This is a genomic window from Microbacterium sp. Marseille-Q6965, assembly GCF_946151065.1.
Classification (GTDB): Bacteria; Actinomycetota; Actinomycetes; order Actinomycetales; family Microbacteriaceae; genus Microbacterium.
This window is the reverse complement of the sequence record NZ_CAMGZA010000001.1, coordinates 1-113,576: the sequence shown is the minus strand read 5'-3', so window position 1 is coordinate 113,576 and position 113,576 is coordinate 1. Positions and strand designations below refer to the sequence as shown.

General features: G+C 71.4%; 104 protein-coding genes, 5 tRNA genes and 1 pseudogene (1 of these 110 running past the window's edge). 46 read left to right on the top strand and 64 right to left on the bottom strand.

Going from position 1 to position 113,576, the window contains the following annotated elements; genetic code table 11:
• The 6 genes from N8N77_RS00550 to rpsT all read left to right on the top strand — a co-directional run.
• Nucleotides 1-980: the 3' portion of an ABC transporter family substrate-binding protein gene (locus N8N77_RS00550; RefSeq protein WP_261163849.1), read on the top strand. Its footprint begins 754 nt before the window's first position; only the last 980 of its 1,734 coding nucleotides appear in the window; its start codon lies off the left edge, out of view; its stop codon occupies nt 978-980.
• Nucleotides 981-1,104: 124 nt separating this feature from the next.
• Nucleotides 1,105-2,625, top strand: coding sequence for an ABC transporter permease (locus N8N77_RS00545; RefSeq protein ID WP_261163848.1), 1,521 nt, complete (start codon nt 1,105-1,107; stop codon nt 2,623-2,625).
• Complete coding sequence (locus tag N8N77_RS00540; RefSeq protein WP_261163847.1) at nt 2,622-3,770, top strand: ABC transporter permease; 1,149 nt, start codon at nt 2,622-2,624, stop codon at nt 3,768-3,770. Before N8N77_RS00545 ends, N8N77_RS00540 begins: the two co-directional genes overlap by 4 nt.
• Nucleotides 3,767-5,437, top strand: coding sequence for an ABC transporter ATP-binding protein (locus N8N77_RS00535; protein ID WP_261163846.1), 1,671 nt, complete (start codon nt 3,767-3,769; stop codon nt 5,435-5,437). Before N8N77_RS00540 ends, N8N77_RS00535 begins: the two co-directional genes overlap by 4 nt.
• A 56-nt stretch (nt 5,438-5,493) precedes the next feature.
• A complete protein-coding gene (locus tag N8N77_RS00530; RefSeq protein WP_261163845.1) occupies nt 5,494-6,249 on the top strand; it encodes an alpha/beta fold hydrolase in 756 nt (251 codons plus the stop codon).
• A 115-nt stretch (nt 6,250-6,364) separates the two neighbouring features.
• On the top strand, nt 6,365-6,625 hold the full coding sequence (gene rpsT / locus N8N77_RS00525) for a 30S ribosomal protein S20 (protein ID WP_261163844.1): 261 nt from the start codon (nt 6,365-6,367) through the stop codon (nt 6,623-6,625).
• Between the two features lie 137 nt (nt 6,626-6,762).
• Here the strand turns inward: rpsT and holA are convergent, their stop codons facing one another.
• A complete protein-coding gene (gene holA, locus N8N77_RS00520) occupies nt 6,763-7,812 on the bottom strand; it encodes a DNA polymerase III subunit delta (protein ID WP_261163843.1) in 1,050 nt (349 codons plus the stop codon).
• 58 nt (nt 7,813-7,870) lie between these two features.
• Entirely contained in the window at nt 7,871-8,212 is a 342-nt protein-coding gene (locus tag N8N77_RS00515) for a helix-turn-helix transcriptional regulator (protein ID WP_261163842.1), read from the bottom strand.
• A gap of 64 nt (nt 8,213-8,276) precedes the next feature.
• Here N8N77_RS00515 and N8N77_RS00510 point away from each other — a divergent pair, with 64 nt between their 5' ends.
• Nucleotides 8,277-9,629, top strand: a complete 1,353-nt coding sequence (locus tag N8N77_RS00510; protein WP_261163840.1) for an MFS transporter — start codon at nt 8,277-8,279, stop codon at nt 9,627-9,629.
• A gap of 27 nt (nt 9,630-9,656) precedes the next feature.
• Here N8N77_RS00510 and N8N77_RS00505 read toward each other — a convergent pair whose 3' ends face one another.
• The 3 genes from N8N77_RS00505 to leuS all read right to left on the bottom strand — a co-directional run bounded on the left by N8N77_RS00505 (nt 9,657) and on the right by leuS (nt 15,440).
• Entirely contained in the window at nt 9,657-11,984 is a 2,328-nt protein-coding gene (locus N8N77_RS00505) for a ComEC/Rec2 family competence protein (protein WP_261163839.1), read from the bottom strand.
• A complete protein-coding gene (locus N8N77_RS00500) occupies nt 11,981-12,616 on the bottom strand; it encodes a ComEA family DNA-binding protein (protein WP_261163838.1) in 636 nt (211 codons plus the stop codon). The genes N8N77_RS00505 and N8N77_RS00500 overlap by 4 nt, the downstream gene beginning before the upstream one ends.
• Nucleotides 12,617-12,839: 223 nt before the next feature.
• Nucleotides 12,840-15,440, bottom strand: coding sequence for a leucine--tRNA ligase (leuS, locus tag N8N77_RS00495; protein WP_396652754.1), 2,601 nt, complete (start codon nt 15,438-15,440; stop codon nt 12,840-12,842).
• Between the two features lie 99 nt (nt 15,441-15,539).
• On the opposite strand from leuS, the gene N8N77_RS00490 reads away from it, so the two are divergent.
• Genes N8N77_RS00490 through N8N77_RS00475 form a run of 4 tightly spaced genes read left to right on the top strand, consistent with a single transcriptional unit; the run spans nt 15,540 to nt 19,589 of the window.
• Complete coding sequence (locus tag N8N77_RS00490) at nt 15,540-16,220, top strand: DedA family protein (protein ID WP_261165573.1); 681 nt, start codon at nt 15,540-15,542, stop codon at nt 16,218-16,220.
• Between the two features lie 49 nt (nt 16,221-16,269).
• Nucleotides 16,270-17,301 (top strand): App1 family protein, encoded by a 1,032-nt coding sequence (locus N8N77_RS00485; protein ID WP_261163836.1) that lies wholly within the window; start codon nt 16,270-16,272, stop codon nt 17,299-17,301.
• 52 nt (nt 17,302-17,353) lie between these two features.
• The gene (locus N8N77_RS00480) at nt 17,354-18,634 is read left to right on the top strand and encodes a M18 family aminopeptidase (RefSeq protein ID WP_261163835.1); all 1,281 of its coding nucleotides are present in this window, start codon (nt 17,354-17,356) and stop codon (nt 18,632-18,634) included.
• A 4-nt stretch (nt 18,635-18,638) separates the two neighbouring features.
• The gene (locus tag N8N77_RS00475; protein ID WP_396652753.1) at nt 18,639-19,589 is read left to right on the top strand and encodes a 3-methyladenine DNA glycosylase; all 951 of its coding nucleotides are present in this window, start codon (nt 18,639-18,641) and stop codon (nt 19,587-19,589) included.
• On the opposite strand, the gene N8N77_RS00470 is transcribed toward N8N77_RS00475, so the two are convergent.
• A complete protein-coding gene (locus N8N77_RS00470) occupies nt 19,562-20,779 on the bottom strand; it encodes a glycoside hydrolase family 3 N-terminal domain-containing protein (protein WP_261163834.1) in 1,218 nt (405 codons plus the stop codon). The two genes, N8N77_RS00475 and N8N77_RS00470, sit on opposite strands and share 28 nt — an antisense overlap.
• A 44-nt stretch (nt 20,780-20,823) precedes the next feature.
• On the opposite strand from N8N77_RS00470, the gene N8N77_RS00465 reads away from it, so the two are divergent.
• Entirely contained in the window at nt 20,824-21,504 is a 681-nt protein-coding gene (locus tag N8N77_RS00465) for a CoA pyrophosphatase (protein ID WP_261163833.1), read from the top strand.
• Between the two features lie 33 nt (nt 21,505-21,537).
• Here the strand turns inward: N8N77_RS00465 and N8N77_RS00460 are convergent, their stop codons facing one another.
• From N8N77_RS00460 to N8N77_RS00430, 7 genes are all read right to left on the bottom strand, one after another.
• Nucleotides 21,538-22,785, bottom strand: a complete 1,248-nt coding sequence (locus tag N8N77_RS00460; protein WP_261163832.1) for a DUF6716 putative glycosyltransferase — start codon at nt 22,783-22,785, stop codon at nt 21,538-21,540.
• Entirely contained in the window at nt 22,782-23,654 is an 873-nt protein-coding gene (locus N8N77_RS00455) for an N-acetylneuraminate synthase family protein (RefSeq protein ID WP_261163831.1), read from the bottom strand. The genes N8N77_RS00460 and N8N77_RS00455 overlap by 4 nt, the downstream gene beginning before the upstream one ends.
• Nucleotides 23,651-24,862, bottom strand: a complete 1,212-nt coding sequence (locus N8N77_RS00450) for an acylneuraminate cytidylyltransferase (protein WP_261163830.1) — start codon at nt 24,860-24,862, stop codon at nt 23,651-23,653. The genes N8N77_RS00455 and N8N77_RS00450 overlap by 4 nt, the downstream gene beginning before the upstream one ends.
• Nucleotides 24,859-25,791: a hypothetical protein gene (locus tag N8N77_RS00445; RefSeq protein ID WP_261163829.1), complete on the bottom strand. Its 933-nt coding sequence runs from the start codon at nt 25,789-25,791 to the stop codon at nt 24,859-24,861. Before N8N77_RS00445 ends, N8N77_RS00450 begins: the two co-directional genes overlap by 4 nt.
• Nucleotides 25,792-25,915: 124 nt before the next feature.
• Nucleotides 25,916-26,122: a CDGSH iron-sulfur domain-containing protein gene (locus N8N77_RS00440; protein WP_261163828.1), complete on the bottom strand. Its 207-nt coding sequence runs from the start codon at nt 26,120-26,122 to the stop codon at nt 25,916-25,918.
• On the bottom strand, nt 26,112-27,116 hold the full coding sequence (locus tag N8N77_RS00435; RefSeq protein WP_261163826.1) for a glycosyltransferase family 2 protein: 1,005 nt from the start codon (nt 27,114-27,116) through the stop codon (nt 26,112-26,114). Before N8N77_RS00435 ends, N8N77_RS00440 begins: the two co-directional genes overlap by 11 nt.
• A complete protein-coding gene (locus N8N77_RS00430) occupies nt 27,113-28,180 on the bottom strand; it encodes an iron-containing redox enzyme family protein (protein ID WP_261163824.1) in 1,068 nt (355 codons plus the stop codon). Before N8N77_RS00430 ends, N8N77_RS00435 begins: the two co-directional genes overlap by 4 nt.
• Before the next feature lie 173 nt (nt 28,181-28,353).
• On the opposite strand from N8N77_RS00430, the gene N8N77_RS00425 reads away from it, so the two are divergent.
• Nucleotides 28,354-29,088 carry a hypothetical protein gene (locus N8N77_RS00425; RefSeq protein ID WP_261163823.1) on the top strand — a complete coding sequence of 245 codons (735 nt, stop codon included), beginning with the start codon at nt 28,354-28,356 and terminating at the stop codon, nt 29,086-29,088.
• Nucleotides 29,089-29,133: 45 nt separating this feature from the next.
• Here the strand turns inward: N8N77_RS00425 and N8N77_RS00420 are convergent, their stop codons facing one another.
• Both N8N77_RS00420 and N8N77_RS00415 read right to left on the bottom strand, forming a co-directional pair.
• The gene (locus N8N77_RS00420; protein ID WP_261163822.1) at nt 29,134-29,397 is read right to left on the bottom strand and encodes a hypothetical protein; all 264 of its coding nucleotides are present in this window, start codon (nt 29,395-29,397) and stop codon (nt 29,134-29,136) included.
• Between the two features lie 100 nt (nt 29,398-29,497).
• On the bottom strand, nt 29,498-30,259 hold the full coding sequence (locus N8N77_RS00415) for a lytic murein transglycosylase (protein ID WP_261163820.1): 762 nt from the start codon (nt 30,257-30,259) through the stop codon (nt 29,498-29,500).
• 193 nt (nt 30,260-30,452) lie between these two features.
• Between N8N77_RS00415 and N8N77_RS00410 the strand changes: the two genes are divergently transcribed.
• A complete protein-coding gene (locus N8N77_RS00410) occupies nt 30,453-31,901 on the top strand; it encodes a serine/threonine-protein kinase (RefSeq protein WP_261163819.1) in 1,449 nt (482 codons plus the stop codon).
• A gap of 47 nt (nt 31,902-31,948) precedes the next feature.
• On the opposite strand, the gene N8N77_RS00405 is transcribed toward N8N77_RS00410, so the two are convergent.
• Nucleotides 31,949-32,998: an alcohol dehydrogenase catalytic domain-containing protein gene (locus N8N77_RS00405; RefSeq protein WP_261163818.1), complete on the bottom strand. Its 1,050-nt coding sequence runs from the start codon at nt 32,996-32,998 to the stop codon at nt 31,949-31,951.
• 132 nt (nt 32,999-33,130) lie between these two features.
• Nucleotides 33,131-33,793 (bottom strand): SDR family oxidoreductase, encoded by a 663-nt coding sequence (locus N8N77_RS00400; RefSeq protein ID WP_261163817.1) that lies wholly within the window; start codon nt 33,791-33,793, stop codon nt 33,131-33,133.
• A gap of 196 nt (nt 33,794-33,989) precedes the next feature.
• On the opposite strand from N8N77_RS00400, the gene N8N77_RS00395 reads away from it, so the two are divergent.
• Complete coding sequence (locus N8N77_RS00395; protein WP_261163816.1) at nt 33,990-35,063, top strand: FUSC family protein; 1,074 nt, start codon at nt 33,990-33,992, stop codon at nt 35,061-35,063.
• Between the two features lie 30 nt (nt 35,064-35,093).
• Here N8N77_RS00395 and ctaD read toward each other — a convergent pair whose 3' ends face one another.
• The 4 genes from ctaD to N8N77_RS00375 form a co-directional block, all read right to left on the bottom strand.
• Entirely contained in the window at nt 35,094-36,857 is a 1,764-nt protein-coding gene (gene ctaD, locus N8N77_RS00390) for a cytochrome c oxidase subunit I (RefSeq protein WP_261163815.1), read from the bottom strand.
• Between the two features lie 141 nt (nt 36,858-36,998).
• Nucleotides 36,999-37,583 (bottom strand): cation:proton antiporter, encoded by a 585-nt coding sequence (locus tag N8N77_RS00385; RefSeq protein WP_261163814.1) that lies wholly within the window; start codon nt 37,581-37,583, stop codon nt 36,999-37,001.
• 166 nt (nt 37,584-37,749) lie between these two features.
• Nucleotides 37,750-38,664, bottom strand: coding sequence for an SDR family NAD(P)-dependent oxidoreductase (locus N8N77_RS00380; protein WP_261163813.1), 915 nt, complete (start codon nt 38,662-38,664; stop codon nt 37,750-37,752).
• Nucleotides 38,665-38,668: 4 nt separating this feature from the next.
• Complete coding sequence (locus N8N77_RS00375) at nt 38,669-39,205, bottom strand: DUF2231 domain-containing protein (RefSeq protein ID WP_261163812.1); 537 nt, start codon at nt 39,203-39,205, stop codon at nt 38,669-38,671.
• Between the two features lie 225 nt (nt 39,206-39,430).
• Between N8N77_RS00375 and N8N77_RS00370 the strand changes: the two genes are divergently transcribed.
• Nucleotides 39,431-40,603 carry a mechanosensitive ion channel family protein gene (locus N8N77_RS00370; protein WP_261163811.1) on the top strand — a complete coding sequence of 391 codons (1,173 nt, stop codon included), beginning with the start codon at nt 39,431-39,433 and terminating at the stop codon, nt 40,601-40,603.
• A gap of 34 nt (nt 40,604-40,637) precedes the next feature.
• Here the strand turns inward: N8N77_RS00370 and N8N77_RS00365 are convergent, their stop codons facing one another.
• Complete coding sequence (locus tag N8N77_RS00365) at nt 40,638-42,416, bottom strand: N-acetylglutaminylglutamine amidotransferase (protein ID WP_261163810.1); 1,779 nt, start codon at nt 42,414-42,416, stop codon at nt 40,638-40,640.
• Between the two features lie 151 nt (nt 42,417-42,567).
• Here N8N77_RS00365 and N8N77_RS00360 point away from each other — a divergent pair, with 151 nt between their 5' ends.
• The 3 genes from N8N77_RS00360 (at nt 42,568) to N8N77_RS00350 (ending at nt 46,759) form a co-directional block, all read left to right on the top strand.
• The gene (locus N8N77_RS00360) at nt 42,568-43,683 is read left to right on the top strand and encodes a glutamate--cysteine ligase (RefSeq protein WP_261163809.1); all 1,116 of its coding nucleotides are present in this window, start codon (nt 42,568-42,570) and stop codon (nt 43,681-43,683) included.
• Nucleotides 43,684-43,752: 69 nt separating this feature from the next.
• Complete coding sequence (locus tag N8N77_RS00355) at nt 43,753-44,283, top strand: hypothetical protein (protein WP_261163808.1); 531 nt, start codon at nt 43,753-43,755, stop codon at nt 44,281-44,283.
• A gap of 106 nt (nt 44,284-44,389) precedes the next feature.
• Entirely contained in the window at nt 44,390-46,759 is a 2,370-nt protein-coding gene (locus N8N77_RS00350) for a glycoside hydrolase family 65 protein (protein ID WP_261163807.1), read from the top strand.
• 62 nt (nt 46,760-46,821) lie between these two features.
• On the opposite strand, the gene N8N77_RS00345 is transcribed toward N8N77_RS00350, so the two are convergent.
• Nucleotides 46,822-47,343: a 2'-5' RNA ligase family protein gene (locus tag N8N77_RS00345; protein WP_261163806.1), complete on the bottom strand. Its 522-nt coding sequence runs from the start codon at nt 47,341-47,343 to the stop codon at nt 46,822-46,824.
• A 108-nt stretch (nt 47,344-47,451) separates the two neighbouring features.
• Between N8N77_RS00345 and bsh the strand changes: the two genes are divergently transcribed.
• Complete coding sequence (gene bsh, locus N8N77_RS00340; RefSeq protein ID WP_261165570.1) at nt 47,452-48,426, top strand: choloylglycine hydrolase; 975 nt, start codon at nt 47,452-47,454, stop codon at nt 48,424-48,426.
• A 97-nt stretch (nt 48,427-48,523) separates the two neighbouring features.
• Here the strand turns inward: bsh and N8N77_RS00335 are convergent, their stop codons facing one another.
• Nucleotides 48,524-49,312: a helix-turn-helix domain-containing protein gene (locus N8N77_RS00335; RefSeq protein WP_261163805.1), complete on the bottom strand. Its 789-nt coding sequence runs from the start codon at nt 49,310-49,312 to the stop codon at nt 48,524-48,526.
• 163 nt (nt 49,313-49,475) lie between these two features.
• Here N8N77_RS00335 and N8N77_RS00330 point away from each other — a divergent pair, with 163 nt between their 5' ends.
• Nucleotides 49,476-50,231 carry an SDR family NAD(P)-dependent oxidoreductase gene (locus N8N77_RS00330; RefSeq protein WP_261163804.1) on the top strand — a complete coding sequence of 252 codons (756 nt, stop codon included), beginning with the start codon at nt 49,476-49,478 and terminating at the stop codon, nt 50,229-50,231.
• Nucleotides 50,232-50,325: 94 nt separating this feature from the next.
• Here the strand turns inward: N8N77_RS00330 and N8N77_RS00325 are convergent, their stop codons facing one another.
• The 11 genes from N8N77_RS00325 to rplU form a co-directional block, all read right to left on the bottom strand.
• Nucleotides 50,326-51,168: an alpha/beta fold hydrolase gene (locus N8N77_RS00325; protein WP_261163803.1), complete on the bottom strand. Its 843-nt coding sequence runs from the start codon at nt 51,166-51,168 to the stop codon at nt 50,326-50,328.
• 144 nt (nt 51,169-51,312) lie between these two features.
• Nucleotides 51,313-51,385: transfer RNA gene (locus N8N77_RS00320), tRNA-Ala, on the bottom strand.
• 71 nt (nt 51,386-51,456) lie between these two features.
• The gene (gene rsfS / locus N8N77_RS00315; RefSeq protein WP_396652792.1) at nt 51,457-51,819 is read right to left on the bottom strand and encodes a ribosome silencing factor; all 363 of its coding nucleotides are present in this window, start codon (nt 51,817-51,819) and stop codon (nt 51,457-51,459) included.
• 23 nt (nt 51,820-51,842) lie between these two features.
• Entirely contained in the window at nt 51,843-53,039 is a 1,197-nt protein-coding gene (locus N8N77_RS00310) for a hypothetical protein (RefSeq protein WP_261163801.1), read from the bottom strand.
• On the bottom strand, nt 53,036-53,635 hold the full coding sequence (gene nadD / locus N8N77_RS00305) for a nicotinate-nucleotide adenylyltransferase (protein WP_261163800.1): 600 nt from the start codon (nt 53,633-53,635) through the stop codon (nt 53,036-53,038). The genes N8N77_RS00310 and nadD overlap by 4 nt, the downstream gene beginning before the upstream one ends.
• Nucleotides 53,636-53,646: 11 nt before the next feature.
• Entirely contained in the window at nt 53,647-53,847 is a 201-nt protein-coding gene (locus N8N77_RS00300; protein ID WP_261163798.1) for a hypothetical protein, read from the bottom strand.
• Nucleotides 53,848-53,887: 40 nt separating this feature from the next.
• Entirely contained in the window at nt 53,888-55,171 is a 1,284-nt protein-coding gene (locus N8N77_RS00295; RefSeq protein ID WP_261163797.1) for a glutamate-5-semialdehyde dehydrogenase, read from the bottom strand.
• Nucleotides 55,168-55,995 carry a glutamate 5-kinase gene (gene proB, locus N8N77_RS00290; protein ID WP_261163796.1) on the bottom strand — a complete coding sequence of 276 codons (828 nt, stop codon included), beginning with the start codon at nt 55,993-55,995 and terminating at the stop codon, nt 55,168-55,170. The genes N8N77_RS00295 and proB overlap by 4 nt, the downstream gene beginning before the upstream one ends.
• A gap of 5 nt (nt 55,996-56,000) precedes the next feature.
• Nucleotides 56,001-57,500: a GTPase ObgE gene (gene obgE / locus N8N77_RS00285; protein WP_261163795.1), complete on the bottom strand. Its 1,500-nt coding sequence runs from the start codon at nt 57,498-57,500 to the stop codon at nt 56,001-56,003.
• 148 nt (nt 57,501-57,648) lie between these two features.
• A complete protein-coding gene (gene rpmA / locus N8N77_RS00280; RefSeq protein WP_261163794.1) occupies nt 57,649-57,903 on the bottom strand; it encodes a 50S ribosomal protein L27 in 255 nt (84 codons plus the stop codon).
• A gap of 20 nt (nt 57,904-57,923) precedes the next feature.
• Nucleotides 57,924-58,232 (bottom strand): 50S ribosomal protein L21, encoded by a 309-nt coding sequence (gene rplU / locus N8N77_RS00275; protein WP_261163792.1) that lies wholly within the window; start codon nt 58,230-58,232, stop codon nt 57,924-57,926.
• A 234-nt stretch (nt 58,233-58,466) separates the two neighbouring features.
• Between rplU and N8N77_RS00270 the strand changes: the two genes are divergently transcribed.
• Nucleotides 58,467-58,739 (top strand): DUF4031 domain-containing protein, encoded by a 273-nt coding sequence (locus N8N77_RS00270; protein ID WP_261163791.1) that lies wholly within the window; start codon nt 58,467-58,469, stop codon nt 58,737-58,739.
• Between the two features lie 26 nt (nt 58,740-58,765).
• Here the strand turns inward: N8N77_RS00270 and N8N77_RS00265 are convergent, their stop codons facing one another.
• Entirely contained in the window at nt 58,766-61,330 is a 2,565-nt protein-coding gene (locus N8N77_RS00265; RefSeq protein WP_261163790.1) for an Rne/Rng family ribonuclease, read from the bottom strand.
• Between the two features lie 305 nt (nt 61,331-61,635).
• On the opposite strand from N8N77_RS00265, the gene N8N77_RS00260 reads away from it, so the two are divergent.
• On the top strand, nt 61,636-62,232 hold the full coding sequence (locus tag N8N77_RS00260) for a vitamin K epoxide reductase family protein (protein ID WP_261163789.1): 597 nt from the start codon (nt 61,636-61,638) through the stop codon (nt 62,230-62,232).
• A 57-nt stretch (nt 62,233-62,289) separates the two neighbouring features.
• Here N8N77_RS00260 and N8N77_RS00255 read toward each other — a convergent pair whose 3' ends face one another.
• Both N8N77_RS00255 and N8N77_RS00250 read right to left on the bottom strand, forming a co-directional pair.
• Nucleotides 62,290-63,048, bottom strand: a complete 759-nt coding sequence (locus tag N8N77_RS00255; protein ID WP_261163788.1) for a YebC/PmpR family DNA-binding transcriptional regulator — start codon at nt 63,046-63,048, stop codon at nt 62,290-62,292.
• 47 nt (nt 63,049-63,095) lie between these two features.
• Nucleotides 63,096-64,259: a pyridoxal phosphate-dependent aminotransferase gene (locus tag N8N77_RS00250; protein WP_261163787.1), complete on the bottom strand. Its 1,164-nt coding sequence runs from the start codon at nt 64,257-64,259 to the stop codon at nt 63,096-63,098.
• A gap of 134 nt (nt 64,260-64,393) precedes the next feature.
• Between N8N77_RS00250 and N8N77_RS00245 the strand changes: the two genes are divergently transcribed.
• The 5 genes from N8N77_RS00245 (at nt 64,394) to pdxY (ending at nt 71,818) form a co-directional block, all read left to right on the top strand.
• Nucleotides 64,394-65,113: a hypothetical protein gene (locus tag N8N77_RS00245; RefSeq protein ID WP_261163786.1), complete on the top strand. Its 720-nt coding sequence runs from the start codon at nt 64,394-64,396 to the stop codon at nt 65,111-65,113.
• Nucleotides 65,110-66,699: a DNA polymerase Y family protein gene (locus tag N8N77_RS00240; RefSeq protein WP_261163785.1), complete on the top strand. Its 1,590-nt coding sequence runs from the start codon at nt 65,110-65,112 to the stop codon at nt 66,697-66,699. The genes N8N77_RS00245 and N8N77_RS00240 overlap by 4 nt, the downstream gene beginning before the upstream one ends.
• A complete protein-coding gene (locus N8N77_RS00235; protein ID WP_261163784.1) occupies nt 66,699-70,112 on the top strand; it encodes an error-prone DNA polymerase in 3,414 nt (1,137 codons plus the stop codon). The genes N8N77_RS00240 and N8N77_RS00235 overlap by 1 nt, the downstream gene beginning before the upstream one ends.
• A 95-nt stretch (nt 70,113-70,207) precedes the next feature.
• On the top strand, nt 70,208-70,915 hold the full coding sequence (locus N8N77_RS00230; protein ID WP_261163783.1) for an SOS response-associated peptidase: 708 nt from the start codon (nt 70,208-70,210) through the stop codon (nt 70,913-70,915).
• A 51-nt stretch (nt 70,916-70,966) separates the two neighbouring features.
• A complete protein-coding gene (gene pdxY / locus N8N77_RS00225) occupies nt 70,967-71,818 on the top strand; it encodes a pyridoxal kinase PdxY (RefSeq protein ID WP_261163782.1) in 852 nt (283 codons plus the stop codon).
• A gap of 12 nt (nt 71,819-71,830) precedes the next feature.
• On the opposite strand, the gene N8N77_RS00220 is transcribed toward pdxY, so the two are convergent.
• The 5 genes from N8N77_RS00220 to pdxS form a co-directional block, all read right to left on the bottom strand.
• The gene (locus tag N8N77_RS00220) at nt 71,831-72,082 is read right to left on the bottom strand and encodes a TipAS antibiotic-recognition domain-containing protein (RefSeq protein WP_261163781.1); all 252 of its coding nucleotides are present in this window, start codon (nt 72,080-72,082) and stop codon (nt 71,831-71,833) included.
• On the bottom strand, nt 71,995-72,636 hold the full coding sequence (locus N8N77_RS00215) for a MerR family transcriptional regulator (RefSeq protein ID WP_261163780.1): 642 nt from the start codon (nt 72,634-72,636) through the stop codon (nt 71,995-71,997). The genes N8N77_RS00220 and N8N77_RS00215 overlap by 88 nt, the downstream gene beginning before the upstream one ends.
• Nucleotides 72,629-73,168 (bottom strand): VOC family protein, encoded by a 540-nt coding sequence (locus N8N77_RS00210; protein ID WP_261163779.1) that lies wholly within the window; start codon nt 73,166-73,168, stop codon nt 72,629-72,631. Before N8N77_RS00210 ends, N8N77_RS00215 begins: the two co-directional genes overlap by 8 nt.
• A 358-nt stretch (nt 73,169-73,526) precedes the next feature.
• The gene (gene pdxT, locus N8N77_RS00205) at nt 73,527-74,108 is read right to left on the bottom strand and encodes a pyridoxal 5'-phosphate synthase glutaminase subunit PdxT (protein ID WP_261165568.1); all 582 of its coding nucleotides are present in this window, start codon (nt 74,106-74,108) and stop codon (nt 73,527-73,529) included.
• A 5-nt stretch (nt 74,109-74,113) separates the two neighbouring features.
• Nucleotides 74,114-75,001 carry a pyridoxal 5'-phosphate synthase lyase subunit PdxS gene (pdxS, locus tag N8N77_RS00200; protein ID WP_261163778.1) on the bottom strand — a complete coding sequence of 296 codons (888 nt, stop codon included), beginning with the start codon at nt 74,999-75,001 and terminating at the stop codon, nt 74,114-74,116.
• A gap of 74 nt (nt 75,002-75,075) precedes the next feature.
• Between pdxS and N8N77_RS00195 the strand changes: the two genes are divergently transcribed.
• Nucleotides 75,076-76,428: an aminotransferase class I/II-fold pyridoxal phosphate-dependent enzyme gene (locus N8N77_RS00195; RefSeq protein ID WP_261163777.1), complete on the top strand. Its 1,353-nt coding sequence runs from the start codon at nt 75,076-75,078 to the stop codon at nt 76,426-76,428.
• Nucleotides 76,429-76,511: 83 nt separating this feature from the next.
• Here N8N77_RS00195 and N8N77_RS00190 read toward each other — a convergent pair whose 3' ends face one another.
• From N8N77_RS00190 to N8N77_RS00180, 3 genes are read right to left on the bottom strand one after another with little or no spacing between them, the layout of a single operon-like run.
• Nucleotides 76,512-77,060: an HIT domain-containing protein gene (locus N8N77_RS00190; RefSeq protein ID WP_261165566.1), complete on the bottom strand. Its 549-nt coding sequence runs from the start codon at nt 77,058-77,060 to the stop codon at nt 76,512-76,514.
• A gap of 23 nt (nt 77,061-77,083) precedes the next feature.
• The gene (gene thrS / locus N8N77_RS00185) at nt 77,084-79,027 is read right to left on the bottom strand and encodes a threonine--tRNA ligase (protein ID WP_261165564.1); all 1,944 of its coding nucleotides are present in this window, start codon (nt 79,025-79,027) and stop codon (nt 77,084-77,086) included.
• 54 nt (nt 79,028-79,081) lie between these two features.
• Entirely contained in the window at nt 79,082-79,948 is an 867-nt protein-coding gene (locus tag N8N77_RS00180; RefSeq protein WP_261163776.1) for a helix-turn-helix transcriptional regulator, read from the bottom strand.
• A 101-nt stretch (nt 79,949-80,049) separates the two neighbouring features.
• Between N8N77_RS00180 and N8N77_RS00175 the strand changes: the two genes are divergently transcribed.
• A complete protein-coding gene (locus tag N8N77_RS00175) occupies nt 80,050-80,811 on the top strand; it encodes an SDR family oxidoreductase (RefSeq protein WP_261163775.1) in 762 nt (253 codons plus the stop codon).
• Nucleotides 80,812-80,818: 7 nt separating this feature from the next.
• Here N8N77_RS00175 and N8N77_RS00170 read toward each other — a convergent pair whose 3' ends face one another.
• The gene (locus N8N77_RS00170) at nt 80,819-81,190 is read right to left on the bottom strand and encodes an ankyrin repeat domain-containing protein (protein WP_261163774.1); all 372 of its coding nucleotides are present in this window, start codon (nt 81,188-81,190) and stop codon (nt 80,819-80,821) included.
• Nucleotides 81,191-81,274: 84 nt separating this feature from the next.
• Nucleotides 81,275-81,907, bottom strand: a complete 633-nt coding sequence (locus tag N8N77_RS00165; protein WP_261163773.1) for a type II CAAX prenyl endopeptidase Rce1 family protein — start codon at nt 81,905-81,907, stop codon at nt 81,275-81,277.
• Nucleotides 81,908-82,076: 169 nt separating this feature from the next.
• On the opposite strand from N8N77_RS00165, the gene N8N77_RS00160 reads away from it, so the two are divergent.
• From N8N77_RS00160 to N8N77_RS00120, 9 genes and pseudogenes are all read left to right on the top strand, one after another.
• Nucleotides 82,077-83,219 carry a type III polyketide synthase gene (locus N8N77_RS00160; protein ID WP_261163772.1) on the top strand — a complete coding sequence of 381 codons (1,143 nt, stop codon included), beginning with the start codon at nt 82,077-82,079 and terminating at the stop codon, nt 83,217-83,219.
• 2 nt (nt 83,220-83,221) lie between these two features.
• Complete coding sequence (locus tag N8N77_RS00155) at nt 83,222-83,935, top strand: methyltransferase domain-containing protein (protein WP_261165562.1); 714 nt, start codon at nt 83,222-83,224, stop codon at nt 83,933-83,935.
• Complete coding sequence (locus N8N77_RS00150; protein ID WP_261163771.1) at nt 83,932-85,059, top strand: NAD(P)/FAD-dependent oxidoreductase; 1,128 nt, start codon at nt 83,932-83,934, stop codon at nt 85,057-85,059. Before N8N77_RS00155 ends, N8N77_RS00150 begins: the two co-directional genes overlap by 4 nt.
• A gap of 117 nt (nt 85,060-85,176) precedes the next feature.
• Nucleotides 85,177-85,830, top strand: a pseudogene (locus N8N77_RS00145) (CatA-like O-acetyltransferase).
• A gap of 296 nt (nt 85,831-86,126) precedes the next feature.
• Nucleotides 86,127-86,351 carry a hypothetical protein gene (locus N8N77_RS00140; protein WP_261163770.1) on the top strand — a complete coding sequence of 75 codons (225 nt, stop codon included), beginning with the start codon at nt 86,127-86,129 and terminating at the stop codon, nt 86,349-86,351.
• The gene (locus tag N8N77_RS00135) at nt 86,344-87,483 is read left to right on the top strand and encodes a Vms1/Ankzf1 family peptidyl-tRNA hydrolase (RefSeq protein WP_261163769.1); all 1,140 of its coding nucleotides are present in this window, start codon (nt 86,344-86,346) and stop codon (nt 87,481-87,483) included. Before N8N77_RS00140 ends, N8N77_RS00135 begins: the two co-directional genes overlap by 8 nt.
• Before the next feature lie 107 nt (nt 87,484-87,590).
• The gene (locus N8N77_RS00130; protein WP_261163768.1) at nt 87,591-88,070 is read left to right on the top strand and encodes a DUF4383 domain-containing protein; all 480 of its coding nucleotides are present in this window, start codon (nt 87,591-87,593) and stop codon (nt 88,068-88,070) included.
• 88 nt (nt 88,071-88,158) lie between these two features.
• Entirely contained in the window at nt 88,159-89,307 is a 1,149-nt protein-coding gene (locus N8N77_RS00125) for a zinc-dependent alcohol dehydrogenase (RefSeq protein WP_261163767.1), read from the top strand.
• 13 nt (nt 89,308-89,320) lie between these two features.
• Entirely contained in the window at nt 89,321-89,890 is a 570-nt protein-coding gene (locus tag N8N77_RS00120) for a hypothetical protein (RefSeq protein ID WP_261163766.1), read from the top strand.
• Nucleotides 89,891-89,988: 98 nt separating this feature from the next.
• Here N8N77_RS00120 and N8N77_RS00115 read toward each other — a convergent pair whose 3' ends face one another.
• The 9 genes from N8N77_RS00115 to N8N77_RS00075 form a co-directional block, all read right to left on the bottom strand.
• Nucleotides 89,989-90,753, bottom strand: coding sequence for an MBL fold metallo-hydrolase (locus N8N77_RS00115; protein WP_261163765.1), 765 nt, complete (start codon nt 90,751-90,753; stop codon nt 89,989-89,991).
• A gap of 113 nt (nt 90,754-90,866) precedes the next feature.
• Nucleotides 90,867-90,941 (bottom strand) — tRNA-Val (locus tag N8N77_RS00110).
• 26 nt (nt 90,942-90,967) lie between these two features.
• Nucleotides 90,968-91,038: transfer RNA gene (locus N8N77_RS00105), tRNA-Cys, on the bottom strand.
• A 57-nt stretch (nt 91,039-91,095) separates the two neighbouring features.
• A tRNA-Gly gene (locus tag N8N77_RS00100) sits at nt 91,096-91,168 on the bottom strand.
• Between the two features lie 175 nt (nt 91,169-91,343).
• Nucleotides 91,344-91,742 (bottom strand): hypothetical protein, encoded by a 399-nt coding sequence (locus N8N77_RS00095; RefSeq protein ID WP_261163764.1) that lies wholly within the window; start codon nt 91,740-91,742, stop codon nt 91,344-91,346.
• Between the two features lie 36 nt (nt 91,743-91,778).
• A tRNA-Val gene (locus tag N8N77_RS00090) sits at nt 91,779-91,854 on the bottom strand.
• A 251-nt stretch (nt 91,855-92,105) separates the two neighbouring features.
• Nucleotides 92,106-93,347, bottom strand: a complete 1,242-nt coding sequence (locus N8N77_RS00085; protein ID WP_261163763.1) for an ammonium transporter — start codon at nt 93,345-93,347, stop codon at nt 92,106-92,108.
• A gap of 190 nt (nt 93,348-93,537) precedes the next feature.
• Entirely contained in the window at nt 93,538-94,563 is a 1,026-nt protein-coding gene (zapE, locus tag N8N77_RS00080) for a cell division protein ZapE (RefSeq protein ID WP_261163762.1), read from the bottom strand.
• Between the two features lie 40 nt (nt 94,564-94,603).
• Nucleotides 94,604-95,809 (bottom strand): alpha/beta hydrolase, encoded by a 1,206-nt coding sequence (locus tag N8N77_RS00075; RefSeq protein WP_261163761.1) that lies wholly within the window; start codon nt 95,807-95,809, stop codon nt 94,604-94,606.
• Nucleotides 95,810-95,834: 25 nt separating this feature from the next.
• Between N8N77_RS00075 and N8N77_RS00070 the strand changes: the two genes are divergently transcribed.
• From N8N77_RS00070 to N8N77_RS00055, 4 genes are all read left to right on the top strand, one after another.
• Entirely contained in the window at nt 95,835-96,416 is a 582-nt protein-coding gene (locus N8N77_RS00070) for a DUF3000 domain-containing protein (protein ID WP_261163760.1), read from the top strand.
• Nucleotides 96,409-97,608, top strand: coding sequence for an HRDC domain-containing protein (locus tag N8N77_RS00065; protein WP_261163759.1), 1,200 nt, complete (start codon nt 96,409-96,411; stop codon nt 97,606-97,608). The genes N8N77_RS00070 and N8N77_RS00065 overlap by 8 nt, the downstream gene beginning before the upstream one ends.
• A 74-nt stretch (nt 97,609-97,682) precedes the next feature.
• Nucleotides 97,683-98,888, top strand: a complete 1,206-nt coding sequence (locus N8N77_RS00060; protein WP_261163758.1) for a thiolase family protein — start codon at nt 97,683-97,685, stop codon at nt 98,886-98,888.
• 8 nt (nt 98,889-98,896) lie between these two features.
• On the top strand, nt 98,897-101,038 hold the full coding sequence (locus N8N77_RS00055; RefSeq protein WP_261165561.1) for a 3-hydroxyacyl-CoA dehydrogenase NAD-binding domain-containing protein: 2,142 nt from the start codon (nt 98,897-98,899) through the stop codon (nt 101,036-101,038).
• 63 nt (nt 101,039-101,101) lie between these two features.
• Here the strand turns inward: N8N77_RS00055 and dxs are convergent, their stop codons facing one another.
• From dxs to dut, 5 genes are all read right to left on the bottom strand, one after another.
• The gene (gene dxs, locus N8N77_RS00050; protein ID WP_261163757.1) at nt 101,102-103,060 is read right to left on the bottom strand and encodes a 1-deoxy-D-xylulose-5-phosphate synthase; all 1,959 of its coding nucleotides are present in this window, start codon (nt 103,058-103,060) and stop codon (nt 101,102-101,104) included.
• 140 nt (nt 103,061-103,200) lie between these two features.
• Nucleotides 103,201-106,068 carry an aconitate hydratase AcnA gene (acnA, locus tag N8N77_RS00045; RefSeq protein ID WP_261163756.1) on the bottom strand — a complete coding sequence of 956 codons (2,868 nt, stop codon included), beginning with the start codon at nt 106,066-106,068 and terminating at the stop codon, nt 103,201-103,203.
• Between the two features lie 137 nt (nt 106,069-106,205).
• The gene (locus tag N8N77_RS00040) at nt 106,206-106,973 is read right to left on the bottom strand and encodes a DUF3159 domain-containing protein (RefSeq protein WP_396652751.1); all 768 of its coding nucleotides are present in this window, start codon (nt 106,971-106,973) and stop codon (nt 106,206-106,208) included.
• Complete coding sequence (locus N8N77_RS00035; protein WP_261163755.1) at nt 106,970-107,599, bottom strand: DUF3710 domain-containing protein; 630 nt, start codon at nt 107,597-107,599, stop codon at nt 106,970-106,972. The genes N8N77_RS00040 and N8N77_RS00035 overlap by 4 nt, the downstream gene beginning before the upstream one ends.
• A complete protein-coding gene (dut, locus tag N8N77_RS00030; RefSeq protein ID WP_261163754.1) occupies nt 107,596-108,045 on the bottom strand; it encodes a dUTP diphosphatase in 450 nt (149 codons plus the stop codon). The genes N8N77_RS00035 and dut overlap by 4 nt, the downstream gene beginning before the upstream one ends.
• Before the next feature lie 12 nt (nt 108,046-108,057).
• Between dut and N8N77_RS00025 the strand changes: the two genes are divergently transcribed.
• Complete coding sequence (locus N8N77_RS00025; RefSeq protein ID WP_261163753.1) at nt 108,058-108,534, top strand: DUF3093 domain-containing protein; 477 nt, start codon at nt 108,058-108,060, stop codon at nt 108,532-108,534.
• Nucleotides 108,535-108,614: 80 nt separating this feature from the next.
• On the opposite strand, the gene N8N77_RS00020 is transcribed toward N8N77_RS00025, so the two are convergent.
• A complete protein-coding gene (locus tag N8N77_RS00020) occupies nt 108,615-108,908 on the bottom strand; it encodes a DUF4193 domain-containing protein (protein ID WP_261163752.1) in 294 nt (97 codons plus the stop codon).
• Nucleotides 108,909-109,132: 224 nt separating this feature from the next.
• Here N8N77_RS00020 and sepH point away from each other — a divergent pair, with 224 nt between their 5' ends.
• Nucleotides 109,133-110,176 carry a septation protein SepH gene (gene sepH, locus N8N77_RS00015; RefSeq protein WP_261163751.1) on the top strand — a complete coding sequence of 348 codons (1,044 nt, stop codon included), beginning with the start codon at nt 109,133-109,135 and terminating at the stop codon, nt 110,174-110,176.
• 2 nt (nt 110,177-110,178) lie between these two features.
• Here sepH and N8N77_RS00010 read toward each other — a convergent pair whose 3' ends face one another.
• A complete protein-coding gene (locus tag N8N77_RS00010; protein ID WP_261163750.1) occupies nt 110,179-111,309 on the bottom strand; it encodes an alkaline phosphatase family protein in 1,131 nt (376 codons plus the stop codon).
• Nucleotides 111,310-111,393: 84 nt separating this feature from the next.
• Here N8N77_RS00010 and N8N77_RS00005 point away from each other — a divergent pair.
• A partial coding sequence (locus tag N8N77_RS00005; RefSeq protein WP_261163749.1) for a DNA topoisomerase (ATP-hydrolyzing) subunit A occupies nt 111,394-113,576 on the top strand: 2,183 nt, incomplete at its 3' end.

The window sequence follows — 113,576 nt, the reverse complement described above, 5'->3', positions numbered from 1 at the left end:
CCGGCGAGTCGGTCACGCTCGTCGCCAACGAGGAGTACTACGGCGAGCAGCTGGCCCCGCAGAACGACGAGGTCATCTTCCGCTTCATCGCCCAGGACCAGATGCCGCAGGCGCTGGAGAACGGCGACGTGGACGTCATCCAGCCGCAGCCGACCGTCGACACGATCGCGCAGCTCGAGGACATCGGCGACTCGGTCGAGGTCCTCACGCGCGAGACGCTGACGTGGGAGCACCTGGACTTCAACTTCGTCGAGGGCTCGCTGTTCGCCGACAACCTGGAGCTGCGCAAGGCGTTCGCCATGTGCGTGCCGCGCCAGCAGATCGTCGACAACCTCATCAAGCCGATCGACCCCGAGGCGCAGGTCATGAACGCCCGCGAGGTGTTCCCCTTCCAGGAGACCTATGAGGAGGTCGTCGACGCGGCCTACGACGGCCAGTACGACGAGGTCGACATTGAGGGCGCCAAGGCGATCGTCGAGGCACAGGGCGCCACCGGTGCCGAGGTTCGCATCGGCTACTCGGCCCCGAACCCGCGCCGCAGCGACCAGGTCGCGATGATCAAGTCGTCGTGCGACCAGGCGGGCTTCAACATCGTCGACGCCGGCAACGAGGACTTCTTCGCACCGGGCGGCACGCAGGAGCGCGGTGACTACGAGGTCGCGCTGTTCGCGTGGGCCGGTTCGGGCCAGATCACCTCGGGCCAGAACATCTACGCCACGGGCAAGCCGCAGAACTACGGCCAGTACTCGAACCCCGAGGTCGACGCCGCCTACGAGACGCTCGTCTCCACGCTCGACGAGAGCGTGCACCTCGAGCAGACCAAGGTGATCGAGCGCCTGCTGTGGGAGGACCTCTACGGCATCCCGGTCTTCGCCCACCCGGGCGTGGACGCCGCGGCCTCCGACATCGAGGGCGTCGTGCAGACGGCGACCCAGAGCGGCATCAGCTGGAACGCGTACAGCTGGTCGCGCGCGGAGTGATCTGACCGCCTGACCTCCGGTGTGTGGCCCGGCTCCTCGAGAGCCGGGCCACACACCCGTGAAGGCCCCCGGTATTCCGCCTCTCGCGAGCGCCCCGGGCCGCTGAAACAAGGAATCCACTAACGTGCTGATATTCATCCTCCGGCGCCTCGCGGCGGCGGTCGGCATCATGCTGGCCTCCTCCGTGCTGATGTACGTGCTGGCCATCAACTCGGGCGACCCGCTCTGGGACCTGCGCGAGAGCAACGCGGAGAACCGCGAGCTGCTCATCGAGCGCCGCATCGAGTACATGAACCTCGACATGCCCTGGTACCAGCGGTACCTGACGTGGCTGGCCGGCGTGGGCAAGTGCGTCATCGGCCAGTGCGACCTGGGCATGAACCGCAACGGCCAGGACGTCGCCGAGCTGCTCGGCCAGGCCGCCGGCTCGACGCTGCGCCTCGTGTTCCTCGCCACACTGATCGCGCTCATCGTGGGCATCGCCATCGGCGTGCTGACGGCCGTGCGGCAGTACTCGGGCCTGGACTACTCGGTGACCTTCCTCACCTTCCTCTTCTTCTCGCTGCCGGTGTTCTGGGCCGCGGTGCTCTTCAAGGAGTACCTGGCGATCGGGTACAACGACTGGTTGCGCGATCCCCAGTTCTCACCACTGCAGATCGCCCTCATCGCGATCGTCGCCGGATTCCTGATGCAGGTGTTCCTGGCGGGATCGATGCGTCGGCGCCTCATCACCTTCGGCGTGACGGCGGCCTTCTTCGCCGTCGCCATCCCCGTGCTGCTCGCGATCGACTTCTTCCGCCAGCCGCAGCTGGGCTGGGTCGGTGTCGCGGTACTCACCGTCGCGGCGGGCCTCAGCATCGTCGTGATGAGCGTGGGCCTGCAGAACCGTCAGGTGCTGTACCCGGTCCTCATCACCGCCGGACTGGTCATCGTGATGCAGTTCGCGCTGGTGAACGTGTTCATCTACTACATGAACTGGCCGATCCTGATCGCCGGCCTCGCCCTCGCGGTGGCCGTGCCGTGGGCGATCGGCCGCTTCATGGGTGGGCGCTATCGCAACGTGGCGATCGGCGCGAGCATCGCGACCGGCCTGATCGGTGCCGGTCTGACGGTGGTCGACCACATCTTCCGCACCTGGCCCGACTTCCTCTCGGCGAAGCCGCGCCCGATCTCGACGATCGGCTCGCACACGCCCAACTTCGACGGCACGTTCTGGGAGGTCCTGCTCGACCACGCGACGCAGCTGATGCTGCCGACGCTCATCCTCACCGTCATCTCGCTCGCCAGCTACAGCCGGTACACGCGCAGCTCGATGCTCGAGGTCAACCGCCAGGACTTCATCCGCACGGCCCGCGCGAAGGGCGCGCCGGAGCGCGTCGTCGTCTTCCGCCACGCGCTGCGCAACGCCCTCATCCCGATCGCCACGATCGCCGCCTTCGACTTCGCCGGCCTCATCGGCGGTGCCGTCGTGACCGAGACGGTGTTCGGCTGGAAGGGCATGGGTGATCTGTTCCGCACCGGTCTCGACCAGGTCGACCCGGCGCCCGTGATGGCGTTCTTCCTCGTCACCGGGCTCGCGGCCATCGTGTTCAACATGCTGGCCGACATCTTCTACGCCGTTCTGGACCCGAGGATCAGGGTATGAGCACCGACAACATCGCCCCCCACGAGTCACGCCCCGTGACGTCGACGGACATCTACGACCTCGCGGAGGCCGAGGACGCCGCCCTGCTCAAGCGGACCACCAAGCCGCTCTCACAGGGCCAGCTGGTGCGCCGCCGGTTCTTCCGGCACAAGCCGGCGATGGTCTCGCTCGTCGTGCTCGCGATCATCGTGGTCGTCTCGTTCAGCTCCGTCGGATTCCTCGGTCTTCCGGGCTGGTGGGGCAAGAGCTACCTCTACGCCGGCGAGGTCGTCAACGGCGGCGCCCCGACGCTGAGCCTCATCCCGACCTGGCTGGGCGGCGACGGGATCCACCTGGGCGAGCACCCGTTCGGCCAGGAGAGCACCGGCAAGGACTACTTCGCGCTCGTGATGACGGGCGCCCAGCGCTCCATCATCATCGGCATCGTCGTCGGCCTGATCTCGACCTTCATCGGCGCGGTCGTCGGCGCCGTCGCCGGCTACTTCCGTGGCAAGACCGACTCGATCCTGATGCGCATCACCGACGTGTTCATCGTGATCCCGCTGCTGGCGCTGGCCGCCGTGCTGGGAAAGATCGCCGGCAACATCGGCGACTCCGTGTTCATCCTCGCGCTCGTGCTGGGCGCGGTGTCGTGGACGGGCCTGGCCCGCCTCGTGCGCGGCGAGATCCTCTCGCTGCGCGAGCGCGAGTTCGTCGCCGCCGCGCAGTCGATGGGAGCCGGTCCGACGCGGGTGATCTTCAACCACCTGCTGCCGAACACGGTCGGCGTGATCATCGTGAACGCGACGTTCGCGATCGCCAACGCGATCCTGCTGGAGAGCTCGCTGTCGTACCTCGGGTTCGGCGTGCAGCCGCCCGAGACCTCGCTCGGCCTGCTGATCAGCCAGTACCAGGGGGCGTTCACCAACCGCCCGTGGCTGTTCTGGTGGCCGGGCGGGATCATCCTCGTCATCGCGCTGTGCGTGAACTTCCTGGGCGACGGACTGCGCGACGCGTTCGATCCCCGCCAGGGTCAGCGCATCAAGCGCGCCGGGCTGTTCGCCTTCTCGCGCAAGGACGGCGGTGCCCCCGCGCTGCCCGCCGGACCGAGCAACCCCGCCGCCCCCGACATGGAGGCCGGCATCGAGGCAGGAGCACGCCGATGAGCGTCAACGAGACCGCCGCCCCCGCACTGAGCTTCACCGACCTCAACGTGCGCTTCGCCACCGAGTCGGGCGAGGTGCACGCCGTGAAGGGCCTGACGCTGGACGTCCGGCCCGGCGAGGTCGTCGCGCTCGTGGGCGAGTCGGGTTCCGGCAAGTCGGTCACCTCCACGGCCGCCATGGGCCTGCTGCCCGGCAACGCCCGCGTGACGGGCGAGGCACGGGTCGGCGGCGTGAACGTGGTGGGCCTGGACGAGGAGAAGGTGCGCACCATGCGCGCCACCGAGATCGCGATGATCTTCCAGGAGCCCATGACGGCCCTCAACCCGGTGCTCTCGATCGAGAAGCAGCTGGTCGAGACGTTCGAGCTGCACGACGTGGCGTACGGCGCCGACGCGCGCGATCGGGCCGTCGAGCTGCTGCGCCTCGTGGGCATCCCCGACCCGGAGAAGCGCGTCAAGCAGTACCCGCACCAGTTCTCTGGCGGTCAGCGTCAGCGCATCGTGATCGCGATCGCCATCTCGCTGCGGCCGAAGGTGATCATCGCCGACGAGCCGACGACCGCCCTCGACGTGACGGTGCAGGCCGAGATCCTCGACCTGCTGCGCAGCCTGAAGGACGAGCTGGACTCCGGCATCCTGCTCATCACGCACAACATGGGCGTGGTGGCGGATCTGGCCGACCGGGTCGCCGTGATGTTCCGCGGCACACTGGTCGAGACCGGGCCCGTGCAGGACGTGCTGACCGACCCGCAGCACCCCTACACGAAGAAGCTGCTGGCGGCCGTGCCACGGCTCGAGCACGTCGAGCTCACTGCGGGACACGGCGAGGAGACCGCCGCACCCGGCCGAGAGCTCGTGCTCGAGGCCCGCGATCTCGTCATCGAGTACCAGATGCGCGGCAAGCGTTTCCGCGCGGTGGAGGAGGTCTCGTTCGACCTGGCGAAGAACGAGATCCTCGGCGTCGTGGGCGAGTCCGGATCGGGCAAGTCGACGATCGCCAAGGCGGTGCTCGGCCTCATCCCCGTCGCGTCCGGCACCCTCGCCGTGCACGGCGAGGACCTCGCGGCGATCTCCCGCCGGCGCGCGAAGGCCGTGCGGCGCCGCATCGGCGTGGTGTTCCAGGACCCCGCCGCCTCGCTCGACCCGCGCTTCCCCATCGGCGACGTGCTGATGGAGCCGATGATCATCCACAAGGTCGGCAGCCGGGCCTCACGGCTGGCGCGCGCCCACGAGCTGCTCGACGCCGTGCGCCTGCCGAGGGACGTCGTCAACCGCTACCCGCACGAGCTGTCGGGCGGTCAGCGGCAGCGCGTCTCGCTCGCCAGAGCCCTCATGCTCAAGCCGGAACTGCTGATCGCCGACGAGCCCACCTCGGCGCTCGACGTGTCGGTGCAGGCCGCGGTGCTCGACATGATCAAGGAGCTGCAGGAGGAGTACGCGTTCGCGTGCCTCTTCGTCAGCCACGATCTGGCGGTCGTCGACCTGCTGGCCGACCAGGTGCTCGTCATGAAGGACGGGCGCATGGTGGAGCACGGCTCCACGACGGGGGTGCTCCACCACCCGCAGGCCGAGTACACGCGGCGGCTGCTCGCGGCGGCGCCCGTGCCCGACCCGGCGGAGCAGCGCGAGCGCCGCGAGGCGCGCCGCGCGCTGCTGTCCGCCCAGTAGCGTGACTGGTCCGCCGGCGTGCCGGCGGGCCCGTCCCCTCGGAGGCTGAGACCGCGATGTCCGCACAGATCGTCCTCGTGCACGGCATTCGGACGTCCGCGACCATGTGGCGCGCGCAGGTCGCGCATCTGCAGCAGCGCGGCCTGGCGGTGCACGCCATCGATCTGCCCGGTCACGGATCGCGGATCGACGAGACGTGGTCGCTGGAGGAGGCGATCGCCTCCATCGACCGCGCCGTGGTCCGCGCCGTGGAGCAGGGACCGGTCGTGCTGGCCGGGCACTCGCTCGGCGGCCTGCTGTCGACCTCGTACGTCGGCCGCCGGGGCTCCGCGCCGCCCGTCGCGGCGTTCGTGGCGTTCTCGTGCACCGCCCTCCCCCGCGGCGCCGGCCTGCGGGCGTATCGCCTGATGGCACGCGGCTTCAACCGGCTGCCCGGGGGCGGCCGGTGGCTGATCGACCGCGCGCTCGATCTGCAGCTGCCCGACGAGACGCGCTTCGACCTCGCGGCCGGTGGCTACTCGCTGACGCAGGAGGACCGAGCCCTCGCGAGCCTCGGCGAGGTCGATCTGCTCCGCGCCCTGCCGCGCATTCAGGCGCGCAACATGCCGGTGTGGTTCGTCAACGGCGAATGGGACCAGCTGCGCGTCAACGAGCGGCTCTTCACGCGTCTGGTGCCGCGAGCCGAGCTCGTGCTCGCCCGGCGCTCGACGCACCTCGTGACCGTGATGCGCCCGCGCGTGGCCAACGCGGTACTCGATCTGGCGATCGCGACGGCCACTGCCCGGGTGGCGCTCCCGAGCGCCGAGCGATGACCTGCTAGACTCGACCCTTGGCTTGCGTGTGGGGCCACCCACACTTGCCACGCGACATCCCTCTCCTGTTGCGGGGCGACATCCGAATCACCTTTGAACGAAAGTCCTACGACACGTGGCAAACATCAAGTCGCAGATCAAGCGCATCAAGACCAACGAGAAGGCGCGCGAGCGCAACAAGGCCGTCAAGACCGAGCTGAAGTCGCTCGTCCGCAAGACGCGCGAGGCCGTGGCCGCCGGCGACAAGGACGCCGCTCTGGCCGCGTACACCAAGGCCGCGAAGAAGCTCGACAAGGCCGTGAGCAAGGGCGTCATCCACAAGAACCAGGCGGCGAACCGCAAGTCGGCGATCGCCAAGAAGGTCGCCGCTCTCTGAGCCCGACCCGTCGCTAGGCCCGTCCCGCAGGGGGCGGGCCTTTCGCGTTGCCGGGCCGGCTGCCCCCTTCGATCTGTCGTCCTCGTGGCGAAGGGTACGTCACCGAGGGCGCGAGACGGACCGCGAGCGCGCCGCGCTCACGTGCCGAAGGGGCGGCGTGTGGCGACGACGGTGACCATGCGCTCGAGCGCGAAGACCGGGTCACGCGAGGCGCCCTTCACCTCGGCGTCGGCCCGCGCGATCGCCTGGATCGCCAGCCCGAGGGTGCGCTCGCTCCACCCGGCCTGCAGGTCGCGGCGGGCGCGATCCACCTGCCAGTCGGCCATCTTCAGCTCCTGGGCGATCTGCCGCGACGCGCCGCGCCGGCCGGCGACGCGCGCCATGGTGCGCAGCTTCATCGCGAACGCCGCCACGAGCGGCACGGGGTCGGCGCCCGAGTCGAGTGCGTGTCGGAGCGCCAATAAGGCCTCTCCGTAGCGACCGGCGATCGCGGTGTCGGCCACGACGAACGAGTTCGTCTCCACGCGGCCGCCATAGTAGCGGTTGACGATCTGCTCCGTGATGTCGCCCTCGACATCTTGGATCAGCTGCTGGCATGCCGACGCCAGCTCGGTGAGATCTCCCGAGAACGCCTGCGTGAGCGCGTGCAGCGCCTTCGGAGCGATGCGGCGCCCGGCCTGCTGGAACTCCCCCGCGGCGAACGACTCGCGATCGCGGTCGTTCTTGATGGCGGGGCACGGCACCTCCACCCCGCCGCCGGTGCCCCCGCGGATCGCGTCGAGCAGCTTCTTGCCGCGCACGCTGGCGCCCGTGTGCCGGAGGATGACCGTGGCCCCCTCCTGAGGCGCCTCGATGTACGCGAGCGCCTCGGCAAGGAACGCATCACTGCACTTCTCCACGCCGCTCACGCGCACGAGGCGGGGCTCGCCGAACAGCGACGGCGATGTCACGCCGAGCAGCGTTCCCGCGACGTAGTCGTCCGCACGCACGTCGGTGATCTCGAGCGCCGGATCCTCGGCCTTGAGATAGTCCCGGATCCCGGCGATGGCGCGCTCGGCGCACACCTCTTCGGGCCCGGACACGAGCACGATCGGCGCCGGCTGGGGTTTGCGCCACGGCAGCTGCGGGATCGCGGTCCCCTTCGCCGCCCCGCGCCCCGACGAGGATCGAGCGGATGCGGCGGCCATGGTCACCAGCCTACCGGCGGCCGCCGACACGCCTCAGCCTCGCATCCGAGGAGTGTGGTCACGCAGCGGGCTGAGCAGTGTCGGTCAGCTCCAGGTGGAAGGTCGCCACGATCGACCGCAGCACCCCGGGGAACAGGGTCTCCAGGTCGGTCGCGCGCAACTCGTGCTGCCGGAAGCTGCCCTTCTGATCCACGCGGATGACCCCGGCCTCGCGAAGGACCTTCAGGTGGTGGGACAGCGTCGACATGCTGACCTTCTCCAACGCGTCGAACTGACCGCACACCACCCCGCCCGATGCCGCGAGCTGCCGGACGACGTCGAGCCGGATCGGGTCGGAGAGCGCCGAAAGCACGACCGGAAGCGTGATCGAGTCGCGAGAGGGATGGGCCAGGGCGCGCATGTCTCCAGCATAGGGCGCGTTTCGACAATTTGACGACTCTCGAAATGCGCGCATGATGGGAGGCATGACCACGACGCGCCCGCCGCTCCTCACGCCGCGCGACCGGATCCTGATGTGGGTCCTCTGCACGGCCGTCTTCCTCGACTCCATGGGCGTCTCGCTCATGTCGATCGCCGTGCCGGCCATGCAGACTGCGCTGGGCATGTCGCCCGACATGGCGCAGTGGGTCCTCTCCGGCTATACGGTGGCGTTCGGAGGCCTGCTCCTCCTGGGCGGGCGCTTGGTCGACGCGATCGGGCACAAGCGGACCCTGATCCTCGGCATCGCGCTGCTCGCCGGGGGCGGCCTGGCGTCCGGGCTTGCGAGCACTGGATCGCTCGTCATCGCCGGCCGACTCGTTTCGGGCATCGGCGCCGCCCTCGTCGCCCCGGCTTCGCTCGCGACGCTGCTGGCACACTTTCACACCGATGACCGACGAGGTGCCGCGATCCGCGCGTACGCCGCCGCCGGCGCGGTCGGCTACGGCGCGGGCCTGATCATCTCGGGCGCCCTGACGAGCCTCGATTGGCGGATCACGGTCCTGCTCCCCGCGGCCTTCGCCGTCATCCTGCTCGTGCTCTCTCTCGTCGTCGTGCCGAACGGCGACGTCTCCGGGCGCCGCTCACTCAACCTGGCCGGGTCGCTCTCGATCACCCTCACGCTTCTCGCGACCGTGTTCGTGATCGCCACCGTGCCCGTCCAAGGCTGGGGCACTGTCACAGTCGGCGCGGTCGTGCTCGCCGTGGCCGCGATGCTCGTCTTCCTGTTCGCTGAGCGGCGCCATCCCGAACCCCTGCTGTCGCGGGGGCTGGCACGATCCGGCACTCTGGTGCCGGGCAACGTGCTCGCCTTCCTGTGGGCCGCCGCCAGCATCGGATGGCAGTTCGTCGCCGCTCTGTACCTCCACGACGAGCTGCATCTGACTCCCCTTTTGTCGGGCCTGGCGATCCTTCCGCTTGCCGTCATGATCGTCCTCACCCAGGTGGTCGGTAAGAATTGGACGGCGTCGACGGATCCCCGGGTGGTCGGCGTTGTGGGCATGGTCCTGCAGGCGGCGGGCATCGCCTGGTTCCTCGTGGGCATCGGCAACGGCGACTACTGGACCGGAGCCCTGCCGGGCGTGATGCTGCACGGCATCGGCAACGGGCTGGCATTCCCGACGTTCTACTCTCAGGCCACGAGCGGGGTGGCGCCGGCGGCCACGGGCGTCGCGTCGGCCCTCGTCAACACCAGCGTCCAGATCGGCAGTGGGATCGGCGTCGCCTTGGCGAGCGCGCTCGTCGTCGCCACAGGCGGATACGGTCCGGCCTTCGTGGGGGCGGCCACCTTCTCGCTACTCGGAGCGGGCTGGTCTGCGCTGAAACTGCGCCGGCCATGAGGGTGAGGAGTTGGCCGCTGCACCGCCTCAGCCGCCGCGCTCGCGCCACACCGTGAGGGTCTCGCCGTCCCTCCCGACGAGAATCAGCCCGTCCTCGTCCGTGCGCCCGAGCGCCGAGCCGGTGGCGCGCAGTTCGTCGAGGATCGACGCGCGCGGGTGCCCGTAGTCGTTCTCCCCCACCGTGACGAGCGCCAGGGTGGGATCCAGCTGCCGGTAGAGCGCGTGGTCCTGGTCCGCGCTGCCGTGGTGCGCCACCTTCACCACCTCATACGGCCCCGCGGGTCGGCTGTGCGCGTCCATCGCCGTCTGCGCCTCGGCCGAGAGGTCGCCCAGGAAGATCGACCGCGGTAGCCCGCCGCCGGTGAACTCGACCACGACGCTCGCGTCGTTCCCCGGCGGGAAGGCCGAGGAGCGAGGGGCCGGCCACAGCACGCGCCAGCGCGCGTCGCCGAGCGGGCCCTGCATGCCCGCCTCCACCTGCACTCGTTCCGTCCCGTCGAGCGCTGCCCACGTCGCGGGCACCTCCGCGTCCGGCGGTCCGTGCATCACGAGCGCGACCCGGTCGGCGACCGCGGCCACGCCGCCGACGTGGTCGGCGTCGAAGTGGGTGAGCACGAGCAGATCGATCCGGCCGGCCCCGAGTCGGTCGAGGCACGCGCCCAACGGCTCGGGATCCGGCCCGGTGTCGATGAGGGCGATCGCGTCGCCCGAGCGGACGAGCACGGCGTCGCCCTGCCCCACGTCACACGCGGCGATGAGCCAGTCGCGCGGTGCCGTCAGCGGCCCGAGGACCGGACCGGCGACGGCACCTCCCGCCGCCATGAGCCCCACGGTCAGCGCGAGCACCGCCGCGGACGAGCGGCGCGCGGCGAGGGCGCCGGGTCCGTCGCGCGGGCGGAGGACGAGGACCGTCACGCACCCGCCCACGAGGGCGAGCGCGCCGAAGCCCACGGCCCCTCCCCACCAGGCCACCGTGGCCCGGGGCAGGGCTGAGACCATCTCGGCCGTCGCCGCCACCCACGACGCGGGCAGCCACGCCACCCACGCCAGCGCGTCGGCGATCGCGGGCGTGAACACGAGGAGGCAGGCCGCCGTGCCGAGCAGGGTCGCTGCCGGCGCCGCCGGCCCGGCGAGCACGTTCGCCACCACCCCGTACAGCGCGACCTCCGGGGCGAACAGCACGATGATGGGCCCGCAGACGAGCTGGGCCGACAGCGGCACCGCCAGCGCCAGCGCGATCGGCTGCGGCATCCACCGCTCCAGCCCGTCGGCCAGCGGTGCCGCGAGGAGCAGAAGCGCCCCCGTGGCCGCCGCCGACAGCAGGAATGCGTAACTGGTCGCGAGCCACGGATCCGCCAGCAACAGCACCGTCACCGCGCCCGCGAGCACCGCCACGCCGCCGCCCGCCCGGCCGAGCAGAAGGGCGAGCATGGCGATCGCCGCCATGCTCGCCGCGCGGATGACGCTGGGCTCGGGCGTCACGAGCACCACGAAGCCGGCGAGCACGACGAGCGCCACGCCGATCCGCGTGCGTCGGCCGGCCCCGCACCAGGCCGCCACAGCGAACGCCACGCCGACGACGAGTGCGCAGTTGGCACCCGAGACGGCCGTCAGGTGCGACAGCGACGACGACTTCATCGCCGCGTCGAGATCCGCCGTCACCGCACGCGTATCGCCGACGGCGATGCCCGGAAGGAGTTCGCCGCCACCGCCGGGGAGGCGCGCCGCGCGATCGACGAAGGAATCGCGCAGCCACGCGGCGATGCCCAGCACGTGCGGCGGATCGCGGACCGGGGAGGCGACGCGAGCGAAGATCACGAGAGCCTCAGCAGAGTCCGGGCCGCCGACCTCCGCTCCCCCACGCACGTCGACGACCGAGCCGAGGTCGAGCCGGTCGAACGCATCGTGCCCGCGATCGACGGCAACGCGCACCGGCACGGGAGGGGAGGCGGTCCGCTCGGCGCTCTCGAGCGCCCGCGCCACGCCGCCGAACCAGAGGCGGGGGCCGTGCGGCTCCACCTTGGTGGTGATCTCGACGAGGGCCTGCACCTCCCCGGCGGCGGCATGCTCAGCGGCGGCGGTGCGCGCCGGCACCGCGGTAGCCGCATGCAGCGCGGCTCCCCCGCCGGCGGCCACCGCCACGGCTGCGAGGGTGAGCCCCGCCCGTAGGCGCGGCCGCCCGATCGCGAGCGCGACCGCGGTTGCCGCCGCCGCGAGTGCCGCGGCGGCGATGGCCCATGCCACGGCCGGCAGCATGACCGCACCGAAGGCCCCCGCCCACGCGGTGCACGCGACCGGCAGCAGGCGCAGGTCGGCACGACGCGGACGAGCCCCACCGGGAGACGGCGCGCTCATACCGTCACCAGATCGCGCAACGCGGCGAGCGTCTTCTCGCCGATCCCCTCCACCGCCAGCAGGTCATCCACCGATACGAAGGGCCCGTTCTCGTCGCGCCACGCGATGATCCGCTCGGCGATGGCCGGACCGATCCGCGGCAGCGTGTCGAGCGCGGCGGCGTCGGCGGTGTTGAGGTTCACCTTGCCACCGCCCGAGGCGCCAGGCGCCCCTGGCTCCGTCGCGGGACCGCCGCCGCCCGGGGGCGGGACGGCGAGCTCTTCGCGCGTCGGCACGGCGAGCTGCTCACCGTCGGACAGCGGCCGCGCCAGGTTCACGCCCTCCACCGCAGCCTCGTCCGTGGCGCCCCCGGCCGCCGCGATGGCGTCCACGACCCGCGCGTGCGCCGGCAGCACGTACAGGCCGGGGGCATGCACGGCGCCGAACACGTGGACGTACAGCTCGCCGGCGGCGACGCTCACGGCCGGGGTCGGGCCGTCCGGCGCCTCAGTGATCCGCTCGACCGGCGCCGCCGCACCGCGCCACACCGCAACGCCGATCGCCACGGCGGCCACGGCGAGCACGAGCACGATGGCCGCGCCGACGCCCAGGCGCGCGCGGGGCGAGGCGCGGTACGCGTCGAGTTCGGCCATGCCGCGACGCTATGGCACCCTCGCCGGGTCTGCGCGCGATCCACAGCGCGCACGGCGCCGCGCACGGGTGTCTCCCGCTGTGAGCGGACGGCGCGAAGTCCGTCCGCACGGGTGCCGCCGAGCGGGGTGGATCGCCGGGAGGCACCGACCGCCCCTCGCTCCGGCGAACCAACGTCAGGGAACGCGCAGATCGCCCCTTCCCGAGCCCGGGCGCCGGGCGGGCTTACTTGACGACGAGGCTGACGATCTTCGGCGCCCGCACGATCGCCTTCACGATCTGCCCGTCGCCCACCGCGCGCTTGACGCGCTCATCGGCGCGGGCCAGCTGCTCAAGCGAATCCGTGTCGATCTTCGCCGGAACCTCCAGCTGCGCGCGCACCTTGCCGTTCACCTGCACGACCGCGGTCACCCGCTCCTCGACCAGCAGAGCCGGGTCGGCGGCGCGCCACCCCACGAGGCCCACGGAGCCCTTGTAGCCCAGGCGCTCCCACATCTCCTCGGCCGTGTGCGGCGCGAACAGGTCCAGGATCATCGCCGTCACCTCGGCGGCCTCGCGCACGGCCGGGTCGCCCGCGCCCGCGCCCGCGTCGATCGTCTTACGGATGGCGTTGACGAGCTCCATCAGACGCGCGACGACGACGTTGAACTTCGTCTGCTCGACGAGCGTGGGCGCGTCGGCCAGCAGGCGGTGGGTCGTACGGCGCAGCGCCTGGTCGCCCTCGGCCCACACCACGTCGGTGTCGCTCGTCACCTCGTCGGCGATGCGGAGCGCCCGCGCCAGGAACTTCTGCGCCCCCGTGGTGGAGACGTCCTTCCAGTCCTTGTCGTCCTCCACCGGACCGGCGAACGCCAGCGCCACCCGCAGCGCGTCTGCCCCGTGCTGCGCGAGCTCCTCGCTGAAGAGCACGAGGTTGCCCTTCGACTTCGACATCTTGGAGCCGTCCAGGATGACCATGCCCTGGTTGATCAGGCTCGAGAAGGGCTCGGTGAAGTCCACCAGCCCCATGTCGAACAGCACCTTCGTGATGAAGCGGGCGTACAGCAGGTGCAGGATCGCGTGCTCGACGCCGCCGATGTACGTGTCGACGGGCGCCCAGCGCAGCGCGTCCTTGGGGTCGAAGGCGACATCCGCGTTCCCGGGCGTGAGGAAGCGCAGGAAGTACCACGAGCTGTCGACGAACGTGTCCATCGTGTCGGGATCGCGCAGCGCCGCCTCGCCCGTCTCGGGATCGGTGGTCTCCACCCACCCGGTCGCGGCGCCCAGGGGCGACGAGCCCTTGGGCTTCAGGTCGATGTCCTTCGCCTCAGGCAACCGCACGGGCAGCTGCTCGTCGGGCACGGGCACGATGCGGCCGTCCTGCGTGTGGATCATCGGGATCGGCGTGCCCCAGAAGCGCTGCCGCGAGATGAGCCAGTCGCGCAGGCGGTACTGCTTCGCGGCGCGGCCGGTGCCCGCGGCCTCCAGCTGCTCGATGACCCGCGCGATCGCGTGGCGCTTGCTGAGCCCGTCGAGCGGGCCGGAGTTGATCATGCGGCCGTCGCCCGTCAGGGCCTCACCGGTCTCCACGGGGCTGGGCAGCGGCGTGTCGATGGGCACGCCGTCCTCGTCGACCTCGATGACCGGGATCGCTCCCGTGATCGGCGCCGTGGTGTCGACGACCACCTTGACCGGCAGGTCGTACGTGCGGGCGAAGTCGAGGTCTCGCTGGTCGTGCGCCGGCACCGCCATGACGGCGCCGTGGCCGTAGTCGGCCAGCACGTAGTCCGCCGCCCAGATGGGCAGCCGCTCGCCCGTGAGCGGGTGGATGGCGTAGCGCTCCAGGAAGACGCCCGTCTTCTCCCGGTCGGCCGCCTGCCGCTCGATCTCGGTCTGCTTCTGCGTCTTCTCCAGGTAGTCCTGGAAACGCATGCGCACCTCCGCCGGCGCGCCCGCGGCGAGCTCGGCCGCGAGGTCGCTGTCGGGCGCCACCACCATGAACGTGGCGCCGTACAGCGTGTCGGGGCGCGTCGAGAACACGGTGATCTTCTCGGCCCGACCCTCGATCTCGAAGTCGATGTCGGCGCCCACCGAGCGGCCGATCCAGTTGCGCTGCATCTGCAGCACCTTGTGCGGCCAGAAGCCCTCGAGCTGATTCAGATCGTCGAGCAGCCGGTCGGCGTAGTCGGTGATCTTGAAGTACCACTGGGTGAGCTTCTTCTTCACCACGGTCGCGCCGCACCGCTCGCACTGACCGTCGACGACCTGTTCGTTCGCCAGCACCGTCTGGTCGTTCGGGCACCAGTTGACGGGGCTCTCCTTGCGGTAGGCCAGGTCGCGCTCGTGCAGGCGCTGGAACAGCCACTGGTTCCAGCGGTAGTACTCCGGGTCGCTCGTGTGCAGCACGCGCGACCAGTCGAACGAGACGCCGTAGGCCTTCAGGCTCTCCCGCTGCTGCGCGATGTTGTCGTAGGTCCACTCCCGCGGGTCGGCACCGCGCTGGATCGCCGCGTTCTCGGCGGGCAGCCCGAACGAGTCCCAACCGATGGGGTTGAGCACGTTGTAGCCGCGGTGCCGCCAGAACCGCGCGACGATGTCGCTGTACAGATAGTTCTCCGCGTGCCCCATGTGCAGGTCGCCCGAGGGGTACGGGAACATGGCAAGCACGTACTTGCGGGGCCGCGTGTCGTCCTCGCCGCCGGCGAGGAACGTCCCGTTCTCCGCCCAGTACGCCTGCCACTTCGCCTGGATGGCGTGCGGGTCGTGAGCGGTTTCGGTGACGGAGGTCTGCGACACGTTGCGAAAGCCAATCGGATCGATTCGGGAGCGGGTGCGATACGCGCGCATGCGCGGAATCACGGGGGTTCCCAGGTTACTCCACCATTTCGGGCGGCTTTCCCGAGGGTTTCGCGCACGCCGTGCTCCTAGGCTGAGCGAGTGGGCTGGCTGAACGACGCGCTGAGCGCCATCCTCGACGCCGTGCAGAGCGTCGACCCGGTGCTGCGGACCCTCCTGGCGGGACTGGCGATCGCGCTCGAGACCAGCGTTCTGGTCGGCCTCATCGTGCCGGGCGACACCATCGTCATCGTCGCCGCCACGGGCACCGCCGACGCGGCGCAGGGCGTCGCCCTGGGCGTCGCCGTCGTGCTCGGCGCCCTCGCGGGCGAGAGCGTGGGCTACGCCCTGGGCCGCTGGCTCGGTCCGTGGATCCGCCATTCGTGGCTGGGCAGGCGAATCGGTGAGCGCAACTGGGCGCGCTCGGAGCGGTACCTGCGCCGCCGGGGTGGCGTGGCGATCTTCCTCTCGCGCTTTCTGCCCGTGCTGCATTCGCTCGTGCCACTCACCGTGGGCATGAGCGGCTACCCGTACCGCCGTTTCATCGCCTGGACCCTGCCGGCGTGCGTGCTGTGGGCCGGCATCTACATCTCGATCGCGGCGGCCGCGGCCGACTCCTACCGCGAGCTGTCCGACCGCGCCCACTGGGCGGGCTACGTCTTCGTGGGCGTCATCGCGGTGTTCCTTCTCGTGGTCTGGCTGGTGAAGCACCTGCTGCAGCGGGCGGAGCGGCGGCACATGGACGACGACACCGCGCCCGACCCCGCCCCCGGGGACGCTCCGACGGCGTGAGTCCGCGCGGGGCCAGCGCGGGCGGCCGACGCATGAAAGACTGGGCGGGATGCCCGATCCGCAGACTCGCGACAAGATCCATTGGATCGCCAAACTCGAGGGGCGATTCCACGGCTGGCGCGAGCGCCTCGCACGCCGCCGCGGCCGTCGACCCTCCGTGGTGCCGTTCGCCGGCTACGGGGGCGACGGCTGGGTGCGGGTGCTGGGGCGCGTGCTCATCGTGCCGCCGAGCAAGGCGACGCCCTCCGGCGAGCCGGCGAGCGTGCGCGGGTGGCGCGCCTTCCTCGGCATCCCGGTCGGCTTCGCGACCGTGACGATCACGGTCGGTGACCGCACGCACGAGGTCGTGGCGGACCGCGGCGGCGTGATCGACACCGTCATCGACGCCGATCTCGCGGCGGGCTGGCAGAGCCTGCATCTGTCGGTGGAGGGCGGCGAGGCATCGGAGGCGCGGGTCTTCGTCGTCGCGCCGGAGGTGCGCTTCGGCGTCGTGTGCGACGTCGACGACACCGTGATGGTCACCGCGCTTCCGCGCCCGCTGCTGGCGGCATGGAACTCCTTCGTGCTCGACGAGCACGCCCGTCAGCCGGTGCCCGGCATGGCCGTGCTGCTCGAGCGGCTCGCGCGCTCGCACCCGGGCGCGCCCGTGATCTATCTCTCCACCGGTGCGTGGAATGTCGCCCCCACGCTCACGCGTTTCCTGGAGCGGCACCTGTTCCCCTCCGGCTCCATGCTCCTCACCGACTGGGGCCCCACCCACGACCGCTGGTTCCGCAGCGGGAAGGATCACAAGCTCACCAACCTCCGCCGGCTCGCGCAGGAGTTCCCGCACGTGCAGTGGCTGCTGATCGGTGACGACGGCCAGCACGACGACGAGATCTATACGACGTTCACCCGCGAGCACACCACGTCGGTCGCGGGCGTGGCGATCCGGCGACTGTCGCCCGCCCAGGCGGTGCTGGCGGGTGGTCGCACGGCCGTCGACGACCACACCGCGGCCGGCGTGCCGTGGGTGACGGAGGACGACGGCGCCGGCCTCGCCGATCGCCTCGAGGCGATCGGGCTGCTGCCCGAAGGCTGAGCCGGCCCGCCCTCGCGGCGCATCGGTGGCGCCGCGCGGGGATAATCGGAGGATGACCGTGCCTGCCGAAGCCCGCGCCCACATCGACGATCTCGCCGCCTTCGTGGCGGCCTCCCCGTCGTCCTATCACGCGGCCGCCGAGGCGGCTCGCCGCCTCACGGAGTCGGGCTTCTCGCCCCTCGACGAGGCGGGCGCGTGGGAGATCATGCCCGGCGGCCGGTACCTCGTCGTGCGGGACGGATCCATCGTCGCGTTCGCGGTGCCCGAGGGCGCGACCGCGCTCACCCCCTTTGCGATCGTCGGTGCGCACACCGATTCGCCCGGATTCAAGCTGAAGCCCAAGCCCACCGTGATCGGTGCCGGCGGGTGGTGGCAGCTCGGCTGGGAGGTGTACGGCGGTCCCCTGCTGAACTCGTGGCTCGACCGCGAGCTCGAACTCGCCGGCCGCGTCGTGACGCTCGACGGCACCGAGCACCTCGTGCGCACCGGTCCCCTGCTGCGCATCCCCCAGCTGGCCATCCATCTCGACCGCGGCGTGAACAACGGCCTCGAGCTCGACAAGCAGCGTCACACCGCCCCCGTGTGGGGTCTGGGCGAGGCCGAGAGCGCCGACATCCTCGCCGCACTGGCGGCCGAGGCCGGCGTCTCGGCCGACGACGTCGGCGGTTACGACATCGTCGCCGCCGACACCCAGCAGCCGCGTGTGTTCGGCGCGGGCGATGAGCTGTTCGCCTCCGGCCGGCTCGACAACCTCCTGTCCACGCACGCGGGACTGGTCGCGATCCGCGACGCGCGCCCGGCGCACGCGATCGCGATGTTCGCCGCCTTCGACCACGAGGAGATCGGCAGCGCGTCGCGCTCGGGGGCTGCCGGTCCGTTCCTGGAGGAGACGCTGCGCCGCATCGGCGCCGCACTGGGTGCCGGCGCGGACGAGCAGGCGCGTGCCTTCGCCGCGTCGCTGCACGTCTCCAGCGACGTGGGCCACTCCATCCACCCGAACTACGCCGACAAGCACGACCCCGAGAACCGCCCGGTCGCGGGCGGCGGACCGATCCTCAAGATCAACGCGAACCAGCGCTACGCGACCGACGCGCACGGGGCGGCGGCCTGGGCCGCGGCGTGCGCGGCGGCCGGCGTGCCCTCGCAGGAGTTCGTCTCCAACAACACCGTGCCGTGCGGCTCCACCATCGGCCCGATCTCGGCCACGAGGCTGGGCATCCGCACGGTCGACGTCGGCGCGCCCATCCTGTCGATGCACTCCGCCCGCGAGCTCACCGCCGTCGTCGACCCGTGGTACCTCTCGCGCGCCATGGGCGCGGTCCTCGCCCGCTGATCCGATGACCGCTCCCGCCTCGCCCGTCCCGGCCGCCCCGCCCGTGTCGTCCGCCATGGTGGCGCGGCTCGAACCCGGGCAGTGGCGCGAGCGCGAGGCGGCGCACGAGGCCCGCGCCGAGGCGCTGACCGCGGCGCACCGGGCCCGAGCCGCGCGGGGCGAGAAACACCCGGTGTGGGACTTCCTGTTCACGTACTACGCCTACAAGCCCGCGGTGCTGCGGCGCTGGCACCCGGGCGCCGGCATCGAGCTCGCCGGCGCGGCCGGCACGCCGCGGGCGCAGTGGCGCTGGTATCGGCGGGGGTCGACCCCGGATGCCGTCGTGCCCGACGCCGCCGCATTCGCCGCCGAGAAGCCCCAGCTGGCGGCCCTCATCGAGCGGATCCTGCGCTCCACGGCCGCGAGACCTGGCCGGTTCGGCTGCTTCGGCCTGCACGAGTGGGCGATGGTCTACCGTCAGCGCGACCACCGCCACCCCCAGCCTCTGCGACTCGGACAGGAGGGCACGGACCGCGTCGTCGAAACGCACGACCTGCGGTGCACGCACGTCGATGCCTTCCGCTTCTTCACGCCGGCGGCCGCCCCACGTAACGCCCTGACGCCCACGCGGGAGGCTCAGCCGCTGCTGGAGCAGCCGGGGTGCCTGCACGCCGGCATGGATGTCTACAAGTGGGCGGTCAAGCTGGGACCGCTCGTGCCGGGCGAGCTGCTGCTCGATGCCTTCGAGCTCGCGCGCGACATTCGGCTGCTCGACATGGAGGCCGCCCCCTACGACCTGCGCGAGTGGGGGGTCGAGCCGGTGCGGATCGAGACGCCCGAAGGCAAGGCCGAGTATGTGCGCCGCCAGCGGGCCTTCGCCGAGCGGGCGAACGCGCTGCGCGAGCGGATCGTGCGGGCCTGGCTCGGGCCCGATGACGCCCGGGAACGTCAGCCGGCGGGCAGCAGCACGGTCTGAGCGCCGACCTGCAGCCGGAGCGCGAGCACCCGTTCCGCGGCTTCGCGCAACCGGCCCTCGGCGAGCGTGCCCTCGGCCACGGCCGCCGCGAGGCCGTCCGCGAGCCGACCCGCCGTGTCCGGGCCCGATCCCACCACGTGCACCACGAGGTCGGCGCCCGCGCCGACCGCCGCGACCGCGTTCGCCACCGCGTCGGCGTAGCGCGGATCTCCCGCCGCCAACAGCATGCCCAGGTCATCGGTGACCGCGACGCCCCGGAATCCCAGATCCTCCCGCAGAAGGCGGTACCACGCGGGCGAGAGCGACGCGGGCGCGTCGTCGACCTCCGGGTAGACCAGGTGCCCGCTCATGACGAGAGGAGCGCCGGCATCGATCCCCGCCGCGAACGGCAGAGCCGTGGACGAGCGCCAGTCGGCGAGGGACTGCCCGGCGACCGGAACGGTGTGGTGCGAGTCGGCCGCGACCTGCCCGTGACCGGGGAAGTGCTTGAGCGTGGTGAGGGCGAACGGCGCCTCGCCCTCCGTGGCCGCGGCGACCCGCTCGGCCGCGGCGGCCGGGTCGGCGCCGAGCACGCGCGGTGCGATGAACGACGTCGTGTCGCCGGTCGCATCGGCCACCACCCCGAAGTTCACGCCGATGCCGGCACGCGCCACGAGCGCGCCGCGCGCGGCGAACGCGGTCAGCGACGCCGCCGGCTCCGACGCCGCGAGCTCGCCGCCGGCCGGTTGGTGGTCCCACGGTAGCCGCGTGACGACACCGCCCTCCTCGTCGATGGCCAGCAGCGCCGGCACGGCACCGTCGCCGCGCAGCGACGCCGTCAGTGTGCGCAGCTCCCGCTCGTCCGCGGGCACGTTCGCCCCCATCAGCAGGAACGCGCCGATTCGGTTCTCGGCGAGGTAGGCCGCTCCCGCGTCCGGATCGCGTGTGGCGACGTGCCCCATCACCACGGCGCCGGCCAGCTCCCGCACGTCCATGCCCGCGGCGAGGGCCGAGGCCCGCTCGGCCGCGGCACCCGGCCCGGCCGCGACGACGGCGACGGGCTCCTGTTCGTCGAGTCCGGAGGCGGCCGACGCCGGCTTCACCGCCACGCCATACCCGGGGGCCACGGCCGCCAGCGCGCTCGCCAGGACGAGCGGCAGCACCCCACGGCGGACCGCGCCGCGCCCCGCACCACTCCTCGCGCGCCTCACTCCTTCAGCGTACGCACCGTGCCGAGGGCGTAACGTCGAAGGCGATGACGCAACCGCCGGCCTCCGCGCGAGAACAGCTGCGCGCGCTCGCGGGCGATCCCGCCGTCGCGGAGCGCTGGGCGGAGTTTGCGCTCTACGACCACTACCGCGCCGCGGCCGTGCTCGTCCTGTTCGGAGTGCTCGACGGTGCCCCCGCGGTCCACGCCGCCGGCGCGGTCTCTCGGGACCTCGACGTGCTGCTGCTCGCACGTGCGACGACGCTGCGCAGCCATGCCGGCGAGGTGGCGTTCCCCGGCGGCCGGATCGACCCCGACGACGCCGGGCCGGTCGACGCGGCGCTGCGCGAGGCCGTCGAGGAGACGGGCCTCGACCCGGCCGGCGTCGAGGTGCTCGGCACCCTGCCCGAAGTGCCGCTGCCGCCCTCCGCGCACCGCGTGACCCCGGTGCTCGGGTGGTGGGCGCGCCCCACACCCGTGCGGGTGGTCGACGACGGCGAGTCCTCCTCCGTCTTCCGTGCCCCGGTGGCCGACCTGATCGATCCCGCCAACCGCTGGACCACACGGCTGCGACGCGGCGGCCTCTCCTTCACGGGGCCGGCGTGGCGCGTGCGCGTGGATGGACGCGAGCACCTCATCTGGGGTTTCACGGCCAACGTCCTTGACGCCATGCTCGCCCGCCTGGGCTGGGACGAGCCGTGGGACCACGGCCGCGTCATCGATCTCTGACGGCCGCCAGACGTCGCCCGCCGGGCGGCACGGTCAGGCGGGAGTCGGCGCCGAGCCGGCCCCGGAAGCACGACGGCCTGCGCCGTGGCGGCGCACGATGCGCAGCACGCGCCGCACCGGTACGCCGACGGCGTAGGCGAGCGCGCCGCTGAGCGAGCGGTCGCGGTCGCCGAGGGCGAGTTTGCGTTCCCACGCGTCGCGCGCACGCCCGCCCACGAGACGCGGGACCGGTCGCGGCGGAAGCAGCCCGGCGCGCCGGCGCCGCACGAGCTCGGCCGTGCGCGCGAGCCAGTCGTCCTCGGCCCGATCGTGGAAGTAGTTGTCCCCCAGCCAGTCGGGCTCGGGGGTGCGGAACCGGCGCGCGACGACCTCATCGTCTCCCGCCAGCAGTCCGCTGCCCTCGAACACGAGGTTGATCAGCCGGCCGGAGACCCCGAACGTGTCGAGCGCGATCACGGGCACGCCCTGTGCGGCGGCCTCGATGGCGGCCGTCGAACTGACCGTGACCAGTCCCTCGGCGGTGGCGAGGGCCTCGACCATCGGGGCCGTCGAGGTGACGAGGTTCGGGGGCACCTCCCCCAGTTGCGCCATCAGCTCGGGGTACGACACGAGCTCGCGGTGCGTCTCGGCCTCGCCCGGGCGCGCGCGGAGCTTGAGCACCACTCGCCGATCGGGATGCGCGCGCGCCGCCCGGACGAGCAGGCGCGCGACGTGCTCGCGGTGCTCGCGCAGCGCTGGCACGATCGCCTGGGCGGCGAACACGAGGTCGGTGCCGTTCCGCTCAACGGGATTCGCCGCGCGCGCGAACGGCAGGGTGGCGAGGGCGAAGCGCTGGGCGATGCCGCGCGCCGCCGCCAGCGCGCGAAACTCCCGCACCTCGCGGCGCGAGTGCAGGACGAACAGGTCGCACCCGCGCCGGAAGTGCAGGGCCAGCCAGGTGGGCGGGATCGAGATTCCCGGCAGCCCCGTGAGGATCACGGGTGCCGGGTCGAGCTGTGCCGCCAGTCGCGCGAGCACCCGCACGAGCGGTCCGCGCGCGGCCAGCAGCACCGCGTCGGCGCCCGCCAGCAGTGTGGGGAGCTGGTCGTACGTCGCCCGCCTCACGCGCTTAAGCCCACTGCCCTCCAGGGCCGCGCGCTGCTGCGCCAGGCTGACGACCAGCTCGGTCTCGAGCACGATGAGCTCGGCCCCGGGCACCGGCGCCAGCAGGGCCGCCGCCCACTTCACATACGAGTCCGTGTCGGCGACCGCGACGATCCGCGGGTGGTCCGTGTCGGTCACGCGGGAACGCGACGCAGCTTCGCCATCGGCGCCTCCTCGCCCGGGAAGACCCGCTTCACCCCGTCACCGAACGCGTTCTCGATGATGCGGATGTCCCTGACGAGGTTCTTCAGGCCGGTGGGCTCGAGCGAGGCCGCGTGATCCGAGCCCCACATGGTGCGGTCGAGCGTGATGTGCCTCTCGACCACCTGCGCGCCCATCGCGACGGCCGCGAGCGAGATCTGCAGGCCGCGCTCGTGCCCCGAGTAACCCACCGGCACGCCGGGGTAGCGATCGCTGAGCACACGGATCATGCGCAGGTTCGCCTCCTCCGGCTCCATCGGATAGGTCGACGTCGCGTGCAGGAGCACGAGGTGCTCCGTGCCGAGCACCTCGATGGCGCGGTCGATCTGCTGCATCGTCGACATGCCCGTGGAGAGGATGATCGGCTTGCCGGTGGCCCGCAGCGCCTCCAGCAGCTCGGTGTCGGTGAGGCAGGCGGAGGCGACCTTGTGGGCGACCACGTTGAGGTCCTCCAGGAATTCCACGCTCGGCACATCCCACGGCGAGGCGAACCAGTCGAGGCCGCGCAGGGTGGCGTGGTCGCCGATCGCGACGTACTCCTCGCGCCCGAACTCGACGCGGTGACGGTACTCGAGGTAGGTCATGGTGCCCCACGGCGTTTCGCGCGGCATGTCGCGCATGTGCTCGGGGGTGGCGATCTCGGGGGTGCGCTTCTGGAACTTGACGGCGTCGGCGCCGGCCTCGGCGGCGACATCGATGAGCTGCTTCGCGAGCTCCACGTCGCCGTTGTGGTTGAGGCCGATCTCGGCGATCACGTACGCCGGGCGGCCCCCGCCGATCACGCGCGATCCGATGCGGACGGTCATGTGTTCTCCCTGGTTGGTGCGGTGGCGGCCTCGAGAGGCCACCGGGTCTGGTCGTCACGCGCGCGCAGCACGCGGTCGGCGAGGTCGCGCACGGCGCCGCCCCCGCCCGGTCGGTCGAGCACGAGGCGCGCGGCGGCGAGGACGAGCGGGTGCGCGTCGCGCACGGCGACGGGCCAGCCGACGATCTCGAGCGCCGGCAGATCGTTCACGTCGTTGCCCAGGTACGCCAGGCGCGAGAGGGGGATGTCGCGCTCCGCGGCCCAGCGGCGCAGAGCCGCCGCCTTGTCGTCCTGCGCCTGCAGCACGTCGACGCGCAGCTTGCGCGCCCGCGCCGTGACGACCGGGTGCGTCTCGGTCGAGAGGATGAGCATCGGGATGCCGGCCTCGCGCAGCAGGCGCACGCCCATCCCATCCGAGCGGCTGACGCGCACGTGCTCGCTCCCGTCGCCCGCGACCAGGACGGTGTCGTCGGTGTGCACGCCGTCGAAGTCCGTCACGACGGCGTCCACGTCGATCCGGTCGCCATCGGTATCCCCCGATCCGGCGGCCAGGACGCGGGCGAGCTCGAGCTGTTCGGGGGTGTCGATCTCGAGTGCGGTGCGCTCGGGGACCTCGATGAGCGAGATGCGGCCGAAGAAGCGGTGGCGCGCGGCCCGGAAGCCGTCGGCGTCCATGACGTAGAACGCGCCCGTCTCGAGGTAGTGCGGCTCGCGGTCCTGTCGGCGCGGGCGGTGCGCTGCGTCGTGGTTGACGCCCTCGGCGCCGGCGCGCGTGCGTCGCCAGAGGAAGCCGTAGCTCTCCACGGCCGAGAGCGTGCTGTCCGCCTCGCCCTCGCGAACCTGGCGCACGGCCTCGCTCAGCGCCACAGCGTCGATGAAGGGGGAGGTCGCCTGCAGGAACACGAGTACGCGCGCCTGCACACCGCGCCCGCCGAGCTCGTCGAGCGCGTGCAGCAGCGCGCTCTCGGAACTGGCGCTGTCGCCCGCCAGCTCGGCGGGGCGACGGACGACGTCGGCACCCCACTCGGCCGCGAGCGAGGCGATGTCGTCGTCGTCCGTGGTGACCACGACGCGGTCGATGCCCTCCGCCTTGCGCGCCGCCGCGATCGCGCGCGCGACGAGCGGCACGCCACCGACCGCACGCAGGTTCTTGCCCGGCACGCCCCGCGATCCGCCGCGTGCGGGGATGATCGCCACCGTCTCGCTCACGACGAGGCCTCCAAGCGTGCGCGGGGAGCGGGATCGCCGGCCTGGACGATCGTGCTGCCGCTGCCGGCCAGCACGATCGGCAGCGTCGTCAGCGTGCTCGACAGGAGCGTGCGCACCTCGATCGGGTGGTCCAGCCCCGCCAGCGCTACCTCCACGGGCAGGTTGAGCCGCACCACCCGCACCCCCGGGATGCGCGCGATCGCCTCGAGCAAGTCGTCGGGCTCGCGGCGGTGCGGCAGGTAGGCGACGGGGCCCGCCGCTGCCTCCCGTGCCACCCACGCGAGGTGCTCGGAACGCCTCATGTGACCGTCGACGGACCGCGCGGTGCCGAGCACGACCCGGTCGCCGCGCAGCGCCGTGGTGACGGTACCGCTCGGGGCGGAGGCGCGGAGCCACTCGAACGCGTGCCGTTCGACGCGCAGCGCGTACTCGCCCACGGCCGCCTCCCGCGCCGCGCCGAGCGGGAAGGCGGTGAACAGACCGCCGCTTCCGGCGAGCGAGCGCCGCCGCACGTGGTCGAGCGCGAGGGGCGCGATATGCGTCGTGAGACCGCGCTCGGTGACGCCCGGACGGCGGTAGGGGCGCGTGCCGGCGATCGCATCGGCGAAGGCCAGCGTGTTGAGCCCGTCGTCGAGGAAGGTCAGCCGCCGCGGGCGAAGGACGGCCGCCGCAAGCCGGAACTGTCCCGAGAAGCCGTCACCGACGAGCCAATGCTCGTGGGTGGCCAGCATCCGCCAGGGGATGCCGAAGTAGGGCTGCTTCTCACCGAAGGCGGCGCCGCGTCGAAGGAGCTCGTCGGCCGTCTCGGGAATCTGCGACGTGACGCGCGCCGCCAGGTCGACGGTGCGGCCGTGCGCAGCCGCCCACTCCGCCGCACCAACCAGCTGCAGAGGCGATTCCACCCACGCGAGCACCGATTCGCCCACCATGCGTTCACCCTGCGCCGCGGGGGTGAACGAATCCGCCGACGGAGGTTACGCGCAGGCAACGCGTTCGGGAACGGTGCGAATCGGGCGAGGGAGGGGCCCTCCCCGTCGCCCCGCGGGCGGCGCCCTATCCGTCGCCTCCGCGGGCACGCGTCACCAGCTTGTGCGTGCCGTCACACCAGGGAGGGATGCCGGTCGCGCCACAACGGCACAGCGCGAAGGTGCGCCGTCGAGGCTCGATCCGGTTGCCGTCCGCGTCGACGAGCTCCGTCACACCGCGCACGAGCAGCGGCCCGTCCGGGCAGACGGTGATGGTCGGCGTCTCATGCTGCATGGGCGTCCCCCCGATCCCTGTTTTCGTGCGCCGCCGCGGCGCGCAGCCGGCGCAGCGGCGATGCCGCGGTGCGGAGGCGTGACGGGCCGTACCGGACGCCGCCACGCGCGCGGGCCGCCACCGCGAGCCACGCCGTCACCGCGCGCTCGGCGAGCCAGAGCGGCGCCCAGAGGGCGGACGTGGGCGGGAAGGCCCGCGCCGCGCCACCGCGCCGTCGGCCGAACTCGGCGACGCACACGACCCCGGCGATGGCGCCGGCGAGGGTCTTCGCCCGCCCAGCCGCCATCAGGACCACGACGAGCGGGAGAACGGAGAGCTCTGCGAGCAGCCGCACCGGCTGCGCGAATCCGTCGTACGCCTGGCGCACCCGCTGCCCGAGGAAGTGAGGGACCGTGGGCGGGAGCCGGCGGACCAGCAGACCCAGAGGAACGTCGACGCTGCCGCCCTCCGCGCGGATGGTGCGCTCGAGCTCGAGGTTCTCGAAGAGCACGTCGGTGCGGTAGCCGCCGCGCCGACCGAGCAGGGGCGCGCGCACGCCCAGCGTGCCGCCGTAGTCGCCGCCGAGCGCGCGGTTCAGGAGGATCCGCCCGGTGTCCCAACGTGCGTGCCACGGCAAGGGGCGATAGGCGTTCTGCACGCGCACGACGTCGGCGCGCCTCAATCTGTCGTGCACGGCCTCCAGGTCGGCACGCGTGTATCGCACGTCGTCATCGGCGATCACCACGCGGTCATGGCGCGCCCGCAGCAGCCCGCTCACGGCGCCGCGGGCCTTGCCGTTCGTGCCGTCGACGAACGGCGCCGCGTGCCGGACCGTCGTCCCCGCCAGCGCCGCATCCAAGCGTCGGAAGAGCGGGTCGTCCGAGCCGTCGACGACGGTGACGTCCACCCACGAGCTCAGCGCCCGCAGGTAGCGGACGAGCTCCTCCTCCCCCGAGTCGTCGTTGCGCCGCAGGGGCAGCACGTACTCGAGGGCGAGGCGATCCGAGGCGGTCACGGCGTGGCCGCCTCCGCGGCCCGCAGGGCGCTGCCGCCGGAGCGCCATGCGGCGAGGACGTGGTCGGCGACGAGATCGTCCACCGCCAGGCACGCCGCGGCGCCGAAGAGGATGTCGGGCAGCAGCTCCGGGTGCTCCTCCCCCAGTCGACCCGCGAGATCCCTCCCGGCGATCTGCTCGTGCACGGCATCCGCTTCCACGTGCTCGTCGAAGTATTCCGTGACCTCGGGTCCGAAGCCCACGCGGCGCATCCCGTCGGCATAGCGTCGATTCGGCAGCGAGGAGGTCATCTCGAAGGCCGCGAGGTGCCCGACGATGGCGCCGAGCAGTCGGCGGTTCAGCCCGAACATCGACATCATGTTCTGCGCCGCCAGGGTGACAGCGGGCACCGCATCGACGTAGGCGCCATAGCGATCCTCCAGCCCCGCACCGCGCATGGCGGCGGCGTACAGGGTGGCGTGCATCCGCTCCGGCCGGCCGCCGCCGTACTCGTCGGACTGGATCTCGACGAGGGCCACCTTCGGGCGCCCCGTCAGGCGCGGTATCGCCCACGAATGCGGGTCCGCCTCGCGCAGCGTGTAGATGCTGCGCAGGACGAGCATCTCGCGGATCTGCTCCGCGTCCGCCTGCTTCTCGACGAACCGGGCCAGCCCCGGGCTCGGCTGCGGCGCGGTGAGCTCGAAAAGCACGGCCGCGATGCCGTCGGCGGTGGACGGATCCGGCGTCGGAACGGGCGGGGTGAGTTCGCGCACGCGGGCCTCGAACGCACGCTCCAGCCGCGCACGCGCCGTGAGGAGCACCGGATCCCACTCGGAGTGCACCCCGAACGAGCCGAAGGAGCCGTAGGCCGACCCGTAGAGAAGGAACAGCGCGAGCTGCACATCGTCGTCGGTGACGACATCCGACGCCCTCTCCAGCGCCTCGCTGACGGCGTCATCCAGCTCCCGCGCCGGCGGAGCGTGACCCTTATCGACGGCGATGATGCGCTCCCGCACCGTACGGCTGAGCGGACCGCGATCGTGGAATCCGAGGGAGGGAGCGGCGGTCGAAGACAGGATCGTCATGGTCCCACTCTGGCGTGACGCCCGCGATCGCGCACGGGCTTGATCACGCTCGCGCGGCGATGCTAGCCATCGCGCGTCGCGGCGACTCGGCGAGTCGCCCGGGCATCGTACGCGTTCCGCGCGCCGGCGAGAAGAGGCGGGCGCACGGCGGAGGGGCGCCGCACAATGACGACATGCCTCCGCTGCTCGCTCGCATCGCCGGCGCCGTGGTGCGCGGCCTGTTCCGTGTGCTGCTGCTCGTGCGACACCCGCGCCCCATCCACACGCGCGGGCACATGCTGCGCGGTGAACTCGTGTGGCTCGGAAACCCGCGGCGCTCGGGCGTGCACTGGATCGACAGCCCATCGGGCGCCTCCGTGCCCGTCGTGGCGCGTCTGTCTCGCTCGGTCGGCCTTCCTCCGGCGCTTCCCGATGTGCCGGGCCTCGCGCTGCGGATGGATGCCGGCGGGCGCCCGGCCGACGTGCAGCTCGCCTCCGCGGGGTTCGGCGTGCCCGGTCGCTTCCTGCTCGCCCCCACGCGCTCGGTTTCACGGGCACGGTTCACGACCGTGGTGCCATATCGCACGCCGAGCGGGCCCCTGCTGCTGGGGGCGCGCACGATCGCCGCTCCCCCACTCCCCGCGGGAGGCGCCGCGCTGAGACGGGCGCTGACGGGCACGCCGTGGCGGCTTCGCCTCTACTTCGCTCACCCTCGGGGCCTCTGGCACCCGTTCGCCGACCTGACCCTGCAACCGGCGCCGACGGCGGAGGACGTCCACTTCGACTCCTTCCGCCACCCGATCCCCGGGGCCGGGACGTATGCCTGGCTCCGCGCGCTACGCGAGCCCTCCTACCACCTCGTGCAGGGGTCGCCCGACGCGGACGAGCGGCGTCTCTTGGATGCCCTGGAGCGGCGGGTCGATGCCTGAACGGCGCTTCCTTCGCGGCGCCGGGAGGAGCGGGCCGCTCGCCGGTCAGGGGGCCTCACGGTCCTCCTGGTCGTCGGGTAGGTCCTGATCGAGCGGCAGGTCGGCGGCGGCGAGGGCGTCCTCCTCCGTCGCGGATCGCTCACCCGCGCCGGCCGAGGCGTCCTCGGTGAGCTCGTCGAAGCCCGCGAAGTCGGTGCCCCCGTGCGCGGCCGCCAGGCGGTCGGCGTCCGGCTCGTCGATCTGGGCCGCGTCCCCCGGGGGGATGTCCCCTGCCGTGCCGCCGTCGTGCTGTGCGTCCCTGTCGCTCATCGCTTCTCCCCGTCTCGTGAGTGCGCGTGTGCGCGCGAGGCGCCCACGCTATCGGGAATGCCCACGTCGCGGAAGCGCTGCACCCGCCGTCCCGCGCGCGTCAGCCGGAGGCGGCGTATCGCACGGCGGCCCGCGCCACCTGCGTCTGGTAGTCCAGTGTGTCGTTGTACGACCGGATGGCGCGGATCCACGCGTCCGAACCCTCGAGCGTCCCGTCCAATCGGCAGAGGTAGTCGGCGGCGGCGGCCGCGGCGTCATCGATGCTGTGCGGGCTCGCGGCCCCATCACCATTCGCGTCGACGCCCCACCGGCGCCAGGTCTCGGGGATGAACTGCAGTGGCCCGACGGCCCGGTCCCATTCGGTGTCGCCGTCGAGGGCACCACCGTCGGTGTCGGGGATCGCGAGCGTACGGTTCGTGCCGTCGAGCGGAATGCCGAGGATCTCCGGCCGCGCGAACCCGTCCGCTTGCACCTCGCCCCCGTGGAGGGCCCCGTGGTGGCTCTCGACCCAGCCGATGCCGGCCAGGGTGTTCCACCCGACGGCGCATCCGTCCTGCCGCGCTCGGGCGTCGGCCGCCGCGTACGCGGCCAGAGCGCGTTCCGGAATGCCCGTGGCACCCGCGACCTCTGTCAGCCACGTCGGTTCGATGGCGCCATCGGAGCCCACCGGGGCGAGCGCGGGGGCCGCCGACAGCGGGTCGGGAGCGCTCGGCGCGGCGGCCTCCGGCTCCCACCCCTCCGCCGGCCGGAATCCGCTGAGGGCGCCGACAACGGTCACGACGCCCCAGACCGCGACGGCGCCGACGACGGCCAGCACGACGCAGACCGTGCCGATGCCGGCGCCTCGCCTCTTGGATGCCATGCCACGATCCTCATGCAGCCTGCTGGGGGTTCGCCGGAGCACGGTCGTGCCGTGCAGCGCCCGCTGCGACGACAACCCCGATCCGGCGGCGGCTTGCAGACGCCCGCGGGTTCGTCAAGACCCCCGCGCCGCTTCGAGGACCCTCCGTAGCCTTGAGCGAGCGGGATCGTCCCGGTCGTCCAGGGAGGGCGTGATGACTTCACCGGCACCGGAGAGCACTGCGCCCCTGCTCGAGGGGCGCTACCAGCTCAGCGAGTGCGTCGGCGCGGGCGGCATGGCCACCGTCTACCGCGCGCACGACATCGCTCTCGGACGCACCGTGGCGGTGAAGATGATGCGCACCGGTCTGGAGGCCGGAGGCGTCCGCTCCGCGCGCAGCGAGTCGGCCGCCCTGGCGTCGCTGAACCATCCCGGACTCGTCACGCTGTACGACGCGCGTTTCGCCGCGGAGGGCCCGGAGTACCTCGTCATGGAGTACGTGGAGGGACCCACGCTGAGCGAGCGTATTCGACGCGGGCCCCTGCCCCCCGAGGACGTGGCCGACCTCGGTGCGGAGCTGGCGGAGGCGCTTCACGCGGTGCACGCCGCGGGCGTCGTGCACCGCGACGTCAAGCCGTCGAACGTCCTGCTGGCGCCGTCGGGACGGCCGGGGCGGGCGTATCGGGCCAAGCTCGCGGATTTCGGGATCGCGTACCTCTTGGGACAGGAACGTCTGACGTCGCCCGGCGTCGTCATCGGCACCCTCTCGTACCTCGCACCCGAACAGCTGCGCGGCGCCGCCCCCACCCCCGCCGCCGACATCTACGCGCTGGGTCTCGTGCTTCTGGAGGCCCTCACCGGCTCGCGTGCCTTCCCGTCGCTGGCTCCCCACGAGTCGTTGGCCGCCCGGCACGCGCTCACCGTGGAGATTCCCGACACCCTGCCGGCCGGGTGGGCGCGACTTCTGCGCCGGATGACGGCCGACGATCCTGCCGCGCGACCGTCGGCGACCGAGGTGGCTCTCGAGGCGCGCGCCATCGCGGCGCCGGGCCCCGAGACGGCACGGACGCTTCCGACGCGGCAGCTGGCAGCCGACCCGATCGAGCACGTGCCAGCCACCCTTCCGCTTCCGCACACGACGCCGATCTCCGCGCCGCCGCCGGCGAAGCGCCCCCCGCGCCGCCGCGCGCGCCGCACCGCCGCCGTCCTCGCCCTCGCCGCGGCGGCGGCCGCGGTCGGCGCCGCCTTCACCATCGAGGGGCTCGCTCCCACACAGGCACCCGCGGTCACGGAGCCCTCGGTGGTGCCGGAGGATTCCCGCGTGGTGCCGCCCGGGACCGCGCAGGACGGCGAGGGCTCCGACCCGGCGCCCTCGACGGGAACGAACCAGACGGACAACGGCGGCGAGGAGCAGGCGAGCGACCCCGTCACGGCCGTGCCACCGGCGAGCGGGAACGGCGGCGCTGCCGGGCAGACCGCTCAGGACAAGGCCGGGCAGGCTCAGCAGAAGGCCGCCGAGCGGGCCGCGGATGCGCAGCAGAAGGCCGAGGAGAAGGCGCAGGAAGCGCAGCAGAAGGCGGCGGAGCAGGCGCGCAAAGACGCGGAGAAGCGGGCCGAGGAGACGGGCAACGACGACGACGCGGAGGAGGCGGGCGGCGAGTAGCGGCGAACCGCCCCTCGTCCCGCCGGGCCCGCCGCGCTGGGCCTGGCCTACTCCGCGCGCACCAGCACCTTCGCTCCGTTCCCCGCGCGCAGCGACGTGATCGCGTCCACGACCTCGTCGATTCCGACCTTCTGCACCCAGCCCGTGGTGTCGTACTTGCCCTCCGCCATGGCCGCGATGACGTCGTCGAAGTCCTGCTGCGTGTACGCCAACACACCCTTGATCTCGGTCTCGCCCATCACCAGCGCGGTGGGCAGGAACTCGACGGGCCGCTCGTGGAGCGCCACGATCACGAGCCGCCCGCCCTGCACCAGGCTCGCCAGCCCGGAGAGCACGGCCGGACCGGCGCCCGCCGCGTCGAACGCGGCGTCCACGCCGTCACCACCCGTCAGGTCGGCGACGGCGGCGGCGAGGTCGCCGCTCACCGGATCCACGGTGCGCGCACCGAGGTTCTCGATGATCGCGCGCCGCTCGGCGCTGGGCTCGGAGACGAGGACGTCGTTGATGCCCTGAGCCCGCAGCGCGAACCAGACACCGATCCCGATCGGTCCCGCTCCGGCGACGAGCGCGGTGCCGCCCGGCCGGAGATTGCTCTTGCTGACCGCGTGCCACGCGACGGCCATCGGCTCGACGAGGGCGCCCATCGTGAGGTCGACGTTCTCGGGCAGGCGGTGCAGCTTGGACGCGTCGACCACCGTGTACTCCGCCATGCCCCCGCCGTGTGACTGGATGCCGTGGAAGGTGATCATGCGGCACGCGTTCGGCATGCCGCGGCGGCACGCTGCGCACTCGCCGCAGTTGTAGATGGGCCAGACGGCCACGTTGTCGCCGGGCGCGAACCCCTCGACACCGTCCCCCACCTCGACGATCGTTCCCGAGAACTCGTGGCCGAGGATCTGCGGCGGCATGGCGCCCGTGAGCGGGTGCGGGTGGTTCATGTCGACGCCGGCGGCGTCGGGAGCGTAGTAGATGTGCAGGTCCGACCCGCAGATCCCCGCGTACCCGTTGCGGAGCTTCACCTGGCCGGGGCCGGGGGTCGGCTCCTCGACCTCCTCGACGCGGACGTCTTCCTTGGCGTGGAACAGTGCTGCGCGCATCGTGATCTCCTCTGATCGCCCGGTGCCGGCGGGTGCGTCGACATGGCCATCGTGGCACAGCGGGGCCGCGACGGTCAGCCCCCAATCGACCGGCGGGCGCCCCCATCGGCAGGTGCCGGAGCCCCGATGCACTCAGTCCAGCGGCCGCACGAACGTGCGGAAGCGACCGCGTTCGGCGTGAAGCGACCACAGCCGATCCGCCAGCGCCTCCGGCTCATGATCGGGCTCTCCACCGCCGATGCCCAGCGGGATGATGAGTTGCGCCACATGGATGTTCTCGGGCGCGAGCGCGTCGTGCAGCAACTGCGCATAGGCGCTCTCCGCCGCGAACGCCACCGACGTGCCCGTCGCCGCGTCCCGCGGGCGGGCCGCCGACGCGCCGTTCGGGAAGAGCAGGGTGCCCCGCCCCATGCGCCGCATCCCGGGCAGCACCCGCTGGACGACGGTGACGGGGCCGAGCACCGACAGCTGCAGCGGGCCGACGAGGTCATCGGCGGTCGTGTCGAGCACGGGCTTCATGTACTCCCGGGCCGGCAACGGGCTGTACTGGACGATCTCGATCTCGCCCAGTCGGCCCGCCGCCGCATCGAGCGCCGCCTGCAGGGACGCGCGGTCACGCACGTCGGCGGCGAATCCCGCGGCGGTGATCCCGTCGACCCCCAGCTCCTGCGCGAGCGCGTCCAGCTTGCGTGCGTTGCGCGCGATGAGCGCGACCGCGAATCCCTCCCTGCCGAACCGGCGTGCCACGGCGAGCCCGAGTCCCGGACCCGCCCCGACGATCGCGAGGGTCGTCATGACCGTTCTCCTTGTCGTTCCGGTTGCCTCGGCCACCGCATTGACGAGCGGCCGTCCACGCCGCCCACGTTAGGACGGCGGCATTCGCCGACGGGAGGGCTTGCACCCGAGGAGGGGCGTGTGCAGCAGCTCGCGGCCACCCGGCCCGGTCGATAGCGTGGGGAGAGCGAGCTCCTCGACCGAGACGGAGGCGACCATGGCGGGAGGCATGCGACGGGCGGCGGCCGCCCTCGGCCGCGACATCGTCGATCAGCCGCGCCTGCTGCTCGCCGCCAAAGCGGCCGTCGCCGCCTCCCTCGCCTGGTACCTCGCCCCGCTCATCCCATTCGCGGCGAACGAGTACTCCTATTACGCCCCTCTCGGCGCACTCGTCAGCATGTATCCCACGCTGGCACGGTCCGCCCGCGCGGGGCTTCTCACACTCGTGGGGCTGGCGCTGGGCATCGCGGTCGGCATCTGCGGCCTTGTCATCGTCTGGGCGGGCATCGCGGGGGTCGTCGCGGTCGCGCTCGTCGTGGGGCTCGGAGTGGCGCTCGGGGGCATCCGGGCACTGGGTGCCGGGCGCGAGTGGATCGCGATGGCCGGGCTCTTCACGCTGCTGCTCGGCGGGCGGAGCCTGGAGGAGTTCTCGGTGTCGTACATCGTCACGATGGCGTTCGGCGTCGTCGTCGGCATCGCGGTGAACCTGCTGCTGTTTCCTCCCCTGTACGTGCGCCGCGCAAGTGACCGCCTCTCCGTGCTCCGCTCGACGGCGTCCGCGCAGCTGCGGAAGATCGCCGAGGCGGTGGAGTCGGGCTCCTCCTCCCCCGACGAGGTCGAGGTCGGGCTGCGCGGCTTGAACGAGACCGCCGCCGCGGTCGCCGAAGAGGTACGCGAGGCCGACGAGAGCCGCAGAGCCAACCCGCGCGCGAGGGGTCGCGCGCACGAACAGGAGCAGAACCTTCGGCGCCTGCGTGCGCTCGAGCGCACGACGGCGGCCACCCGGGAGCTCGCCGAGACGCTCGTGGGTCCCGATGCTGCGGATCTGCCGAGCAGCGATGACGTGCGCGCGCGCCTGACCGAAGCCATCACCCGCGCGGCCGATCTCGTCGATGCGGCGCCGGACGACTCCTCGGGCGCGGAGCTCCTCGACGCCGCGCAGGAGGCGGTGAGGCGCTACCGCGAGGCGGTGGACGCCCACAACGCGCCGCACCCTTCCTCGGCCGACTATCTCCTGGCCGCGGCGCTCTACCTGCAGCGGATCGTCAACGCCTCGCGCGTCTTCGTCTGATCTCGGCGCCGCTGGCACCGACGCGCTCTCCTACTTGGTCGCGCCGTCGCCGGTGTCCACCGTCGGGGCGTCGGGCGCGTCCTTCGCGGGACCGACGCCGGTCGGCACGGGCGCCTCGGGGTGATGCAGGTCGAACGCCGGGCGCTCGCTGCGGATGCGCGGGATCGACGTGAAGTTGTGGCGCGGCGGCGGGCAGCTCGTCGCCCATTCGAGCGAGGCCCCATAGCCCCACGGGTCGTCCACCGTGATCTTCGGCGCCTTACGGGCCGTGATCCACACGTTGAGGAAGAACGGGATCATCGACGCGCCCAGCAGAAGCGCGCCGACCGTCGACAGCTGGTTCATCCACGTGAACTGATCCTGTTCCGCGTAGTCGGCGTAGCGACGCGGCATGCCGTCGACGCCGAGCCAGTGGTGGATGAGGAAGGTCATGTGGAAGCCGATGAACAGCATCCAGAAGTGCACGTACCCGAGGCGCTCGTTGAGCATCCGCCCGGTGAACTTGGGCCACCAGAAGTAGAAGCCGGCGAACATCGCGAACACCACGGTGCCGAAGACCACGTAGTGGAAGTGCGCCACGACGAAGTACGAGTCGTGCACGTGGAAGTCCAGCGGCGGCGAGGCCAGGATGATCCCCGTCAGGCCGCCGAAGACGAACGAGATGAGGAAGCCGAGCGCGAACACCATCGGGGTCTCGAACGTCACCGAGCCGCGCCACATCGTGCCGATCCAGTTGAAGATCTTCACGCCCGTGGGCACCGCGATGAGCATCGTCATGAGGGAGAAGAAGGGCAGCAGCACCGCGCCGGTCGTGAACATGTGGTGGGCCCAGACCGATACCGAGTATGCCGCGATGGCGATCGTGGCGTACACGAGCGATTTGTAGCCGAAGATCGGCTTGCGGCTGAACACGGGGAAGATCTCCGAGACGATGCCGAAGAAGGGCAACGCGATCACGTAGACCTCGGGGTGGCCGAAGAACCAGAACAGGTGCTGCCACAGCAGCACGCCCCCGTTGGCCGGGTCGTAGATGTGAGAGCCGAGGATGCGGTCGGCCGCAGCCCCGAACAGTGCCGCGGCGAGGACGGGGAAGGCGATCAGCACAAGGATTCCGGTGATGAGCGTGTTCCACGTGAAGATCGGCATGCGCCACATCGTCATGCCGGGGGCGCGCATCGTGATGATCGTCGTGATGAAGTTCACCGCACCGAAGATCGTGCCGAAGCCCGAGATGCCCAGGCCCAGCATCCACAGGTCGCCCCCGACGCCGGGTGTGAAGGTCTCGTTGGAGAGCGGGTGATACGCCGTCCACCCGAACGACGCGGCACCCTGGGGCGTGAGGAATCCCGAGACGGCGATGCACGAACCGAAGAAGAACAACCAGAAGGAGAAGGCGTTCAGCCGCGGGAACGCCACATCCGGGGCGCCGATCTGCAGGGGCATGATGACGTTGGCGAACCCCGCGAACAGGGGCGTGGCGAACATCAGCAGCATGATCGTGCCGTGCATGGTGAACAGCTGGTTGTACTGCTCCTTGGTCGGCATGATCTGCATGCCCGGCGCGAACAGCTCGGCGCGGATCACGAGGGCGAGCACTCCCCCGAGCAGGAAGAAGAGCAGCGACGCGATCAGGTACATGTACCCGATCGTCTTGTGGTCGGTGGAAGTCACCCAGCGGACGACGATGTTGCCCTTCTGCTCCACCCGCGACGCCGCGAGCAGGGCGGCTTGTCGGGGCGGTAGCGTGGGCGGCGGCGTCGGGGACGACTGCGTGCGGGACTCCGTCGTGCTCATTCAGGCACTCCCTGCTCGAACCGACATGACGCTCCGGCAACGGGGCGCGTCAGGGCAACCCGACACTATGCGCGGGCGCACTCCGTGCCCACGGGCTTGCGCGCCGTCACGACCGGCGGTATACGCACCAGACGCGATTCATCAGACGGGAGTGTCCACCTCGGCGGAAGGGTCCCCGCGCCGAAGGGCGCGGCGCCGCCGCGCTCTGTCGAGCAGGGTCATCGCGGGTGTCGCCGCGATGCCGTGAACCAGCACCGACCCGATCACCACCAGGGAAGCGATCGCCCAGAGACGGTCGGCCTGCGCGAAGTCGCCGTTCTCGAGGGCGTAGGCGATGTAGAAGAGCGAACCCACTCCGCGCACCCCGAAGAAGGCGATCGCCCCGCGCTCCCGCGGCCCCGTCTTGCCCGGCGTCAACGCCACCCATCCGGCGAGGGGCCGGAGGATGAGCAGCAACCCCGCCGCGAAGACGATGTCCAGCGGCGTGAGCGCGTCGAAGAGTCCGCGCGCCACGGCGCCGCCGAGCAGGAGGAGGACCGCGACGGTGAGCAGACGCTCGACCTGTTCCACGAACGTGTGCAACACGGAATGCAGACCGTGGGCGTGCTCCCCGGCGCGGATCGTACAGGCACAGATGAAAACGGCGACGAACCCGTATCCCTCAGCGAGCTCCGCAGCGCCGTACGCAGGGTCGGGCAGGTCGGGAAAGAGCGCAAAAGCAGCCATGCCGGCCCCCGACGAACACCATCGGCATGGACACCGGCACTCTGCCGAGCAGGCGCGGCAGGAACGCCGCGAACAGCGTCGCGACGCTCGCCGCGACGTACAGCAGCGCAACCGGGTCCGGCCACATTCGCTTCGTCCTCTCGAGGGGCCGTCATCGGCGCATGAGTCAGCTCCGGCGCCCGCGCCACAGCCGACGCCACACCCGCCAGCCGCCCTCGACGGTGTTCGACGGCGGGTCCGGCACGTGAAGCGTGCCGTCATGCGGCGGCTGCGGGGACCGGCGGATGCCGACGAGTTCCATGTACCGCGCCGTGAAGGCGTCGACGACGCCCGGCAACACCCGCCGGATCGGCACCATCACCCCCTGAGCGCGCCCGACGACCCTGTTGCGGCGTGGACGCCGCGAGAGCCGGACGATCGCCCTGGCCACGCGCTCCGGTGCGACGACCGGAGGAAGCGGCCGGATCTTCCGGCCCGTGTGATTGGCGGCGTGCTGGTGGATCGGCGTGTCGATCGTCGCCGGCATCACGGTGCAGACGTCGACCTGGCCCCGCAGCTCGAGCCGCAGCCCCTTGGCGAACCCGGCGATGCCGTGCTTGCTCGTGACGTACGGGACGACATACGGCGCGGCGAGCTCGGAGAAGACCGAGCCGACGAGGATCATCACGCCGCGACGGCGGCGAAGGACGGGAATCGCGAGCCGGGCCGCCTCCATCGTGCCGATCAGGTTGACGTCGAGGATGCGGCGCACCATGTGTGCGGGCGATTCCTCGAAGCGCGAGAATCCGTACACGGAGGACGCCGATACCCAGACATCGATGCCGCCGTACGCCCTTTCGGTCGCTGCGATCATGTCAGCCACCGCGTCCGCGTCCGTGATGTCGAGCGGTGCGGTCGTCACCCGGGCCGCTCCGCGGGCCCGGCACTCCCCCGCCACGTCGTCCAGGCTCGACGAGCTGCGCGCCGCGAGGACGAGCCGGGCGCCGCGGCGCGCGAACGCGTGCGCCGCGGCGCGGCCGATACCGCTCGATGCCCCCATGACGACGACCACGCTGTCGCGGCCGATGCTGTGCCTTCGCATGAGCTCAGCCCCTGCGCCCCGCCCCCTCGTACGCCCGCGCCTGGGTGCCCTCGTCGGCCACGCGCACCCCGAAGCGGTACGCCAGCTCGCCGCCCAGGAACCCGGACGCACCGACGATCAGGAACGCGATGACGCTGACGACGAAGCCCCATACGCTGGGCTCCTCGGGCTCGCCGAGCCGGATCAGCAGGCTGACCAGGAACAACACCATCGCCGCGGTGTTCAGCGCGAGGTGCGCGAGGCCGGTGCGACGGGCCTTCGTCCCGGCGGCGAGGTTCGACAGGTCGAGCAGACCGAACACGGCCGCCAGGACCGCCCCGACCAGGCCGATGCCGATGAGCCACGTCGCGCCCACGGCGAACGACTCGTCGTCGGTGACGAGCGCGAGGATGTCGAAGACGATGCTGGCCGTCCATGCGCCGATCGGGATCGTGATGAGCATGGCATGGAACGGGTGGCCATAGGGCCCCGCGAGCGGGGTGCGCGGGTGCTTGGCCCGGTGGAGGGCCGAGTCGTGGCGAGTGGTGGACGTGTCGTTCATCGGAAGGATCCCTTCGTCTGGACCGGTGGCACGAGGGTAGCGAGGGCGAACGGCGCGACGCGTGGCCTTGCGCGCGGCGCCTCGACGCACTAGCGCGCACCCGAGGCCCGTGCGCGTGACGATCCCCGGCCCGCCTTACCGCGCTCGAGGGGGCGTGACAAGCGCTTGCGGGACGGGTGAGCCGCGGCGCTACCGTGTGGACCTGCCCGACCGCTGAGGAGGTTCATGCTCGATCCCTGGCTGTACTTCGCCATCGTCCTCGCCGTGTGGATCGTCGGGGCGGTGGCCGTCACGGCGCTCATCGCGCTCGCAATCCGGTTCTTCTCGCGACGCCGGGAGTGGCCGCGGCTGCTCATCACACGCGCCCGCATGCCGTTCCGCATTCTGCTCATGATCGTCGCCGTCTGGATGGCCTTCACCCTCGCCTTCCCTGAGCCCTCCGGTCGGGGACTTGTGAACCAGGTGATGAGCATTCTCACGATCATCGCGGCGGCGTGGTGGCTCGGCGCGCTCGTGATGTTCGGCACCGATGTGCTGTTGGGTCGCTACCGCATCGACGTGCCCGACAATCGGGTGGCCCGCCGCATCCGCACGCAGACGCTCATCCTCCGACGGCTCGCGGTCGCCGTCATCATCGTGATCGCCATCGGCGCCGTCCTGCTGACGTTCCCGGCCGTGCGCGTCGTCGGCACGAGCCTGCTCGCCTCGGCGGGAATCCTCTCGGTGATCGCCGGCCTGGCGGCGCAGTCGGTGCTCGCGAACATGTTCGCCGGCATCCAACTGGTCTTCAGCGATGCGCTGCGCGTCGATGACGTGGTGGTCGTGGAAGGCGAGTGGGGCAAGGTCGGCGAGATCACCCTGAGCTACGTCGTCCTGGACCTGTGGGACGACCGCCGCTTGGTGCTGCCGTGCACCTACTTCACGACGACGCCCTTCCAGAACTGGACGCGGCGCGGGTCGGAGCTGCTGGGCTCGGTCGAGCTCGATGTCGACTGGCGCGTCTCGCTGCCCGGTATGAGGGCGCACCTGGAAAGGGTTTTGGCCGACACGCCCCTGTGGGACGGGCGGGCCTCCGTGTTGCAGGTGACCGAGGCAACGGGGGGCCTCGTGCGGGTGCGGATCCTCGTCACGGCGCGCGACGCCCCGACGCTGTTCGACCTGCGCTGCATCGTCCGCGAGGCGATGGTCACCTGGGTGCAGGAGAACGACCCCAACGGCCTGCCGGTGCAGCGGGTGATGATGACGACCACGGCGCCCCCCGCCGCGGTGGAGCCCACCGCGGACGGGGGCGCGGCGAGCGCGCTGTTCAGCGGCAGCGATGCGGCCGAGGAGCGCGCCAGCCTGTTCACGCAGTCGGTTCCGATCGTGGACCGCGACCCCGGCGCACGTCGCACCTGAGCCCCGTGCCGGTGGTGGCGATCCCCGCCGCGGCTCAGGTGATGCCGTGGCGCTGCAGCCACAGCTCGAGCACCGCGAGCTGCCACAGCACGTTCCCGTTCACGGGGGTGAAGCGGGCGTTCGGCTCGCGCAGCAGCGTGTCGACGTAGTCCCGGCGGAACAGCCCGCGGCGACGACTCTCGGGTGATGTCAGGGTCTCGGTCACGAGGCCCAGCACCGCACCCTCCAGATGCCGCAGCACCGGCACGGGGAAGTACCCCTTCGGGCGATCGACGACCTGTGTGGGCAGGAGCCGGCGCCCCAACTGTTTCAGCAGGCCCTTGCCCCCGCCCCGCACCTTGAGCTCCGGCGGGCACGACGCGGCGAGCGCGACGAAGTCCTGGTCCAGGAAGGGCACGCGCGCCTCCAACCCGAAGGCCATGCTCATGCTGTCCACCCTCTTCACCGGGTCGTCCGGCATCAGCAGGTGCGTGTCGAGGCGCAGCACGGCATCGACGGGCGTATCGGCGCCGGGCTCGGTGAGCCGTTGCGCGAGCAGCTCTCGGCTCACGTCGCGGTCGCAGAGCCAGTCGGGCTCGAGCACGGCGACCATCTCGGCATGAGCGCGATCGGCGAACGCCGAGCTGAAGCCGTCCACGACCTCCTCCGCCGCCGCCGCCGCGTTGCGGTGGTAGGCGTACCCGGCGAAGACCTCATCGGCGCCCTGGCCCGTCTGGACGACCTTCACGTGCTCGGCGACGACCCGGGACAGCAGATAGAAGGCCGGCACGTCCTGGGTCCCCATCGGTTCGGTCATCGCGTCGACGGTTCGCGGCACCACATCGGCCATGTCGGCGTCGGCCACCCGGAGGCGGTGGTGGTCGGTACCGAAGCGGTCGGCGACGGCGTCCGAGTACACGAACTCGTCCCCCTCACCCCCCTCTCCGCTTTCGAAGCCGATGCTGAACGTCGGGATCCGCTCCCGGCCCGCCTCCGCGAGCAGGGCGACGATCAGGCTCGAGTCGAGTCCCCCCGAGAGCAGCACGCCCACCGGGACATCGGAGACGAGGCGGCGCCGCACCGCCGTGGACAACGATTCGTGCACCGCCTGCAGCCAGTCCTCCTGCGACCACCCCGAGCGCTCGTCGCTGCGGGCGTAGTCCGGTCGCCAGTAGGTGCGGTCCGTCGAGGTGCCCGACGCGTCGATGACGCGCACCGTGGCGGGCGGCAGCTTCCGTACGCCGGACAGGATGGTGCGCGGCGCCGGGACGATGGAGTGCCAGCTGAGGAAGTGGTGCAGCGCCACCGGGTCGATGCCGGTATCGACGTCTCCGCCGGCGAGCAGCGCCGGCAGTGTGGAGGCGAAGCGGAGGCGAGTGCGCGTCTTCGACAGGTAGAGCGGCTTGATGCCGAGCCGGTCTCGTGCGAGCACCACCCGTCGCCGCACGGGATCGACGATCACGAAGGCGAACATGCCCACGAAGTGCGCAACGCACTCCGTCCCCCACCGCTTGTACGCCGCGAGCACCACTTCGGTGTCGCTGTGCGAGTGGAACCGGTGCGCGTTCGACAGCTCGGCGCGCAACTGCTCGTGGTTGTAGATGCAGCCGTTAAAGACCAACACCAGGCCCGAGTCGTCGTCCGTCATCGGCTGCGCCGCGGCGTCGCTGAGGTCGATGATGCGAAGCCGGCGATGGCCGAGTGCCGCCCAGCCGTCGCTCCACATCCCCTCCCCATCGGGGCCGCGATCGGCCATGCACGCGGTCATCGCCCGAACCGCTGAGACGTCCGCGCGGTCGCCGTCGAACCGGATCTCGCCCGCTATGCCGCACATGGTCCTCAGCCCTCCTCCATCCGCCCACTCTCGTCGTCCGCTCGGTGCGCGGCGCCCCCTTGACAAGCTCCCCGCCGCTCGCGGCGCTATATGCGCCAGGCGCGGAACGCAACCCGGTGCGGAATCGGCCGGCGTGTGCCGATACTGAACCATGCGAACTTTCGGGGTGGAGGAGGAGCTGCTGCTGGTCGACGGGGAGACCGGGTCACCTCTCCCCCTCGCGGCGCAGGTGCTCGCCCTTCACGAAGCCGGTGACGGCGGCGGCATCGGCATGGAAGCCGAGATGCAGCAGGAGATGATCGAGGTCATCACCTCGCCGCACTCCTCGCTGGACTCTCTCACCGAGCAGATCCGCGCCGGCCGCCGATATGCCGACGCACGGGCGGCGTTGGTTGGCGCGCGAACCGCCGCCGTGGCGACGTCCCCGCTGACGGCTCACCCGCACGCGACGCGGAAGCCGCGGTACGCGAAGATGATGCGCCGCTACGGCGTGCTCGCGCGCGAGTGCCTCGCGTTCGGAATGCACACGCACGTGTCGATCTCCTCACGTGAGGAGGGCGTGGCCGTCCTGGACCGCATCCGTGACTGGCTGCCGGTCCTGATCGCGCTGGGCGCGAACTCGCCGTTCGCGGATGGTGAGGACACCGGGCACGCGAGCCACCGCGCCATCGCCTGGCGCGAATGGCCGTGCGCCGGGCCCATCGACGTCTTCGGGTCGGTCGAGGCGTACGACGCGTTCGAAGAGCAGCTGCTGGCGTCCGGGGTGATCCTCGACAGCGGCATGCTGTACTTCGACGCGCGCCTCTCGCACAACCACCCGACCGTCGAAGTCCGGGTCTCCGACACGTGTCTGCGCGCCGAGGACGCCGCGGGGATCGCGGCCCTGACCCGTGGGCTGGTCGACACGGCCGCGGCGGAGTGGCGGGCCGGCACACCGCCCACCGCGGCGCCCACGGCGCTGCTGCGGCTGGCCACATGGAAGGCCGCCCTGTGCGGCGTGCGGGAGCAGCTGGTGCATCCGGTCTCGGGCCGCTCGGAGCCCGCGCGGGCCGTCGTCGACGCTCTCGTGGATCATGTGCGGGCGTCTCTGACACGATCCGGGGATCTGGGCGCCGTCGAGGCGTTCGTCGAACGGGTCTTCCGGGACGGCACCGGAGCCGACCTGCAGCGCCGCTTCCTGCGGGAGACGGGCGAGCTCTCGGCGGTCGTGCGGCGGACGGTCGAGCTGACGCACCAGCAGGACAGGCCCGTCCCTACCCCCGCCTAGAGCCCCTGCTCGGGCGGCGCCCTCTCGCGTGCCCGGGCGTCGGCGCGGGGAGCGCGGTTGAATGGGGACATGAGCTACGCCGCGCACGAGACCACCTCGGAGTACACGGCGCGTCGCATCCGGATCGAGACGAACGCGCACTTCGACGCGTTCGTGTCCGCCTTCGAGAGCGCGGTGCCCGCGCTGCCGGAGGCGGAGGCCGCAGCGCGCGTGGCGGAGGACGGCGATTGGGCCGCGTTCGTGCGGGGCGTCCAGTGGGAGTCTCCCAGCGGCTTCGTGAGCGTGTGGAGCTCACGCCCCGACCGAATCATGCAATCCGCCGGCAGCGATGCCCGCAGCGCGGTGTGGCTGATCGTCCATCACGGCGTCGCGGCGCGCATGTTCCGCCACGACGCCGGCACCACGCTCTACTCCCCCATCCGCGTCGAGGCTCACACCGGTCGGGAGCCGGGCACCGTGCTGGGTGTCGAGGTGCCGAGCGCACCCCTGGCCTCGTACGGCATCAACAAGGTGGCGCAGGCCGGTGCCGAGCTCGACCGCGCCCTCGGCGACCTGCTCGAGGACCTCGGGCTCCCTCGGCCCACGGCCCTGCGCCGCTGACCTGCTACCACACCCGTGACCTCGATGTCAGCGGGCGGGACGCGACTAGGGCGCGCGCACGCTGCCGTTGTAGGGTCCGGGATGTGACGGGCGGAGGAGATGACGCATGACGAGGCCGCTTCCCTTTGACGTCGCGCCATGGAGCATCGGCCTCAGCGGCCTGAGCCTGTCGGCGCTCGCGCACCGCGAGTCGGTGTTCGCGCTCGGCAATGGCCACCTGGGCTGGCGGGGCAACCTGGACGAGGGTGAACCGCACAGCTCCCCCGGCAGCTATCTCAACGGGTTCTTCGAGCGGCACCCGATGCCGTATGCCGAGGGCGGGTACGGCTACCCCGATTCCGGGGAAAGCGTGGTGAACATCCCTGACGGAAAGATCCTGCGACTGCTCGTGGATGATGAACCATTCGACGTGCGGCGTGGACGCCTGACCCGCCACGAGCAGCACCTGGATTTCCGCGCCGGCACGCTGCACCGGGAGGTCACGTGGACCTCCCCCACCGGGCGGACGATCGAGATGACGTCCACGCGCCTCGTCTCGTTGACGCACCGCGCTGTCGCTGCGGTGCGATACGAGGTGCGCGCCGTCGACGGTCCCGTGACCGTGACCGTCCAGTCGGAACTCGTCGCGAACGAACCGCTGACCGAGGTGCATCACGACCCGCGCGTGAAGGAGGCGCTCACCGATCCGCTCGAGAGCCTCGGGCACTTCCTGCTCGGGACGGCCGCGACGCTCGTGCACGTCACCCGCGGGAGCGGTCTGGGGGTCGCCGTGGCCATGGACCACGCGATCCACAGCACGGGCTCGCACGCCCCCACGGTGACCACCGAAACCTCACCGCATCTCGCGCGCACGACCGTGCGCGCGCAGCTTGATCCCGGCGAGCGGATCGAGATCGTCAAGTTCGTGGGCCACGAGTGGTCCGCGTCGCCGTCCACCGCGGCGCTCCGCGACCGCGCGGAGGCTGCGGTCGTCGAGGCGTCCGAGGCCGGGTGGGAGGGGCTCGCCGCGGGTCAGCGCGAGCGGCTGGACGAGTACTGGGCGTGCAACGACGTGGTCGTGGAGGGAGAGCCGCGTCTGCAGCAGGCCGTGCGCTTCGCCCTCTTCCACGTGTTTCAGGCCGCCGCCCGCGCAGAGCTGCGTTCGGTCCCCGGGAAGGGCCTCACCGGGACGGGCTACCAGGGTCACACCTTCTGGGACTCCGAGATGTTCGTGCTGCCCCTGCTTACCGACACCGCGCCGGAGAGCGCGGAGCAGGCGCTGCGCTGGCGCCACGCGACGCTCGATCACGCCCGCGAACGCGCGACGCAGCTCGGGCTGCGCGGCGCGGTTTTCCCGTGGCGCACCATCAGTGGCCGAGAGAGCTCCGGTTACTGGCCGGCCAGCATGATCGCGTTCCATCTCAACGCGGACATCGCCGCCGCCGTGATGCGATACCTCCGAGTGACCGGGGACGAGGTCTTCGAACGCGAGGCCGGGGTGGAGATCCTCGTCGAGACGGCGCGGATGTGGGTGTCGCTGGGCAGGTGGGACGACGCCGGGCGATTCCACATCGACGGGGTCACCGGGCCGGATGAGTACTCCGCCATGGTCAACGACAACGTCTACACGAACCTGCTGGCGAGGGCGAACCTCGAGGGCGCCGCCGCCGCGGCGCGTCGCCACCGGGACGTCGCCGAGGCGCTGAACGTGACCGACGAGGAGATCGGCAGCTGGACGGTGACCGCGGCCGCCATCGCGATCCCGTTCGATGAGGAGCGCGGCGTGCACCCGCAGTCGGCGGGATTCACCGAGCGAGAGCGCTGGAGCTTCGAGGCCACCACGCCGGAGCAGTACCCGCTCCAGGAGCACTTCCCGTACTTCGACCTCTACCGCAAGCAGGTCGTGAAACAGGCCGACCTCGTGCTGGCCCTGTATGTGGCACACGAGGCCTTCACCGCCGAGGAGAAGGCGCGCGCCTTCGCCTACTACGAGCCGCTGACCGTGCGCGACTCCTCGCTCTCCGCGGGGATCCAGGCCGTCGTCGCCGCGGAGACGGGGCATCTCGAGCTCGCCGCTGACTACCTCGCCGAGGCCGCCACCCTCGACCTGGACGATCTCCAGGGCGATACGGCGGATGGTCTTCACATCGCATCGCTGGCCAGCCTCTGGACGGCCATCACGGCCGGGTTCGGGGGCATGCGCCACGGCTCCGAGGGGCTGCGCTTCGCGCCGCGCCTGCCACCCCAGCTGACGCGTCTCGCCTTCGGCATTCGCGTCGCGGGAGGCACCCTGCACCTCGACATCCGGCCGGATTCGACGCAGTACCGGCTGAGCGCCGGGCCCGCGTTCGCCGTGCAGCACTTCGACGAGCAGCTCGTGCTCCAGCCCGGTGTTCCGACGACCGCGCCGACGCCGCCGGCGATCGCCCCGGGGCCCCGGCCGACGCAGCCTCCCGGACGCCGCCCGCGCGCCTTCGACGCGGCTTTCGCCGACTGACCGCACCCGCCGGCACCCCTCCGATCCATCGCCGGATCCGGCCACGGCGCCGCGCGATCCCGTCAGTCGAAGTGCCCGAGGATGGTGACCTCGCGGGTTGCCGCATCCCAACGTCGCAACGTTCGGGCCGTGCCGTGCAGCTCGCCGCCCACCACGCCGAGCGCGCGCTCGATGTCGCTCGTGCGAAGCCGTCGGGCGAGGGTCACGTGCGGCGTCCACGACCCGGGGGCGGTGTGCGCGGCGTCGTCGCCGGGCCCCGCGGCCTCATGCACGGCGCGGTGCAGCGCAAGCAGCTCGTCGGACGGTACGACGCTGCGCGCCAGCACGCGGCGAGCGCCGGCGCCGAACAGCAGCGGCGCGCCCAAGCGCACCTCGAATGCCGGCCGCGAGGTGACCGCCGGCGCGTCGAGCGTCGCCAACTCGGTGCGGACGAGGAGGGTGATATGGGGCCGGTTGCTGGGGGCCGTGTGCGCGGCGAGGCTTGCCAGCCCCGCCACGGCCAGCGCGGCCCACTCGGCGCGCACGGCCGCCTCCGTCTCGGCATCGAGCAGCAGCTCGACGCTGATCACCGGCGCGCGCGTCACGCTGCCGACGATAGCGCGGCAGTAACACTCGTCGAAGCCGTGGCGAGGCGGCCATCGCCTACGTAGGGTGTCCCGTAACGCGGGACGGATGACATGGGAGACGGTGGCATGTGCACAGGCGCGAACTACACCACCCGGGATCACTATTTCGGGCGCAATCTTGATCTCGAGTTTTCCTACAACGAGACGGTCACCGTGACGCCTCGGAGCTTCCCCTTCGAGTTCCGCAGAGCCGCGCCGCTTTCGACCCACCACGCCATCATCGGAATGGCGACCATCGCGGACGGGTATCCGTTGTACTACGACGCGACGAACGAGAAGGGTCTGAGCATGGCCGGGCTGAACTTCCCGGGCAACGCCGACTACAAGCCTGAAGCGCAGGACAAGACCAACGTCACCCCGTTCGAGTTCATCCCGTGGGTCCTCGGGCAGTTCGAGTCCGTGGACGAGGTGGAGACGGCTCTGGCCGGGCTGAACCTCGTCGATATCGACTTCAGCGAGACCTTCCCGCTGTCACCGCTGCACTGGATCATCTCCGACCGTCATCGGTCCCTCACCGTGGAAAGCGTCCGGGATGGCCTACAGGTGTACGACAACCCCATCGGCGTCCTCACCAACAACCCGACGTTCGATATTCAGTCGTTCAACCTGAACAACTTCATGCACCTTTCCACGCACCCGCCGGAGAGGCACTTCTCCGACGAGCTGGAGTTCGACGTCTACAGCCGTGGAATGGGCGCAATCGGTCTTCCCGGCGACCTGTCGTCTTCGTCGCGCTTCATCAAGGCCGCCTTCACCAAACTGAACTCCGTCTCGGGGGAGTCCGAGTCGGAGTCCATCAGCCAGTTCTTTCAGATCCTGGGTTCCGTCGCACAACAGCGTGGATGCGTCGAGGTCTCGCCAGGCAAGTTCGAGATCACCATCTACTCCTCGTGCTGCAACACCGACAAAGGGATCTACTACTACACGACCTACGAGAACAGTCAGGTGACGGGCGTCGACATGCACAACGAAGATCTCGACGGCAGTGCACTCGTCGACTATCCCCTGATCAAGGGACAGCAGATCCACATGCAGAACTGACCTGCCTGTTCGCGGGAGCCCGAGCGCTCATGACGTTGGCACATCGACTCGCCAGCTCGGTCCTCGCGGCCGGTGCGCAGCGGGCGCCCTCCACGCGTCATCCAGCCGGGGCGTAGATCACGACCCAGTGATCCCGTTCGGCGTCGTGCAGCATCTCGCTCTGAAAGACCTGCCATCCGCGCGTCGGGTGGTACAGGTGCTTCTCGGCGGACTGCGCGACGGACACCTCGCCCCGCGCCCAAGAGCTGCGGAAGGCCGCGCTGTTCGTCGAGAGATCGGCCAAGAGCGACCGGAGGTACTCATCCCCCGGGTATCGCGCCATCGCCGCGCGCAGCTCGGCGGCTGCCCACCGGCCGTACTCGTGTGCTCCCTTGTGCCCGAGTACGGCTCGTGCATGAGCCGTGAACCCTTGCCAGACGATGTTGCGCCGAAAGCGCCCATCGGTCGGGACGGGGCCGAGCAACTCGGTGGCGGCCGCGTTGCGCGCGACGACATCCAGCCGTCCGTCGTGAACCGTGACGGGGACGGTGTCGTCGAGGGAATGCAGCAATCGGCGCAGTCCTGGGCGCAGTTCGCTGTCGGGCGCCAGCGGCTCGGGCGGTAGCTCGCCGGCCAGTCGGAAGAAGTGGTTGCGCTCGGCGACCGTGAGGCCGACGGCTCGGGCCAGCGCGGTGAGGACCTCGCGTGACGGCCGAGGAGCACGCCCCTGTTCAAGACGGGTGTAGTACTCGACGGATATGCCCGCGGCCTCCGCCAGTTCCTGCCGACGCATCCCAGGAACGCGTCGCCGTGTCGTCGCTCCTGATGACCCCGGACCGGGAGCGGCCATCTTGTCTCGTCGGCTGCGCAAGTACGTCGCGAAGTCTGCCCTTGTCTCCGTCGGCATGGAACAAGTATGTGTCGTCGGGCGTCGACTGGCCCTGCCAATACCAGGTTGAAGAGGGCCTTCCCCTCCCCGCGGCAGCGGCGCAATGTCGCCGTAGAGCACGCCTCGTCCACGCAGGCACCGCTCACCGAACAGCAGCAGACCATCCAGAGGGAGACGCCCCGTGGCCACGAACCGCATCGCACTCATCACCGGAGCCAACCAGGGCATGGGCAAGCAGGTCGCCAAGGAGCTGGTCTCCGACGGGCTCACGGTGTATGTCGGGTCCCGCGACGTCGCGCGCGGGGAGGAGGCGGCGCGCGAGATCGGCGATGGCGCCACCGCGCTTCAGCTCGACGTGACCGACGCCGCGTCGATCGCCCGCGCCGCCAGTCGGATCGAGGAGGAGGCCGGCCGCCTCGACCTGCTCGTCAACAACGCCGCGATCTCCGGCACCCGCACCGGCGTCCAGGATCTGGCGGAACTGCGCGAGCTGGCGCAGCCCAGTGTGGTCTCGATCGATGAGGTGCGCGCCGTGTGGGATGTCAACGTCTTCGGCGTCATGGCGGTCTATCAGGCGATGCTGCCGCTGCTGCGCAAGTCGTCGGGCGGGCGCATCGTGAATGTCAGCAGTGCGCAGGGCTCGCTCACCATCATGGCCGACCCCGACTTCCCGTTGCGCAGCACGTTCGAACCGGTCTACTCGGCGTCGAAAACCGCACTCAACGCCGTGACGCTGTCCATGATGATCGAACTGGCGGCAACTGATATCAAGGTGAACCTCGTCTCGCCGGGGTTCGCCAACACCGCCCTCGTCAACTTCCAGGGCACGGAGTCGGTCGAGGACGCCTGCCGCGAGGTGGTGCGCGTCGCTCGGCTCGGGCCGGAGGGCCCGGGCGGCACCTACACCCGCTGGGAAGGCGTCGCCCTCCCCTGGTGACCGTGCGTCCATCCAACTCGCGCTGGCTTCCCGACGCGGACGCCGTCGCTCAGGCGATGGACATCGGCTGGTGGGGCGGCGGTGCCTCTTGCTCTTACACCGCACCCGATGCTGCCTGTGCAGCGCCCGTCCATCGCGTGAGTTCGGCGGACAGCGCAGCAGCAGCGTCGATCTGAATGAGATGCCCGGCGTCAGGGATCAACGTGACCGTGGCGTGGGGCATCGCGGCTTTGAGGCGTTGCGCCCGGTCGGCAGGAATCCACGTGTCCTCCGCTCCCCAGATGATGTGCACGGGCTCGGTGATGCTGCCGAAGAGCGGTTCAATCTCCGTCGTGAAGGACTCGTCTGCTTGCGCGATCTGACGGTAGAACGCCGCCTGACCAGCTGGTCCGGTCCACGGCTCGACGAGCATTCGGAGGTCAGCGGCTTGGAGGCCCCGGTGGCTGGCGCCACTGATGTATGCCTCCACCGCGCCGCGGTGTATCGCAGGCGGGAGCTGTTCGAAGACGCTCGCGTTTGCCTTGACGAGATTGAAGAAGGGTGAGCCCCAGGGAGCGAGCGCGACCACGTCGGTCAGGCACAACGAGGCGTACGCAGCGTTATGGAGAAGACGCGCTCGGAGCGCGACGGCCCCACCGAAATCGTGGGCGATGACGTGGGGGCGCGCGAGCCCCCAATGTTCAAGGAGTGCCGCGAACAGTTCCCCCTGCACGCCGAGGTCGACTCGATGAGACGGCTCCTTGGATGACGCCCCATACCCGGGCATGTCCCACAGATACACGGTGAACGTCTTCGCCAGCGCGTCTGCGATGGGACGCCACAGCTGCGACGACCAGGGTGTGCCGTGGAGGAACACGAGCGCGGGACCGTTGCCGGAACGATCCCAGCGGACAGTCCGCCCGCGCCAGGAGAACTCCTGAGTCAAGAGCGATGCCATCTCTCGATCCTTCCAGTTTCGGCACCCGGGCCGTCCTGTCGGCCAGCCGCGGGCGGCTGCACCGCCAAAGGAGGGAAAGTGGGGATCGATACCGCTCGAAGGACGCGGCGAAAACAGAAAATCCCCGGCTGACCGGGGATTTTGTGGACCTGAGGGGACTCGAACCCCTGACCCCCTGCATGCCATGCAGGTGCGCTACCAGCTGCGCCACAGGCCCAGATGTCATCCGGTAGAAGCCCCGGACAACTCATTCAGCTTACAACATGCTCCGCGAGGCGAGAAATCGGCTCACTCCCCGGGCGTGCCGAGCACGGGGCGCTCGGGCAGCGTGATCGGAACGACCGGGCAGTCCTTCCACAGGCGCTCCAGCGCGTAGTACGCACGCTCCTCCTGGTGGAACACGTGCACGACGAGGTCGCCGAAGTCGAGCAGGATCCAGCGCGACTCCTGGCGACCCTCACGACGGATGCGCTTGAAGCCGCCCTCGTGCAGCTTGTCCTCGATCTCATCCGCGATCGCGGCGACGTTGCGCTCATTGCGGCCGGTGACGAGGAGGAAGACATCGACGAGCGGCAGCGGCTCGGAGACGTCGAGCGCGACGAGGTCGTCCCCGCCCTTCGCATCGGCCGCCTCGGCGGCCAGCTGCAGCATCTGGAGGGACGTGGGGGTGGGGCTCAACCGAAAACTCCTGTCGCGAATGCGTAGATGATGACGCCGACGAGGGCGGCGCCCAGGCCGCCCGCCGTGATGCCGAGGGTCAGCATCAGGCCGTGGTTCTTCTCGCGGGCGGGCGGGCGGATGACGTCTCCCGGCGCCTTCGAAGTGCTCACGGCGGCGCTCGCCGAGATCGGCGTGGGCGACGAGTGCAGCGGGATCTCGCCGTCGAGCAGCGTCGCGTCGACGTCCTTGCCGTCCGTCGTGCCGGCGGCGGCGCCGCGCGATGCGAGGCCCGTGGGCAGCACGTGGGAACTCGTGATCAGCAGCTCGCCCGTCGCGGTGACGGGAGCGCTGAGCGATGCCGTTCCCGGCATGTCGTGCAGGATCAGCGAGGTGCCGGTGGCTGTCGAGCCACCCGCGTCGAGCGAGCGCTGGAACGCCTCGGCGAACACCTCGTCGGCGTCGATCGCGGCGGCATCCTCCGCGCCGGTGGTCGCGGTGGCCTTCGTCTCGCGGCGGTGCAGCGCTTCGCGCTCGGCGGCCTCACGCTCGAGGCGCTGCCGTTCCTCCGCCTGCTGGAAGACGGCCGCGCCGAACGCCGCGCCGACCTTCGGGCCGTCGTCCTTCGCGCCCGCGTCCGCGGGAGCGGGCTGCGCAGGCTCGGGGACGGACCGCGCGGGCTCGGCGGCCTCCGACTCCGGCCGGACCGGCGCGGGCTGCACGGGAGCGGCGGGCTTCGCGGGCGCCGGGGCGAGGCGATCCGTCAGACGATCCTCGCTCGGCGGGGCGGCCTGCGTCGGCACGGCGTCCGCGAACCCGGCTGGCAGTTCGACGGCGGGCGGTTCGGGCGCCGTCTCGACCGCGGCGGACGCCTCGCCGTCCGTGACCGGTACGGAGTTGGTCCGCAGGGTGCGCGCCTGACGCCGTGTGAGTGGCCGCCCGCCGCTCTGCTCCTGCGACGTGCTCTCACCTTGGGCGGGCGCATCCTGCGCGGGCTCGTACGGCGTCGCGGTCTCGACCGCTTCGGGCTCCGGCGCGGGCGTCGGCCTGCGCTCCTCGTCGCGCTTCGGCGCTGCCGCGGCGGGCTTGTCGTCGGCGGTGGCCGGCTGGCCCTGCTGCACGGGCGTCGCGCCAGGCACGACCACGGGCAGCTGACCCGTCATGCGCAGCTCTTTCAGCTGGCGACGGGTGAGGGGACGCTCCGGGGTGCTCATTCGCTGCTCCGATACAGGTGATGCTTCGCGATGTACTGCACGACGCCATCGGGAACGAGATACCAGACAGGGAACCCGCGTCGCACGCGGTCTCGGCAGTCGCTCGACGAGATGGCGAGGGCGGGAATCTCGAGACGACTCACGTCGTCGGTCGGCAGGCCCTCGATGTCGAGCACGTGGCCCGGGCGCGAGACGGCGACGAAGTGGGCGAGATCCCACAGTTCATCATGGTCTCTCCAGCTGAGAATCTGCGCTACGGCGTCCGCCCCGGTGATGAAGTAGAGCTCGGCGTCGGGCCGTTCCGCCTTCAGGTCGCGCAGCGTGTCGACCGTGTACGTCGGGCCTTCGCGGTCGACGTCCACCCGGCTCACCGTGAAGCTGGGGTTCGAGGCGGTGGCGATCACCGTCATCTCGTACCGTGCCTGCGCGGGTGAGACGGCCTCCTTGTGCGACGGCTGTCCCGTCGGCACGAACACGACCTCGTCGAGCCCGAACGACTGCGCGACCTCACTCGCGGCGACGAGGTGACCGTGGTGGATGGGGTCGAACGTGCCGCCCATCACCCCGATCCGCGGCGCGCGGTTCTGCTCGGTCACCGCACCCCGACCTAGTGGCCGTGTCCCTCGTGCGAGGTCGCTCGCTCGACCTTGTCCGCGTGGCGATTGGCGACGTTGCGGTACGAGAAGGCCACGAGACCCAGAACGGCGAAGACGGCGGCGGCAACGATGCCGTAAGGAAGGGTCTCCAGCGCGACGTTTCCGTGTTCTTCGGTCTCGGCGAGGACCGCAAGAGCGGCGGGGAAGTTCATCCTGACTCCGTTTCGGTGCGTGGTCTCCCTAGCCTACCGCTCAGGCGCGCACCTGCCCGGCACCGCGCACGAGCCACTTCGTGCTCGTCAGCTCGGCCAGTCCCATCGGGCCGCGCGCGTGCAGCTTCTGCGTCGAGATGCCCAGCTCCGCTCCGAAGCCGAACTCGCCGCCGTCGCTGAAACGCGTCGAGGCGTTCGCCATGACCACGGCCGAATCGACCTCGCGCAGGAAGCGCTCGGCGTTGCGCTGGTCGGTCGTGATGATCGACTCGGTGTGGCCTGTGGAGTACCGCCGAATGTGAGCCATCGCGTCGTCGAGGGTGTCGACCACGCGGATCGCGATCTCGAGCGCCAGATACTCCGTGGCCCAGTCCTCCTCGGTGGCCGGGACGACGTCGCCGGCGAGGGCACGAACCGTTTCGTCGCCGTGGATCGTGACGCCGTGCTCACGCAGGGCGGCGACCACGACCGGGACGAGGCGCTCGGCCGCCTGGCGCAGCACGAGCACGGTCTCGACCGCATTGCAGACACTGGGCCGCTGCACCTTGGCGTTCACGACGATGTCTCGCGCCCAGTCCTCCGGCGCCGACTCGTCCAGCACGATGTGCACGACGCCCGCGCCCGTCTCGATGACGGGCACCGTCGACTCGGTGACGACGGTCTCGATCAGGCCCGCGCTGCCGCGAGGCACGAGCACGTCGACGAAGCCACGACCGTGCATGAGCGCCTTCGCACCCTCGCGACCGAAGTCATCGACCGACTGCACCGCGTCCGCCCCGACGCCCGCCGCCGCGAGGGCGCCGCGCATGGCATCGATGAGCGCCGTGTTGCTCTCGCGCGCTGCGCTCCCACCGCGCAGCACGACCGCGTTGCCCGAGCGCAGCGCGAGCGCGGCGATGTCGACCGTCACGTTCGGCCGCGCCTCGTAGATGGCACCCACGACGCCGAACGGCACGCGCACCTCCTCGAGCGCCGCTCCCGCGGGCATCCGATGTCCGCGCACGACCTGACCGATCGGGTCGGGCAGCGCCGCGATCTCGCGCACGGCCGACGCGAGCGCGGCGATTCGCCGCTCGTCGAGCGCAAGCCGGTCGAGCAGCCCCTCGGTCAGCCCCTCGTCGCGGCTCCGCTCGAGGTCGGCGGCGTTCGCGGCGAGGATCCGGTCCTGCGCCGCGAGGAGCCCGTCGGCCATCGCGTGCAGCGCGGCGGCCTTCTCGTCGCTCGTCAGCCGCGCCGTATGCCGCGCCGCCTCCTTCGCGCGGACGAGGCGATCCTGCACCGTGTCGACGGGCGCCGTGCTGCCGGGAACGAGGGTCTGACTCATCGGGCCAGTGTATCGACGGGGCCGGTGAGCGCGGCGTTCGCGACGTCTGCCGGTTCGAACCACGTGCCCACCTCGTCGCCCGCCAGCGCCTCGGCGACCAGGTCGGCGCTCGTCACGAGCACGCCGATGCCGGCGCCGGCGGCAAGCCTCGCGGCCGACGCCTTGGTCGACGCTCCCCCGGTGCCGACGCTGTTCACGATCGTCGATCCGAACTCCACGTCGCGCAGGTCCTGCCCGAAGGCGATCGTGTCGATCCGCTCCGCGCCCGGCTCGGTCGGCGGCTTCGTGTACAGCGAGTCGACGTCGCTCAGCAGCACGAGGGCGTCGGCGCCGACGAGGCGCGCCACGAGTGCGGCGAGCCGGTCGTTGTCGCCGAAGCGGATCTCGTGGGTTGCGACCGTGTCGTTCTCGTTCACGATCGGCAGGATGCGCAGACCCAGCAGCCGCTCGATCGCACGACGCGCGTTGCTGCGCGGCACCGCGTCGTCCAGGTCGCCCGCGGTCAGCAGCACCTGGCCCGCGACGATGCCGAAGGGCCGCAGCGCCTCCTGGTAGCGGTACACGAGGATGTTCTGCCCCACCGCCGCCGCGGCCTGCTGCGTGGCCAGATCGGTGGGCCGAGAGTCGAGCCCGAGGAAAGGCATCCCCGTCGCGATCGCGCCGGAGGAGACCAGCAGCACCTCGGCGCCGCGCCCGTGCGCCTCGGCGAGGGCGTAGACGAGCTTGGGGATGCGCCACGACGACGTGCCGCTGATCGATGACGACCCCACCTTGACGACGATCCGTCGCGCGGTGGGCAGATCGGCTCGCACCCTGGCGGTCACCTCGGTCAGTCCTCCTCGTCGTCGCGACGTGCCAGACGTCGCGCCTCTTCCTCGGCACGCTCCGCGGCGCGCGCGTCCATGACGGCGTGGTAGCGCTCGCGACGCTCCGTCGTGGTGCGCCGACGGTTGTCGGCAAGACGCGGATCGGTGCCGCGCGGGGCGGCGACCAGCTCGGCGGCCGAGCTGATGGCCGGATCCCAGTCGAACACGACGCTGTCGCCCTCGCCGATCAGCACGGTGGCACCCGGCACCGCGCCGGCCTTGAACAGGGCGTCCTCGACGCCCAGCTTCTCGAGCCGGTCGGCGAGGAAGCCCACGGCCTCCTCGTTCGTGAAATCGGTCTGCTGCACCCAGCGCACCGGCTTTTCGCCGAGGATGCGGTACACGTTGCCGTAGGTGCCGCCCTCCACACGGATCTCGAACTCCTTCTCGGATCCGCGGGGCCGGATCACGACACGCTCGCGCGGCGGTGCCGGCGGCTGCGCCTTCCTATGCTCCTCGATGATCTCGCCGAGGGCGAAGGTCAGCTCGCGCAGGCCTTGGCGCGCCACCGTCGAGATCTCGAACACGCGGTAGCCGCGGGCTTCCAGGTCGGGCCGGACGAACTCGGCCAGCTCACGCGCCTCGGGCACGTCGGTCTTGTTGAGCGCGATCAGCTGCGGGCGCTCGAGCAGCGGCACCTGCCCCTCGGGCACGGGATAGGCCGCGAGCTCGGCGAGGATGACGTCGAGGTCGCTGATCGGGTCGCGTCCCGGCTCGAGCGTGGCGCAGTCCAGCACGTGCACGAGCGCCGTGCAGCGCTCCACGTGTCGCAGGAACTCCAGGCCCAGACCGCGTCCCTCGCTCGCTCCCTCGATCAGGCCGGGCACGTCCGCCACGGTGAAACGGGCATCACCGGCCTGCACGACACCCAGATTGGGGTGCAGGGTGGTGAAGGGGTAGTCGGCGATCTTCGGCCGCGCGGCCGAGAGAGCGGCGATCAGGCTGGACTTGCCGGCCGAGGGGAAGCCGACGAGCGCCACATCGGCCACGGTCTTCAGCTCGAGGACGACATCGCCCTCCCAGCCGGGCGTGCCGAGCAGGGCGAAGCCGGGGGCCTTGCGCTTGGGCGACGCGAGCGCCGCGTTGCCGAGGCCCCCCTTGCCACCGGGCGCGACCACGAAGCGCATGCCCGGCTCGACCATGTCGACGAGCACCTCGCCGCTGGGGTCCTTCACGACGGTGCCGACCGGTACGGGCAGCTCGAGGTCCTCGCCCTGGGCGCCCGCGCGCATGTCGCCCATGCCGAAGCCGCCGTTGCCGGCGGAGCGGTGCGGCGAGTGGTGGTAGCTCAGCAGTGTGGTCGTCTGCGGGTCGGCGACGAGGATGATGTCCCCGCCGTCGCCGCCGTTGGCCCCGTCGGGCCCGGCGAGCGGCTTGAACTTCTCACGCCGCACCGACACGCAGCCGTTCCCGCCTTTGCCGGCGCGGAGGTGCAGCGTGACCTCGTCGACGAACGTGACCATGTTCCTGCCTTCGATCCTGACGCCGGCACCGGCTGCGCCGGCGCCCTCGCGTCCTCACTGTATGTTCACCGACCAGCGGCCGCTGAATGCGGGAACGGGGCGAGCCGAAGCTCGCCCCGTTCCGGAAAAACTCCTCGCGTCTGCGAGATCACTCGCCCGCGACGATGTTGACGACCTTGCGGCCGCCCTTGTTGCCGAACTCGACCGCGCCCGCGGCGAGGGCGAACAGCGTGTCGTCGCCACCGCGGCCGACGTTGACGCCCGGGTGGAAGTGCGTGCCGCGCTGACGGACGAGGATCTCGCCCGCGTTGACGACCTGCCCGCCGAAGCGCTTCACGCCCAGTCGCTGGGCGTTGGAGTCGCGACCGTTACGGGTGGAGCTTGCGCCCTTCTTGTGTGCCATTTCGCTGAACCCTTCCGCGCTTACTTGATGCCGGTGATCTTGACGCGCGTGAGGTCCTGACGGTGGCCCTGGCGCTTCTTGTAGCCGGTCTTGTTCTTGTACTTCTGGATGACGATCTTCGGACCGCGCAGGTCCTTCACGACCTCGGCCGTGACCTTGACCTTCGCCAGCTTCTTCGCGTCGGTCTCGACCTTGTCGCCGTCCACGAACAGCACGGCGGGGAGCTCGATGGTCTCGCCCGCGGCCGCCTGCACACGGTTGAGCTGAATCACCGAGCCGACCTCGACCTTCTCCTGACGGCCGCCGGCGCGCACGACTGCGTAAACCACTTCACACCTTGTTTCATTAGGGAGAACCCGGATCGTCGGGTCTCCGGATCTCTCACGGGAAGACTTCGCTTGCATTCGCTGGTTGCGAGTGCGTCTGCAAGACTTTCGTCGCCGCACTGCTTGAGCACGCGACAGGGGACGCACCAACCGTCTACTTTACCCGATCCCCTGCCCATCCGGCAAAAGCGCCGCTCGGCGCGTCCTTCACGCCGCTGCCGCCGTAGGCTCGAGGGCGTGGCGATACTCGTGGACAGCCCGATCTGGCCGGCTCACGGCCGACTCTGGGCGCACCTGGTGAGCGACGCCGACCTGGACGAGCTGCATGACTTCGCCGCCACCCACGGCGTCCCGGCGCGCGCCTTCGACCTCGACCACTACGACGTGCCCGCCGACGCCGTCGACCGGCTCGTGGCCGGCGGGGCGCTGCGCGTCACCGGCCGCGAGCTCGTGCGGCGGCTGCAGGCCTCGGGCCTCCGCGTCTCGCAGCGGGAGCGACGCGGGCTCTGAGCCCGCGTCGCTCCCGCTCCGGCCGCTCACTCCGCGGGCGGGACGACCGGGTTGACCGACACCGCGGTGCCCGTGAGGGCGGCCGTGGTGACGCGGCGGCTGCGGTTGCGGCCCTGACCCGGCGCCTTCGGCTCGGGAAGCGCGCTGAGCACTGAGTCGAGCAGCTGCTGCGCCTCGGTCGTCGGCGCCGCGGGGCGCTCCGCGCGCTCCGGCCGTTCCGCGCGCTCCGCACGCTTGCGGCGCTTGCGCGGGCGCTCTTCGCCGCCCTCCGAGCGCGAGCTGTCGGCCCGTGGGCCCTCCGGCAGCTCGATCGCGATGTCCGGGGTGACCTTGGTCGGCTCCGCGGGCGCGGCCGACGGAGCGGCGATCGTCGAGGCGGCGATCTGCGCGAGCGCCGACTTCACGCCCTCCGTGATGACGTGCGTGGTCGCCGATGCACCCGAGGCCGCCGCCGGCGCCCCGGGGGACGAACCGCCGTTGCCGCGCGAGCGCCGGTTGGACCCGCCGTTGCCCCCGTTGCCCCCGTTGCCCGACGGGCGGTGCTTCACGACGGGATCGTGGTGCACGATGAGGCCCCGACCGGCGCAGACGTCGCAGGGCTCGCTGAAGGTCTCGAGCAGGCCGAGGCCGAGCTTCTTGCGCGTCATCTGCACGAGGCCGAGCGAGGTCACCTCGGCGACCTGGTGCTTCGTGCGGTCGCGGCTGAGGCATTCGACGAGGCGTCGCAGCACGAGGTCGCGGTTCGACTCGAGCACCATGTCGATGAAGTCGACCACGATGATGCCGCCGATGTCGCGCAGGCGCAGCTGGCGCACGATCTCCTCGGCTGCCTCGAGGTTGTTCTTCGTGACGGTCTCCTCGAGGTTGCCGCCCGAGCCCACGAACTTGCCCGTGTTCACGTCGACGACGGTCATGGCCTCGGTGCGGTCGATCACGAGCGAGCCGCCCGAGGGCAGCCACACCTTGCGGTCCAGGGCCTTCTCGATCTGCTCCGTGATGCGGAACTCGTCGAACGGGTCCCGCTCCCCCTCGTAGCGTTCCACGCGCTCCAGCAGGTCCGGCGCCACCTGCTCGAGGTACGTCGTGATCGTGCTGTACGCGTCGTCGCCCTGGATGAGCATCTTCGTGAAGTCCTCGTTGAAGACGTCGCGGACGATCTTCACGAGCAGATCGGGCTCGCTGTGCAGCAGGCTCGGGGCGTTGCCCTTCTCGACCTTCTGCTGGATGTGCGCCCACTGGGCCGTGAGGCGGTTGACATCGCGGGTGAGCTGCTCCTCTGTGGCGCCCTCGGCAGCCGTGCGGACGATGACGCCGGAGGACTCGGGCAGCACCTCCTTGAGGATCTTCTTCAGACGCGACCGTTCGGTGTCGGGCAGCTTGCGCGAGATCCCGTTCATGGCACCGCCGGGCACGTACACGAGGTAACGGCCCGGGAGCGAGATCTGGCTCGTCAGACGCGCGCCCTTGTGCCCCACCGGGTCCTTCGTCACCTGCACGAGCACCTTGTCGCCCGGCTTGAGCGCGAGCTCGATGCGGCGGGGCTGGTTGCCGGTCTCGACGGCGTCCCAATCCACCTCGCCCGAGTAGAGCACGGCGTTGCGGCCTCGGCCGATGTCGACGAACGCGGCCTCCATGCTGGGCAGCACGTTCTGAACGCGACCGAGGTAGACGTTGCCGATGAGCGACGCGTCCTGGTTGCGTGCCACGTAGTGCTCGACGAGCACCTTGTCCTCGAGCACCGCGATCTGCACGCGACCCGACTTGGAGCGCACGACCATCTGGCGATCGACCGCCTCGCGGCGTGCCAGGAACTCGGCCTCGGTGACGACGGGGCGGCGGCGACCGGCCTCACGACCGTCCCTGCGACGCTGCTTCTTGGCCTCGAGCCGCGTGGAGCCCTTGATCTTCTGCGGCTCGGTGATCACCTCGACCGGCCGCGACGGGCGCTCGGGGGCGGCGCCGCCGTTGCCGTTGCGACGACGGCGACGACCGCGACCCCGCGCCGAACCGGCGTCCTGGTCGTCCTGGTCGTCCTCCTCCTCCGCGTCGGGCAGCTCCAGCGCCGGCAACGGCGTGATCTCGGGCGCGTAGAAGTGCAGCGCCGTCGACACCTGTGAGACGAAGTTCTCGGGCAGCAGCCCCAGGCTCACGGCGGTCACAGGCTGCGGGGTCGGCTCCTCGGCGTCCTCCGCCTCGGCCTGCGCGGGCTCCTCGGCGGCCGGCTCGCCATCCTTCGCGGCCGACTCGGGGTCCTCCGTCTTCACCTCCGGCGGCGCGTCGACCGACTCCCCCGCGGGCGCAGCCTCGACCGCCGGCTCGACCTGCGCGGTCTCCTCGACCGGCTCCGCCGTCTCGGCGGGCGTCTCGCCCGCCTCGGCGGACTCTTCCCGCTCCGAAGCCTCATCGAGGGCCGGCTCGGCCGGCTGCTCCTGCTCGGGAGCCCCCTCAGCCATCTCCGGCGTCTCCGCCTCGGACGCGCGCTGCGGCGCCCCGGCCTCCTCGTCCTGCGGTGTCGGTTCGGCTACGCCGTCGGCGCCTTTCGGCTCGAGGGTGCTGTTGCGGTCATCGAATTCACTGTTCTCATCAGCCATCGCTGGCGTACTCCCTGCGGGCGGACATCCGCGCGTCGCCCGGAAATCTCGTGCGGCACCTGGATGCCGCGAACTCACTCGGTGTTGCGACCGGCGCACTGCTCTGGTCGCGCGAGGCAGTCATCGCCTCGAAGTCTTCTCTGTCAGGGGCGGTTCGCGGCGCGGCCGCGGATTGCACCTTGCTGGCCATTATCGCACTGTTCGCCCCACAACGCCGTCGCGGGGCCGTGTCGCGACCGCCGCGACTCCCCCGACGGCCCCGTCGCGCAACGGATCCGTTCATGCGGCGATGCGAGAATGCCCCCATGGCAACGCCCCGCACCCGACCCACCGCTCTTGCCGTCTGGCTCATGCTCGCCGGGGCGATCGGCTGGTGGGCCGCCTTCTCGCTCACCATGGAGCGATTCGAGCAACTGGAGAATCCCGGTGCCGGTGCCGGCTGCGACTTCAGCGTGCTCGTGCAGTGCAGCGCCAACCTCGGATCGTGGCAGGGCTCGGCCTTCGGCTTCCCGAACCCGATCCTCGGCATCACCGGCTGGGTCGCCCCGCTCGTGGTCGGCGCCGCGCTCCTCGCGGGCGCACGGTTCGCCCGCTGGTTCTGGCTCCTCTTCGCCGCCGGCATGACGTTCGCGTTCGGCTTCGTGGTGTGGCTGATCTCGCAGAGCATCTTCGAGCTGCACACGCTGTGCCCGTGGTGCATGGTCACCTGGGTCGTGACGATCCCGTCGTTCTACGCCGTGCTGCTGCACATCATCCGCATCGGCGCGCTGCCGCTCCCCCGTGCGGCGCAGAAGGCCGCGGACCGCATGATGAGCTGGCTGCCCCTGCTCGCGGTCGCCAGCTACGCCGTCATCGCCGTGATCGCGCAGTTGCGCCTGAACGTGCTCGCGACCTTCGTCTGACGCGGAAGGCGCGGGCCCCCTGAGGGTACCCGCGCCTTCCGGACGGACGGGTCGGCGTCACTCGTCGTTCTCGAGCTCCGCGAGCACCTCGGGTGCGACGTCGATGTTCGTGTAGACGTTCTGCACGTCGTCGCTGTCCTCGAGCGCGTCGATGAGGCGGAACACCTTGCGAGCCGTCTCGGCGTCGGCCGGGACCTTGACGTTCGCGACGAACTCCGCGTCGGCCGACTCGTACTCGATCCCCGCCTCCTGCAGGGCCGTGCGCACCGCGACGAGATCGCTCGCCTCGGTGACCACCTCGAAGCCCTGCGGATGCGGCTCGATCTCCTGCGCGCCCGCTTCCAGGGCGGCGAGCATCACGTCGTCCTCGGTGGTGCCCTCACCCGAGACGACGATGACGCCCTTGCGCTCGAAGTTGAACGAGACGCTGCCCGGGTCGGCCATGTTGCCGCCGTTGCGCGTGACGGCCGTGCGCACCTCGGCGGCCGCGCGGTTCTTGTTGTCGGTGAGGCACTCGATCAGCATCGCCACCCCGCCGGGGGCGTAGCACTCGTACATGATCGTCGTGTAGTCGACCGCCTCGCCACCGATGCCGGCGCCGCGCTTGATGGCGCGCTCGATGTTGTCCTTGGGGACGGAGGTCTTCTTGGCCTTCAGCACGGCGTCGAAGAGCGTGGGGTTGCCCGACTCGTCGGGGCCGCCGAGCCGCGCCGCCACCTCGATGTTCTTGATGAGCTTCGCCCACGACTTCGCGCGCTTGGCGTCGATGACCGCCTTCTTGTGCTTCGTGGTGGCCCACTTGGAATGCCCGGACATGAAACTCCCGATCGTCAGACTGCTGTATCGATTCTATTCCGCGCGCGTCAGCGCCGACCCTCAGGACGAGGAAGGCGCGAGATGCCGGTGCGGATGTCGTGCTCGTCGGCCGCGAGGCAGATCCGGATCCACCCCTCCCCGCCCCGCCCGAACGCGCTGCCGGGGGCGACCGCCACCTGTTCGGTGAGCAGGAAGCGCTGCGCCCATGACGCGACATCGCCGCCGGTGGCGTGCGAGAGGTCGATCCACAGATAGAACGCCCCCTGCGGCCGGTGGTAGCGGAAACCGAGATCGTCCAGCTGCGCGGTCGCCGCCACGATCGCGGCCCGGTAGCGCGCCCGCGCGCGCTCCACGTGCTCCATCGGCCCTGTGAGCGCCGCGATCGCCGCGTACTGCTCGGGCATCGCGACGCAGGCGATCATCGCCTCCTGCAGGGCGCGCATGGTGTCCGCGAGGCCGGGCGGCGTGACGAGCCAGCCGACACGGGCGCCCGTCATGGCGTGACTCTTGGAGGTGGAGAAGACGCTCAGCACGCGGCCGACCTCCCCCAGGTCGGCGGCCACCGCGGCAAGGGACAGGTGCGGACCGTCCCACGTGAAGTGCTCGTAGACCTCGTCGCTGATGATCCAGAGGTCGTGCGCGGCCGCGAAGCGGATGATCTCGGTCAGCACCTCTCGCGAGAACACGACGCCGAGCGGATTGGAGGGCGAGTTGACGACGATCGCGCGTGTGCGTGCGGTGACGAGCGGCTCGAGCTCGCTCAGGTACGGCGTGAAGCCGTGCTCGGCGCGCAGCGGGTACGGCACGGGCACAGCGCCCTGCGCGCGGGGATACATGGCGAAGGTGGTGTATCCGGGGTCGGGCACGAGGATCTCATCCCCCTCCGCGAGGGTGAGCGTGAACGCCTGGGCGAGGGCCTGCGTACCGCCGACGGTCACCCACACCTGCTCGATGTCGACCGCGATGCCGTTCTCGCGCGCGAGCTTGTCGACGATCGCGCGGCGCAACGCGGGCAGTCCGCCGTTGCTCGCGTAATTGGTGTCGTCGCGGTCCCAGGCCTGCCGTGCCGCGTCGGCGATGTGCGGCGCGACGGGGACATCGGGCTCGCCGACGACGAGCATGATCGGATCCGCGACGGTCGCGGCAAGCTCGAAGATCCGTCGGGTCCCCGACTCGGGAACCGAGGGGATGTGGGAGGCGAGCTGGGGCACGGCGTCCCACGTTACCCGTAGGCTCGCCACCTCCCTCTGACGCCGGAATCGGCGAGTCGAACCCTCAAGCAAAGCTAGAACGTTCGTTCGATTTCTCCCATTCCTTTGTCGTACATAGTTTCTATACTGACGCCATGAGCACGGCGGCGGTGATCGGTGGGCGAGCGGACCTCGCCACGGTGCTGCGCCTGCGCGAGCAGATCGCGGGCATGCAGCGGCGTCGCGCCGAGCCGGAGACACTGCCCGTGCCCGACGCTCTCTCTTCTCTGTTCCCCGACGGCGGGCTGCGCCCAGGGGCCGCCTACGCCCTGCAGCCAGGGGCGACGAGCCTGCTGCTGGCCCTCCTAGGGGCAAGCTCGCGAGAGGGATCATGGTGCGCGGTGATCGGACTGCCCGAGCTGTCGATGGAGGCCGCGGAGGGGCACGGCGTCGCCCTCGACCGACTCGCCCTCATCCCCGACCCGGGCGACCGCTGGCTCCAGGCCGCCTCCGCGGCCGCCGAGGTCTTCCCCCTCGTGGCCGTGCGCCCGCCCCGCCGCCCGGCGGAGGGCGAGGCGGCCCGGCTGGAGGCCCGGCTGCGCGACAGGGGCGGCACCCTGCTCACCCTCGGCGAGTGGCCGGGGATCGAGGCAGCCCTGTCTTTCGGCGAGGTCGAATGGCATGGCATCGGCCGCGGCCACGGCCTGCTGTCGGGCCGGGCGGTCACGATCACGCTCACCGGTCGTCGCACGCCCCGGCCCCGTTCGGTGCGGGTGCTGCTCCCCGGTCCGTCCGGCCACGTCGAGGCGATCCCGAGCGAGACGATCGCGAACGAGGCCGCACGGCGGCCGTTGCTGCGGGCGGTGGGCACATGAGCCCCGAGCGCGCCCTCGTCCTGCTGTTCCCCGACTGGCCGGTCACGGCGTTCCTGCGCACCCGGGCCCGCGAGCTCGGTGCCGACCCCGTCGATCCCGATGCGCCGATCGCCGTGATCAGGGCGAACCGTGTCGTCGCCTGTTCCGCCTTCGCGCGGGCCCAAGGGGTGGCGGTGGGCCAGCGGCGACGCGACGCCCAGGGAGCCTGCCCGCGCCTGCTCGTCGTCCCGGACGACCCGGGGCGCGACGAGCGCGCCTTCCATGCCGTGCTGCGCGTGCTCGAGGAGCTCGCCCCCGGCGGCCAGCCCCTCGCCCCCGGCCTCGTCGCGCTGCGCGCCCGCGGCCCCGCCCGGTTCTACGGCGGCGAGGCAGAGGCCGCAAGGGCACTCGCGGAGGCGCTCGCCGCGCGCGGCTACGACGAGGTGCGTGCGGGGATCGCCGACGGGGTCTTCACCGCGGAGCAGGCCGCGCGATCCCTCCCGACGGCGCGGGCGGCGGGACCGGATGCTTCCGCAACGGGAGCCGAGGTGCCGGTCCCGGTGCGGATCGTGCCGCCGGGCGCGTCGGCCGCCTTTCTCGCCCCGCTGCCCGTGACCGCGCTGGGCGATGAACAGCTCGCCCTGCTGCTGGCGCGCCTCGGCGTGCGCACCCTGGGCGACTTCGCGGGGCTCGCCCCCGCGCGCGTGCGCGAGCGCCTCGGAGATCGCGGGCTGCGACTGCAGGCCCTCGCCGCCGGAGCGGACTCGCGCGTCGTCGAGCCGCGGGAGCCGCCGCCGGAGCTTGCGCGCGAGCTGTCGCTCGAGCCACCCCTCGAGCTGGCCGAGCAGATCGCCTTCGCGGTGCGGCAGACCGTCGAGGGCTTCTGCGAGACGGTCGGACAGGCGGGGCTCGTCTGCACGGCGGTGCGGATCACGATCGAGGACGATCGCGACGGGCGCAGCGAACGGGTGTGGCAGCATCCCGTGAGCTTCGACGCCGCCAGCGTGGTCGACCGGGTGCGCTGGCAGCTGCAGCAGGGCGGCGAGACCGCCCCGCAGGGCGCCGTGACCCTCGTGCGGATCGAGGCCGAGGCCGTGGACGACGGCGCGGCCCACCAGCCGGCGCTCATCGGGCAGGGCGCCGACGAGCGCGCCCACCACGCCATGACCCGGCTGCAGGCCGTGCTCGGTCATCGCGGCGTGCTCAGCCCCGCCATCGGCGGTGGCCGCAGCGCCGCCGAACGCGAGGTGCTCCTGCCCTGGGGCGACGGCGCCGCTCCCGAGCAGAGCCGGGACCGCCCCTGGCCGGGTTCCCCGCCGTCTCCGCTGCCCGCCGAGGTGTTCCGCCACCCCCACCCCGTCACCGTGCGCGGCCCCGGGGGCGCGCCGGTCGGCGTCGACGCACGCGGCATGGTCTCGGGCGAGCCGGTCGAGCTCGATGGGCGCCGCGTCGTGTCGTGGACGGGTCCGTGGCCCGTGATCGAGCGCACGTGGGACGCCGCGCGTGCCCGCCGCGCGCATCGGTTCCAGCTCGTGGACGACGCGGGCGGGGCCTGGCTCGTCGTGCACGAGGGGGCTCGCTGGTGGGTGGAGGGGAGGTACGCCTGATGGGCTGGACGAATCCGCCGATCCCGTGGAACGAACTCGAGCGCACCCTCAGCGGGCGCCGTCCCGACCCGCGCCCCGCGAACGCCGATGGCGGCGACAGCCCCGCGTGGAGCCGCAAGCGGGGCGCGTACCAGCCGCCGCGCATCGAGCGAGGGACGAGCCGGGTCCGCTACGCCGAGCTTCACGCGCACTCGTCCTTCTCGTTCCTCGACGGCGCCTCCTCCCCGGAGGATCTCGTTGAGGAGGCCGAGCGGCTGGGACTCGAGGCCCTGGCGATGACCGATCACGACGGCTTCTACGGGATCGCGCGCTTCGCCGAGGCGGCCGAGCACACGTCGGTCGACACCGTGTTCGGCGCGGAGCTGTCGCTCGGGCTGCCGCAGCCGCAGGGCGGCGTGCCCGATCCGGCCGGGACGCATCTGCTCGTGCTCGCGCGCGGCGAGGAGGGATACCACCGCCTCGCCGGGGCGATCACGCGCGCGCAGCTGCGCGGCGGCGAGAAGGGCAGGCCGCTCTACGACCTCGATGATCTGGCCGAGCGCGGCCGCGGCCACTGGGCGGTGCTCACCGGGTGCCGTAAGGGCGCGGTGGGTCGCGCACTGTCCGGGCCCGTCTCGCGTGGCTCCGGCGACCTGTCGGCGGCCGAGGCCGCGCTGCGCGACCTCGTGGACCGGTTCGGACGGGACGGGGTCTTCGTCGAGCTGACGCGCCATGGCGACCCGCTCGACGACCGGCGCAATGACGCGTTGGCCGACCTCGCCTCGCGTGTCGGCGTGCCCGTCCTCGCCACCAACAACGTCCACTACGCCACGCCCGAGCGTGCACGACTGGCGCGGGCCGTCGCCGCGATCCGCGCCACCCGCGCCATGGACGACCTGGACGGCTGGCTGCCCGCGCACGATGCGGCCCACCTGCGCTCCGGCGACGAGATGGCGCGCCTGTTCGCGCGTTTCCCCGACGCCGTCGAGCGCACGGCCGATCTGGCGGCGGAGCTGGCGTTTCCGCTGCGCCGCGCCCGTCCCGCCCTGCCGAAGCAGGAGGTGCCCGACGGGCACACGCCCATGTCGTACCTGCGCGAACTCGTCTGGCGTGCCGTGCCCTCGCACTACCCCCGTCTCGACGACGCGGGGCGCAGGCGGATCGAGCACGAGCTCGACGTGATCGAGCGCAAGGACTTCCCCGGCTACTTCCTCATCGTGCACGACATCGTGGCCGAGGCGCGCCGCCGCGGCATCCTGTGCCAGGGTCGCGGATCGGCCGCCGCCAGCGCCGTCTGCTATCTGCTCGACATCACTGCCGTCGATGCGATCGCCTACGACCTGCCCTTCGAGCGCTTCCTCTCGGCGATCCGCGACGAGGAGCCCGACATCGACGTGGACTTCGACTCCGACCGCCGCGAGGAGATCATCCAGTGGGTCTACAACCAGTACGGACGCGAGCGTGCCGCGCAGGTGGCGAACGTCATCCAGTACCGACCGAAGAACGCCGTGCGCGACGTGGCCCGTGCCCTGGGTTTCTCCCCCGGCCAGCAGGACGCCTGGTCGCGGCAGGTGGAGCGCTGGGGCGCCACGCTGGAGTCCGGACCGGATCACGACATCCCGGATCAGGTGATCGAGTACGCGGCGGAGCTCATGAAGGCGCCTCGGCACCTCGGCATCCACTCCGGCGGCATGGTGCTGACCGACCGTCCTGTCGGCGAGGTCGTGCCGGTCGAGCACGCCCGCATGGAGAACCGCACGGTCATCCAGTGGGACAAGGATGACGCCGCCTGGATGGGGCTGGTGAAGTTCGATCTTCTCGGGCTGGGCATGCTCTCGGCCCTGCAGCACTGCTTCGACCTCGTCCACGCGTCCACCGGCGAGCGGTGGCAGCTGCGCGAGCTGCCGCGCGAGGAGCCCGCGGTCTACGACATGCTCTGTCGCGCCGACTCCATCGGCGTGTTCCAGGTGGAATCGCGCGCGCAGATGGGGTTGCTCCCCCGGTTGCAGCCCCGCCGCTTCTACGACCTCGTCATCCAGATCGCGCTGATCCGGCCCGGACCGATCCAGGGCGGCGCCGTGCACCCCTTCGTGCGCCGCAAGATGGGCACCGAACCCACGACCTACCCGCACCCCAAGCTCAAGCCGGTGCTGGAGCGGACGCATGGCGTGCCGATCTTCCAGGAGCAGCTGATGCAGATGGCCATGGTCATCGGCGATTGCACGGGCGAGGACGCCGATCTGCTGCGCCGAGCCATGGGCTCCAAGCGGGGGCTCGAACGGATCGAGAAGATCCGCGACAAGCTCTACGCGGGCATGAGGCGCAACGGCCTGTCGGACGAGGCGGCCGACGCGATCTATGCGCAGATCCAGGCGTTCGCGAACTTCGGCTTCGCCGAGTCGCACTCGCTCTCGTTCGGCCTGCTCGTCTACGCCAGCTCGTGGATCAAGCTGCACTACCCGGCCGCGTTCCTCGCGGGCCTGCTGCGCGCGCAGCCGATGGGGTTCTACTCCGCCGCCACGCTCACCGCCGACGCCCGCCGCCACGGCGTCGTGGTGCACCGGCCCGACATCAACCTCTCGGGCGCGCAGGAGACGCTCGAGCCGCTCGATCCCGAGCGGCACGGCCCGACCGGCAGGGACGAGTGCCTGCGCTCGTTCGACGGGGAGCCGCCGCCGTTCGATCCGCACGCGCCCGACGAATCGGCGGCGCACCGCCGCGACGGCGCCTTCGCCGTGCGGTTGGGACTGGCCGGGGTCACGGGCGTGGGCCTGCGCACCGCCCGCGCCATCGCGGCCGAGCGCGACGCGAACGGCCCGTTCGCGTCGATGCACGACCTCGTGCGCCGCACGGGGGTGAGCGAGAACCAGCTCGAAGCGCTCGCCACGGCGGGAGCATTCGCGTCGCTCGGGCACGGCACGCGTGAGGCCCTGTGGATCGCCGGGGCCGCGGCGCAGGACCGCCCCGAGTACCTGCCCGGCACGGTGCAGGCCGTGCAACCGCCGCTGTTCCCCGACCCGTCGAGCTACGAGCGGCTCGCGAGCGACCTCTGGGCCACGGGAGTCTCCACGGACGACCACCCCCTCACCCATTTCCGCGGCGCGCTCGACGCCCGCGGCGTGGTCACCTCCGCCGGGCTGCGCACGCACGAGACGGGTCGGCGCGTGGAGGTCGCCGGGCTCGTGACCCATCGGCAGCGGCCCGCCACGGCGTCGGGGGTGACGTTCCTCAACCTCGAGGACGAGTTCGGTCTCATCAACGTCATCTGCTCGGTCGGCGCGTGGACCCGCTTTCGCGCCGTCGTGCGCGACAGCCCCGCACTCATCGCGCGCGGCATCCTGGAGCGTTCGCCCGAAGGGGTCATCAACATCGTCGCCGACGGCTTCGAAGACCTCCGGGTCGGCATCGGTCACCGCTCCCGCGACTTCCGCTGAGCGAGACCGGCGCGCGCCGCCGCCCGCCCCCGCGCCGACCACCCGTCCGTCGCACCCGACGACGCAATGTCGGCGACACGGCGTAGCCTGGCCGCATGTGCGGGAGATTCGTCGTCGCGAACGTCGGCGGGGAGCTCGTCAGCGAGCTGAGGGTCGACCTCGTCGCCGACGACCTGCCCGAGCCGTCGTACAACGTCGCGCCCACCGACCCGGTGGCCATCGTGCTCGACTCGGCCAAGAGCGAGCCTCCCACGCGCCGGCTCGAGCGCGCCCGCTGGGGGCTCGTGCCCTCGTGGGCGAAAGACCTCTCCATCGGGGCGCGCGCCTTCAACGCGCGCGCCGAGGAGCTCGAGCAGAAGCGCATGTTCCAGAACGCGCTCGCCAAGCGGCGGGCGATCGTGCCGGCCACCGGCTACTACGAGTGGCAGGACCAGCAGACCGGCAAGGTGCCCCACTTCATCCATCCCGCCGACGGCTCGCCGTTGCTGTTCGCCGGGCTCTACGAGTGGTGGCGCGACAAGAGCAAGGCCGACGACGATCCGGACCGGTGGGTGCTGAGCTTCACGATCCTCACGCGCGACTCCATCGGGCAGCTCGGCTCGATCCACGGCCGCATGCCGGTGTTCCTCGACGCCGCCCACGCCGACGCCTGGCTGGATCCGACCGTGGAGCACCCCCGCGACGTGCTCGACGCGGCACTCGATGACGCACCGCGGGTCGCCGAGACGCTCGCCTTCCACCCCGTGGACCGCGCGGTCGGCAACGTGCGCAACAACTCCCCCGCGCTCGTCGAGCCGGTGTGAGCGAGGCGCCGGCGGTCCGCGCCCGCCCGAAACAGTGAGATCATCGGAAGGGTGAAGATCCTGTCCATCCAGTCCGCCGTGGCCTACGGTCACGCGGGCAACTCCGCGGCCGTTTTCCCCATGCAGCGCATCGGCGTGGAGGTGCTTCCCGTCTACACGGTGAACTTCTCCAATCACACCGGCTACGGCGCCTGGCGCGGCCCCGTGATGGACCCGAAGGACGTCGCCGACGTCATCACGGGCGTCGAGGAGCGCGGCGCGTTCGGCGAGCTCGACGCCGTGCTCAGCGGCTACCAGGGCTCCGAGGGCATCGCCGACGTCATCATCGACGCCGTCGCCCGCGTGAAGGCGGCGAACCCGGCGGCCGTGTACTCCTGCGATCCCGTGATGGGCAACTCGAAGTCCGGCTGCTTCGTGGCGCCGGCGATCCCCGACCTGCTGCGCGACAAGGTCGTGCCGGTGGCCGACATCATCACACCGAACCAGTTCGAGCTCGGCTTCCTCACCGGCACGGAACCGGACACCATCGAGTCGACCCTCGATTCCGCCGATCTCGCACGCGCGATGGGGCCGCGCACGGTGCTCGTCACGAGCGTGGAGCGACCCGACCGCGAGGACGGCACGATCGAGATGATGGCGATCGACGACGAGGGTGCGTGGATCGTGCAGACGCCCTACCTGCCGATGAAGGCGAACGGATCGGGCGACGTCACGGCCGCGCTTTTCACGTCGCACTACGTGCGCACGCGCGACGCCGCCGACGCCCTGGCCCGCACCGCGTCGAGCGTCTTCGGCCTTCTCGAGCAGACCTTCGCCGCGGGCTCGAAGGAACTGCTCCTCGTGGAGGCGCAGGAGCACTACGCGAACCCGCGCCGGGAGTTCGAGGTCCGCCGGGTGCGTTGACCGCACCCGCATCTACTGCCAGATCGCGGTTTCGGGGTCCACGCCTCGGCTGCGCGCGGCTGCGTCCACGACGCGACGAAACCAGTTCGCCAGCCCCGGGCGGATGCCGTCGTAATGGGCCGCGAACCCGGGGTCCGCCTCGAACATTCGGGCAAGGCACACCTGCATCGACACCGTCAGCGGGAAGAGCTCGGAGAAGAGCTGGCGATGCCGGTCAGCGAGTCGGTCGGCCTCCGCCTCACCAGGCTCCACGCCGCGTGCCATGGCGGCGGCAAGCTCATTCTGCAGCGTGTGAAGCCACGCGAGAGGGAACGCCACTCCTCGCGCCCGCGTCGCACTGAGCGTTCCGCGAACTGCGCCCACTGGGGCGAGCCACCCCACCGTTCCCTGGCGCCTTGCGCGGACGCCGGGTCCCAGCGCGCGCCGAACAGCTCGCGCTGCTCGGCATCACCGAGCAACACGCCACGCTCGTGCGCGAGGCTCAGGCGGGCAAGGTTCGCCTCCAGACACTCGAGCTCGCGAATGCGCTGCGCGATTCGCTCGCGCTGCTCGCTCAACAGGGCGACGACGCCATCGGCCGCCTCACCATCGAGCACGGCACGGATCGCCTCGAGGCTGAGCCCCGCGTCACGGTAGGCGACGACTCGCTCCAAGCGCGCCAGATCATCGTCGGTGTACAGGCGATATCCCGCGGGCGTCCGCGCCGACGGCGCGGCCAGCCCGATCGCGTCCCAATGGTGAAGTGTGCGCACGGTCACTCCGAGCAGCTCGGACGCTGCGCCAACGGTCGCTCCGCTGGAACCCGTGTGCTCAGCCACGAATGTCATTGTCACCTCTTCCGCGCTCCCCGGGTGCAGGAATGCCCATCTCGGCGAGGCGACGCCCCTCCGGCCCCTCCGGATCGAACGGCTTCGCAGCAGTGAGCACCACCCGCACCCCCTCGGGCGTCGTCACCGTCACGTCGCGCGTGTTCCAGGGAGTGTCCTCGGGATCCGTCGCGCTGCCCGGATACAGCGCGCGACATGCGGCGACGACTCCGTCAAGCTGGTCGAGCACGCTCGCGAAGGACAGGGTCTGGCCCACGGGCGCCGCCCCCACGGCGTCGCCCTGCGCCGGCACCAGCAGCACGTCCTGAAACATCCAGCGGCGCAAATGCACGATTTGCCCCGGCGCGCGAAAGAGGACGATGAATCCGAGGCCGCGAGTCCAGAAATCGACCGACGCGTCCAGATCGTTGCTCGGCACCGTTGCGAAGGCGGGCATGGCATAGATTCCGCGGAAGGGCTTGGGAGCGGGCGATCCGGCCGCGGGCACCGGGCTCACCTCGAAAGCGTCGAAGGTCGTGTCCATGGACACCACCTTCGTGCCTGACGTCGCGTGAGGGTCAAGCCGGGTCACGCCGTCACCGACCCCCTCCGCTTAAGCGGTCTCGGCTCTTCGCTAGTCCGAGGACCCACCCCGCAAGAGAGCCCCGACGAGATGGTCAGGGCTCTCTGCTCGTGCAGGCGGCGCCGCCGCGCTCGCGCGCACGTCGCGAAAGGCCGGCAGCGCGTCGGTGAGCCGGAGGCCCGCACCTGAGCGTCCTCCGCGGGCGGCACGCAGGCCCGATCCTTCACCATCGCGACTAACCGCCGTAGATGTCATGACTCGGGCTCTCGATCGCAGCGCCCCGCGCGGTCGCTTGCGGCCCACACCTGCGCGGCGCGCGTCAGCCGCCGACCCGTTCGAGGAACCGGGCGTGGAAGCGCGTCTCCCCCGTCACTTCGGGGTGGAAGGCCGTGCCGAGCAGCGGCCCCTGCTCCACGGCGACGATCCGCCCGTCGGGCAGTGCCGCGAGCACCTCGACGCCCGGCCCGAGCTGCTCGACCACGGGCGCGCGGATGAACGCCGCGCGCACCGGGGGCGCGTCCAGCGCGGGTGCGTCCAGCTCCACCTCGAACGACTCGCTCTGGCGACCGAACGCGTTCCGCCGCACGGTCGCGTCCAGCCCGCCGAAGGTCCGCTGCCCCCCGATCCCGTCCGCGATGCGATCCGCCAGCATGATGAGACCCGCGCACGTGCCGTACACCGGCAGGCCGTCACGGATCCGCTGGACGATCGCGTCGCGCACCCCGAAGGCGCGCGCGAGCTTGTCGATCACGCTCGACTCGCCGCCCGGGATCACGAGACCGTCGACCTGCCACACCTCCTCCTCACGCCGCACCCGGACGACATCCGCACCGAGCGCGCGCAGCACGCGCTCGTGCTCGCGCACGTCGCCCTGCAGCGCGAGCACGCCGACGCGGGGCATGACGCTCACCAACCGCGCTCGGCGAGGCGGTGCGGCGCCGGCACGTCGGCCACGTTGATGCCCACCATGGCCTCACCGAGGCCGCGCGAGACCTCGGCGATCACGGAGGGGTCGTCGTGGAACGTCGTCGCCTTGACGATCGCGGCGGCACGGGCAGCCGGATCGCCCGACTTGAAGATCCCCGACCCCACGAACACACCGTCGGCGCCGAGCTGCATCATCATGGCGGCGTCGGCCGGGGTCGCCACGCCGCCCGCGGTGAAGAGCGCCACGGGCAGGGAGCCCGTGCGCGCGACCTCCGCGACGAGCTCGTACGGCGCCTGCAGCTCCTTCGCGGCGACGTACAGCTCGTCGTCGCTCTTGGCCGCCAGGGCGCGGATCTCGCCCGTGATCTGGCGGATGTGGCGGGTGGCCTCCGACACATCGCCCGTGCCCGCCTCGCCCTTGGAGCGGATCATCGCGGCGCCCTCGGTGATCCGGCGCAGCGCCTCGCCGAGGTTCGTCGCGCCGCACACGAAGGGCACGGTGAACGACCACTTGTCGATGTGATTGGCGTAGTCGGCCGGCGAGAGCACCTCGGACTCGTCGACGTAGTCGACGCCGAGCTCCTGCAGCACCTGCGCCTCGACGAAGTGCCCGATGCGCGCCTTCGCCATGACCGGGATCGAGACGGCCTCGATGATGCCGTCGATGAGGTCAGGATCGCTCATGCGCGCGACGCCGCCCTGGGCCCGGATGTCGGCCGGCACGCGCTCCAGGGCCATGACGGCGACGGCGCCCGCGTCCTCGGCGATCTTCGCCTGCTCCGGCGTGACGACGTCCATGATCACTCCGCCCTTGAGCATCTCGGCGAGCCCGCGCTTCACCCGCGCGGTTCCGGTGGTCTCCGACATCCTGCTTCTCCTCACGTCCGCCAGTTTGGCCTAGGCCATAACCTAGCATCGCGCGGCGCATAGGCTGGGCGACGATGACACACGGCGACATCTCGCGCGCGGCCCCCGCCGCGCCGCGCATCACGGGCGGCTCGGCCGGGGAGATCGCCGACGCCGTCCGGGGCCTGGTGGAGCGCGGCGAGCTGCGACCCGGCGACCCCCTGCCCCCGGTGCGCGCCCTCGCGGCTCAGCTTGGCGTGAACCGCAACACGGCCGTCGCGGCGTACCGCCAGCTCGCCCAGGCCGGACTCGTCGTCGCCCACGGTCGTGGCGGCACCCGCGTCGCCGGCGGCCCGCCGCTCGCGCAGGAGGGCTACGCGGCGACCGAGCTGCGCGACGTGGGAGCGGCGAACCCCGATCCGGCGCTGCTGCCACGGCTCGAGCCTGCGCTGGCCCGCCTCGCCCCGCGCCCCGTGCTCTACGGCGAGGGTGTGATCGACCCCGGGCTGGAGGCCTGGGCACGCGAGTGGCTCGCGCCCGAGGTGCCGGATCCCATGCGCCTGACGATCACCAACGGCGCGTTCGACGCGATCGAACGGTTGCTTGCCCAGGCACTCACGCGCGACGACGCCGTGGCACTGGAGGACCCGTGCTATCTCGCCACGATCCGGACCGCGCGCCTGGCCGGGTACCGTCCCATCCCGGTTCCCGTGGACGCCGAGGGCATGACCGTCGCGGGGCTGCGCCGCGCGCTGGCCGAGGGCGCGCGGGCCGTGGTGTGCACGCCGCGCGCTCAGAACCCCACCGGCGCCGGCCTGTCGGAGGCGCGGGCGTCGGCGCTGCGGGAGGTGCTCGCTGACCACCCCTACGTGCTCGTCATCGAGGACGATCACTACTCGCTGCTCTCACGGCGCCCCTACCGCTCGATGATCGGCCCCGACCACCGTCGCTGGGCGCTCGTGCGCTCGGTGTCGAAGTTCCTCGGACCCGACATGTCGCTCGCCGTCGTCGCCTCCGATCCGCACACGGCGGAGCGGCTCGGGCTGCGGCTGAGCCCCGGCACGACGTGGGTCAGCCACCTGCTCCAGCGCCTCGCGCACGCCCTGCTGTCGGACCCCGCGACGCGAGAGGCGATCGAGCACGCCGGCGCGCACTACGCCGCGCGCAACGCCGCCTTCGCCGCGCGCCTGCGCGAGGAGGGCATCGAGGTGGCACCCGGCGACGGGCTCAGCCTGTGGGTGCCGGTCGGAGCGCCGGCGCGCGACGTCGCCGAGCGGCTGCGCGAGCACGGCTGGCTCGCCCGCACCGGCGACGAGTTCTCCCTGGCCGGCGAGGGACCCTCCCGCCACCTGCGCCTCACCGTCCATCACCTGGATGCCGCCGAGGCCGAACGGCTGGCCGCCGACCTCGCCGCCTCCGGGCGGGCCCTCCCGGACGACCGCCGGTGAAGGTGCACCGCCACACGCCGCTCGATCCGCCGCCGGAGCCCGCCCGCACGCGGGCGCCGGGCGAGCCCGGGGTCTGATCGGGATCAGGCCGGCCAGGCCTCGGCGATCGCGACACGCACGTCGCCGAGCAGCTGGGGCAGCGCCTTCGTCTTCGCGACGATCGGGAAGAAGTTCGCGTCGCTCGCCCAGCGCGGCACGATGTGCTGGTGCAGGTGCTCCTCGACCCCCGCGCCGGCGACCTGCCCCTGGTTCATGCCGATGTTGAAGCCGTCGCAGCGCGATGTCCGCCGCAGCACGCCCATCGCGACCTGCGTGAGGTAGGCGATCTCGGCCGTCTCCTCCGTCGTCGCCTCGTCGTACAGCCCGACATGCCGATACGGGCATACCAGCAGATGGCCCGAGTTGTACGGGAAGAGGTTCAGCAGCACGAAGGCGTGCTCGCCGCGGTGCACGATCAGGCCGTCCTCGTCCGATCGCTCGGGAGCGGCGCAGAACGGGCAACCGCTGCCGCGGTTCACCTCCGCGCCGGCGTTGATGTACGCCATCCGGTGCGGCGTCCACAGGCGCTGGAAGGCGTCGGGCACGCGGCCGAACGCGCTCTCGGGCTCGATCTGGAGGAACTCCTCGCGGATCGGGTCGGGGGTCTCCTCCCCCGTCACACGGTCTCCAGCGTCGCGTCGGAATCGGTGAGCACGAGCTTCTTCGCAGCGATGAGGCCCGTCACGAGGGCGACCGCCTCGTCCACCGGCACACCGTTGCGCTGGGACCCGTCGCGGAACCGGAACGACACGGTCCCGGCGGAGCGATCCTGCTCCCCCGCGATGAGGATCAGCGGCACCTTGCCCGTCGTGTGCGTGCGGATCTTCTTCTGCATCCGGTCGTCCGAGTGGTCGACCTCCGCGCGCACGCCCGCTCCGCGAAGCCGTTCGACGACGTCCTGCAGGTAGTCGCCGTACTCCTCCGCCACGGGCACGCCCACGACCTGCACGGGGGCGAGCCACAGCGGGAAGTCGCCCGCGTAGTGCTCGAGCAGGATCGCGAAGAACCGCTCGATGGATCCGAACAGGGCGCGGTGAATCATGATCGGGCGCTGCTTCGTGCCATCCGCCGCGGTGTACTCGAGGTCGAACCGCTCGGGCAGGTTCGGGTCGACCTGCACGGTCGACAGCTGCCACACGCGTCCGATGGCATCGCGCGTCTTGAGGTCGATCTTGGGGCCGTAGAACGCGGCCTCGCCGGGGACCTCCGTCAGCTTGAGCCCGCTGGCGAGCGCGACGTTGCGAAGCGCGTTCGTGGAGTACTCCCAGAACTCGTCCGAGCCGATCCACTTCGACTTCTCGTCGTCGCGCATCGACAGCTCGAGCTCGAACTCGTTCAGCCCGAAGTCGCGGAGCATCGAGATGATGAACTCCAGCACCTTGGTCACCTCGGACTCGAGCTGCTCGGGGGTGACGAACAGGTGGGAGTCGTCCTGGGTGAACCCCCGCACGCGCGTGAGCCCGTGCAGCGCCCCCGAGAGCTCGTTGCGGTAGACGGTGCCGTTCTCCGCGAACCGCAGCGGAAGGTCGCGGTAGCTCCGGGCGCGCTCCTTGTAGATGAGGATGTGCATCGGGCAGTTCATGGGCTTGAGGTAGTAATCCTGGCCCTGCTTGGTGACGTTGCCGTCGTCGTCGCGCTCCTCGTCCATCACGATGGGCGGGAACATGCCCTCCTTGTACGTGACGAGGTGGTTCGACGTGAGGAACAGGTCCTCCTTCGCGATGTGCGGCGTGTACACGTAGTTGTAGCCGCCCTCGATGTGGCGGCGGCGGGCGTGCTGCTCCATCTCCCCGCGGACGACGCCGCCCTTGGGATGCCACACCGACAGGCCGGAACCGATCTCGTCGGGGAACGAGAAGAGGTCCATCTCGCGGCCCAGCTTGCGGTGGTCGCGGCGCGCGGCCTCGGCGAGACGGTCCTTGTATGCGACGAGCTCGTCCTTGCTGGGCCACGCCGTGCCGTAGATGCGCTGCAACTGCGGGTTCTTCTCGCTGCCGCGCCAGTAGGCGCCGGCGACGCGCAAAAGGTCCCAGCCGTTCCCGACGAGACGCGTGGAGGGCACGTGCGGCCCCCGGCAGAGGTCCTTCCAGGCCGTCTCGCCCGTCTTGGCGTCCACGTTGTCGTAGATCGTCAGCTCGCCGGCGCCGACCTCGACGCTCGCGCCCTCCGCGGCCTCCTTGCTGCCGCCCTTGAGCCCGATCAGCTCGAGCTTGAACGGCTCGTCGGCCAGCTCGGCCCTCGCCTCGTCGTCCGTCACGGGGCGGCGCACGAAGCGCTGGCCCTCCTTGACGATCCGCTGCATCTCGCGCTTGATCGCCTTGAGGTCTTCCGGGGTGAACGGCTCGTCGACGCCGAAGTCGTAGTAGAAGCCGTCCTGGATGAACGGGCCGATGCCGAGCTTCGCCTCGGGCCGCAGCTTCTGCACGGCCTGCGCGAGCACGTGCGCCGTGGAGTGGCGCAGGATGTTGAGGCCGTCCTCGGTGTCGATCGTCACCGGCTCGATCGTCTGCGTCTCGGCGACCTCGGTGGCGAGGTCCTTGAGCGTGCCGTCGACGCGCATGGCGACGACATTCTTGTCGGGGAACAGATCGAATCCGGTGGTCACCCGACAATCCTACGGCGCGGCGGCGGCCGCCCCCGGCGCGGGGGCGAAGCGCTGCGCGCCGAGCACCGCGAGCAGGCGCAGCTTCTCCCAGGCCTCCGTGCGCGGCGGCGCGGTCAGCACGAGCAGCGTCTGCGACTGGTCCTCCGTGAAGAGGGCCTGGCAGTCCACCTCGATGGCCCCGAGCTCAGGGTGCACGAGCGTCTTGTGGTCTTCGAAGCGCCGCGCCACCTCGTGCCGCTCCCACAGCCGCACGAACTCCGCGCTCGCGGCGCGCAGCACGCGCACGAGCTCCGCCGCCCGCGACCGGGGACCGCCGAGCCCGTATGCCGCGCGCAGGTTCGCCACGAGCGCGCGCGACTGCCGGTCGCGGTCCGCCTCCGGGTACAACGCCCGCGAGGAGGGATCGACGAACCACCGGTGGATGTCGCTGCGGTCCCAGCCGGTCCGTGCCGTGTGATCGCCGAACAGCGCCACCGCGGGCCGGTTGGCGACGAGCGTCTCCCCCAGGCCGGTGAGGATGAGCGCCGGGGTGTCCTCGAGGCGGTCCAGCACACGCATCAGGCCCGGCGCGACGTGGCCCGCGCCGTCGAGGCGGTCCGGCGCCGCGTGCCCCGCCAGCCGGTAGACGTAGTCGCGCTCGTCAGCCGTGAGCCGCAGCGTGCGCGCAAGCGCCTGCAGCAGCTGCGGGCTGGGTTGCGGGCCCCTCGCCTGCTCGAGCCGCGTGTAGTAGTCGACGGACATACCGGTGAGGTGCGCCACCTCTTCGCGGCGCAGCCCGGGGGCGCGGCGCCGCGCGCCGGGCGGCAGGCCCACGTCGCCCGGCTGCAGCTGCTCGCGGCGGCGGCGCAGGAAGTCGGCGAGCTCGGAGCGTTCCACCCGTCCATCATGCGCGTCCGCGCCCGCGGCAGCCAGGGATCGCGGATCCCCCGATCCGCGGGTCTCTCCCGTCGCCGCGCCCGGCGCCGCACGCTGGGCCCATGGACATCTCACAAGACACCGTCTTCATCCCCGGGGCCACGAGCGGCATCGGTCTCGCCCTGGCGCGGCGCCTGCAGGAGCGCGGCAGCACCGTCATCATCGGCGGCCGGCGGCAGGAGCTGTTGGACCGTCTGGCGGCGGAGCACGGCTTCGGCGCCGTGCGGATCGACACCGCCGACCCCGCGAGCATCCGCACGGCGTCCGAGGACGTGATCCACCGCTGGCCGGATGTGAACGCCGTCGTGCTCATGGCGGGCATCATGGTCGCCGAGGACTGGCGCTCCCCCGCGTTCCTCGGCACCGCGGAGCGCATCGTCGCGACGAACGTGCTCGGCCCGATCCGGCTCATCGCCGCCTTCATCGACCACCTGCGTTCGCGCCCCGGCGCCACCATCGTCACCGTCTCCAGCGGTCTCGCCTCGGTGCCGTTGCGCCCCACCCCCACCTACAACGCGAGCAAGGCCTTCGTGCACATGCTGAGCGAGTCGATCAGGCTGCAGCTGGCGGGCACGGGCGTCTCCGTCACCGAGATCGTGCCGCCCGCCGTGCAGACGGAGCTGATGCCGGGCCATGCCGAGAACCCCCAGGCGATGCCGCTCGACGAGTTCGCCGACGAGGTCGTCAGCCTGCTCGAGACCCGCCCCGACGACCACGAGATCCTCGTGGAGCGGGTGAAGTTCCTGCGTTTCGCGCAGGCACGGGGCGAGTACGACCGTGTGGTGGACGTGCTGAACGCGACGGATCCCCACGCTCGCGGCTAGACGCTGGTCAGCCGGGCAGCTGGCGGCCGAACATGTCGGCGGTCGCACGGGCGCTCGGCGTGCCCGCGTCGAGATCGGCGCCGGCGGCGACGAGCGCCGCGGTGACGTCGTCGTAGCCCTTGAAGACCGCGCCCGCCACCGGCGACTGCCCTCGGTCGTTGAGCCGGTTCACGTCCGCGCCGCGCGCGATGAGCCCCTCGACGACGGCGAGATGACCGTTGTACGCGGCGAGCATGAGCAGCGTGTCACCGGCGGCGTTGGTCAGGTCGACGCTCACGCCCTGGTCGAGGTAATCCAGCAGGCGCTCGTCGCCCTCGCGGGCGAGGTCGAAGAGGCGGTTCGCGAACTCGACGACGTCATCCGGCATCTGGTCGGTCATCTCGTCCTCCGGTCGCCTCGTCGCACCGGGCGGTCACCCCGGCGCGTCATCCCAGGGTAACGACAACCGCCGGGCGTCGCCGTGTCAGCCGTGGATGGCGGGCGGCACGTACGCGTTGACGAACACGAACACCGAGAGGTTGCCGATGTCGACGAGCACGTGCGAGACCGTGGCCCAGCGCAGGGTGCCGGTCACCCGCCGCATCGCGAACCACGCGGCTCCCATGAGCACGAGCGAGCCGTAGAGCATCGGCGACCGGTTCCCCTCCGAGAACACGCCCCACATCAGCGGATGGCTCGCGACGAAGAGCACCGTGGTGTAGGCGCACGCAACCCACGCCGGCCAGCGGCTGGTGGCGTCGGCGAGCGCGCCGCGCCAGTACGCCTCCTCCATGACGGGATTGACGGCGGCGAAGACGAGCCACGGCGCGATGAGAGCGGCGTGGGCCGCGACGATGTGCAGATTGAGCAGCAGGATTCCCGCGATCGGGAACACCCCCAGCGCGAGGGCCGCCGGAATCACCCACCACGGGCGCCGCGCGGACGGTGCCCACCAGGCGCGGCGGTCCTCGCGCCGCGCCGACAGCGCGATGACCACGGCCATCGCGCCCCAGTACGCGAGCGCGACCGCAACCCAGGCGGCGGACGGGTGAATCGCTGTGGCCGCTCGGGCGGTGAGATGGCCGAGCAGGATCACCGCGAGGGGCGAGAGCAGCACGGCGAGGGGCGGGAGGCGGCGACGGAGGCGGTCACGGGGCGAGCAGCGGACATCGACGCGAGCGTAGCGAAGCAGGGAAACAGTCGGTGAACGACGCCCGCTCAATCAGGTCGACGCGCGCGACGCAAGCCCCTGCCGACCCCGCACCGCGCTGATTACGCTCGCGCCCATGACCGTGACGCTGCAGGGACTGTCCACCGTTGTGCCGCCCACCGTGCTGGTCCAGGAAGAGGTGCGCGATGTGTTCGCGGCGCAGCCGGGGCTGAGCCGTCTCGGCAGCCGGATCGTCTCGACGGCCTTCCGCGAATCCGGGATCGAGACGCGGCACACCGTGCTCGAGGAGCTGACGCGGCTCCCGCGGGAGGACGGTGAACCGCCCGTGTTCTTCGACCAGGAGTCGGGCGAGCTGCTGCTGCCGGGCACGCGCGCCCGCAACGACGTCTACGCCGCGCACGCCAGCGGGCTGTATGTCGAGGCGGGCCGCGCCGCGCTGGAGTCGGCGGGCCTGGAGGCGGACCGCGTCACCCACGTCATCACGGTGTCGTGCACCGGGTTCTATGCCCCAGGGCCCGACTTCCAGGTCGCGCGAGAGCTCGGCATGCGCGCCGGGGTGCAGCGCTACCACCTCGGGTTCATGGGCTGCTACGCGGCCATGCCGGCGCTGCGGCTCGCCACGCAGCTGTGCAAGGCCGATCCCCGCGCCGTGGTCCTCGTCATCAGCGTGGAGCTGTGCACCCTCCACCTGCGCGCCTCCGACGATCCCGACACCATCGTCGCCACGTCCCTCTTCGCCGACGGCGCGGCGGGCGCCGTCGTCACGAGCTGCCCGCCCGTGCCCACGGCGCGGGTGCTCGAGCTGGACCGGTTCGCCACGCGCATCACCCCCGAGGGCGAGAGCGACATGGCGTGGCGCATCGGGGACCACGGGTTCGAGATCGGGCTCTCCAACGCCGTGCCGTCGATCATCGGTGAGCACGTGATCGGTGCCGTCGAGCCGCTCTTCGCGCACGACCGGGCACTGACGGCCGCGCTGCAGGCGGGCGACTCCGCCGAGGCGATCGACCACTGGGCGGTCCACCCCGGCGGGCGGAGCATCCTCGACCGCGTCGAGTCGGCGCTGCGGCTGCGCGAGGACCAGCTCGCCCCGCCGCGGGCCGTGCTGCGCGAGTACGGCAACATGTCGAGCGCGACGATCCTGTTCGTCCTGCAGCGGATCCTCGACTCCGGAGCGGCCGACGGCGAGCGCATCGCCGCCATGGCGTTCGGCCCCGGACTGACCGTCGAGTCCGCGTTGCTGACCGTGCGGGGTTGACGGTGGCAGCCTTCCTCGCCGAGCGCGACGCGGAGGCCCGTGAGCTCATGGACGATCCCGCGTGCGACGTGCGGGTCCTCGAACGCACGTACCGCCGTTTCCCGCTCGTGAACGCGTTCGTCTCCGGCCAGCGCGCGGTCTACCGCCGCTGGCTTCGACCGCGGGCGACGCCCACGCGCCCGTGGCGCGTGCTGGACGTGGGAACGGGAGGAGCCGATATGCCGCGCCGTCTGCTGAGATGGGCGCGACGCGACGGCCTCGACGTGCACGTCGTGGCGATCGACCCCGACCCGCGCGCCATCGACTACGCCCGGCGGCGCGCGACCGCTCCGGGGCTCGAACTGCGCGCGGTCACGACGGCAGACCTGCGCGCGGCGGGAGAACGATTCGACGCCGTCCTGTCCAACCACGTGCTGCATCACCTGAGCGACGACGAGGTGAAGGCCCTCCTCGACGACACGGCGGCGCTCGTGACGCCCGGCGGTGTGGCGGTGCACGCCGACATCGAGAGGTCGTCCCTCGCGTATGCCGCCTTCGCCGCCGCCACGTGGCCGCTGCAGGCCGGGCCGCTGCGCGGCACGTTCATCCGCCCCGACGGTCTCACCTCGATCCGCCGCAGCCGCACGGCCGGCGAGACCGCGGCACTGGCCCCGCGAGGCTGGCGCGTGCGTCGCGGGTTCCCCTCTCGTCTCGAGCTCGTCTGGGGCGGGCCGTGACACGAAGCGTCGACGTCGCTGTCGTCGGCGGGGGGCCGGTCGGGCTGCTCCTGGCGTGCCTGCTCGCCGCCGGCGGTGCCGATGTCGTCGTGTGCGAGCGCCGCGAGCGGCCCGCCGGGGTGCCGCGCGCCATCGGCGTGCACCCGCCCGGGTTGACCGCCCTCGAGCGAGCGGGCGTGGGCCCGGCGGTGCGGGCGGAGGCCGCGCCGATCCGGCGCGGCCTGGCCCTGTGCGCGGGGCGGGAGCTGGCCCGCGTGCGCTTCGACGCGCAGCCGGTTCTCTCCCTCCCGCAGGACCGCACGGAGGCCCTGCTCGAGGCACGCCTCGCGCAACTCGCCCCCGGAGCGCTCCGTCGGGGGCACGACGTCACGGCCGTACGAGAGAGGCCCGACGGCATCGAGGTCGAGCTCGCCGGCGGGGCCGCCGTGCTCTCGGCACGGTACGTGGTCGCCGCCGATGGCGTGCGCAGCCCGGTGCGAGACATGCTGGGAATCGGCAGCCTTCCGCGGCGGGGTCACGCCGACTACGTGATGGCCGACGCCTCCGGCACCGGCACGGAAGCGGAAGACGAGGCGGTGATCCACCTCGAGCCGGACGGCGTCGTCGAGTCCTTCCCCCTTCCCGGAGGGCGGCGTCGGTGGGTCATCCGTGTCCCGCGCGAGACCGCGCCGACCGACGGCGAGGGATTCGCGGCGCTCCTCGCGCACCGCCTAGGCGTGCGCACGCCGGGGCGCGCGCTCACCGTGCCGAGCGCCTTCACGGCGCGTCAGCGCCTGAGTGAGCGGTTCGCGCGCGGGCGAGCGGTCCTGGTTGGCGATGCCGCGCACGAGATCAGTCCCATCGGGGGTCAGGGCATGAACCTCGGGTGGATCGACGCCGTCGACCTCGCCGCCACGCTCGCCGACGCTCTCGACGACGGGGCACGCGCCGCCCCGTTCGCGGAATACGAGCGGCGGCGACGGCGGTCGGCGAGCCGCGCCACGCGGCGCGCGGCGTTCAACATGGCGATGGGCGCCCCCGTCGGCGGCGTGCGTCGGCTCGCCCGCGACGCTGCGGTGAGAATGCTCGCCCGCCCGCCGGCGCGCGAGGCGCTCGCGCGCGCCTTCACGATGCACGGCATCTGAGGGACGGCGCCGGCCCGCTCCCCCGAACACGCCCAGGGCGTGTCGATCAAGAGGTTCGGGGCCTTCTCGGCGGGTGTTGAACGGTGACGCGTCGCGAGGTGCTGCGAGGATGGCCCGATGATCCTGCCCGAACCGATCGACCTCGAAACGTGGACCCGTCGCGAGACGTTCGAGTACTACCGCGAGCAGGTGCCGTGCACCTACGCCATCACCGTCGAGATCGACGTGACCGAGCTCCTCGCTGCGCTGCGACGCACCGGGCATAAGACGTACCTCGCGCAGATCTGGGCGATCGCGAACGCCGTCAATCGTCGCCCTGAGTTCCGGATGGCGCTCACCGAGGCTGGCGCGCCCGCGACGTGGCCCGTCGTGCACCCAGCGTTCACCGCGTTCAACGCGGCGCGCAAGACGTTCGCTGCGGTCTGGTCGCAGTACGACACGGACTTCAGCGCTTTCCACGAGCGCACTGCCCCGGTGCTCTCGGACGCGGCATCCGCGACCACGATGTTCCCGTAGGGCGAGCTACCGCCCGACGTGTTCGACGTCTCGAGCGTGCCGTGGACCCACTTCACCGGGTTCTCGCTCCAGATCGACGACGGCACCCGGCATCTGCTGCCCATCTTCACGATCGGCCGGCGCGTCGAACGCGACGGGCGCACGTTCATGCCGCTGGCCGTCCAGGTGCACCATGCATCCGCCGACGGGTTCCACACCGCCCGGCTCGTCGACGACATCCGGGAACTGATGGCGGTGCCGGGATGGGTGGGGTGAGCGGTCAGCCCTTACGCCGTACTGATCACGTCGGTCTCGATCCGGATCAGCGTGGCGGGGAGGGTGATCGCGGCGCGGCAATTGCGAAGTCGATCGGCCGGCCCGGCTTCCTGAGGCGGTGCGCGATCCGCTCGTCCCCCTGAGGAATCGTCGCTGCGATCCGGCGGTCGCGGAGCGGAGCCATGCGCGGTTCGCCTTCGGTCGACACGCCTAGCGGTCGCCCCTTCGACCGTCAACCCGATCGATCCCCCACGACCGTCGACCTAGCGTCGGGCGTACCGACGAAGGGAGACGCCATGAGCGATGCCCAGCGAGGCAACACGAAGCACAGTCCCGAGATCGACGAGCAGCTCGAGCAGGAGACGCGCGGCATGGTGCAGGGCCACGGCGGCAGCCCGCATGCCGAGCCGTTCCGCGAGACCGAGCCGCTGCCCGATGACACCGACGCCCCCGAGGTCGAGCGGGCGTTCCGGGGCGACGACGCCGGGCGACGCGGCGAGGAGGGGGCGGCCGATGAGTGAGGGTGTGGACCTGTCGGCGGTGCTGGCGCAGCCGGGGCCCTGGACATATGCCTACATCGAGGGCCGCGGCGACGCGCCGCAGGTGACGGAGCGCTCCCGACGGCGCGCCGTCATCGACCGCTTGGACGAATGCGGCGCGCCGCCCGCAGACGTGGAGGCCATGCGGGAGGCGCTGGACGAGGACGGCGGCCTGCCCAGCCCGTCCGTGCGCTACCTTCTCGCGCGCGACGGTCGGATCGAGGCGGATGAGAGGTTCCTCGGCCCGCGCCTCGGGCCGGAACTGATCGGCCACGGCGCGGTGCCGTGCGTGCTGCCGCTCGTGCGGCACCGCGCCACCGACCTGTGCTACGTCGTCGTCGAGACGGGCCGCGAGGGCGCCCAGGTGCGGGTCGAACGCGCCGGGCGTGAGCGGATCGAGGCCTCCGAGGACATCCAGGGGCGCACCGACAGCCTGCCCAAGGTGCAGGCCGGAGGATGGTCCCACCTGCGGTACCAGCAGCACTCGGAGGAGATCTGGTCGCAGACGCAGGGCGAGGTGGCGGAGGCGGTGGAGCGTCTCGTGCGCGAGCACGCGCCGCGCTTCGTCGCGATCGCGGGCGATGTGCGCGCTCGCCAGCTGCTGCGTGACCACCTCGGCACGGCCACCCGAGCGCGCGTCGTCGATGTCGACGCGCACACGCGCGCGGCCGGATCCGATGACGCGGCGCTCGGCTCCGCCGTGGCGGAGGCGCTGGACGAGGCGGTGCGCGCCGATCTCGCGGCGGTCGTGGACCGCGCCTCGGCCGGCGGCGGCGCGTCGGGTGCGCGCGGTACCGCCGAGGTGATCGCTGCCCTCCAGCAAGCGCGCGTGGACACGCTGCTGCTGGATGCGCGGCTGCTCGACGCCACGCAGACCCTCGATGCCCTCGACGGCCCTCCCTGGGTCGCCGACGGCGACGGCGACACCGTGGGAGCCGCGCGGCTCGCCACCGTGCCCCTGGCGGAGGGTCTGGCCCGCGCGGCGCTGCTTTCGGGCGCCCGCGTGCTCGTCGTCGAGGACGACCTCCCGGACGGCGCCCCGCGCCGCGACAGCGAGACACCCCCACCCCTCGCGGCGCTGCGGTGGAGCGATGGCGACGCGAGCGCCGACTGAACGCCCTGCCCCACGGCGGTCATCCGCGTCAAGTCCCTCGCCGCTCCGATCACGGGGTGGTTGCCTGAGGTAACGCGGATCGGCCGCGAAATGAGAGAGGAACCATCATGACCACGGCACGGAACGCAGGCACCGGGCGCTTCGCGGAGACGCCGGTGCAGAAGGTTGCACTCGTCTACGGAATCGTCTTCCTGATCGTCGGGATCGCCGGCTTCATCCCCGGCCTCACCTCGGGCATCGAGACGATGCAGTTCGCCGGACACGAGTCGGAGGCGATGCTGCTCGGCATCTTCCAGGTCTCGATCCTGCACAACATCATCCACCTGCTCTACGGCATCGCCGGCGTGGCAGTGGCGCGCTCGTTCGGCGCGTCGAAGCAGTACCTCATCTGGGGCGGCGTCGTGTACGCCGTCGTCTGGCTCTACGGCCTGTTCGTGCCGCACGACCACGGCGCGAACTTCGTTCCCCTGAACACGGCCGACAACTGGCTGCACTTCGTGCTCGCGGTCACGATGATCGCGCTCGGCGTGCTGCTGGGCCGCTCGCACGACTCGCGCCGCCGCGGCGACGAGCACCTCGCCGTCTGAGCGACGAGCACTGGTCAACCGAGCGCTGCGGGGAGAGGGACGCGCTCCCTCTCCCCGCAGCGTCGTCCGTCCCACCGAGAGGAGCAGCATGCTGGCGATGACATACCGCGGACCGTACAAGGTCGACGTCCGCGAGAAGGATGTCCCCGTCATCGAGCACCCGAACGACGCCATCGTCCGCGTGACGCGAGCCGCGATCTGCGGATCCGACCTGCATCTGTACCACGGCATGATGCCCGACACCCGCATCGGGACGACCTTCGGGCACGAGTTCATCGGCGTCGTCGAGTCGGTGGGCTCCTCGGTGCAGAACCTGAAGCCGGGCGACCGGGTGATGGTGCCGTTCAACGTGTACTGCGGCTCATGCTGGTACTGCGCGCGGGGCCTGTACTCGAATTGTCACAACGTCAACCCCAACGCGACGGCGGTGGGGGGCATCTACGGCTACTCCCACACCTGCGGCGGCTATGACGGCGGCCAGGCCGAGTACGTTCGCGTGCCGTTCGCCGATGTGGGGCCGAGCCTCATCCCCGACTGGCTCGACGACGACGACGCGCTGCTGATGACCGACGCGCTGGCCACGGGATACTTCGGGGCGCAGCTGGGCGACATCGCCGAGGGCGACACCGTCGTGGTGTTCGGCGCCGGCCCCATCGGCCTCTATGCGGCGAAGTCATCGTGGCTGATGGGCGCCGGGCGCGTGATCGTGATCGACCACCTGGAGTACCGGCTGGAGAAGGCGCGCGAGTTCGCGCACGCCGAGACGTTCAACTTCGCGGAGTACGACGACATCGTCGTGCAGATGAAGAAGACGACCGATTATCTGGGCGCCGACGTCGCGATCGACGCCGTGGGCGCCGAGGCCGACGGCAACCTGACCCAGCACATCACGTCGGCGAAGCTCAAGCTGCAGGGCGGCTCGCCCGTGGCGCTGAACTGGGCGATCGACTCGGTGCGCAAGGGCGGCAACATCTCCGTGATGGGGGCATACGGCCCGATCTTCTCGGCGGTCAAGTTCGGCGACGCGCTGAACAAGGGCCTCACGCTGCGGATGAACCAGTGCCCCGTCAAGCGCCAGTGGCCGCGGCTTCTCGAGCACATCAAGAACGGCTACCTGAAGCCGAGCGAGATCATCACCCACCGCGTGCCGCTCGAGCACATCGGTGAGGCCTACCACATGTTCTCGGCCAAGCTCGACGGCTGCATCAAGCCCGTCATCGTTTCGGACGCCGCGTAGGAGGGAGACGATCATGCCGTACACCGCAGAGGGACCACGACCGAAGTGGACGAGCGACGAGCTGCGTGCGCGCATTCCGGGCTGGGGAGTCGACCTCGACCCGGCCGACCGCCCCGCCTACCCCAAGCAGCGCTTCGATCCCGCCGCCACCGGCGCGCACTGGGAGCTGCCGGAGCAGCAGCCCGAGACCTACCCGCGCGAGCGCTCGATCGAGCACGGCCGACTGACGCCCGTGTTCGGCACCGCCCAGCCGCTGCACGGCGTGAGCGGCGCGATCCGGCGGCTCGCGTACCGGCGATACAGCGAGGGCCGCGCCGCGCACTGGCTCCTGCTGATCCTCGGCGACCGCGTCGAGGCCATCGGCAGCCACGTCCGGTCGTTGTTCACCACGCGCCCGGACAACCCGATCACCCAGACGGGGGTGCTCAGCGAGGCCCGCCGCCACGGGCTCGCCTCGCGCCTGCGCAGCCCGCGGGCCGACGTGCGGCACCAGTGGCTCGACCCCCTGCTCGTCGCGGGCCCGTGGCTGCTCGCCGGCTGGGTCGTGCTGCGGACCGCGCGGCGGCTCTTCACGCGCTCCTGAGGGCGCCGCGACGCGTGCGGACGGGGCGCATCACGGGCGTTCGCGCGTTCTCCGTCGGTCGCGTCGCGGCCCCTCGCGCTTCGCGCGCCTGTCGAGGCTCAGCGGGGGCCAACGCGACGGGCCGCCGCGGTCGCGGTGCGTACGCCCCCGCGCCACGGCTCACCGTGTCCGGGCAGCACGAAACGGACGTCCAGCTCGTCGAGGGCGTCCAGCGAGGCGAACGCCCCCTCCATGTCGGCGGTCGCCGCCCCGGCGACCACGCGTGGGCCCGTCTCGGTCGTGTAGGGGTCGAATGTGACGAGCGCATCCCCGCTGAGCACGGCGTCGACCTCGGCGAGGTGCAACGCGCAGTGGCCGAAGGTGTGACCGGGGGTGAAGACGACGCGGGGGCGACCCGGCACGTCGAGCGCCTCACCGGGGAGCATCGGCTCGAACCGCTCGATGCCCGGCACGCGCAGCGCGCCGGCGCCCACCATGCGCAGGATGACCGGGAGGTTCGCGGGGTACTCGAACGCATACCGCAGGCGGGGCGATTCGTGCGCGTACCGGTACGGATGGGCGGCGATCTCGGCCTCCGCGCCGTGCGCATAGACCGGCACCCGCCAATCCCGCTGCGCGGCCCGGGCGAAGCCGAGGTGGTCGAAGTGCGCGTGCGTGAGGACCACGGCGCGCACAGCCTCGGGAGCGAGGTCCAGGGCATCCAAGACGGCCGGCAGGACCCGCCACGTCGCCGGGAAGGCCGTGTCGACGATCGTCACCTCCCCGTCCTCGACGAGCAGGTAACAGTTCACGTGCGCATGCTCGAGGCGGTGCACGCCGGGCAGCACGTGACGGCTGAGGCGGGGAGATCCTGAGGCGACCATGCCGACACGCTAGGGGCCCGTTCCGGCGCACGCACGGGGCTTGCCCCGCCCGCCGGTCTCGGTTAGCCGCCCGCACAACGAAAAACCCCCGGGTTCACCGGGGGCTGCGTCTGTGGTGCGCGATACTGGGATCGAACCAGTGACCTCTTCCGTGTCAGGGAAGCGCGCTACCGCTGCGCTAATCGCGCTCAAGAGAGCTGTTCAATTTTAGACGAGGTGGCGACGGGATTCGAACCCGTGTAAACGGCTTTGCAGGCCGGTGCCTAGCCTCTCGGCCACGCCACCGCGGGGGATTCGAATACCCGCATGCCGAGATCCTCCGAAGAGGAAGCCCTGCACTCGAGCGGATGACGAGACTCGAACTCGCGACCCTCACCTTGGCAAGGTGATGCGCTACCAACTGCGCTACATCCGCGTTGTCTCCGGATCTCCCCGGCGACTCATATGACTATAGGCGATTCCCGCCGACTGTCCAAACCGGGCCCGCATCTCGGGCGCGTCACGCGCCGTTCACCTCGCGGCCCGATCCCCCGATCCCGCGCGCGGGCACTCGGCGCGTCCCGCGCGTGCCCCCAGGCCGGGATACGGCCTCACCCGCCGGCTGGCAACAGCGCGACCGCGGCCAGGGCGAGCACGACGGCGATCGCGAGGAGGACGGCGCCGACGGTCTTCATCGCGCCCCCGCGGTGGAAGAACGTGTCGATGACGGCCCGATGCGGCCGGTGCGGGTCGTAGGCGACCGCGACAGTCCCCGTGGGTGCGAACATCGTGGCGTTCATCGCCGGCGTCACCCGATGCGCATGCCCGTCGGCCACGTACTCGACCTGCCACGCGCGCGTGAGCCCGCTCTCGAGACGGGTCCAGCGCCCCACCGTCGACACCCAGCCACGGCGCCGCCCGCGACCGATCGCAAAACCGATCAGCCAGAACACCAGGCCCAGGCCACCGAAGCACGCCGACAGGACGAGAAGGACTCCCGAGAAGAACATGCCGCGAGGGTAGCGAACAACTCGCGGTTCACATGATGGTGGGCGATGCGGGACTCGAACCCACGACCTCTTCCGTGTGAAGGAAGCGCGCTACCAACTGCGCCAATCGCCCATCTCCGCCCGGCGGCGGGGGCCCGCGAACGGGCCGACATCGATACTACCGGATCCTGAAGCCGATGCCCGACACGGCGCATCCCGCGCGCGTCGCAGGCTCCGCGAGCTCGAGTCGCCGCCGCGCCACCCCGCCGCACGCCACGTTGTGCACGGGCGATCGACGCGCCGTGCTCCTTGGCGCCGACCGGGCGCAAGCGAGGGCGCCCCGGCCGAAGCCGGGACGCCCTCGCGAAGGGATGACAGACGCGGTCACTTGACCTCGTACGCGTAGCCCTCCTCGCCGTGCACGACCGTGTCGACGCCGGCAAGCTCGTCCTCGTTCTTGATGCGGAAGCCGATGGTCTTCTCGATCGCGAAGCCCAGGACCCAGGCGATGACGAACGAGTACACCAGCGTGCCGACGGCACCGATGAACTGCACGATGAGCTGCTCGAAGCCGCCGCCCGTGAACAGGCCGGTGTCGATGGCCGCGAAGCCCAGGTACAGCGTGCCGATGAGGCCACCGACGAGGTGAACGCCCACCACGTCGAGCGAGTCGTCGTAGCCGAGCTTCCACTTCAGCTCGATCGCGAGGGCGCAGACCGCTCCCGCGATGAGGCCGAGGATGATGGCGGCGAGGGGCGTCAGGTTGGCGCAGGCCGGCGTGATCGCGACGAGGCCGGCGACGGCACCGGAGGCGGCGCCCACCGACGTTGACTTGCCGTCCTTGAACTTCTCGACGGCGATCCAACCGATGACCGCAGCGGCCGGCGCGACGAGGGTGTTCACGACGATCAGACCGGTGCCGGCGTTGCCGCCCTCACCGAGCGGCGCGGCCGTGAGGCCGGCGTTGAAACCGAACCAGCCGAACCACAGGATCGAGGCGCCCAGCATCACCAGCGGCACGCTGTGCGGCTTGTTGATGCCCTTCTGGAAACCGACCCGCTTGCCGAGCACGAGCGCCAGCGCGAGCGCCGCCGCACCGGCGTTGATGTGGACCGCCGTGCCGCCCGCCCAGTCGATGACCGCGACGCCCGACTCCGGGAACATCAGCTCGCCGAGGCTGTAGATCCAGCCGCCGCCCCACACCCATGCGGCGACGGGGAAGTAGACGAGAGTGGCCCAGAGGCCGGCGAAGAGCATCCAGGACCAGAACTTGGCGCGGTCCGCGATCGCGCCCGAGATCAGCGCCACCGTGATGATGGCGAAGGTGGCGCCGAACGCGGAGAGCACCAGGCCCTCCCCCGTGTCGTCGCTGCCGGCCAGCGTCGCGAGGCCGAAGTCCGAGAAGGGGTTGCCCGCGAAGGCCCAGGGGCTGTCGACGGCGGTCATGTTGAAGCCGTACAGCACCCACAGCACGGCGATGAGGCCCAGGGCGCCGAAGCTCATCATCATCATGCTGACGACGCTCTTGGCCTTGACCAGGCCGCCGTAGAAGAACGCCACACCGGGCGTCATGAAAAGCACCAGCGCCGTGGCGACCATCGTCCAGGCGAGTTGTCCGTCGCTCATGTGTTTCCTTAGGTGGTTCGGGTAGCAGGACACCGGTGAGCTGAGGTCGATATGGAGCGCTCGACCGGATCGCTCCCGATCCTGTCCTGCCCGCTTTACCACGGGGACCCACGCGCGTTACGGGGCTGTTACGGCACCCCGGCCCGCGTTAATTCCGCGTTTCGCGCCGCCGCGCACGCCGCCGCGCGGTTCAGGAGTGCGTGGAGGCGACGAGGCGCGAGATGGCGCGCAGGTACTTCTTGCGATACCCGCCGGCGAGCATCTCCTCGCTGAACACGTCGTGCAGGGCCAGACCGGTCGCCCGGATCGGCAGCTGCGCGTCGTAGACCCGGTCGACGAAGGCGACGAACCGCAGCGCCTCCGACTGGTCCGTGATCCGTCGCACGTCGCGCAGGCCGATCGCGCGCACCCCGTCGATGAGGCGGATGTACCGCGACGGGTGCACGTGGGCGAGGTGGGCGACAAGCTCGTCGAATCCGTCGTCCGACACCGTGCCGCCGATCGCCTCGAGCGACGGGCCGTACTCGTCCGCCGTGAGCACGCGCGCCTCGCCGTCGAGCGAGCGCTGGCGGAAGTCGACGCCGTCGATGCGGATCGTCTGGAAGCTGTCGGCCATCGCGTGGATCTCGCGCAGGAAGTCCTGCGCCGCGAAGCGCCCCTCGCCGAGCGCGTTCGGCGGCGTGTTGCTCGTGGCCGCCAGTCGCGTGCCGCTGGCGACGAGCTCGCCCAGCAGGCGGGTCATCACCATCGTGTCGCCCGGGTCGTCCAGCTCGAACTCGTCGATGCACAGCAGCGCGGAGCCGCGCAGCAGCTCGACGGTGTTCTTGTAGCCGAGGGCGCCCACGAGCGCGGTGTACTCGATGAACGACCCGAAGTACTTCCGCCGGGCCGGCACGGCGTGATAGATCGCGGCGAGCAGGTGCGTCTTGCCCACGCCGAAGCCGCCGTCCAGGTACACGCCCGGCTTCATCTCGGGTGCCTTCGGCTTGCGGGAGAAGAGTCCGCGCCGCACGGGCTGCGCGCCCCCCGCAAAGCCTGCGAGCATCTCCTTCGCGTCCTGCTGCGAGGGGTACTCCGGGTCGGCGCGGTACGACTCGAACGTCGCGTCGTCGAACTGCGGCGGGGGCACGAGGCTCCCCAGCATCTCCTCCCCCGTCAGCTGCGGCTGACGCTCCGCGAGTCGGACGGTGTCGGTGCCGGCGGGAGCCTGGGTCATGGTCCCCGAGTCTACCGGCGGCCGGCGCGGGCCGCCCCGCTCAGTCGGTCTCGGGCGCGAGCGTGTTCGTCGCCAGCCAGTCACGAATCGCGGTGTTCCAGCGGGCCTCGTCGTAGTTCCACAGCTTCGTGTGCCGGGCCGTCGCGAACGGCACGAGGGTGACGATGTCCGGACGCAGCTCCGCGAGGCGCCGTGACGCGTCCGACGGCACATACCCGTCGTCGTCGCTGTGCAGGATGAGGATGGGGCGGTCCAGCTCGACACCGCGCGCGACCATGTCGAGAGCGTCGAAGTCGATGACGCGGCCGATCCGGTGCATGCGCGAGGCGATGCCCGACTCGAGCATGCCCATGGTGGCGCTCGCCGCGATCGGCGGCATGCCCAGCGCCCGCGCCTGGAAGCGCAGCACGGTGCGCCAGTCGACGACGGGAGACTCGAGGATGAGCCCGGCGATCGACTCGCGGTGAGCCGTGTTCACGAGCGTCTGCAGCGCGATCGCGCCGCCCATCGACCACCCCATCAGCACGATGCGGCGCGCGCCGTGCTCGAGCGCGAACTCGATGGCGGCCTCCACATCGGGCCACTCCGTCGTGCCCAGCCCGTAGAGACCCGAGGTGCTTTGGGGTGCGACGCCGTCGTTGCGGTACGAGATCAGCAGCGACGTGATGCCCGCCTCACGGAATGCCGGGACGGCACGGATCGTCTCGGCCCGCTGCGTGCCGCGGCCGTGCACGACGACCGCCCAGACCTCTCCCGTTCCGTCGTCGTCGCCGACGCCGGCGGGGACCAACCAGGCGGGCGACGCACCGACCGGAGTGGCGATCTCCACGTCGCGGTAGGGCACGTGCAGCTCGGCCGGCGACTCGAAGTACCAGCCGCTGAACGCCGCGGCCTGCGCGATCGATGCTCCCCGCCCGATATGGGTGAGCAGCTTGCGCGTCACGGTCTCCTCGTCGCTGCGCAGCACGGCCCCGATCTTGAGATACTCCGCCGTTCCGCTCGTGAACAGGCCGTACCGTCCGGGCAGCTCCGTGTCGGGCGTGCGCGAGAGCGTGATGGTCTGGGCGGCGGTGTCGACGGCCTGCACCTCGACGTCCGCGACCCGCATCGCCGGCGTCACCACGACGCGGGCCACGCGAGCGATACGCGCGGCCACGGCGCCGATCGCCCCCGCGATCAGGCCGATCCCGGTCGCGGCGAGCAGCAGTCCGACGCCGAGGGGTGCGGCGCGCCTGGGGTGCTTCATGACCCCCTCACTCTAATCTGTCGGCGTGACAGACCACGGTCCGGTTCCGGACGCCTTCGCCCAGGCGGAGGCCCGCGTGCGGGCCGCCACGTTCCGCAACGACTTCTCCGTGCGCGAGATCCCCTCTCCGCAGGGCGTCGCGCCGTTCTCGCTGGCCGTCGCCGGCGACGTCCGCCCCGACGAGCACGGCAACTCCCCTTACGGCACGGGCCGGTTCATCCTGCTGCACGACCCCGACGAGCCCCCGACGTGGGGCGGCCCGTTCCGCATCGTCTCCTTCGCGCAGGCACCGCTCGAGCCCGAGATCGGCACCGATCCCCTCCTGGCGGATGTGACGTGGTCCTGGCTCATCGATGCGCTCGAGTCGCGCCGAGCGGCGTACCATTCGGCATCGGGGACGGCCACGAAGATCCTCTCCACGGGGTTCGGGGGACTCGCCGAGGAGGGCGACGGCGCGCAGATCGAATTGCGCGCGTCGTGGACACCGGAGGGCGACCTGCGCGACCACATCGAGGCGTGGGCCGAACTCGTGTGCATGCTGGCAGGCCTGCCCCCGGGATCCGAGCAGATCGCGGTCTTCGGGGCCAGAAAGGCGGAACGTGACTGAATACCGGGTGATCGACACCCCGGAGGGCTTGGCCGAGGCGGCCGACAGGATCGCCGGGGGCGACGGACCCGTCGCCGTGGACGTGGAACGCGCGTCCGGCTTCCGCTACTCGCAGCGCGCCTATCTCGTGCAGATGTTCCGCCGCGGCGCCGGACTGTTCCTGTTCGACCCGCCGGCGATCGGAGACTTCGGGGCGCTGCAGCGCGCCGTCGGCGACGTGGAGTGGGTCCTGCACGCCGCCAGTCAGGACCTGCCCTCGCTCGCCGAGCTGGACCTGCGTCCCCCGGCGATCTTCGACACGGAGCTGTCGGCGCGACTGCTCGGCTGGCCGCGCGTGGGGTTGGCGGCCGTCACCGAGCAGGCCATCGGCGTCGTGCTGAAGAAGGAGCATTCCGCCGCGGACTGGTCCACCCGCCCCCTGCCGCAGGCGTGGCTGGAGTACGCCGCGCTCGACGTGGAGCACCTCATCGACGTGCGTGACGTGCTCGTCGAGGCGCTGGAGGCATCGGGCAAGGCCGAGTGGGCGCGACAGGAGTTCGAGGAGGTGCGGCTGCGCGAGCCGAAGCCGACGCGCACCGACCCGTGGCGTCGCCTCAGCGGGCTGCACCAGGTGCGGGGCCGGCGGGGGCTCGCCATCGCCCGCGAGCTGTGGCTCTCGCGCGAGCGCCTCGCGCAGGAGCAGGACATCGCGCCCGGCCGCCTCGTGCCCGACCGCGCACTCGTCGCGGCCGTGCTCGCGGCCCCCACCTCGAAGGCGCAGCTGGCCGCGCTGAAGGACTTCACCGGCCGGGCCAGCCGCACGCAGCTCGATCGCTGGTGGGCGGCCATCGACGCCGGCCGCACCACGAGCGATCTGCCGCCCGACCGCCTGCCGGGATCCGACACCCTCCCGCCGCTCAAATCGTGGAAGGACCGCAATCCCGAGGCCGATGCGCGGCTGCGCTCGGCGCGCCCGGCGGTCGCCGCTCTGGCCGAGCGCATCGAGATGCCCACCGAGAACCTGCTCACGCCCGAACTGCTGCGGCGCGTCTCGTGGGAGCCGCCTTCGCCCGTCACCGCGCCGGCCGTGGCCGACGCCCTGCGCGAGCTCGGCGCCCGGGCGTGGCAGGTGGAGCTGACCGCTCCGGTCATCGCCGAGGCGTTTGTCCATCCGGTGCAAGAGGCTCCCGAGGCGGCCGACGCGGCTTCGTAGGGACCCCCCAACGGGTTGGCGCCCGCGTTGCAGGATCCCCATAGGCTGGGACCACTCGAATCTTGGGAGGCAGAGTGGCCGAGCTCTCGGACGTCTACTTCGTCGACGGTGTCAGAACGCCCTTCGGGCGCGCCGGCGAGAAGGGCATGTACTGGAACACCCGCGCGGACGATCTCGTCGTGAAGGCGATGATCGGGCTCATGGAGCGCAACGCGGATGTGCCGAAGGACCGGATCGACGACGTCGCCATCGCTGCGACGTCCCAGACGGGCGACCAGGGACTGACGCTCGGGCGCAGCACGGCGATCCTCGCCGGCCTGCCCCAGACCGTGCCGGGCCTGGCGATCGAGCGCATGTGCGCCGGCGCCATGACCGCTGTCACCACGATGGGCGCGTCGATCGGCGTCGGCATGTACGACCTCGCCCTGGCGGGCGGCGTCGAGCACATGGGGCGCCACCCCATCGGGTCGAACGCCGACCCGAACCCGCGGTTCGTCGCCGAGCGGATGGTCGATCCGGGTGCGCTCAACATGGGCGTCACGGCCGAGCGGATCCACGACCGCTTCCCGCACCTCACGAAGGAGCGCGCGGACCGCTTCGGCATGCGCAGTCAGCAGAAGGTCCAGGCCGCGTACGAGGCCGGCAAGATCCAGCCCGACCTCGTGCCCGTCGCCACCACGGGCCCCGACGGCGCCTGGAAGCTGGCGACCGAGGACGAGGGCCGCCGGCCCGAGACGACGTTGGAGGGCCTTGCCGGTCTGAAGACGCCGTTCCGCCCGCACGGGCGCGTGACGGCGGGCACCTCCTCGCCCCTCACCGACGGTGCGACCATCAGCCTGCTCGCCGGCGGCGCGGCGGTGAAGGAGCTCGGTCTCGCACCGAAGATGCGCATGGTGTCGTTCGCGTTCTCGGGCGTGCAGCCCGAGATCATGGGCATCGGGCCGATCCCCTCCACGGAGAAGGCGCTCGCGAAGGCGGGACTCACGATCGACGACATCGGCCTGTTCGAGCTGAACGAGGCCTTCGCCATCCAGGTGCTGTCGTTCCTCGACCACTTCGGGATCGACGACGAGGACCCGCGGGTGAACCAGTGGGGCGGCGCGATCGCGGTGGGCCACCCGCTGGCCGCATCCGGCGTGCGCCTGATGATCCAGCTCGCGGCGCAGTTCGCCGAGCGGCCCGACGTCCGCTACGGCCTCACCGCCATGTGCGTGGGGCTGGGCCAGGGCGGCTCCGTGATCTGGGAGAACCCCCACTACACCGGCAAGAAGCGGAAGTGACCGGACGCATGACCGACTACGAATCGATCGACTTCTCCACGCTCGACGCCGCCTCCGAGGACGAGGTCGTCACCCACTCGCTCGTCAGCGACGTCACGCTGCCCAGCGGCCGCGTGCTGGCCCTCATCACGCTGCACAACGGCCGCGACCACACCCGGCCGAACACGCTGGGGCCGCGCACCCTCACGGAGCTCAACGGCGTGCTCGAGGAGCTGCGCGGGAGGGCGTCGGCGGGCGAGATCCAGGCCGTCGGGATCACGGGCAAGCCGTACATCTTCGCCGCGGGCGCCGATCTGTCGCAGATCACGGCGCTCGACGGGCGCGAGAGCGCGCTTCGCATCGCGCAGCGCGGCCACCAGGTGCTCGGCAAGCTCAGCGACCTCGGTGTGCCCTCGTTCGCGTTCGTGAACGGGCTCGCGCTGGGCGGTGGCGTGGAGATCGCCCTGAACTCCACGTACCGCACGGTCGACTCCTCGGCTGCGGCCATCGCGCTTCCCGAGGTGTTCCTCGGCATCGTGCCCGGCTGGGGCGGCGCCTACCTGCTGCCGAACCTCATCGGCATCGAGAACGCCCTCGAGGTGATCATCTCGAACCCGTTGAAGCAGAACCGCACGCTCAAGGCGCGGCAGGCGTACGAGCTGGGAATCTTCGACGCGATGTTCTCGCCGGCGAACTACCTCGAGGACTCCCTGGCGTGGGCCGACGGCGTGCTCGGCGGCTCGGTGAAGGTGGAGCGCAAGAACGCCCCCGGCAAGATGGAGAAGCTCACGAAGTGGCCGATCGCCATCAAGATGGCGCGCGGCATGCTCGAGAGCCGGATCGGCACCGTGCCGAAGTCGCCGTACCGCGCACTCGAGCTGCTCGACAAGGCCCGCTCCGGATCGAAGGCGGAGGCCTTCGCGCGGGAGGACGAGGCCCTGGCCGACCTCATCACCGGCGACCAGTTCGCCGCCTCGATGTACGCCTTCGACCTCGTGCAGAAGCGGGCCAAGCGCCCCGTCGGCGCGCCGGACAAGGCGCTCGCGCGCAAGGTCACGAAGGTCGGCGTGATCGGTGCGGGCCTCATGGCCAGCCAGTTCGCGCTGCTGTTCGTCCGCCGCCTGCAGGTGCCGGTGCTCATCACCGACGTCTCGCAGGAGCGGGTCGACAAGGGCCTGGCGTACATCCACGACGAGATCGGCGCGCTCGAGACGAAGGGCCGCATCGACGGCGACGAGGCGAACCGCCTGCGCGCACTCGTGCGCGGCACCGTCGACAAGAGCGAGTACGCCGACTGCGACTTCGTGATCGAGGCCGTGTTCGAGGAGACCACGGTCAAACAGGACGTGTTCCGCGAGATCGAGACGATCGTCTCGCCCGAGGCGATCCTCGCGACCAACACGTCGTCGCTGTCGGTCGAGGAGATCGGCTCGGTGCTGTCGAACCCCGAGCGCCTCATCGGGTTCCACTTCTTCAACCCGGTGGCGGTCATGCCGCTCGTCGAGGTCGTCCGCACGCCGCAGGCCAGCGAGGAGGCCATCAGCACGGGCTTCGTCGTGGCGAAGAACCTCAAGAAGAACGCCATCGGCTCCGCCGACGCGCCGGGGTTCATCGTCAACCGCCTGCTCGCCAAGGTGATGGGCGAGGCCGCGCGTGCGATCGACGAGGGCACGCCGCTGCTGACCGTCGAGAAGGCGTTCGCCCCGCTGGGCCTGCCGATGACGCCGTTCCAGCTCATCGACCTCGTCGGCTGGAAGGTCGCCGCGCACGTGCAGGACACGATGGCACGCCACTTCCCCGATCGTTTCCACGCGTCGGCGAACCTCCACGCCCTCGCCGAGCTGGACGAGGTCGTCGAGAAGGACAAGAGCGGCCGGGTCACGGGCTGGACCAAGCAGGCGCAGAAGGCGCTCACCGTCGGCAAGACGCCCGCGTCCGAGAATGAGATCCTCCGCCGCGTGGAGGACGAACTGGCGCGCGAGATCCACATCATGCTCGAGGAGAAGGTCGTGCCGGAGGTCGAGGACATCGACCTCGCGCTCATCCTCGGCGCCGGCTGGCCGTTCATCGACGGCGGCGCGACGGCCTACCTCGACCGCGTGGGCGCGTCGGAACACGTCTTCGGCTCCACGTTCCACACTCCCCCGATCCGCGGCGTCGCGGCGCGCTGATCGCACACGAAAGAAGGGAGGGATCCTCGGATCCCTCCCTTCTTTCGTGCCGCGGACGAGTGGCTAGCCGCGGCGCGACTTCTCGATCGGTCCGGTGACCGCCGGCAGGCCGCGCGACCCCTCAGGGCGCGCCACCGGGATGCGCGTCCCGAGCACCTGCGACACGACGTCGTGGGCGATCTTCGCGGCGCTCAGGCCGGCATCCGCGAGAATCTCCTCCCGCGAGGCGTGGTCGAGGAACGCGTCGGGAAGACCCAGCTCGTCCACGGCGGTGTCGACGCCCGCCTCACGCAGCACCTGGCGCACGCGCGTGCCGATACCGCCGACGCGCAGGCCGTCCTCCAGGGTGATGACGAGACGGTGGCGCGCGGCGAGCTCCACGATCGACCCCGGCACGGGCACGACCCAGCGCGGGTCGACCACCGTCGCACCGATGCCCTGCGCGCGCAGCCGCGCGGCGACGTCGAGGCCGAGCTGGGCGAACGGGCCGATGCCCACGATGAGCACGTCCTCGGCCGTGCCGCGCGCCAGCACGTCGACGCCGTCCTCCAGGCGCTCCAACGCCGGGATCGAGGCGGCCACGCTGCCCTTCGGGAATCGGACGACCGTCGGTGCATCCGAGACCGCCACCGCCTCCTGCAGCTCCTCGCGAAGCCGTTCGGCGTCGCGCGGCGCGGCGATGCGGATCGTGGGCACGATGTGCAGCAGCGCGAGGTCCCACATGCCGTGATGGCTCGGGCCGTCGGGCCCCGTGACGCCCGCGCGGTCGAGCACGAAGGTCACGCCGGCCCGGTGCAGCGCGACGTCCATGAGCACCTGGTCGAACGCGCGGTTCAGGAACGTGGAGTACAGCGCGACCACGGGGTGCAGACCGCCGTAGGCCAGGCCCGCGGCCGACGCGACCGCGTGCTGCTCGGCGATACCGACGTCGTACACGCGGTCGGGGAAGCGCTCGGCGAACGGCGCGAGGCCGGTCGGCCGCAGCATCGCCGCCGTCATGGCGATGACATCCGGCCGGGTCTCGCCCACCCGGACGAGCTCGTCGGCGAAGACATCGGTCCAACTTTCGGAGGACGCGACGGAAACCGGCTCCCCCGTGTGCGGGTCGATGCGGCCCACGGCGTGGAACTGGTCGGCCTCGTCATCGCGGGCGGGCTGATAGCCCCGTCCCTTCTCGGTGATGGCGTGAACGAGCACCGGAGCGCCGTACGACTTGGCCAGCTCGAGGGTCTCGCGCAGCGCCTTCACGTCGTGGCCGTCGACCGGGCCGAGGTACTTGATGTCCAGCTGCGAGTAGAGGGCGCGGTTGTTCGTGAAGCGGGCGAGGAAGCCGCGGGTGCCGCCGCGCAGGCCGCGGTACAGGGCGCGACCCGCGGGGCCGAGGAGCCGGTCGGCCAGCCGGCTCGACTTCGCATCCAGGTCTCGGTACACGCCTCCGGTGCGCACGCGGTTGAGATACCGGGCCATTCCGCCGATCGTGGGGGCGTAGGAGCGGCCGTTGTCGTTGACGACGATGACGAGGTTGCGGTCGTTGTCGTCGGTGATGTTGTTGAGCGCCTCCCACGTCATCCCGCCGGTGAGGGCGCCGTCGCCGACGACCGCGACGACATGGCGGTCCGCCCGGCCGGTACGGGTGAAGGCCCGGGAGATGCCGTCGGCCCAGCTGAGCGAGCTGGAGGCGTGCGACGATTCGACGACGTCGTGCGGGCTCTCGGAGCGCTGCGGGTAGCCGGCAAGTCCGCCGCGGGCACGGAGGTTCGTAAAGTCCTTGCGTCCCGTGAGCAGCTTGTGCACGTACGACTGGTGACCGGTGTCGAAGATGATCGGGTCGTGCGGCGAGTCGAACACGCGGTGCAGCGCGATCGTGAGCTCGACGACGCCGAGATTCGGGCCCAGGTGCCCGCCGGTGCGCGCGACGTTGGCGATGAGGAACTCGCGGATCTCGCCGGCGAGCTCGGCGAGCTGCGCGTCGGAGAGCCCGTCCAGATCGCGCGGGCCGCCGATCGCGTCGAGAAGACTCATGCGGCAAGCCTACGCCGCGGGCCCTCCCGGGAGGCTGAACGGAGCCGTCGAAAGGGCGACGCGACCCCGAAGATCCGCCGCCTGGATGCACCGCGCCCCGCCCGGCCGAGGCCGAGCGGGGCGCGTGTGGCGGAATGCCGTCAGACGAGGCTGCGCAGCACGTACTGCAGGATGCCGCCGTTGCGGTAGTAGTCCGCCTCACCGGGGGTGTCGATGCGGACGACCGCGTCGAACTCGACCGTCTGCTTGCCCTCGGGCGAGTGCTCGCTCGGCTCGGCGACCACGCGCACGGTCTTGGGCGTGACGCCCTCGTTGAGCTGCTCCAGACCCGAGATCGAGACGATCTCGGTGCCGTCGAGGCCCAGCGACTCCCAGCTCTCGCCGGCGGGGAACTGCAGCGGCACGACGCCCATGCCGATGAGGTTCGAGCGGTGGATGCGCTCGAAGCTCTCCGTGATGACCGCCTTCACGCCGAGCAGGCGCGTGCCCTTTGCCGCCCAGTCGCGCGACGAACCCGAGCCGTACTCCTTGCCGCCGAAGATGACCAGCGGGGTCTCCTGCGCCTGGTAGTTCTGCGCCGCGTCGAAGATGTACGACTGCGGGCCCTCGGGCTGCGTGAAGTCGCGGGTGTAGCCACCCTCGATCTGCTGGCCGCCGTTGACGGCCTTCACGAGCGCGTTCTTGAGGCGGATGTTCGCGAAGGTGCCGCGGATCATCACCTCGTGGTTGCCGCGCCGCGAGCCGTAGGAGTTGAAGTCGCGCTGGGCGACGCCGTGCTCCATGAGGTACTGCGCGGCCGGGGTGCCGGCCTTGATCGAGCCCGCGGGGCTGATGTGGTCGGTGGTCACCGAGTCGCCGAGCGTTGCGAGGACGCGGGCGCCCTGGATGTCGGCGACGGGCTCCGGATCCATCGTCATGCCCTCGAAGTACGGGGCCTTGCGCACGTAGGTCGAGTTCTCGTCCCACTCGAAGACCGGGCCGCTCGGGGTGTCGAGCGACTTCCAGCGCTCGTCGCCGTCGAACACCGTGGCGTACTGCTTGATGAACTGGTCGCGCGAGATCGACGAGTCGATGATCTCCTGGACCTCCTCCGGCGACGGCCACACGTCCTTCAGGAAGATGTCGTTGCCATCCGCGTCCTTGCCGAGCGGGTCGGTCTCGAAGTCGAAGTTCATCGAGCCGGCCAGCGCGTACGCCACCACGAGCGGCGGCGAGGCGAGGTAGTTCATCTTCACGTCGGGGCTGATGCGACCCTCGAAGTTGCGGTTGCCCGAGAGGACCGCGGTGACGGCGAGGTCGTTCTCGTTGATCGCCTCAGAGACCTCCTCGATCAGCGGGCCCGAGTTGCCGATGCAGATCGTGCAGCCGTAGCCGACCGTGTAGAAGCCCAGGCCCTCGAGGTCCTTGTCGAGGCCCGACTTCTCGTAGTAGTCGGTGACGACCTTCGAACCGGGGCCGAGCGTCGTCTTGACCCACGGCTTGCGGGTCAGGCCCTTCTCACGCGCCTTGCGGGCGAGAAGGCCGGCGGCGATCATGACCGACGGGTTCGAGGTGTTCGTGCACGACGTGATGGCGGCGAGCGTCACGGCGCCGTTGTCGAGCAGGTACGACTCGCCCTCGGGCGTCGTCACCTTCACGGGCTTGGACGCGACGTGCGGCGCGCCGCTGACGAGCATCGACTCGACGTGCTGGCGCTCCTGGTCGTGCTGGTGCGAGACGCCGTTCGAGGCGACGTGCTCGTGCTCGACGCCCGGCGTGGTGCCCGGGTCGGAGGCCGGGAAGGTGCCCTCGACCTCGACGGAGTCGTCGGGCATCGACGCGTAGCTGACGATGTCCTTCTCGAACTGCGACTTGGCCTCCGACAGCAGGATGCGGTCCTGCGGGCGCTTCGGGCCGGCGATCGACGGGACGACCGTGGAGAGGTCCAGCTCCATGTACTCGCTGAAGACGAGCTCGCGCGAGGGGTCGTGCCAGAGGTGCTGCTCCTTGGCGTACGCCTCCACCAGCGCGACGGTCTGCTCGTCGCGACCGGTCAGGCGCAGGTAGTCGAGCGTGACGTCGTCGATCGGGAACATGGCGGCCGTCGAGCCGAACTCCGGGCTCATGTTGCCGATCGTGGCGCGGTTGGCCAGCGGAACCGAGGCCACACCCTCGCCGTAGAACTCCACGAACTTGCCGACGACGCCGTGCTTGCGCAGCATGTCGGTGATCGTCAGCACGACGTCGGTCGCGGTGACGCCGGCCGGGATGTCGCCCGTGAGCTTGAAGCCGACGACGCGCGGGATGAGCATCGACACGGGCTGACCGAGCATGGCCGCCTCGGCCTCGATGCCGCCGACGCCCCACCCGAGCACGCCGAGGCCGTTGACCATCGTCGTGTGCGAGTCGGTGCCGACGCACGTGTCCGGGTAGGCGCGCAGCACGCCGTCCACCTGGCGGTCGTAGACGACCTTGGCGAGGTGCTCGATGTTCACCTGGTGCACGATGCCGGTGCCCGGGGGCACGACCTTGAAGTCCTTGAACGCCGTCTGGCCCCAGCGCAGGAACTGGTAACGCTCGCCGTTGCGCTCGTACTCGATCTCGACGTTGCGCTCGAGCGCGTTCTCGGTGCCGAAGAGGTCGGCGATGACCGAGTGGTCGATCACCATCTCGGCGGGCGAGAGCGGGTTGATCTTGTCGGGGTCGCCACCGAGCTCGGTGACCGCCTCGCGCATGGTGGCGAGGTCGACGATGCAGGGCACGCCCGTGAAGTCCTGCATGACCACGCGGGCCGGCGTGAACTGGATCTCCGTGCTCGGCTCGGCCGCGGCATCCCACGACCCGAGGGCGCTGATCTGCTCCTTCGTGATGTTGGCACCGTCCTCGGTGCGGAGCAGGTTCTCGAGGAGGATCTTGAGGCTGAACGGCAGCGACTCGTAACCCTCGACCGCATCGATGCGGTAGATCTCATAGTCGGTGCTGCCGACCGTCAGGGTGCTCTTGGCACCGAAGCTGTTCACCGTGGACACCGGTTCCGTCTCCTTCGGGATCGACCGCGGAATTCCCCTCCATCCTGCCCCCGTAGGGCCCCCGCGGCTAGCAAGGAGCACCTAACAGTCGGCACCGGATGAGAGGACCGATTTATCTTGACGTCAAGATAAATCCATTATGCACGATCGTCGCGGTCGCTCCGCGCATACAGCGCGCGCACGGCGAGCCACGTGACGGCGACGAGGGGCGCGAACAGCGGCAAGCCCATCAGCAGCTTCGCCGTGCCCAGGGCCGTGACGGCGCCCGCGAGATAGAGGGGCAGCTGCACTGCCAGCCGCGCGTAGAAGAGCGCGGCCCAGGCGATCGCGAGCCAGAAGTACACGCGGCGCTTGCGCTGATCGTTGCGCCACGCGGTGCCCTCTCCCATGAGGAACCCGCCGGCCAGTCCGATCACCGACCACCCCACGAGTGCGGAGGCGAGGATCGCGGTGCCGTACACGGCGTTCGTGACGAGGCCGGGCAGGAAGTTCTGCTCGCCCTCTCCGGTGAGCAGGGCAAGCGCGGCGGCGAAGCCCGCCGCGACGAGCCCGCCCAGGGCTGCGGCCGGCGTGGAGCGCTGCGCGAGGCGCACGAGCGTGAACACGGCCGCGAGCCCGACCGACACCGCCAGCGAGAGCCACAGCGGCTCCGGCTGGATCGTGTACACGACGACGAACGCCAGGCTCGGCAGCACCGACTCGAGCACACCGCGGAAGCCGCCCATCGCCTTCCACACCACCCGGCCCGCGGTCGCGTCCCCCGCGGGGTCCATGCCGGCGCGACGCGCGGCCTCGCCGAACGCCTGCCCGAGCAGGTCGGGGGCGGCCGGCGGCGGGGTCAGGTCGGACCCGCGTGTGCCGGGTTCGCCCGGCTCGCGGTCACGCGGCGCTGTGGGGTCGCTCACGCCGTGCCCGGGGCCTGCGGCATCTTGAGCGGGATGAGATCGCGCGGGGGCATCGGGTTGCCGCCGCGCACCACGACGAGTGAGCGGAAGAGGTCCTCGACCTGCTCCGCGGCCGCCGGGTCGCTGGCGGCGGCGCCGCCGATGACACCACGCAGGAACCAGCGCGGACCGTCGACACCCACGAAGCGGGCAAGACGCATGGCCTTGCCCCCCTCGGCATCGGCGGTGGGCACCTCGGCCAGCAGCTCGGGACCGAACGGGCCCTCGCGCTCCTCGACGCGGCCTCCCTGCTGACGCACCTGCTCGCGGATCTGCTCGCGCGTCTCGCCCCACAGGCCGCTCGACCGCGGAGCCGCGAACGGCTGCACCTGCAGCGTCGAGCCGGCGTAGTCCAGGCCGATCGCCACGATGCGCTTCGTCTTCTCCTCGACCTCGAGCCGCAGGTTGAGCCCCTCGCGCGGCAGCACCTTGAGGCCGCCCAGGTCGATGTAGGGGCGGACGGCGTTCGCCTCCGACTCGTCGAACGGTCCGCTCTGGGCGCGGTCGGCGGGCGCCGACTTCGCGCTCGGGTCGGCGGTCGCCGGCGTCTCCGGCGTTGCGCCGTCCGCCGCGTTCTCGTCGCTCACTTGGTCTCCCCTGTCTGGTAGCCGGTGGATCCGAACCCGCCCTCGCCGCGGCCACTCGCCGGCAGCTCCTCGACGGGCAGGAAGCGCGCGCGGGGCACCGGCATCACGATGATCTGGGCGATGCGGTCTCCCGCGGCGATCTCGTAGGCCTCGCGCGTATCGGTGTTCAGCAGCGCCACCTTGATCTCACCGCGGTAGCCCGCGTCGATCGTGCCCGGCGCGTTCACGATCGTGATGCCGTGCTTGGCAGCCAGCCCGCTGCGCGGGACGACGAACGCGGCGTACCCCTCCGGGAGCGCGATGCGCACGCCGGTCCCGACAAGGGCCCGCTGCCCCGGCTCGAGCCGCACGGCCTCCGCGGCGACCAGATCGGCACCGGCGTCGTCGGGGTGGGCGTACTCCGGGATCACGGGTGCGACAATGGGCACGTCCACGGTTTCGGTCACGCAACGAGGGTAATGCAGAACACATCAACGCCGATCCGGTCGTCGCAGGCCACGTACCGGGAGCGGCTCTCCCCCTCGCTCTGGCTGCTCGGCGGTGCCGCCGTCGTGGCGCCGATGGCCTCGCTCGTCTTCGTGCAGATCGATCGCGCCCTGGCGCTGGTCATCGGCGTCGCCGTCGCGATCGCGGTCGTCGCGCTCCTCGTGGGTCTCGCGCCCACCGTGGAGGTGCGCGGATCGCGGCTGCGCGCGGGCCGCGCGCACATCGACGTGGGCTTTCTCGGCGAGCCGGTCGCCCTCACCGGCCCGGAGGCGAGAGCCGCGCGCGGGCGAGACATCGACGCCCACGGCTGGCACCTGATCCGGGGCGGCATCGACGGCCTCGTCGTGGTGCCGAACACCGATCCCGACGATCCCGTCGGCTCCTGGACCATCTCCTCTCGCACCCCCGATCGGCTCGCGGCCGCGATCCGCCTCGCACAGCGCTCCTGATCGTCCGCGGCGGGTGCGCCGCGGACGACGAAGCGCCCGGCGCCTCATCCGAGGCCGCCGGGCGCTTGTCGTCGGGAGGATCAGGCCGCGCAGTCCTTGCAGAGGGGGCCGTTCGGGCCCTCCTCCGCCAGCTGCGAGCGGTGCTTGACGAGGAAGCAGTTCATGCACGTGAACTCGTCGTCCTGCGGGGGCAGCACGACGACGTCGAGCTCGACGTTGGACAGGTCCGCACCGCCCAGCTCGAAACCGGGGTTGTCGGCATCCTCCGTGTCGGCCGACCCCGGCTGCGGGTTGTTCCGCGCAGCCTTGAGCGCCTCGATCGACTCGTTGCTGTCGTCTTCGGACTTACGGGGGGCGTCGTAATCGGTTGCCATCGGAGGGCGTCACACTTCTTTCGTTGGAGCTCAGGCACCCCGCCCATGCGGCGGGGCGGCGATAGTCTGCACGAGCGGGGAGCGATTAGCAAACGCACACGCGGCTCCCCGCAGACCCACAGCGATCGCTGCCGGTGAAACCCGCGGCACGCCCGCGGTATTCCCGCCGTTGCGCGCCCGCCGTGAGAGCATGTGAGTCACCGCAGAGCGCGGAAGGAGCACGCATGGAACAGCTCACGGTCATCGGATCGGAGGACGGCGCCCTCGTCCTCGCGAACGAGTCGGGAGAGCGCTTCACCGTCGCGGTCGACGACGTGCTGCGTTCCGAGATCCGCCGGGCCGGCACGACGGCCCGACCCGCTCGACGCGCCGCCGCAAGCCCCCGCGACATCCAGACGCACATCCGCGCCGGGATGTCGGCCGAGCAGGTCGCCGAGCTCTTGGGCGCCGACATCGAGGACGTCCGCCGGTTCGAGGGGCCCGTCATCGCGGAGCGCGAGCACATCGTGAGCCAGGCCCTGGCCGTGCCGGTGCTCATCGGCAGCGAGCTCGACGGCGACGCGAACCCCACGTTCGGCGTGGCGATCCGCAGCAAGCTCGCGAGCCTCAACGCGACGGGCGAGCGGTGGACGAGCTGGAAGGACGCCAGCGGCTGGATCGTGAAGCTCGAGTTCACCGCGGGCGAGGTCGACCACGACGCCCGCTGGTCGTTCGAGCCGCGCCGCAGCGCGCTCGCCCCGCTCAACTCGGACGCCACCCAGCTGTCACGGCAGGGGCCCCTGCCGGAGGGGCTGATCCCCCGCCTGCGCGCGCTCGACACGCCGTCGAAGGACGACAGCCGGTTCGACACCGACGCGTTCGGGCCCCGCCGCCTGCCCGATCCGGAGCCCGCCGTCGACGACTCGCCCGCCGGCCGGCTCGCCACCGTGTCGAGCCGCGAGGTGCGGGAGACGGCCACGCGCCGCGCACCCGAGGAGCACAGCACCTCGCCCGAGACCGCCGACCTGCTGGAGGCGCTTCGCCGCCGCCGTGGCCAGCGCGAGTCCGCCCCGATGAGCGAACTCGACGAGAGCGCGGCACGCCACCCCGCGAGGGGCGGTGCGCCCGTGGCGCTGTTCGAGGCGATGGCCGAGGACAAGCCGGTCGCCGAACAGCCCGCCGCGCCCGAACCGGAGCCCGAGCGCGAGCCCGAGCCCCCGCGCCGCCGCGGTCGCGCCTCGATGCCGTCCTGGGACGAGATCGTCTTCGGCGCGCGGTCCGACGACTGAGCTCAGGCGTAGGCGCCGAGGCGGATGAACGGGACGGTCGTCTCCTCGGCGCTCGTCGAGCCGTGCTGGCCGATCATGTCCTGCGGCTTCTTGTCGTCCAGTCGGTCGTCGTAGAACGCCCACAGCCCGCGCGCGGCGACGATCACGTCGCCGATCCTCCCGCGCACGTGGTCGCGCACGGTGGGACCGAACAGCCCGGCCGCGACCGCGTCGTCCCGGGTGGCCACGTCCGCCGTCCCCTGCGATCCGACGCGCCACGCTTCCGCCAGCGACGCGACGTCGCGCCCCGGCTCGGCGTAGACGTGCAGCAGCCGCGGCTCGCCGCCCAGGTGCGCGACACCGTCGAGGCGCGGGTCGCCCTCGCGCAGCAGGACGTGGCGGTGGCGGGGCACATCGACCATGCCGTGGTCCGACGTGATGATCGCGCCGACGCCGTCGGGCAGCCGCCCCGCCGCCGCGAGGGCGCCGTCGACCCGCTCGAGCGCGTCGACCCAGCGGTCCGAGGCGACGCCGTACTTGTGCCCGGCCTGATCCACCTCCGGCAGGTAGCAGTACACGAGCGCGCCCTCGTGCCGCTCCGCCAGAGCGATCGCCACGAGCACGCGCTGGGCGAGGTCCTTCTCGCCGACGAACTCCGCGCCACGCATGATCGCCCGCGTGAGGCCCGTGCCGGCGTACTTGTCGAGGCTCACGGCGAAGGGGCGCATGCCGGAGACCGCCGCGCGCTCGAACACCGTCTCGCAGCGCTGCCAGGCGTCGGGATCGAGCCCGTCGCGCTCGTAGCCGTTCAGCTGATTGGCGAGCACGCCGCGCTGGGGATCGAGCACCCGGTAGCCGACGAGACCGTGCTCGCCCGGCCACGCCCCCGTCAGCAGGCTCGTCAGGGCCGCCGCCGTCGTGGAGGGGAACACGCTGCGCGCCACGTCGCGCCGCGCCATCGCGCCGGCGAGGAAGCGGGCATGCCCGCGGTGCGCGCGCAGCGGGATCGCCCCGAGCCCGTCGACGACGAACAGCACGGCCGATCGCGCCGCGGTCAGTCCCGCCGTCTGGCCGCTCAGCGAGGCCAGCAGGTCCGGCGCCACCCCGGTGAGGCTCCGGGCCGCCGCAGGAGCCGACGGTACGATCGATGACATCCGGGCCAGTCTCGCACAGCACCCGACCGAGACTTCCGGCCCCGCCGCGTACGCGCGGCCTCCACCGCACGAAGAGAGGGCTGAATGGCGCGCAAGCAGGCACCCGCCGCCGAGCCGGTCGAGGAACGCATCGAGGACATCGACCTCGAGGCCGAGATGCAGGGGTCGTACCTCGAGTACGCCTACTCCGTCATCTACTCCCGCGCCCTCCCCGACGCCCGCGACGGTCTCAAGCCCGTGCAGCGCCGCATCCTCTACCAGATGGCCGAGATGGGGCTGCGGCCCGACCGGGGGCACGTCAAGAGCGCCCGCGTGGTCGGCGAGGTGATGGGAAAGCTCCACCCCCACGGCGACTCGGCGATCTACGACGCGCTCGTGCGCCTGGCGCAGGACTTCGCCATGCGCGTTCCCCTCGTCGACGGCCACGGCAACTTCGGCTCGCTCGACGACGGCCCGGCCGCCTCGCGCTACACCGAGGCGCGGCTCGCGGCGCCCGCGCTGTCGCTCACCGAGGATCTCGACGAGGACGTCGTCGACTTCGTCCCCAACTACGACGGACAGTTCCAGCAGCCCGACGTGCTGCCCGCGGCCTACCCGAACCTCCTCGTCAACGGCGCGAGCGGCATCGCCGTCGGCATGGCCACGAGCATGGCCCCGCACAACCTCATCGAGGTCGTCAACGCCGCGGTCCACCTCCTCGAACACCCGGAGGCGACGACGGACGAACTGATGGAGTTCGTCCCGGGGCCGGACTTCCCCTCCGGCGGCATCGTGATGGGCCTCGACGGCGTCAAAGACGCGTACGAGACCGGTCGCGGCGCCATCAAGGTGCGGGCGAAGGCGTCGATCGAGCAGATCGGACCGCGGCGCACGGGCATCGTCATCACGGAGCTGCCGTACATGGTGGGCCCCGAACGCGTCATCGAGAAGATGAAGGACGCGGTGCAGTCCAAGAAGCTGCAGGGCGTCGCCGATGTGCAGGACCTGACGGACCGCCACCATGGCCTGCGCCTCGTGATCAGCATCAAGACCGGCTTCGACCCGGCCGCCGTGCTCGAGCTGCTCTACCGGCTCACGCCGCTGGAGGACTCCTTCAACTTCAACAACGTCGCCCTCGTCGACGGTCAGCCGCGCACGCTCGGCCTCAAGGAGCTGCTGCGCGTCTACATCGACCACCGCCTGCAGGTGGTCACCCGGCGCAGCCGCTTCCGGCTCGCGCGTCGGCAGGAGCGCCTGCACCTCGTGCGGGGCCTTCTCGTCGCCATCCTTGACATCGACGAGGTCATCCAGGTGATCCGGTCCTCCGACACCTCGGAGCAGGCCAGGACCCGCCTGTGCCAGGTGTTCGACCTCGACGAGGTGCAGGCCGAGTACATCCTCGAGCTGCGGCTGCGGCGCCTGACCAAGTTCTCGCGCATCGAGCTGGAGCAGGAGCGCGATGCGCTGCTGGCCGAGATCGCACAGCTCGAGGAGTTGCTCGGCTCCGACGTCCTGCTGCGCCGCAAGGTCGCCGAGGAGCTGGAGGCGACGGCCGACAAGCTGGGCACCCCGCGGCGCACGCTGCTCATGAACGCCAAGCCGGCCGCGCCGCGCTCGTCGAAGGCGGCGCCCAGCCTGCAGATCGCCGACGGCCCCACGCTCGTCGCCCTCTCGACGACGGGCCGCGCCGTGCGCGTGGACCTCACGGACGGCCAGCAGCTGTCTGCCCCGTCGCGCCGCAGCAAGCACGATGCGATTCTGGCAACGGCCGCGGGAACGATCCGCGGTGAGCTCGGCGCCATCACGTCGCGCGGACGCGTGATGCGCTTCTCCCCCATCGACATCCCGTCCGTCCCGGCGAACTCCATCCAGCTCGGCGGCGGCGTGCGGCTGCGCGACTACATCGGGCTCGTCGACAAGTCGGAGCAGATCGTCTCGATCACGGCGCTCGACTCCGACACGCCCGTGGCGCTGGGAACCGCGCAGGGCGTGGTGAAGCGCTTCGTGCCCTCGACCCTCGCGCCGAAGCCGGAGGTCGAGGTGATCGCGCTCAAGCCGGGCGACGCCGTCGTGGGTGCCGCGGCGGCCCCCGACGAGGCGGAGCTCGTGTTCGTGACGAAGGACGCGCAGCTGCTGCGCTTCGCCGCGGCCAGTGTGCGTCCCCAGGGCGCGGCGGCGGGGCCCCGGGGGCCGCGGCCGGGGGCCCCGCGGCGGTCCCGGCGGCGGAAGAGCTTAGCGCGCCGGGGCCCGGCCCGTGGGCGGCCGACCACACCCCCACCAAAGCCGGG

Excerpts from the sequence above, each read along its gene's own strand:
- rpmA (WP_261163794.1), bottom strand. The coding sequence starts at position 57,903 with ATGGCACACAAGAAGGGCGCAAGCTCCACCCGTAACGGTCGCGACTCC.
- N8N77_RS00365 (WP_261163810.1), bottom strand. The coding sequence starts at position 42,416 with ATGTGCGGCATAGCGGGCGAGATCCGGTTCGACGGCGACCGCGCGGAC.
- N8N77_RS00445 (WP_261163829.1), bottom strand. The coding sequence starts at position 25,791 with ATGGTGGGCGAATCGGTGCTCGCGTGGGTGGAATCGCCTCTGCAGCTG.
- N8N77_RS00020 (WP_261163752.1), bottom strand. The coding sequence starts at position 108,908 with ATGGCAACCGATTACGACGCCCCCCGTAAGTCCGAAGACGACAGCAAC.
- N8N77_RS00115 (WP_261163765.1), bottom strand. The coding sequence starts at position 90,753 with ATGGTCGCCTCAGGATCTCCCCGCCTCAGCCGTCACGTGCTGCCCGGC.
- N8N77_RS00220 (WP_261163781.1), bottom strand. The coding sequence starts at position 72,082 with ATGGCACGCGGCGTGGAGCCTGGTGAGGCGGAGGCCGACCGACTCGCT.
- N8N77_RS00405 (WP_261163818.1), bottom strand. The coding sequence starts at position 32,998 with ATGCGCGCAGCACTGTTCCACGCCAAGGAAGACGTCCGCGTCGAGGAG.
- N8N77_RS00095 (WP_261163764.1), bottom strand. The coding sequence starts at position 91,742 with ATGTTCTTCTCGGGAGTCCTTCTCGTCCTGTCGGCGTGCTTCGGTGGC.
- N8N77_RS00130 (WP_261163768.1), top strand. The coding sequence starts at position 87,591 with ATGACCACGGCACGGAACGCAGGCACCGGGCGCTTCGCGGAGACGCCG.
- N8N77_RS00375 (WP_261163812.1), bottom strand. The coding sequence starts at position 39,205 with ATGAACGACACGTCCACCACTCGCCACGACTCGGCCCTCCACCGGGCC.
- N8N77_RS00380 (WP_261163813.1), bottom strand. The coding sequence starts at position 38,664 with ATGCGAAGGCACAGCATCGGCCGCGACAGCGTGGTCGTCGTCATGGGG.
- N8N77_RS00230 (WP_261163783.1), top strand. The coding sequence starts at position 70,208 with ATGTGCGGGAGATTCGTCGTCGCGAACGTCGGCGGGGAGCTCGTCAGC.
- pdxS (WP_261163778.1), bottom strand. The coding sequence starts at position 75,001 with ATGTCGGAGACCACCGGAACCGCGCGGGTGAAGCGCGGGCTCGCCGAG.
- N8N77_RS00355 (WP_261163808.1), top strand. The coding sequence starts at position 43,753 with ATGAGCTACGCCGCGCACGAGACCACCTCGGAGTACACGGCGCGTCGC.
- N8N77_RS00175 (WP_261163775.1), top strand. The coding sequence starts at position 80,050 with ATGGACATCTCACAAGACACCGTCTTCATCCCCGGGGCCACGAGCGGC.
- N8N77_RS00540 (WP_261163847.1), top strand. The coding sequence starts at position 2,622 with ATGAGCACCGACAACATCGCCCCCCACGAGTCACGCCCCGTGACGTCG.
- dxs (WP_261163757.1), bottom strand. The coding sequence starts at position 103,060 with ATGAGTCTTCTCGACGCGATCGGCGGCCCGCGCGATCTGGACGGGCTC.
- obgE (WP_261163795.1), bottom strand. The coding sequence starts at position 57,500 with ATGGTCACGTTCGTCGACGAGGTCACGCTGCACCTCCGCGCCGGCAAA.
- N8N77_RS00265 (WP_261163790.1), bottom strand. The coding sequence starts at position 61,330 with ATGGCTGATGAGAACAGTGAATTCGATGACCGCAACAGCACCCTCGAG.
- N8N77_RS00400 (WP_261163817.1), bottom strand. The coding sequence starts at position 33,793 with ATGACGACCCTCGCGATCGTCGGGGCGGGTCCGGGACTCGGGCTCGCC.
- N8N77_RS00255 (WP_261163788.1), bottom strand. The coding sequence starts at position 63,048 with ATGTCCGGGCATTCCAAGTGGGCCACCACGAAGCACAAGAAGGCGGTC.
- N8N77_RS00120 (WP_261163766.1), top strand. The coding sequence starts at position 89,321 with ATGCCGTACACCGCAGAGGGACCACGACCGAAGTGGACGAGCGACGAG.
- N8N77_RS00350 (WP_261163807.1), top strand. The coding sequence starts at position 44,390 with ATGACGAGGCCGCTTCCCTTTGACGTCGCGCCATGGAGCATCGGCCTC.
- N8N77_RS00260 (WP_261163789.1), top strand. The coding sequence starts at position 61,636 with ATGGCAACGCCCCGCACCCGACCCACCGCTCTTGCCGTCTGGCTCATG.
- N8N77_RS00125 (WP_261163767.1), top strand. The coding sequence starts at position 88,159 with ATGCTGGCGATGACATACCGCGGACCGTACAAGGTCGACGTCCGCGAG.
- N8N77_RS00335 (WP_261163805.1), bottom strand. The coding sequence starts at position 49,312 with ATGCCGACGGAGACAAGGGCAGACTTCGCGACGTACTTGCGCAGCCGA.
- N8N77_RS00480 (WP_261163835.1), top strand. The coding sequence starts at position 17,354 with ATGACCGTGCCTGCCGAAGCCCGCGCCCACATCGACGATCTCGCCGCC.
- N8N77_RS00475 (WP_396652753.1), top strand. The coding sequence starts at position 18,639 with ATGACCGCTCCCGCCTCGCCCGTCCCGGCCGCCCCGCCCGTGTCGTCC.
- N8N77_RS00170 (WP_261163774.1), bottom strand. The coding sequence starts at position 81,190 with ATGACCGACCAGATGCCGGATGACGTCGTCGAGTTCGCGAACCGCCTC.
- pdxT (WP_261165568.1), bottom strand. The coding sequence starts at position 74,108 with ATGCCCCGCGTCGGCGTGCTCGCGCTGCAGGGCGACGTGCGCGAGCAC.
- N8N77_RS00240 (WP_261163785.1), top strand. The coding sequence starts at position 65,110 with ATGAGCCCCGAGCGCGCCCTCGTCCTGCTGTTCCCCGACTGGCCGGTC.
- N8N77_RS00425 (WP_261163823.1), top strand. The coding sequence starts at position 28,354 with ATGCCTCCGCTGCTCGCTCGCATCGCCGGCGCCGTGGTGCGCGGCCTG.
- N8N77_RS00210 (WP_261163779.1), bottom strand. The coding sequence starts at position 73,168 with ATGGACACGACCTTCGACGCTTTCGAGGTGAGCCCGGTGCCCGCGGCC.
- N8N77_RS00075 (WP_261163761.1), bottom strand. The coding sequence starts at position 95,809 with ATGAAGCACCCCAGGCGCGCCGCACCCCTCGGCGTCGGACTGCTGCTC.
- N8N77_RS00295 (WP_261163797.1), bottom strand. The coding sequence starts at position 55,171 with ATGAGTCAGACCCTCGTTCCCGGCAGCACGGCGCCCGTCGACACGGTG.
- N8N77_RS00430 (WP_261163824.1), bottom strand. The coding sequence starts at position 28,180 with ATGACGATCCTGTCTTCGACCGCCGCTCCCTCCCTCGGATTCCACGAT.
- ctaD (WP_261163815.1), bottom strand. The coding sequence starts at position 36,857 with ATGAGCACGACGGAGTCCCGCACGCAGTCGTCCCCGACGCCGCCGCCC.
- leuS (WP_396652754.1), bottom strand. The coding sequence starts at position 15,440 with ATGCGCGCGTATCGCACCCGCTCCCGAATCGATCCGATTGGCTTTCGC.
- N8N77_RS00510 (WP_261163840.1), top strand. The coding sequence starts at position 8,277 with ATGACCACGACGCGCCCGCCGCTCCTCACGCCGCGCGACCGGATCCTG.
- N8N77_RS00415 (WP_261163820.1), bottom strand. The coding sequence starts at position 30,259 with ATGGCATCCAAGAGGCGAGGCGCCGGCATCGGCACGGTCTGCGTCGTG.
- N8N77_RS00515 (WP_261163842.1), bottom strand. The coding sequence starts at position 8,212 with ATGCGCGCCCTGGCCCATCCCTCTCGCGACTCGATCACGCTTCCGGTC.
- thrS (WP_261165564.1), bottom strand. The coding sequence starts at position 79,027 with ATGCGCGTCGACGGCACGCTCAAGGACCTCGCCACCGAGGTCGCCGAG.
- N8N77_RS00360 (WP_261163809.1), top strand. The coding sequence starts at position 42,568 with ATGCGAACTTTCGGGGTGGAGGAGGAGCTGCTGCTGGTCGACGGGGAG.
- zapE (WP_261163762.1), bottom strand. The coding sequence starts at position 94,563 with ATGACCCAGGCTCCCGCCGGCACCGACACCGTCCGACTCGCGGAGCGT.
- N8N77_RS00310 (WP_261163801.1), bottom strand. The coding sequence starts at position 53,039 with ATGAGCACCCCGGAGCGTCCCCTCACCCGTCGCCAGCTGAAAGAGCTG.
- N8N77_RS00485 (WP_261163836.1), top strand. The coding sequence starts at position 16,270 with ATGCCCGATCCGCAGACTCGCGACAAGATCCATTGGATCGCCAAACTC.
- N8N77_RS00420 (WP_261163822.1), bottom strand. The coding sequence starts at position 29,397 with ATGAGCGACAGGGACGCACAGCACGACGGCGGCACGGCAGGGGACATC.
- N8N77_RS00455 (WP_261163831.1), bottom strand. The coding sequence starts at position 23,654 with ATGACCGTCCGCATCGGATCGCGCGTGATCGGCGGGGGCCGCCCGGCG.
- N8N77_RS00025 (WP_261163753.1), top strand. The coding sequence starts at position 108,058 with ATGCAGAACACATCAACGCCGATCCGGTCGTCGCAGGCCACGTACCGG.
- N8N77_RS00395 (WP_261163816.1), top strand. The coding sequence starts at position 33,990 with ATGGCGGGAGGCATGCGACGGGCGGCGGCCGCCCTCGGCCGCGACATC.
- N8N77_RS00410 (WP_261163819.1), top strand. The coding sequence starts at position 30,453 with ATGACTTCACCGGCACCGGAGAGCACTGCGCCCCTGCTCGAGGGGCGC.
- N8N77_RS00135 (WP_261163769.1), top strand. The coding sequence starts at position 86,344 with ATGAGTGAGGGTGTGGACCTGTCGGCGGTGCTGGCGCAGCCGGGGCCC.
- N8N77_RS00500 (WP_261163838.1), bottom strand. The coding sequence starts at position 12,616 with ATGGCCGAACTCGACGCGTACCGCGCCTCGCCCCGCGCGCGCCTGGGC.
- N8N77_RS00440 (WP_261163828.1), bottom strand. The coding sequence starts at position 26,122 with ATGCAGCATGAGACGCCGACCATCACCGTCTGCCCGGACGGGCCGCTG.
- N8N77_RS00465 (WP_261163833.1), top strand. The coding sequence starts at position 20,824 with ATGACGCAACCGCCGGCCTCCGCGCGAGAACAGCTGCGCGCGCTCGCG.
- N8N77_RS00245 (WP_261163786.1), top strand. The coding sequence starts at position 64,394 with ATGAGCACGGCGGCGGTGATCGGTGGGCGAGCGGACCTCGCCACGGTG.
- rsfS (WP_396652792.1), bottom strand. The coding sequence starts at position 51,819 with ATGCTGCAGCTGGCCGCCGAGGCGGCCGATGCGAAGGGCGGGGACGAC.
- N8N77_RS00055 (WP_261165561.1), top strand. The coding sequence starts at position 98,897 with ATGACCGACTACGAATCGATCGACTTCTCCACGCTCGACGCCGCCTCC.
- bsh (WP_261165570.1), top strand. The coding sequence starts at position 47,452 with ATGTGCACAGGCGCGAACTACACCACCCGGGATCACTATTTCGGGCGC.
- N8N77_RS00530 (WP_261163845.1), top strand. The coding sequence starts at position 5,494 with ATGTCCGCACAGATCGTCCTCGTGCACGGCATTCGGACGTCCGCGACC.
- N8N77_RS00160 (WP_261163772.1), top strand. The coding sequence starts at position 82,077 with ATGACCGTGACGCTGCAGGGACTGTCCACCGTTGTGCCGCCCACCGTG.
- N8N77_RS00300 (WP_261163798.1), bottom strand. The coding sequence starts at position 53,847 with ATGAACTTCCCCGCCGCTCTTGCGGTCCTCGCCGAGACCGAAGAACAC.
- N8N77_RS00370 (WP_261163811.1), top strand. The coding sequence starts at position 39,431 with ATGCTCGATCCCTGGCTGTACTTCGCCATCGTCCTCGCCGTGTGGATC.
- N8N77_RS00195 (WP_261163777.1), top strand. The coding sequence starts at position 75,076 with ATGACACACGGCGACATCTCGCGCGCGGCCCCCGCCGCGCCGCGCATC.
- N8N77_RS00235 (WP_261163784.1), top strand. The coding sequence starts at position 66,699 with ATGGGCTGGACGAATCCGCCGATCCCGTGGAACGAACTCGAGCGCACC.
- N8N77_RS00535 (WP_261163846.1), top strand. The coding sequence starts at position 3,767 with ATGAGCGTCAACGAGACCGCCGCCCCCGCACTGAGCTTCACCGACCTC.
- N8N77_RS00085 (WP_261163763.1), bottom strand. The coding sequence starts at position 93,347 with ATGAGCGACGGACAACTCGCCTGGACGATGGTCGCCACGGCGCTGGTG.
- N8N77_RS00385 (WP_261163814.1), bottom strand. The coding sequence starts at position 37,583 with ATGGCTGCTTTTGCGCTCTTTCCCGACCTGCCCGACCCTGCGTACGGC.
- N8N77_RS00010 (WP_261163750.1), bottom strand. The coding sequence starts at position 111,309 with ATGTCATCGATCGTACCGTCGGCTCCTGCGGCGGCCCGGAGCCTCACC.
- holA (WP_261163843.1), bottom strand. The coding sequence starts at position 7,812 with ATGGCCGCCGCATCCGCTCGATCCTCGTCGGGGCGCGGGGCGGCGAAG.
- sepH (WP_261163751.1), top strand. The coding sequence starts at position 109,133 with ATGGAACAGCTCACGGTCATCGGATCGGAGGACGGCGCCCTCGTCCTC.
- N8N77_RS00325 (WP_261163803.1), bottom strand. The coding sequence starts at position 51,168 with ATGGCATCGCTCTTGACTCAGGAGTTCTCCTGGCGCGGGCGGACTGTC.
- N8N77_RS00140 (WP_261163770.1), top strand. The coding sequence starts at position 86,127 with ATGAGCGATGCCCAGCGAGGCAACACGAAGCACAGTCCCGAGATCGAC.
- N8N77_RS00505 (WP_261163839.1), bottom strand. The coding sequence starts at position 11,984 with ATGAGCGCGCCGTCTCCCGGTGGGGCTCGTCCGCGTCGTGCCGACCTG.